The 115,343-nt window shown below is 37.5% G+C and carries 111 protein-coding genes, 1 tRNA gene, 15 pseudogenes and 1 riboswitch (2 of these 128 only partly in view); of the genes and pseudogenes, 73 read left to right on the forward strand and 54 right to left on the reverse strand.

Translation table 11 applies throughout. The annotated features are described in order from the left end of the window. The 6 genes from ACN19N_RS06865 to ACN19N_RS06890 all read left to right on the forward strand — a co-directional run. Nucleotides 1-3,605, forward strand: the 3' portion of a protein-coding gene (locus tag ACN19N_RS06865; RefSeq protein ID WP_420002267.1) for a translocation/assembly module TamB domain-containing protein. 901 nt of this gene lie to the left of the window's left edge; the window shows 3,605 of its 4,506 coding nt (coding positions 902-4,506); its start codon lies beyond the left edge, outside the window; its stop codon occupies nucleotides 3,603-3,605. Nucleotides 3,606-3,736: 131 nt separating this feature from the next. After that, on the forward strand, nucleotides 3,737-4,219 hold the full coding sequence (locus ACN19N_RS06870) for a DUF4124 domain-containing protein (protein WP_269230221.1): 483 nt from the start codon (nucleotides 3,737-3,739) through the stop codon (nucleotides 4,217-4,219). Between the two features lie 103 nt (nucleotides 4,220-4,322). After that, entirely contained in the window at nucleotides 4,323-4,682 is a 360-nt protein-coding gene (locus ACN19N_RS06875) for a hypothetical protein (protein WP_269230434.1), read from the forward strand. A gap of 259 nt (nucleotides 4,683-4,941) precedes the next feature. Next, nucleotides 4,942-7,581 carry a bifunctional aconitate hydratase 2/2-methylisocitrate dehydratase gene (locus tag ACN19N_RS06880; RefSeq protein ID WP_004661858.1) on the forward strand — a complete coding sequence of 880 codons (2,640 nt, stop codon included), beginning with the start codon at nucleotides 4,942-4,944 and terminating at the stop codon, nucleotides 7,579-7,581. A 116-nt stretch (nucleotides 7,582-7,697) separates the two neighbouring features. Further along, complete coding sequence (locus ACN19N_RS06885; protein WP_331276168.1) at nucleotides 7,698-8,279, forward strand: hypothetical protein; 582 nt, start codon at nucleotides 7,698-7,700, stop codon at nucleotides 8,277-8,279. Nucleotides 8,280-8,289: 10 nt separating this feature from the next. Then, entirely contained in the window at nucleotides 8,290-8,790 is a 501-nt protein-coding gene (locus ACN19N_RS06890; RefSeq protein ID WP_420002268.1) for a hypothetical protein, read from the forward strand. A gap of 47 nt (nucleotides 8,791-8,837) precedes the next feature. Here ACN19N_RS06890 and ACN19N_RS06895 read toward each other — a convergent pair. Further along, nucleotides 8,838-10,234: pseudogene (locus ACN19N_RS06895) on the reverse strand (DASS family sodium-coupled anion symporter). Nucleotides 10,235-10,359: 125 nt separating this feature from the next. On the opposite strand from ACN19N_RS06895, the gene ACN19N_RS06900 reads away from it, so the two are divergent. Next, nucleotides 10,360-10,974, forward strand: a complete 615-nt coding sequence (locus ACN19N_RS06900; protein WP_269230224.1) for a DUF2238 domain-containing protein — start codon at nucleotides 10,360-10,362, stop codon at nucleotides 10,972-10,974. A gap of 22 nt (nucleotides 10,975-10,996) precedes the next feature. On the opposite strand, the gene ACN19N_RS06905 is transcribed toward ACN19N_RS06900, so the two are convergent. Beyond that, a complete protein-coding gene (locus ACN19N_RS06905) occupies nucleotides 10,997-12,205 on the reverse strand; it encodes an MFS transporter (RefSeq protein ID WP_269230225.1) in 1,209 nt (402 codons plus the stop codon). Nucleotides 12,206-12,431: 226 nt separating this feature from the next. Between ACN19N_RS06905 and ACN19N_RS06910 the strand changes: the two genes are divergently transcribed. Next, nucleotides 12,432-13,223 carry a DUF4198 domain-containing protein gene (locus ACN19N_RS06910; protein ID WP_269230226.1) on the forward strand — a complete coding sequence of 264 codons (792 nt, stop codon included), beginning with the start codon at nucleotides 12,432-12,434 and terminating at the stop codon, nucleotides 13,221-13,223. On the opposite strand, the gene ACN19N_RS06915 is transcribed toward ACN19N_RS06910, so the two are convergent. Both ACN19N_RS06915 and ACN19N_RS06920 read right to left on the reverse strand, forming a co-directional pair. Further along, nucleotides 13,204-13,587, reverse strand: a complete 384-nt coding sequence (locus ACN19N_RS06915; RefSeq protein ID WP_269230227.1) for a demethoxyubiquinone hydroxylase family protein — start codon at nucleotides 13,585-13,587, stop codon at nucleotides 13,204-13,206. The genes ACN19N_RS06910 and ACN19N_RS06915 overlap by 20 nt on opposite strands. An 11-nt stretch (nucleotides 13,588-13,598) precedes the next feature. After that, nucleotides 13,599-13,838 carry a demethoxyubiquinone hydroxylase family protein gene (locus ACN19N_RS06920; RefSeq protein WP_420002269.1) on the reverse strand — a complete coding sequence of 80 codons (240 nt, stop codon included), beginning with the start codon at nucleotides 13,836-13,838 and terminating at the stop codon, nucleotides 13,599-13,601. Between the two features lie 291 nt (nucleotides 13,839-14,129). Here ACN19N_RS06920 and ACN19N_RS06925 point away from each other — a divergent pair, with 291 nt between their 5' ends. Continuing rightward, on the forward strand, nucleotides 14,130-15,050 hold the full coding sequence (locus ACN19N_RS06925) for a LysR family transcriptional regulator (RefSeq protein WP_269230229.1): 921 nt from the start codon (nucleotides 14,130-14,132) through the stop codon (nucleotides 15,048-15,050). Nucleotides 15,051-15,173: 123 nt separating this feature from the next. Here the strand turns inward: ACN19N_RS06925 and ACN19N_RS06930 are convergent, their stop codons facing one another. Next, nucleotides 15,174-15,572 carry a DUF441 domain-containing protein gene (locus ACN19N_RS06930; protein WP_420002363.1) on the reverse strand — a complete coding sequence of 133 codons (399 nt, stop codon included), beginning with the start codon at nucleotides 15,570-15,572 and terminating at the stop codon, nucleotides 15,174-15,176. 128 nt (nucleotides 15,573-15,700) lie between these two features. Next, entirely contained in the window at nucleotides 15,701-16,558 is an 858-nt protein-coding gene (locus ACN19N_RS06935) for a hypothetical protein (protein ID WP_420002270.1), read from the reverse strand. A gap of 442 nt (nucleotides 16,559-17,000) precedes the next feature. On the opposite strand from ACN19N_RS06935, the gene ACN19N_RS06940 reads away from it, so the two are divergent. Next, nucleotides 17,001-17,561, forward strand: a complete 561-nt coding sequence (locus ACN19N_RS06940; protein ID WP_269230232.1) for a TetR/AcrR family transcriptional regulator — start codon at nucleotides 17,001-17,003, stop codon at nucleotides 17,559-17,561. A 125-nt stretch (nucleotides 17,562-17,686) separates the two neighbouring features. On the opposite strand, the gene ACN19N_RS06945 is transcribed toward ACN19N_RS06940, so the two are convergent. Continuing rightward, on the reverse strand, nucleotides 17,687-18,466 hold the full coding sequence (locus ACN19N_RS06945) for a ferredoxin--NADP reductase (RefSeq protein ID WP_241336150.1): 780 nt from the start codon (nucleotides 18,464-18,466) through the stop codon (nucleotides 17,687-17,689). 100 nt (nucleotides 18,467-18,566) lie between these two features. Here ACN19N_RS06945 and tsaA point away from each other — a divergent pair, with 100 nt between their 5' ends. The 5 genes from tsaA to ACN19N_RS06970 all read left to right on the forward strand — a co-directional run bounded on the left by tsaA (nucleotide 18,567) and on the right by ACN19N_RS06970 (nucleotide 23,666). Further along, entirely contained in the window at nucleotides 18,567-19,301 is a 735-nt protein-coding gene (tsaA, locus tag ACN19N_RS06950; protein ID WP_420002271.1) for a tRNA (N6-threonylcarbamoyladenosine(37)-N6)-methyltransferase TrmO, read from the forward strand. 44 nt (nucleotides 19,302-19,345) lie between these two features. After that, nucleotides 19,346-21,124, forward strand: a complete 1,779-nt coding sequence (locus ACN19N_RS06955; protein WP_420002272.1) for a GspE/PulE family protein — start codon at nucleotides 19,346-19,348, stop codon at nucleotides 21,122-21,124. A gap of 83 nt (nucleotides 21,125-21,207) precedes the next feature. After that, complete coding sequence (locus ACN19N_RS06960; RefSeq protein WP_269239686.1) at nucleotides 21,208-21,570, forward strand: NirD/YgiW/YdeI family stress tolerance protein; 363 nt, start codon at nucleotides 21,208-21,210, stop codon at nucleotides 21,568-21,570. Between the two features lie 97 nt (nucleotides 21,571-21,667). Then, the gene (locus ACN19N_RS06965) at nucleotides 21,668-22,327 is read left to right on the forward strand and encodes a response regulator transcription factor (protein WP_420002273.1); all 660 of its coding nucleotides are present in this window, start codon (nucleotides 21,668-21,670) and stop codon (nucleotides 22,325-22,327) included. A gap of 4 nt (nucleotides 22,328-22,331) precedes the next feature. Continuing rightward, nucleotides 22,332-23,666, forward strand: a complete 1,335-nt coding sequence (locus ACN19N_RS06970; protein WP_420002274.1) for a sensor histidine kinase — start codon at nucleotides 22,332-22,334, stop codon at nucleotides 23,664-23,666. 76 nt (nucleotides 23,667-23,742) lie between these two features. Here ACN19N_RS06970 and hemP read toward each other — a convergent pair whose 3' ends face one another. Beyond that, nucleotides 23,743-23,913 carry a hemin uptake protein HemP gene (gene hemP, locus ACN19N_RS06975; protein WP_004661888.1) on the reverse strand — a complete coding sequence of 57 codons (171 nt, stop codon included), beginning with the start codon at nucleotides 23,911-23,913 and terminating at the stop codon, nucleotides 23,743-23,745. A 176-nt stretch (nucleotides 23,914-24,089) separates the two neighbouring features. Here hemP and ACN19N_RS06980 point away from each other — a divergent pair, with 176 nt between their 5' ends. After that, on the forward strand, nucleotides 24,090-25,001 hold the full coding sequence (locus ACN19N_RS06980; RefSeq protein ID WP_420002275.1) for a thiamine phosphate synthase: 912 nt from the start codon (nucleotides 24,090-24,092) through the stop codon (nucleotides 24,999-25,001). A gap of 7 nt (nucleotides 25,002-25,008) precedes the next feature. Here the strand turns inward: ACN19N_RS06980 and ACN19N_RS06985 are convergent, their stop codons facing one another. After that, nucleotides 25,009-25,581: a tetratricopeptide repeat protein gene (locus ACN19N_RS06985; RefSeq protein WP_269230238.1), complete on the reverse strand. Its 573-nt coding sequence runs from the start codon at nucleotides 25,579-25,581 to the stop codon at nucleotides 25,009-25,011. A gap of 19 nt (nucleotides 25,582-25,600) precedes the next feature. Then, nucleotides 25,601-28,009: a penicillin-binding protein 1B gene (gene mrcB, locus ACN19N_RS06990; protein WP_269238049.1), complete on the reverse strand. Its 2,409-nt coding sequence runs from the start codon at nucleotides 28,007-28,009 to the stop codon at nucleotides 25,601-25,603. A 234-nt stretch (nucleotides 28,010-28,243) separates the two neighbouring features. Here mrcB and ACN19N_RS06995 point away from each other — a divergent pair, with 234 nt between their 5' ends. The 7 genes and pseudogenes from ACN19N_RS06995 to ACN19N_RS07025 all read left to right on the forward strand — a co-directional run bounded on the left by ACN19N_RS06995 (nucleotide 28,244) and on the right by ACN19N_RS07025 (nucleotide 33,530). After that, a complete protein-coding gene (locus ACN19N_RS06995; protein ID WP_034601775.1) occupies nucleotides 28,244-29,152 on the forward strand; it encodes an NAD(+) kinase in 909 nt (302 codons plus the stop codon). Then, nucleotides 29,149-29,421, forward strand: a complete 273-nt coding sequence (locus ACN19N_RS07000; RefSeq protein ID WP_005159772.1) for a YeaC family protein — start codon at nucleotides 29,149-29,151, stop codon at nucleotides 29,419-29,421. The genes ACN19N_RS06995 and ACN19N_RS07000 overlap by 4 nt, the downstream gene beginning before the upstream one ends. Before the next feature lie 140 nt (nucleotides 29,422-29,561). Then, nucleotides 29,562-30,038 carry a helix-turn-helix domain-containing protein gene (locus tag ACN19N_RS07005; RefSeq protein WP_420002276.1) on the forward strand — a complete coding sequence of 159 codons (477 nt, stop codon included), beginning with the start codon at nucleotides 29,562-29,564 and terminating at the stop codon, nucleotides 30,036-30,038. After that, nucleotides 30,034-30,474 (forward strand): annotated as a pseudogene (locus tag ACN19N_RS07010) (IS630 family transposase); the annotation flags it as partial. The gene ACN19N_RS07005 and the pseudogene ACN19N_RS07010, both read left to right, overlap by 5 nt. Nucleotides 30,475-30,547: 73 nt before the next feature. Next, nucleotides 30,548-31,707, forward strand: a protein-coding gene (locus ACN19N_RS07015) for an IS3 family transposase (RefSeq protein ID WP_420001054.1) whose coding sequence is annotated in 2 segments (ribosomal slippage) — nucleotides 30,548-30,782 and nucleotides 30,782-31,707 — 1,161 coding nt in all. Because the reading frame shifts where the segments join, the coding sequence is not laid out codon by codon here. Nucleotides 31,708-31,910: 203 nt separating this feature from the next. Next, nucleotides 31,911-32,724 (forward strand): IS5 family transposase gene (locus tag ACN19N_RS07020; RefSeq protein ID WP_420002277.1). Its coding sequence is split into 2 segments (ribosomal slippage): nucleotides 31,911-32,297 and nucleotides 32,299-32,724, totalling 813 coding nucleotides; the frame shifts between segments, so codons are not numbered across the junction. A 110-nt stretch (nucleotides 32,725-32,834) separates the two neighbouring features. Then, on the forward strand, nucleotides 32,835-33,530 hold the full coding sequence (locus tag ACN19N_RS07025) for an IS1 family transposase (RefSeq protein WP_269228301.1): 696 nt from the start codon (nucleotides 32,835-32,837) through the stop codon (nucleotides 33,528-33,530). 71 nt (nucleotides 33,531-33,601) lie between these two features. Here the strand turns inward: ACN19N_RS07025 and ACN19N_RS07030 are convergent, their stop codons facing one another. The 5 genes and pseudogenes from ACN19N_RS07030 to ACN19N_RS07050 all read right to left on the reverse strand — a co-directional run bounded on the left by ACN19N_RS07030 (nucleotide 33,602) and on the right by ACN19N_RS07050 (nucleotide 35,817). After that, nucleotides 33,602-33,862 carry a hypothetical protein gene (locus tag ACN19N_RS07030; RefSeq protein ID WP_420002278.1) on the reverse strand — a complete coding sequence of 87 codons (261 nt, stop codon included), beginning with the start codon at nucleotides 33,860-33,862 and terminating at the stop codon, nucleotides 33,602-33,604. Between the two features lie 354 nt (nucleotides 33,863-34,216). Next, a tRNA-Arg gene (locus tag ACN19N_RS07035) sits at nucleotides 34,217-34,292 on the reverse strand. A gap of 119 nt (nucleotides 34,293-34,411) precedes the next feature. Beyond that, nucleotides 34,412-34,666 (reverse strand): annotated as a pseudogene (locus tag ACN19N_RS07040) (hypothetical protein); the annotation flags it as partial. Between the two features lie 120 nt (nucleotides 34,667-34,786). Then, a pseudogene (locus ACN19N_RS07045) lies at nucleotides 34,787-34,984 on the reverse strand (hypothetical protein); the annotation flags it as partial. Nucleotides 34,985-35,124: 140 nt separating this feature from the next. After that, nucleotides 35,125-35,817: a putative quorum-sensing-regulated virulence factor gene (locus ACN19N_RS07050; protein ID WP_269230201.1), complete on the reverse strand. Its 693-nt coding sequence runs from the start codon at nucleotides 35,815-35,817 to the stop codon at nucleotides 35,125-35,127. A gap of 266 nt (nucleotides 35,818-36,083) precedes the next feature. On the opposite strand from ACN19N_RS07050, the gene ACN19N_RS07055 reads away from it, so the two are divergent. The 5 genes and pseudogenes from ACN19N_RS07055 to uca all read left to right on the forward strand — a co-directional run. Next, on the forward strand, nucleotides 36,084-37,361 hold the full coding sequence (locus tag ACN19N_RS07055; protein WP_420002279.1) for an alpha/beta fold hydrolase: 1,278 nt from the start codon (nucleotides 36,084-36,086) through the stop codon (nucleotides 37,359-37,361). Nucleotides 37,362-37,601: 240 nt separating this feature from the next. Continuing rightward, nucleotides 37,602-38,858: a serine hydroxymethyltransferase gene (gene glyA / locus ACN19N_RS07060; RefSeq protein WP_420002280.1), complete on the forward strand. Its 1,257-nt coding sequence runs from the start codon at nucleotides 37,602-37,604 to the stop codon at nucleotides 38,856-38,858. Between the two features lie 206 nt (nucleotides 38,859-39,064). Next, a riboswitch (guanidine-I (ykkC/yxkD leader) is annotated at nucleotides 39,065-39,160 on the forward strand. A gap of 47 nt (nucleotides 39,161-39,207) precedes the next feature. Further along, complete coding sequence (locus tag ACN19N_RS07065) at nucleotides 39,208-39,945, forward strand: urea amidolyase associated protein UAAP1 (RefSeq protein ID WP_420002281.1); 738 nt, start codon at nucleotides 39,208-39,210, stop codon at nucleotides 39,943-39,945. Nucleotides 39,946-39,961: 16 nt separating this feature from the next. Then, nucleotides 39,962-40,606 (forward strand): urea amidolyase associated protein UAAP2, encoded by a 645-nt coding sequence (locus ACN19N_RS07070; RefSeq protein ID WP_420002282.1) that lies wholly within the window; start codon nucleotides 39,962-39,964, stop codon nucleotides 40,604-40,606. 10 nt (nucleotides 40,607-40,616) lie between these two features. Further along, nucleotides 40,617-43,169: pseudogene (gene uca / locus ACN19N_RS07075) on the forward strand (urea carboxylase); the annotation flags it as partial. Between the two features lie 41 nt (nucleotides 43,170-43,210). On the opposite strand, the gene ACN19N_RS07080 reads toward uca, so the two are convergent. After that, nucleotides 43,211-43,906 (reverse strand): IS1 family transposase, encoded by a 696-nt coding sequence (locus ACN19N_RS07080; protein ID WP_269228301.1) that lies wholly within the window; start codon nucleotides 43,904-43,906, stop codon nucleotides 43,211-43,213. Between the two features lie 70 nt (nucleotides 43,907-43,976). Between ACN19N_RS07080 and ACN19N_RS07085 the strand changes: the two are divergent. The 4 genes and pseudogenes from ACN19N_RS07085 to ACN19N_RS07100 form a co-directional block, all read left to right on the forward strand. Continuing rightward, nucleotides 43,977-45,032 (forward strand): annotated as a pseudogene (locus ACN19N_RS07085) (carboxyltransferase domain-containing protein); the annotation flags it as partial. Nucleotides 45,033-45,201: 169 nt separating this feature from the next. Next, entirely contained in the window at nucleotides 45,202-45,318 is a 117-nt protein-coding gene (locus ACN19N_RS07090) for a hypothetical protein (protein WP_420002283.1), read from the forward strand. A gap of 10 nt (nucleotides 45,319-45,328) precedes the next feature. Then, nucleotides 45,329-45,766 (forward strand): CopG family ribbon-helix-helix protein, encoded by a 438-nt coding sequence (locus ACN19N_RS07095; RefSeq protein ID WP_420002284.1) that lies wholly within the window; start codon nucleotides 45,329-45,331, stop codon nucleotides 45,764-45,766. Nucleotides 45,767-45,863: 97 nt separating this feature from the next. Further along, nucleotides 45,864-46,895 (forward strand): ABC transporter substrate-binding protein, encoded by a 1,032-nt coding sequence (locus ACN19N_RS07100; RefSeq protein ID WP_420002285.1) that lies wholly within the window; start codon nucleotides 45,864-45,866, stop codon nucleotides 46,893-46,895. Nucleotides 46,896-46,947: 52 nt separating this feature from the next. Here ACN19N_RS07100 and ACN19N_RS07105 read toward each other — a convergent pair whose 3' ends face one another. Together ACN19N_RS07105 and ACN19N_RS07110 are read right to left on the reverse strand one after the other, a co-directional pair. Then, the gene (locus ACN19N_RS07105; RefSeq protein WP_420002286.1) at nucleotides 46,948-47,277 is read right to left on the reverse strand and encodes an SMR family transporter; all 330 of its coding nucleotides are present in this window, start codon (nucleotides 47,275-47,277) and stop codon (nucleotides 46,948-46,950) included. Between the two features lie 17 nt (nucleotides 47,278-47,294). Further along, on the reverse strand, nucleotides 47,295-47,480 hold the full coding sequence (locus tag ACN19N_RS07110) for a hypothetical protein (protein ID WP_420002287.1): 186 nt from the start codon (nucleotides 47,478-47,480) through the stop codon (nucleotides 47,295-47,297). 123 nt (nucleotides 47,481-47,603) lie between these two features. Between ACN19N_RS07110 and ACN19N_RS07115 the strand changes: the two genes are divergently transcribed. After that, nucleotides 47,604-48,405 (forward strand): IS5 family transposase gene (locus tag ACN19N_RS07115; RefSeq protein ID WP_269228195.1). Its coding sequence is split into 2 segments (ribosomal slippage): nucleotides 47,604-47,867 and nucleotides 47,869-48,405, totalling 801 coding nucleotides; the frame shifts between segments, so codons are not numbered across the junction. On the opposite strand, the pseudogene ACN19N_RS07120 reads toward ACN19N_RS07115, so the two are convergent. The 6 genes and pseudogenes from ACN19N_RS07120 to yegQ all read right to left on the reverse strand — a co-directional run. Then, a pseudogene (locus ACN19N_RS07120) lies at nucleotides 48,405-49,046 on the reverse strand (hypothetical protein); the annotation flags it as partial. The gene ACN19N_RS07115 and the pseudogene ACN19N_RS07120 overlap by 1 nt on opposite strands. After that, entirely contained in the window at nucleotides 49,043-50,068 is a 1,026-nt protein-coding gene (locus tag ACN19N_RS07125; RefSeq protein ID WP_269239510.1) for an isopenicillin N synthase family dioxygenase, read from the reverse strand. The gene ACN19N_RS07125 and the pseudogene ACN19N_RS07120, both read right to left, overlap by 4 nt. Before the next feature lie 60 nt (nucleotides 50,069-50,128). After that, a complete protein-coding gene (locus ACN19N_RS07130; RefSeq protein WP_269239511.1) occupies nucleotides 50,129-51,007 on the reverse strand; it encodes an ABC transporter ATP-binding protein in 879 nt (292 codons plus the stop codon). Continuing rightward, the gene (locus tag ACN19N_RS07135) at nucleotides 51,004-51,939 is read right to left on the reverse strand and encodes an ABC transporter permease (RefSeq protein WP_269239512.1); all 936 of its coding nucleotides are present in this window, start codon (nucleotides 51,937-51,939) and stop codon (nucleotides 51,004-51,006) included. Before ACN19N_RS07135 ends, ACN19N_RS07130 begins: the two co-directional genes overlap by 4 nt. Before the next feature lie 160 nt (nucleotides 51,940-52,099). Beyond that, complete coding sequence (locus tag ACN19N_RS07140) at nucleotides 52,100-52,354, reverse strand: YfhL family 4Fe-4S dicluster ferredoxin (RefSeq protein WP_269239513.1); 255 nt, start codon at nucleotides 52,352-52,354, stop codon at nucleotides 52,100-52,102. A 2-nt stretch (nucleotides 52,355-52,356) separates the two neighbouring features. Further along, a complete protein-coding gene (gene yegQ / locus ACN19N_RS07145; protein ID WP_269239514.1) occupies nucleotides 52,357-53,721 on the reverse strand; it encodes a tRNA 5-hydroxyuridine modification protein YegQ in 1,365 nt (454 codons plus the stop codon). Between the two features lie 155 nt (nucleotides 53,722-53,876). On the opposite strand from yegQ, the pseudogene ACN19N_RS07150 reads away from it, so the two are divergent. After that, a pseudogene (locus ACN19N_RS07150) lies at nucleotides 53,877-54,793 on the forward strand (transposase). A 116-nt stretch (nucleotides 54,794-54,909) separates the two neighbouring features. Here ACN19N_RS07150 and ACN19N_RS07155 read toward each other — a convergent pair. Then, nucleotides 54,910-55,502: pseudogene (locus tag ACN19N_RS07155) on the reverse strand (transposase); the annotation flags it as partial. A gap of 188 nt (nucleotides 55,503-55,690) precedes the next feature. Between ACN19N_RS07155 and ACN19N_RS07160 the strand changes: the two are divergent. From ACN19N_RS07160 to ACN19N_RS07175, 4 genes are all read left to right on the forward strand, one after another. Beyond that, entirely contained in the window at nucleotides 55,691-55,852 is a 162-nt protein-coding gene (locus tag ACN19N_RS07160) for a hypothetical protein (protein WP_269239515.1), read from the forward strand. Between the two features lie 24 nt (nucleotides 55,853-55,876). After that, on the forward strand, nucleotides 55,877-56,152 hold the full coding sequence (locus ACN19N_RS07165) for a hypothetical protein (protein WP_269239516.1): 276 nt from the start codon (nucleotides 55,877-55,879) through the stop codon (nucleotides 56,150-56,152). A gap of 118 nt (nucleotides 56,153-56,270) precedes the next feature. Beyond that, nucleotides 56,271-56,705: a DUF333 domain-containing protein gene (locus ACN19N_RS07170; RefSeq protein ID WP_269239517.1), complete on the forward strand. Its 435-nt coding sequence runs from the start codon at nucleotides 56,271-56,273 to the stop codon at nucleotides 56,703-56,705. A gap of 200 nt (nucleotides 56,706-56,905) precedes the next feature. After that, on the forward strand, nucleotides 56,906-57,469 hold the full coding sequence (locus ACN19N_RS07175; protein ID WP_420002288.1) for an FxsA family protein: 564 nt from the start codon (nucleotides 56,906-56,908) through the stop codon (nucleotides 57,467-57,469). Between the two features lie 43 nt (nucleotides 57,470-57,512). Here the strand turns inward: ACN19N_RS07175 and ACN19N_RS07180 are convergent, their stop codons facing one another. Further along, on the reverse strand, nucleotides 57,513-57,695 hold the full coding sequence (locus tag ACN19N_RS07180) for a hypothetical protein (RefSeq protein ID WP_269230206.1): 183 nt from the start codon (nucleotides 57,693-57,695) through the stop codon (nucleotides 57,513-57,515). Nucleotides 57,696-57,938: 243 nt separating this feature from the next. On the opposite strand from ACN19N_RS07180, the gene ACN19N_RS07185 reads away from it, so the two are divergent. After that, nucleotides 57,939-58,196 (forward strand): hypothetical protein, encoded by a 258-nt coding sequence (locus ACN19N_RS07185; RefSeq protein WP_269230207.1) that lies wholly within the window; start codon nucleotides 57,939-57,941, stop codon nucleotides 58,194-58,196. Between the two features lie 50 nt (nucleotides 58,197-58,246). Here ACN19N_RS07185 and metK read toward each other — a convergent pair whose 3' ends face one another. Then, nucleotides 58,247-59,413, reverse strand: coding sequence for a methionine adenosyltransferase (gene metK / locus ACN19N_RS07190; protein WP_269239520.1), 1,167 nt, complete (start codon nucleotides 59,411-59,413; stop codon nucleotides 58,247-58,249). A 385-nt stretch (nucleotides 59,414-59,798) separates the two neighbouring features. On the opposite strand from metK, the gene tkt reads away from it, so the two are divergent. After that, entirely contained in the window at nucleotides 59,799-61,787 is a 1,989-nt protein-coding gene (tkt, locus tag ACN19N_RS07195; RefSeq protein ID WP_420002289.1) for a transketolase, read from the forward strand. Nucleotides 61,788-61,879: 92 nt separating this feature from the next. Continuing rightward, nucleotides 61,880-62,302 carry a hypothetical protein gene (locus ACN19N_RS07200; RefSeq protein WP_420002290.1) on the forward strand — a complete coding sequence of 141 codons (423 nt, stop codon included), beginning with the start codon at nucleotides 61,880-61,882 and terminating at the stop codon, nucleotides 62,300-62,302. A gap of 20 nt (nucleotides 62,303-62,322) precedes the next feature. Here ACN19N_RS07200 and ACN19N_RS07205 read toward each other — a convergent pair. Then, nucleotides 62,323-62,426 (reverse strand): annotated as a pseudogene (locus ACN19N_RS07205) (OsmC family peroxiredoxin); the annotation flags it as partial. A 40-nt stretch (nucleotides 62,427-62,466) separates the two neighbouring features. Here ACN19N_RS07205 and ACN19N_RS07210 point away from each other — a divergent pair. Next, nucleotides 62,467-62,964 carry a hypothetical protein gene (locus ACN19N_RS07210; protein WP_046738272.1) on the forward strand — a complete coding sequence of 166 codons (498 nt, stop codon included), beginning with the start codon at nucleotides 62,467-62,469 and terminating at the stop codon, nucleotides 62,962-62,964. 13 nt (nucleotides 62,965-62,977) lie between these two features. On the opposite strand, the gene ACN19N_RS07215 is transcribed toward ACN19N_RS07210, so the two are convergent. Beyond that, nucleotides 62,978-63,388, reverse strand: a complete 411-nt coding sequence (locus ACN19N_RS07215; protein WP_420002291.1) for an OsmC family protein — start codon at nucleotides 63,386-63,388, stop codon at nucleotides 62,978-62,980. Nucleotides 63,389-63,614: 226 nt separating this feature from the next. Between ACN19N_RS07215 and ACN19N_RS07220 the strand changes: the two genes are divergently transcribed. After that, complete coding sequence (locus ACN19N_RS07220) at nucleotides 63,615-64,193, forward strand: YceI family protein (RefSeq protein WP_420002292.1); 579 nt, start codon at nucleotides 63,615-63,617, stop codon at nucleotides 64,191-64,193. Nucleotides 64,194-64,293: 100 nt separating this feature from the next. Here the strand turns inward: ACN19N_RS07220 and ACN19N_RS07225 are convergent. The 3 genes and pseudogenes from ACN19N_RS07225 to ACN19N_RS07235 all read right to left on the reverse strand — a co-directional run bounded on the left by ACN19N_RS07225 (nucleotide 64,294) and on the right by ACN19N_RS07235 (nucleotide 65,802). Continuing rightward, nucleotides 64,294-64,800, reverse strand: a pseudogene (locus ACN19N_RS07225) (GNAT family N-acetyltransferase). Between the two features lie 78 nt (nucleotides 64,801-64,878). Further along, nucleotides 64,879-65,136: pseudogene (locus ACN19N_RS07230) on the reverse strand (YjhX family toxin). Nucleotides 65,137-65,259: 123 nt separating this feature from the next. Beyond that, nucleotides 65,260-65,802, reverse strand: coding sequence for a lecithin retinol acyltransferase family protein (locus ACN19N_RS07235; RefSeq protein ID WP_420002364.1), 543 nt, complete (start codon nucleotides 65,800-65,802; stop codon nucleotides 65,260-65,262). Between the two features lie 171 nt (nucleotides 65,803-65,973). Here ACN19N_RS07235 and ACN19N_RS07240 point away from each other — a divergent pair, with 171 nt between their 5' ends. Continuing rightward, a complete protein-coding gene (locus tag ACN19N_RS07240) occupies nucleotides 65,974-66,711 on the forward strand; it encodes a phosphodiester glycosidase family protein (protein WP_420002293.1) in 738 nt (245 codons plus the stop codon). Between the two features lie 46 nt (nucleotides 66,712-66,757). On the opposite strand, the gene ACN19N_RS07245 is transcribed toward ACN19N_RS07240, so the two are convergent. Together ACN19N_RS07245 and trmA are read right to left on the reverse strand one after the other, a co-directional pair. Continuing rightward, nucleotides 66,758-66,985, reverse strand: coding sequence for a hypothetical protein (locus tag ACN19N_RS07245; protein WP_004661846.1), 228 nt, complete (start codon nucleotides 66,983-66,985; stop codon nucleotides 66,758-66,760). Between the two features lie 249 nt (nucleotides 66,986-67,234). Beyond that, nucleotides 67,235-68,320, reverse strand: coding sequence for a tRNA (uridine(54)-C5)-methyltransferase TrmA (gene trmA, locus ACN19N_RS07250; RefSeq protein WP_420002294.1), 1,086 nt, complete (start codon nucleotides 68,318-68,320; stop codon nucleotides 67,235-67,237). A gap of 335 nt (nucleotides 68,321-68,655) precedes the next feature. On the opposite strand from trmA, the gene ACN19N_RS07255 reads away from it, so the two are divergent. Then, nucleotides 68,656-69,015 (forward strand): hypothetical protein, encoded by a 360-nt coding sequence (locus ACN19N_RS07255; protein ID WP_420002295.1) that lies wholly within the window; start codon nucleotides 68,656-68,658, stop codon nucleotides 69,013-69,015. A 55-nt stretch (nucleotides 69,016-69,070) separates the two neighbouring features. On the opposite strand, the gene putA is transcribed toward ACN19N_RS07255, so the two are convergent. After that, nucleotides 69,071-72,832 carry a trifunctional transcriptional regulator/proline dehydrogenase/L-glutamate gamma-semialdehyde dehydrogenase gene (gene putA / locus ACN19N_RS07260; protein ID WP_420002296.1) on the reverse strand — a complete coding sequence of 1,254 codons (3,762 nt, stop codon included), beginning with the start codon at nucleotides 72,830-72,832 and terminating at the stop codon, nucleotides 69,071-69,073. Between the two features lie 120 nt (nucleotides 72,833-72,952). Between putA and ACN19N_RS07265 the strand changes: the two genes are divergently transcribed. After that, complete coding sequence (locus tag ACN19N_RS07265; protein ID WP_004662457.1) at nucleotides 72,953-73,444, forward strand: Lrp/AsnC ligand binding domain-containing protein; 492 nt, start codon at nucleotides 72,953-72,955, stop codon at nucleotides 73,442-73,444. 58 nt (nucleotides 73,445-73,502) lie between these two features. Here ACN19N_RS07265 and putP read toward each other — a convergent pair whose 3' ends face one another. Then, nucleotides 73,503-75,008 carry a sodium/proline symporter PutP gene (gene putP / locus ACN19N_RS07270; protein WP_420002297.1) on the reverse strand — a complete coding sequence of 502 codons (1,506 nt, stop codon included), beginning with the start codon at nucleotides 75,006-75,008 and terminating at the stop codon, nucleotides 73,503-73,505. A 482-nt stretch (nucleotides 75,009-75,490) separates the two neighbouring features. Between putP and aspA the strand changes: the two genes are divergently transcribed. Continuing rightward, the gene (gene aspA, locus ACN19N_RS07275) at nucleotides 75,491-76,933 is read left to right on the forward strand and encodes an aspartate ammonia-lyase (RefSeq protein ID WP_420002298.1); all 1,443 of its coding nucleotides are present in this window, start codon (nucleotides 75,491-75,493) and stop codon (nucleotides 76,931-76,933) included. Between the two features lie 333 nt (nucleotides 76,934-77,266). On the opposite strand, the gene gcvH is transcribed toward aspA, so the two are convergent. The 6 genes from gcvH to ACN19N_RS07305 all read right to left on the reverse strand — a co-directional run bounded on the left by gcvH (nucleotide 77,267) and on the right by ACN19N_RS07305 (nucleotide 83,188). Further along, nucleotides 77,267-77,641: a glycine cleavage system protein GcvH gene (gene gcvH, locus ACN19N_RS07280; protein WP_420002299.1), complete on the reverse strand. Its 375-nt coding sequence runs from the start codon at nucleotides 77,639-77,641 to the stop codon at nucleotides 77,267-77,269. 97 nt (nucleotides 77,642-77,738) lie between these two features. Beyond that, on the reverse strand, nucleotides 77,739-78,764 hold the full coding sequence (locus ACN19N_RS07285; RefSeq protein WP_269228119.1) for an AraC family transcriptional regulator: 1,026 nt from the start codon (nucleotides 78,762-78,764) through the stop codon (nucleotides 77,739-77,741). Nucleotides 78,765-78,891: 127 nt separating this feature from the next. Next, nucleotides 78,892-79,332: a MaoC family dehydratase gene (locus tag ACN19N_RS07290; RefSeq protein WP_269228118.1), complete on the reverse strand. Its 441-nt coding sequence runs from the start codon at nucleotides 79,330-79,332 to the stop codon at nucleotides 78,892-78,894. Next, nucleotides 79,332-81,182 (reverse strand): ABC transporter ATP-binding protein, encoded by a 1,851-nt coding sequence (locus tag ACN19N_RS07295; protein ID WP_269228117.1) that lies wholly within the window; start codon nucleotides 81,180-81,182, stop codon nucleotides 79,332-79,334. The genes ACN19N_RS07290 and ACN19N_RS07295 overlap by 1 nt, the downstream gene beginning before the upstream one ends. A 243-nt stretch (nucleotides 81,183-81,425) precedes the next feature. Further along, entirely contained in the window at nucleotides 81,426-81,956 is a 531-nt protein-coding gene (locus ACN19N_RS07300) for a hypothetical protein (RefSeq protein ID WP_269228116.1), read from the reverse strand. A 536-nt stretch (nucleotides 81,957-82,492) separates the two neighbouring features. Then, nucleotides 82,493-83,188, reverse strand: a complete 696-nt coding sequence (locus ACN19N_RS07305) for an IS1 family transposase (protein ID WP_269228301.1) — start codon at nucleotides 83,186-83,188, stop codon at nucleotides 82,493-82,495. A 173-nt stretch (nucleotides 83,189-83,361) separates the two neighbouring features. Between ACN19N_RS07305 and ACN19N_RS07310 the strand changes: the two genes are divergently transcribed. Further along, a complete protein-coding gene (locus ACN19N_RS07310) occupies nucleotides 83,362-83,556 on the forward strand; it encodes a hypothetical protein (protein WP_269239533.1) in 195 nt (64 codons plus the stop codon). A 490-nt stretch (nucleotides 83,557-84,046) separates the two neighbouring features. Then, nucleotides 84,047-84,170: pseudogene (locus ACN19N_RS07315) on the forward strand (IS3 family transposase); the annotation flags it as partial. Nucleotides 84,171-84,370: 200 nt separating this feature from the next. Here ACN19N_RS07315 and ACN19N_RS07320 read toward each other — a convergent pair. Continuing rightward, nucleotides 84,371-85,162 (reverse strand): annotated as a pseudogene (locus tag ACN19N_RS07320) (mechanosensitive ion channel family protein); the annotation flags it as partial. A 66-nt stretch (nucleotides 85,163-85,228) separates the two neighbouring features. Here ACN19N_RS07320 and ACN19N_RS07325 point away from each other — a divergent pair. Continuing rightward, nucleotides 85,229-86,030 (forward strand): IS5 family transposase gene (locus ACN19N_RS07325; RefSeq protein WP_269228195.1). Its coding sequence is split into 2 segments (ribosomal slippage): nucleotides 85,229-85,492 and nucleotides 85,494-86,030, totalling 801 coding nucleotides; the frame shifts between segments, so codons are not numbered across the junction. Nucleotides 86,031-86,035: 5 nt separating this feature from the next. Here the strand turns inward: ACN19N_RS07325 and ACN19N_RS07330 are convergent. The 9 genes and pseudogenes from ACN19N_RS07330 to ACN19N_RS07370 all read right to left on the reverse strand — a co-directional run. Then, nucleotides 86,036-86,497: pseudogene (locus ACN19N_RS07330) on the reverse strand (mechanosensitive ion channel family protein); the annotation flags it as partial. A gap of 117 nt (nucleotides 86,498-86,614) precedes the next feature. Continuing rightward, complete coding sequence (locus ACN19N_RS07335; RefSeq protein WP_269228114.1) at nucleotides 86,615-87,154, reverse strand: DUF2058 domain-containing protein; 540 nt, start codon at nucleotides 87,152-87,154, stop codon at nucleotides 86,615-86,617. Between the two features lie 3 nt (nucleotides 87,155-87,157). Next, complete coding sequence (locus ACN19N_RS07340) at nucleotides 87,158-87,838, reverse strand: YoaK family protein (protein ID WP_004662424.1); 681 nt, start codon at nucleotides 87,836-87,838, stop codon at nucleotides 87,158-87,160. Nucleotides 87,839-87,847: 9 nt separating this feature from the next. Next, complete coding sequence (sstT, locus tag ACN19N_RS07345) at nucleotides 87,848-89,047, reverse strand: serine/threonine transporter SstT (RefSeq protein WP_269239535.1); 1,200 nt, start codon at nucleotides 89,045-89,047, stop codon at nucleotides 87,848-87,850. Nucleotides 89,048-89,471: 424 nt separating this feature from the next. Next, nucleotides 89,472-90,257: a thiazole synthase gene (locus tag ACN19N_RS07350; RefSeq protein WP_004639328.1), complete on the reverse strand. Its 786-nt coding sequence runs from the start codon at nucleotides 90,255-90,257 to the stop codon at nucleotides 89,472-89,474. A gap of 23 nt (nucleotides 90,258-90,280) precedes the next feature. Beyond that, entirely contained in the window at nucleotides 90,281-90,478 is a 198-nt protein-coding gene (thiS, locus tag ACN19N_RS07355; RefSeq protein WP_420002300.1) for a sulfur carrier protein ThiS, read from the reverse strand. Between the two features lie 9 nt (nucleotides 90,479-90,487). Continuing rightward, the gene (locus ACN19N_RS07360) at nucleotides 90,488-90,853 is read right to left on the reverse strand and encodes a DUF423 domain-containing protein (RefSeq protein ID WP_420002301.1); all 366 of its coding nucleotides are present in this window, start codon (nucleotides 90,851-90,853) and stop codon (nucleotides 90,488-90,490) included. A gap of 107 nt (nucleotides 90,854-90,960) precedes the next feature. Then, nucleotides 90,961-91,830 (reverse strand): RNA polymerase sigma factor RpoH, encoded by an 870-nt coding sequence (gene rpoH, locus ACN19N_RS07365; protein ID WP_004662417.1) that lies wholly within the window; start codon nucleotides 91,828-91,830, stop codon nucleotides 90,961-90,963. A gap of 131 nt (nucleotides 91,831-91,961) precedes the next feature. Continuing rightward, entirely contained in the window at nucleotides 91,962-92,201 is a 240-nt protein-coding gene (locus tag ACN19N_RS07370; RefSeq protein WP_269228110.1) for a sulfurtransferase TusA family protein, read from the reverse strand. Between the two features lie 647 nt (nucleotides 92,202-92,848). Between ACN19N_RS07370 and ACN19N_RS07375 the strand changes: the two genes are divergently transcribed. From ACN19N_RS07375 to fba, 3 genes are all read left to right on the forward strand, one after another. Next, nucleotides 92,849-93,061: a cold-shock protein gene (locus ACN19N_RS07375; protein ID WP_004653893.1), complete on the forward strand. Its 213-nt coding sequence runs from the start codon at nucleotides 92,849-92,851 to the stop codon at nucleotides 93,059-93,061. Between the two features lie 101 nt (nucleotides 93,062-93,162). Next, a complete protein-coding gene (gene rhlB, locus ACN19N_RS07380; RefSeq protein WP_004662412.1) occupies nucleotides 93,163-94,314 on the forward strand; it encodes an ATP-dependent RNA helicase RhlB in 1,152 nt (383 codons plus the stop codon). 199 nt (nucleotides 94,315-94,513) lie between these two features. Next, nucleotides 94,514-95,551: a class II fructose-bisphosphate aldolase gene (gene fba / locus ACN19N_RS07385; RefSeq protein ID WP_004662410.1), complete on the forward strand. Its 1,038-nt coding sequence runs from the start codon at nucleotides 94,514-94,516 to the stop codon at nucleotides 95,549-95,551. 99 nt (nucleotides 95,552-95,650) lie between these two features. On the opposite strand, the gene ACN19N_RS07390 is transcribed toward fba, so the two are convergent. Beyond that, the gene (locus ACN19N_RS07390) at nucleotides 95,651-96,961 is read right to left on the reverse strand and encodes a peptidylprolyl isomerase (RefSeq protein ID WP_420002302.1); all 1,311 of its coding nucleotides are present in this window, start codon (nucleotides 96,959-96,961) and stop codon (nucleotides 95,651-95,653) included. Then, nucleotides 96,961-99,426, reverse strand: coding sequence for an LPS-assembly protein LptD (locus ACN19N_RS07395; RefSeq protein WP_293735100.1), 2,466 nt, complete (start codon nucleotides 99,424-99,426; stop codon nucleotides 96,961-96,963). Before ACN19N_RS07395 ends, ACN19N_RS07390 begins: the two co-directional genes overlap by 1 nt. Nucleotides 99,427-99,544: 118 nt before the next feature. Here ACN19N_RS07395 and ACN19N_RS07400 point away from each other — a divergent pair, with 118 nt between their 5' ends. From ACN19N_RS07400 to ung, 20 genes are all read left to right on the forward strand, one after another. After that, nucleotides 99,545-100,558, forward strand: a complete 1,014-nt coding sequence (locus tag ACN19N_RS07400) for an aminoglycoside phosphotransferase family protein (RefSeq protein WP_420002303.1) — start codon at nucleotides 99,545-99,547, stop codon at nucleotides 100,556-100,558. Then, complete coding sequence (murU, locus tag ACN19N_RS07405) at nucleotides 100,558-101,247, forward strand: N-acetylmuramate alpha-1-phosphate uridylyltransferase MurU (protein WP_420002304.1); 690 nt, start codon at nucleotides 100,558-100,560, stop codon at nucleotides 101,245-101,247. Before ACN19N_RS07400 ends, murU begins: the two co-directional genes overlap by 1 nt. A 176-nt stretch (nucleotides 101,248-101,423) precedes the next feature. Continuing rightward, nucleotides 101,424-102,059, forward strand: a complete 636-nt coding sequence (gene rsmG, locus ACN19N_RS07410; RefSeq protein ID WP_269228105.1) for a 16S rRNA (guanine(527)-N(7))-methyltransferase RsmG — start codon at nucleotides 101,424-101,426, stop codon at nucleotides 102,057-102,059. A gap of 18 nt (nucleotides 102,060-102,077) precedes the next feature. Beyond that, a complete protein-coding gene (locus tag ACN19N_RS07415; protein WP_420002305.1) occupies nucleotides 102,078-102,860 on the forward strand; it encodes a ParA family protein in 783 nt (260 codons plus the stop codon). Then, nucleotides 102,857-103,744: a ParB/RepB/Spo0J family partition protein gene (locus tag ACN19N_RS07420; protein ID WP_050039991.1), complete on the forward strand. Its 888-nt coding sequence runs from the start codon at nucleotides 102,857-102,859 to the stop codon at nucleotides 103,742-103,744. The genes ACN19N_RS07415 and ACN19N_RS07420 overlap by 4 nt, the downstream gene beginning before the upstream one ends. Nucleotides 103,745-103,791: 47 nt before the next feature. Continuing rightward, nucleotides 103,792-104,421, forward strand: coding sequence for a MotA/TolQ/ExbB proton channel family protein (locus ACN19N_RS07425; RefSeq protein WP_420002306.1), 630 nt, complete (start codon nucleotides 103,792-103,794; stop codon nucleotides 104,419-104,421). A gap of 14 nt (nucleotides 104,422-104,435) precedes the next feature. Further along, nucleotides 104,436-104,864, forward strand: a complete 429-nt coding sequence (locus ACN19N_RS07430; protein WP_005159883.1) for an ExbD/TolR family protein — start codon at nucleotides 104,436-104,438, stop codon at nucleotides 104,862-104,864. Next, complete coding sequence (gene msbA, locus ACN19N_RS07435; protein ID WP_420002307.1) at nucleotides 104,861-106,588, forward strand: lipid A export permease/ATP-binding protein MsbA; 1,728 nt, start codon at nucleotides 104,861-104,863, stop codon at nucleotides 106,586-106,588. The genes ACN19N_RS07430 and msbA overlap by 4 nt, the downstream gene beginning before the upstream one ends. Nucleotides 106,589-106,590: 2 nt before the next feature. Further along, on the forward strand, nucleotides 106,591-107,598 hold the full coding sequence (gene lpxK, locus ACN19N_RS07440; RefSeq protein WP_293735096.1) for a tetraacyldisaccharide 4'-kinase: 1,008 nt from the start codon (nucleotides 106,591-106,593) through the stop codon (nucleotides 107,596-107,598). A gap of 9 nt (nucleotides 107,599-107,607) precedes the next feature. Further along, complete coding sequence (gene kdsB / locus ACN19N_RS07445) at nucleotides 107,608-108,369, forward strand: 3-deoxy-manno-octulosonate cytidylyltransferase (RefSeq protein WP_420002308.1); 762 nt, start codon at nucleotides 107,608-107,610, stop codon at nucleotides 108,367-108,369. A 2-nt stretch (nucleotides 108,370-108,371) separates the two neighbouring features. Then, a complete protein-coding gene (locus ACN19N_RS07450) occupies nucleotides 108,372-109,355 on the forward strand; it encodes a DNA polymerase III subunit delta' (RefSeq protein WP_420002309.1) in 984 nt (327 codons plus the stop codon). A gap of 339 nt (nucleotides 109,356-109,694) precedes the next feature. Further along, entirely contained in the window at nucleotides 109,695-110,039 is a 345-nt protein-coding gene (locus ACN19N_RS07455; RefSeq protein WP_004662384.1) for a PilZ domain-containing protein, read from the forward strand. A 16-nt stretch (nucleotides 110,040-110,055) separates the two neighbouring features. Further along, nucleotides 110,056-110,829, forward strand: a complete 774-nt coding sequence (locus ACN19N_RS07460) for a TatD family hydrolase (RefSeq protein ID WP_004662382.1) — start codon at nucleotides 110,056-110,058, stop codon at nucleotides 110,827-110,829. Nucleotides 110,830-110,869: 40 nt separating this feature from the next. Beyond that, nucleotides 110,870-111,481, forward strand: coding sequence for a TetR/AcrR family transcriptional regulator (locus tag ACN19N_RS07465; RefSeq protein ID WP_420002365.1), 612 nt, complete (start codon nucleotides 110,870-110,872; stop codon nucleotides 111,479-111,481). Between the two features lie 8 nt (nucleotides 111,482-111,489). Further along, nucleotides 111,490-112,041 (forward strand): prepilin-type N-terminal cleavage/methylation domain-containing protein, encoded by a 552-nt coding sequence (locus ACN19N_RS07470; RefSeq protein ID WP_005159908.1) that lies wholly within the window; start codon nucleotides 111,490-111,492, stop codon nucleotides 112,039-112,041. Continuing rightward, a complete protein-coding gene (gene gspI, locus ACN19N_RS07475; RefSeq protein ID WP_004662377.1) occupies nucleotides 112,028-112,414 on the forward strand; it encodes a type II secretion system minor pseudopilin GspI in 387 nt (128 codons plus the stop codon). The genes ACN19N_RS07470 and gspI overlap by 14 nt, the downstream gene beginning before the upstream one ends. Continuing rightward, nucleotides 112,414-113,043 (forward strand): type II secretion system minor pseudopilin GspJ, encoded by a 630-nt coding sequence (gene gspJ, locus ACN19N_RS07480; protein WP_420002310.1) that lies wholly within the window; start codon nucleotides 112,414-112,416, stop codon nucleotides 113,041-113,043. Before gspI ends, gspJ begins: the two co-directional genes overlap by 1 nt. After that, nucleotides 113,040-113,996, forward strand: a complete 957-nt coding sequence (gene gspK, locus ACN19N_RS07485) for a type II secretion system minor pseudopilin GspK (RefSeq protein WP_269228097.1) — start codon at nucleotides 113,040-113,042, stop codon at nucleotides 113,994-113,996. Before gspJ ends, gspK begins: the two co-directional genes overlap by 4 nt. A 110-nt stretch (nucleotides 113,997-114,106) precedes the next feature. Continuing rightward, nucleotides 114,107-114,703 carry a 6-pyruvoyl trahydropterin synthase family protein gene (locus ACN19N_RS07490; protein WP_004662372.1) on the forward strand — a complete coding sequence of 199 codons (597 nt, stop codon included), beginning with the start codon at nucleotides 114,107-114,109 and terminating at the stop codon, nucleotides 114,701-114,703. A 45-nt stretch (nucleotides 114,704-114,748) separates the two neighbouring features. Then, a protein-coding gene (gene ung / locus ACN19N_RS07495) for a uracil-DNA glycosylase (RefSeq protein WP_050040245.1) crosses the window boundary here: on the forward strand, nucleotides 114,749-115,343 show its 5' portion. 119 nt of this gene lie beyond the right edge of the window; only the first 595 of its 714 coding nucleotides appear in the window; the start codon lies at nucleotides 114,749-114,751; its stop codon lies off the right edge, out of view.

Raw genomic sequence — 115,343 nt, forward strand, 5'->3', positions numbered from 1 at the left:
TCCTAAATCTAGATACCGATTTGACAGGTGAGCAAATCCCCGAAGGTAAATACAATGCTTTAATGGAGACAGATCTAAAGAATCAATTGAATATTCAAGACTTTAATGGTCAATTAATGGGTGGATCTATTGCGCTCAAAGGTTTAGTCAATTGGCATGAACATGTTTCATGGGATATTAAAGGTCGTTTGGATCATTTAAACCCTAAAGATAAAACTGTTCCGCAAATCGCACAGGATTTTTTACCGCCTAATTTAGATGCTAATTTAAGTTCATCAGGGTCTATGGAAAAAGGTTTGGCTTTAAGTGCACAGCTTGCTTTTGATAAATATGAAACTTGGGCTGTTAAACTCAATCAAGCTGCATCGAAAGATCACAAACCGCAGCCGATGCTGCTAAATGTGGCATGGAAAAATATAGATCGGGCAGTCCCTTATATTGGTTGGTTGAGTAGCGAAGACGGTCATACCGACATCGCCTTAAAACAAGGTCAACAAGATATCTATGTTTCTACAACAGTGAAACCTCATGAGAAAGCATTATTACCAACAGGTAAATATGATGCCCGTCTTGATATAAAATCAAATCTGCTGAATGTTGAAAACTTTCGTTATCAGGCTGCGAAAGGGAGTTTGTCGGGGCAAGCAAAAGTTAAATTACCTACTGAAAAGCAACAGTTAGCGTGGCAGGCTCAGCTTAAAGCCGAGAATTTCAATCCACAAACAGTCGTTGCTACTGCACCTGTTAATCTATTAAATGGCGATATTAAAGCAACTGGTTTTGCAAAACCGAATCAACAAATCATTCAACTTGATCGTATTGATTTAAAAGGTCAAATTGTTCAGTCAGATCGTATAGAAACCGTTGCATTAAAAGGCAAAAGTACAGCCGCATTAATGTTTAATGATCAGAAGTCTGGTGGAGGTTTTAAAAGCTTTGCTGTTGGCTACAATGGTTCATTAAATGCATTAAATCAAGGCAATGGATTGTTGAAAATCAACGTGGCAGGAACACCAGAATATATAAAAATTAATGAGTTAAAACATGATGGTGTGGCAGGTAAGATTTTTGCTACAGGTGCTGTGAATCTAAAAGATAAACTTGGTTGGGATATCAATGCATCTTTAGTACGCTTCAAACCACAGTATTTTGTTTCAACTCTTAAAGGTGAACTCTCAGGGCATATTAAAACACAAGGTGTTTGGTCTGAAAAGCTTAAGCGCATTGATATTCGGGATTTAAACGCGGCAGGTTTTCTCAATAATAAACCTGTTCGTGGTCGTGGCAATCTTACTTTATTGTTAGACTCCAATCAGAAAGGTTTTTTACCGCAACAGTTTGAAGCCAATAACTTATTTTTTGCCTATGCTCAAAACCAGTTACAAGCCACAGGCAATGCACAAAGTTTAAGAGTGAAACTGAATGCTCCAGCCTTGTATGAACTTTATCCGGGTTTGCAAGGTCGTGCCTACGGCGTTTTAAACGTTCAATCACAACCACGTTTAAAAGCAACAGCCAATATTGCCGTGGATAATTTTGCATTTAATGAATTGGCGAGTATTCGATCTTTACGTATTCAAGGTGAATTGCCTACTTCTGAAGCAACACCTACATTATTAGTTGCCAAAGTTGATCATTTACGTAGTGGTAATCGTGAAATAGAAAATGCAATGATTAATTTGGGTGGTACGCGCAAAGCACATATATTAAAAGTTGAAAGTAATAATCGCCAATCTAATTTTTATGTGCAGCTTGCAGGTGGTTTCAATCAGAACAATGAATGGTTAGGACAATTACAAAAAGGTCACTTTAAATCACGCCGTATTGATTTAGTACAAAATCAAAGCGCAGCGATCATTTATTCTACAGCCCAATCTGAACTTTATATTGGACAGCATTGTTGGCAAAGTCTGCATAGTCAGGTTTGTTTAGATCAATCGGCACGTATTAGCCAAAATAAAGGTAATTTTTCAGTTGTTACCAAAGATCTAGATTTAAATGATTTTGCGGTATTTATGCCAGAAGGTTTAGCAGTTACTGGTCAACTCAATGGTTATGCTCGAGCTTCGTGGGCTAAAGGTAGTCGCCCAAAACTAGATGCAAGTTTAGTCACACGCAAAGGGGCATTGGGCCTTGCACCTGATGATCCTCAAGATATTGCGACCACAGTTACCTATGATGAATTGAGCTTAATCGCGAAAAGTGTCAATGATGGCTTGTTATTCCGTGTGGATATGAAAACACCAGACATTGGTACAGGTTACGCTAACGTGATCGTGAATCCATTTCAAAATGGAATGCCAATGCGTGGTGAAGTTGCTTTTGATGATGTACAACTCAAAGTATTCAAGCCATTTATTAAAGATGTACGTTCAATGGCGGGTACATTAGCACTGGCTGGAAAAATTAATGGCACACTGACTCAACCACAATTTACAGGTGAAATGCGCTTAAAAAATGGTGCAATTAGTATGATTTCACTGCCTGTAAATCTAAACAACATTCAGCTTTATTCGTCTATTCGACAAGATTCAGCAAGTATTGATGGTGCGTTCAACAGTGGACAAGGGGTTGGGCGATTAAAAGGTAGCTTTGATTGGAAAGAAGATCCTCATCTCGCGCTTAGCTTGAAAGGCGATAATCTTTTAATTCGACAAGCGCCGATGATTACCGCAATCGTGCAACCAGATTTAAATTTGGATGTTTACCCATTTAAACAACAATTGAGTTTAAGAGGAACGATTGATGTACCACGTGCTCGTATTTCAATGCCAGAGACTACTGCACCAGTTGTAAATATTTCACCAGATGTACGAGTCGTACAGCAAGGACAAGATTTGCTTGCGACATTGAAAGCAGCTAAACCGTGGGATATTCGTGCGGATATGACACTGACATTGGGTAATCAAGTGATCTTCCAAGGTTTTGAAAGTAATATTCCATTGGTTGGTCGCTTGCATTTATCACAACGTGGTTTAGAAACTGCAATGCGAGCAAATGGTGCAATTGGTGTAAGTCAGAAAGTGAAGATTGAAGCTTATGGTCAAAGCTTAGATTTGAACCGAGCAATCGCACGTTTTAATGGTCCACTTGCGAATCCAACACTTGATATTGATGCGAATAAATCAGTCCAAGGTAGTATGGTTGGTTTGCGTGTTACTGGGACAGCAACCGTTCCAAATGTTCAAATTTATAATGATGCAGGTTTATCTGAACAAGAAGCATTGAATGCGCTAGTTACAGGTCGTATCAATGAAGGAAGTAGCGGCCTAAGTAATACAGAAGGCTTTAAATCTGATGTAAATAATACCATTGCAGCCGCAGGCATCAGTATGGGCTTAGGAGGAACGCGCGCGTTAACGAATCAGATTGGTCGAACATTTGGTCTCAGTGGTTTAGCACTTGATGCACAGGGTACAGGTGATGACACCCAAGTGAGTTTAACGGGCTATATCACGCCAGACCTGTTTATTCGTTATGGTATAGGCGTGTTTACACCTGTAAATAAATTGACCTTGCGTTATCAAATGAATCGCCGTTTATACTTAGAAGCAAGTCAATCTTTAGAGCGAGCCATTGACGTATTCTATAACTGGCGCTTTTAAAGCTTTTTTAGAAAACCTGTTTTATGAAAATAAAGCAGGTTTTTTTATGCTAGATATTTTTAAAAATATGTTAAAATAAAAATAAGTTATTGAAAAATATATAGATTAATGACATTTTTTGGAGATAGTGAATGAAACCTGTCACTTTAAGTCAACTTTTGGCAACTATAGGCTTAATATTGCTCAGCTTTACATTCCAAGCACATGCAAAAGAGTATTATAAATGGGTCGATTCGAAAGGGGTAACGACTTATTCTGCAACACCACCGCCCACTCAGAAGCAAGATCCTCAACTTGATCCAACTAAAAAAAATATAAATACAACGGTGACAACTCCCAGTGCGATAAATGTTTCTGTGGCCAATAACAAAGAACAAAAAAATGTTCCAACGGTAACGACACAAACTGCGAAATCAACAGGTACAACTACTGCAACCTCAAATGTAACCATTACAGCCGCGAGTGAAGCACTGATCCCTGTGAAGAATTGCAATGGTGTAAGATGTTGGGATGCGAAAGGTAAACCTTATAATTTAGTTGCAGGCACAACGTATCTTTCTTCTATAGGCGGTAAATGTCAGAAAATGGGTAATAGCATGCGATGCAGTAAATGATTTGTATTATTTTATTGCAGCTCATACCGATTTAAACGCTTCTTTTTTGCAAAATGAACAACTTTCAGTATGATGTGTGCATCAAATTAGTCGCAGTATGATGATGAAGAAAGTTTTATTGATTGCAATAGGTTTGGTTCTCGTTGCTTGTGCAGATAAAAAACCATTAACTCCGGCAGAACAGTGGCATGGTTATTGTGTCAGTGTGGGGAATGCAGCACGTTCAATTACTTTAGATCGCCAAAATGGAATTGAACACAAGCAAGCAATAGAACATGCGACTAAAATTGAAGATGAAACAACACGTAAATTTATTTTTGAAATTATTGAGACGGTATATGCGTTACCTGTTGACCAGCTCAAGGCAAATCCTGATGCAGAACGTGAACAGTTGAAGCAAAAATTTACAGCGCAATGCTTAGCAACACCACATGATAAGCTACCAAAGTATAAATCATTTTAATAGGTTCATTTGAAAGACAACTTCAGTTGTCTTTTTTTCTGCATGTAATTTGTTGTTTTATTAAGCTTTGATCTAAGACCAAAGCGGTATTCAAAAGAGATGAACATTTCGCTATAAAATAATGGGCATCACGTAGAAATACGGTAGTTGCATTAACTTTTAACGCGAAGTCTAGTAAAATTTTGCTGTCCATATTACTTGTAAAGCTTGTAGCAAGCTGGAACTTACAAGTAATTTTTTAAAAAAGAGGAATAACACTGTGCTAGAAGCTTACCGCCAACACGTTGAAGAACGTGCCGCACTCGGAGTCCCACCGAAGCCGCTTGATGATGCTCAAACTGCTGAACTTGTAACTTTATTAAAAAATCCACCAGCAGGCGAAGAAGCATTTTTAGTAGATTTGCTTGAAAACCGTGTTCCAGCAGGTGTTGACCAAGCTGCGTATGTTAAAGCTGCTTTCTTGGCTGCTCTAGCAAAAGGCGAAGCAACTTCTCCACTTGTAACTAAAGAGCGTGCAGTTTACTTACTAGGTACGATGCTTGGTGGTTATAACGTTGCTCCTTTAGTTGAACTTCTTGACAATGCTGAACTTGCTGAATTAGCAGCAGAAGCATTAAAGAAAACTCTTCTTGTATTTGATGCATTCCATGACGTAGCAGACAAAGCAAAAGCAGGCAATGCTGCGGCTAAAGCTGTTTTACAATCTTGGGCTGAAGCAGAATGGTTCACAAGCCGTGCTGACGTTCCAGAAGAAATCAAAATCACTGTGTTCAAAGTAACAGGTGAGACCAATACTGATGACTTGTCTCCAGCTCAAGACGCTTGGAGCCGTCCAGATATCCCATTACACGCAAATGCAATGTTGAAAAACGAGCGTGACGGTATCAATCCTGAAAAACCAGGTGAAGTTGGTCCATTAAACCAAATCAAAGAATTGATCGCGAAAGGCAACCAAGTTGCTTACGTGGGTGACGTTGTTGGTACGGGTTCAAGCCGTAAATCTGCAACTAACTCTGTACTTTGGTTCTTCGGTGACGAACTTCCACACATTCCAAACAAAAAAGATGGTGGTGTGTGCTTAGGTTCTAAGATCGCTCCAATTTTCTTCAATACAATGGAAGATGCAGGTGCATTACCTGTAGAAATCGACGTTGCTAACATGAACATGGGCGACGAAGTTGTATTGAAAATTGATCATACTGCTGCAAAAGTTACTGCATTCAAAGACGGTGCACAAATTGCAGAAGCTGAGCTTAAAACGCCTGTACTTTTAGATGAAGTACGTGCGGGTGGTCGTATTAACTTGATCATTGGTCGTGGTTTAACTGCGAAAGCACGTGAAGAATTAGGTCTTGCACCTTCTACTTTATTCCGTACGCCAGTACAACCTGCTGACACTGGTAAAGGCTTTACACAAGCTCAGAAGATGGTTGGTCGTGCATGTGGTTTAGCTGAAGGTCAAGGTATCCGTCCGGGTACTTACTGTGAACCTAAGATGACAACTGTTGGTTCTCAAGATACAACTGGTCCTATGACTCGTGACGAGTTAAAAGACTTAGCGTGCTTGGGCTTCTCAGCTGACTTGGTGATGCAGTCTTTCTGTCACACTGCTGCGTATCCAAAACCAGTTGACGTAACAACTCACCATACATTACCTGACTTCATCATGAACCGTGGTGGTGTATCTTTACGTCCGGGTGACGGTATTATCCACTCTTGGTTAAACCGTATGTTACTTCCAGATACTGTTGGTACTGGTGGTGACTCACATACTCGTTTCCCAATCGGTATTTCATTCCCAGCGGGTTCAGGTCTTGTTGCGTTCGCAGCTGCAACTGGCGTTATGCCACTGGATATGCCTGAATCTGTACTTGTTAAGTTCAAAGGTAAAATGCAGCCTGGTATCACCTTACGTGACCTTGTACATGCAATTCCTTACTACGCGATCAAAGCTGGTGACTTAACTGTAGAGAAGAAAGGTAAGAAAAACATCTTCTCTGGTAACATCCTTGAGATCGATTTATCAGAAATGGAAAATGACTTGACTGTTGAGCAAGCATTTGAACTTTCTGACGCATCTGCTGAGCGTTCTGCTGCTGGCTGTTCAATCACACTTTCTGAAGAGAAAGTTGCTGAATACCTACGTTCTAACATCACCATGTTAAAGTGGATGATCGCAGAAGGTTATGGCGATGCTCGTACTATGGCGCGCCGTGCTGAAAACATGCAGAAGTGGTTAGACAACCCAAGCTTGTTAAAAGCGGATGCTGATGCAGAATACTTAAAAGTTTACGAAATCGATCTTGCTGACATCAAAGAACCAATTCTTTGCTGCCCGAACGATCCAGATGACGCGAAACTTCTTTCTGACGTTCAAGGCGACAAAATTGATGAAGTATTCATCGGTTCTTGTATGACCAACATTGGTCACTTCCGTGCTGCGGGTCAGTTACTTGACAAAGTACCAAGCGGTTCATTGTCTACTCGTTTATGGTTGGCTCCACCAACGCGTATGGACGAGCACCAATTGATGGAAGAAGGTTTATATAACATCTATGGTCGTGCTGGTGCGCGTACAGAGATGCCGGGCTGTTCATTGTGTATGGGTAACCAAGCACGTGTAGCACCGAACACTACATGTGTATCGACTTCTACTCGTAACTTCCCGAACCGTTTAGGTCAAGGTGCAAACGTTTACTTGGCTTCTGCTGAGCTTGCATCTGTAGCTGCTGTTCTTGGTAAATTACCAAGCCCAGAAGAATATCAACAGTACGCGTCGCAAATCGACAGTGCTGCTGCTGACATCTACAAATACTTAAACTTCGACAAGATGGGCGAATATACTAAAGAAGCTGATCAAGTTGATACTAAGAAAATCCAAGCTGCTCAATTGACTTAATGAGCTAGGATCAAGAAAAGCCGAAAGGCTTTTCCCTAGCGCAAGAACAAAGCTATGCTTTGTTTGAGCAAAAAGCTAAAATAAGGGCTGAGTAATCAGCCCTTATTTTTTATAAAATGAAAAGTATTTTGACGATAAAAGATAATATTTCTGAACTAGTTAATATTATCCATAAAAAGCAGAAGGTTGAGGATCTAGAAATAGCAATTAAAGATTTAGTTTCTTTAATGTTAAAGGATTATCCTTATTTAAAACCGCCAAAATTTTCAATTATTCCGACAAAAACTTTAGCATTTTCTGTTTGGTATGAGGAACCAAATGCAATTACAGAGACATTACTGATTGAGCAAAATGGTTTTACTGCTTATTTATGGAGGTGTGATGACCAAAAATGGTATTTGGATGATTTAGATTCTGAACCTCATGAAATTGCTTGCAAATTAATAAAAAATATACCCGTACTTCACTCTATTCCTGAGAACCCGAAAGAGATTAAGCATTTACTTGAAATTGGATTAATATATTTTAATCCAATTTTATTTCCTTGTTTTTCAAATAAAAAATTAGACGACAGTAGAGAAGTATTAACATGGGACGATCGCTTTTTATTAGTAGGTACTCAACTGAAGAATCTTAAACTTTATAGCCATGAAGAGTGGAAAGCTTTGATAGATAGAGAAAACTACCATTTAAACTGAGGTTCTATTTATGGCATTACTACATGATTTTGTTTTATTGAATGAAAATGAATTCTCTTATGATGATTGCTGCGAGCTAGTCGGTAAGGTTTCTTATGATGTTTCAATCCATGATGATCTTATTATTTATTTTAATGATTTTTTAAAATGGATACCTACCTATAATCCAAGTTTAAAAGTTAGGCATACTGGTTTAAATTATTATGGTGTAACAGTGATTGATGGAGATGGAGCTAAAGAAGCATTTCAATTGTTTTCTAGTCTAGTTAATATTCTAAAGTTATCGCCAAATGTTTTAAAGTTAACAGGCGCATATACTTTTGTTCACGCATATGATGATGTGGCTGACCCAAATGAAAATGTTGATCGTATTTTACGAGAAACAGCAGGCTATGAAAAAATTATTATGCAAAAGAGTGAAGTGATAGGACAATTTGAAACATTGGCAGGGCTTATGCAAAAGATCATTGATTCAGATGGTCATTTGTATGTTTTACATTTTGGTATTTAAATTTAGAGGAACATTTCTATTCGTACAGTATGTTCCTCATATTCAAATCACCAATAACCCAACACTTTCCACCAAAGTCCGCCAATCACCACAAAGATAACGATATTAACCACGCTCATGACAAAGCCAGCTTTCCACCATTCACCCAGTGTGGTGTAACCCGAACCGAACACCACAGGCGATGTACCCGTTGCATAATGGGTTAAGGTCATCATGATGCTAGAAGCCGCTGCCATAATTAAAGCAAATAACATCGGTGGTGCGCCTAGTGCTAGTCCCGCCGTATAGAAGGCGGCAAACATGGCGGTGATATGTGCTGTTGTACTTGCAAACATATAATGTGCATATAGATAGGCGAGCATCAGTAATAAACAGGCAGGCATCCAACTTAGCCCTAAATGACCAATCCCTGTTTCTAGCACACCTGAGAACCAAGTGATTAAACCGAGCTTATTTAAATAAGTCGCCATCATCACCAAGGCTGCAAACCAAGTGATGGTATCCCATGCACTTTTTTGCGTCAGGATATCGTCCCAAGTCAGTACACCCGTGAGCAACAGCAAAGCCAAACCTATAAAGGCTGTTGTGGTTGGATCAACCGCCCAAGCTGAGCTAAAAATCATGGCAGGAATACCTGCTCACAAGAGTAATAGGATTCCGAAAAAACCAAGCATAATGATTTCATTTTTACTCACTGCACCCATTTCTTTGAGTTTTATTTTTGCAAATTGAGCTGCATTTAGTGTTTCTTTGAATTCAGGTGGATACATCCAGTATATGATCAATGGCATGATGATTAAGGCAATTAAACCAGGCGCTAACATTGCGATTGCCCATATACTCTAACTTAATGAAATTTCACTATGGGTTGCTTTTGCCACAGATCGACCACCAACGGGTTAGGGGCGGTTGCGGTAATAAACATGGCAGAAGTAATTGGATTGGCTTGGTAGTTGATCAAAGCTAAATATTTCCCCATACGACCTTCGGTGCCTTTGGCTGGGTCAGAGTCATCACTGGTGGAAATTGCACGTACAATCGGATGAATAATCCCACCGCCACGTGCGGTATTACTCGGGGTAACAGGTGCGAGAATTAGTTCAGACAGCACTATGCTATAACCGATACCAATGGTTTTCTTGCCCCAAACCGCGATAAACAAATAGCCTAAGCGTGCACCCAATCCCGTTTTTTGCAAACCTTTGGAGATCATGATCGAAATACCAATCAACCAAATTAGCGGGTTAGCAAAACTACTCAGTGCATCTTGGATAGCTCCGCTGGGATTATCATTGGTGACACCCGTCACGGCAACTAAGGTAATCGCAATAATGGCAATTGCACCAATCGGCATGGCTTTACCAATAGTCGCGGCAATGACAGCGACAAACATGGCCAACAAATGCCATGCATTCGGATCGACACCAGAAGGAACTGGAATAATGAACCATCGTCCAAGAAAAAAATTCGGTTTTAGAGGTCCGAGTCAGGTATTATTTCAAGAGCATGGTGTTGCACTTCAAATGCTAATCTAAGTAATTAAAAATCAAATTAATTTGAGAGTTTGATATGAATCAACCGAAGATTCTATTTTTAGCAGCTATTATTTTAATTTTGTTGCTACTTTTATCTGGCTTACAACCGTATGATAGAGCGACATGGTTAATGGAAGTTGTTCCTGTCCTCGTTGTTTTACCTATCTTATTTGCAACTTATTCCAGATTTTCACTAACTAATCTCTTGTATAGCCTAATTTTTTTGCATGCAATTGTATTAATCGTCGGTGGGGCATATACCTATGCACGTGTACCTTTAGGTTTTGAGATCGCTCAATGGTTCAGTTTAGATCGAAATCCTTATGACAAGATTGGACATTTTATGCAGGGTTTTGTGCCTGCCATCGCTGCACGGGAAGTTTTGATTAGACATCAGATTTTAGCCAAGGGGAAAATGCTTAGTTTTATTGTGATCTGTATTGTACTAGCCATTAGTGCGACTTATGAATTGATTGAATGGGCAGCTGCATTAGCACTTGGACAAGGTGCGCAAGAGTTTCTTGGTACACAAGGATATGAGTGGGATACTCAATCTGATATGTTCTTTGCTTTAATTGGAGCAATCGCAGCCTTGCTATTCTTATCTAAATGGCATAACCAACAACTCAATAAATTGATCAGTTCATAGCGATAAATTGATTAATCTGCCGTTAAATTACGGCAGATTGATTTTTGTGAGTGTATTTAGCATAAGCCAGAGCAATTAATAAGATTGCCAATCCCCCTAAACTCAGCACAAACCCAACCCATATCGGTGCTAACCAGCCCATATTATGGCTAAGTACCCATCCTCCAAGAAATGCGCCTAAGGCATTCGCTAAATTAAATGCAGAATGATTTAAGGATGCTGCTAATGTTTGTGCATCGCCTGCGATGTCCATTAAATGTGTTTGTAATGCGCCACCTAATCCTATCACAGTGAAACCAATCAGAAATAAGGCTGTAATCGCAGTATAAAGATTAGACATCATAAAACTTGCAAGTACAAAGGCGAGTGCAGAACTCACCAAAATTCCAATCATCGTTTTAAATAGGCTCTTATCAGCTAACCAGCCTGTTACTAATCCACCGATCACCATGCCAATGCCCCAAATGGCTAGAGCAATCGGAACAATTTCAATATTGGCATGTGTATATTCGGTCAAGATGGGTGAAACATAGCTATAGACAGAGAACATGCCACCAAAGCCAATCGCACCGACAGCAAGTGTAAGCCACATATTGATATTTTTTAAACCTTCCAATTCAGCTTTGATACTGGCTGTTTTTTGCAGTGGAATATTGGGAACAAATAAGCCAACGCCAATTAGGGTAATGAATGCGATGACTGCAGAAAACTCAAAACCTGCTTTCCAACCGAATTTTTGACCTAGCCATGTAGCAATAGGCACACCAATCACATTGGCAATGGTTAAGCCCATCATGACTTGTGCAATCGCAGTTGCTCTACGTTGTTTTCCTGCCAATTCGGCTGCAACTAATGCTGCTACACCAAAATAAGCACCATGAGGAAAGCCTGCAATAAAACGGGATATCAGCATAGCTTCAGATGATGTTGCGAAAGCGGTTGCGGCATTGGCTAAACCATAAAATAACATCAAGCTGAGTAATAGCGTTTTACGCGGTACTTTAGCTCCTAAAATTGCAATAATTGGTGCGCCAACCATAACACCAAGCGCATAGGCGCTAATGAAATAGCCTGCATGTGGAACACTGACATTTAAATCAGTGGCAATTTCTTGGATCAGACCCATTGCCACAAATTCGGTTGTACCAATGCAAAAACTTCCTATGGCAAGAGAGAAAATAACTAAGAATAAGGAGTAATTTTTGGCAGTAGGAGAACTGAGAACAGGCATAATATTTCAAAAATAATAACACCCAAGCATTATATTCAAGTGAATTTGAGAAAGGTGAAAGAGAACGTAATTTTTATGTTGATTTGCTGAATTACTTCAATTGATAGATATAAAGTTAAAATTAATGATAATTATTTGCATTTATGTATAATGCTCAACATAGAATTTTATTAAACAATTTAATGTGATGAGAGTCATGTTGGATTATTAAAGGTGGGAAGAACGAGTGAACAAATTATTAATTGCATCATTTCTTTTAGTTTCAGGTTATAGCTTTGCGCATGAACCCTATGTTGCTCCGATTGCCTATACAACGGAACAAACACAAGTAACAATCATTTCTGGTTATGCTGAAGAAGCTTTACAAAGTGAATATGCATTAAAAAATGCAAAATTTGAAATCACGAGTCCAAATAATACCAAGACCACAATTGAAGCAGATTCTAAATTAGGTTCGGCTACAGTTTTTGATTTGAAGTTACCAGAAGTTGGTACTTATAGTGTTCAAACCAGCGCGAGTTACCCTTTGAAATATGTACAAGATCAAAAAGAATGGAAAATGTTCTTTGATATGCCAGCAGACAAAGCACCTGCCAAATCTGAACGTGATTTTGTGATTCCTGCGGATTTAAAAGCTAAAAAAATTACGCCTGTTGAAATTACTCGTGAATGGACATTATTGACTTATGTATCTAAAGACAAGAACACACCTGTTCAGGTAAGTACAGCACCAATTCAAGTTGGTTTTTTAACACATCCAAGTGAACTAAAAGCGAATCAAGCCGTAAAAATTAAAGTATCTAAGGCCAATAAAGCATTAGCAAATGCCGATGTCGTGATTCGCGCGAAAGGAGCGACTGATAAGCAAGGCATCAGCTTAAAAACGACAATTGATGGCAGTGCTGATTTACTATTTGCCAAAGCAGGTGAGTATCTGATTGAAGTGAGCGAAACAGGGGATATGAAGCAGAAGCCAAGTAATCAGTTTTATAGCATTATTAGTGTCTCTGTAAATTAAGCAATACGAAGGCTGATCGAGATAAGATTAGCCTTCTAGATTTTGAGGGTTTTAATCTGTAAGAGGCGAATTCTTTTTTTGATGGCAAAGATATTTTAAGGTGTATGGCGAGAAATTTTGCAAGATAGGCACATTGTTGGGCAAATTTAGCAATCATTTTTGCTATGGGATAGTTAAAGTCTGCATGTTCAGAAGCAATCTTCTGATGATGAATTTCATCTTTTTGAATATCTAATACTGCATGATGAATCTCCATATCTTTTTCTTTGAAGAAAATTGCAGCTTCATCAAGTTCTTTGTTTACAATATTTTCAATGCTTGCAGTACTGATCCAAATTGCATTTCTACCTAGTAATCCAATCAATAATCCATAAATTATTCCGCCTGCGCACCAAAGTATAGAGGGTAAGACAACAGTATTTTTATATTGAGCAAAAAATATCCAAAAAAGTTGAAATGTTCAGTTTCATGTTGATGCATTTCATCTAGCGTTTTAACCATGTCTTTAAAAAATAGTTTTGCAATCAGCCTATGGGCGTAGTAAACCCCAGTTGCTCCTTTTTCACACGCATGAATGATTCTTAGTTGGGTTTCAATTTCTTTGTACATGCTCATGGTTTATCTTCATCATTATTATTGTTTGGAAAATATACAGTTCTTGGGTGAGTATGGGTAATTAAATAATTGAATTATCTTATAAAAAGCTTTTAAGATTAGATGATATTTGTATTACGTAATTCGCTTTCCTTATTTTTATAAATAAGAACATAAGCTTAAATCAATATAGTCATGATTCTAATTGTGAGTACATTTCATCTTGTTAAAAAAAAATAAAATAAAATTCATAGTGAGACACACTCATGAATAACATGATAGGATGAATTAAATTCAATTGTGGTGATCGTTGTGTTAGAACTGCGTCATTTAAAAACTTTAATTGCCTTAAGAGAGCATGGTTCATTGGTTGCGGCTGCGACAGATTTATGCCTAACTCCTTCAGCAATTTCTCATCAATTAAAAGAACTTGATCATTGGTATGGCGTAGAGGTTGTTAATCGCCGTAGTCGTCCAGTAAGTTTTTCTAATGTCGGCGAGCGTTTGCTTCGACTAGCAGATGATGTGTTGCCTCAGGTTCAGATAGCACAAACAGATATTACTCGTATCGTGCATGGACAAACGGGGAGAATTATTTTTTCATCCGAATGTCATAGTTGCTTTGATTGGCTCATGCCGTTATTAAATCAATATCGCCAGCAATATCCAGATGTAGATTTGGACTTTGCAGCAGGTTTTGAGGCAAATCCACATGATCTATTGCAGAATGCTGAATTTGATTTATTGATCACGGCTGACCCAATTGCTTTAAAAGGAATTGAATATTTCCCAATCTTTGAATATGAATCACGTTTGGTTTTGTCCAATACACATCCTTTGGCTCGTGCTGAACAAATTTCAATACAAGATTTAGCTGAACAAACGTTGATTACTTATCCTGTCGATAAGCACCGTTTAGACATTATGGCGCATTTGTTTATTCCCGCGAATATTCATCCTAAGCACATTCGGACAACTGATTTAACGCAGATGTTAATTCAGTTGGTTGCAAGTGGGCGTGGTATTGCGGCTTTACCTGACTGGGTCGTTAATGAATATGAACAAAAGGGATGGGTTGTCAGTCGTCGTTTAGACTGCGTGTCGCCGCAAGGATTGAGACGAACATTATATGCAGGTTATAGAGTTGAAGATAAAGACAAAAATTATTTTGAAGGTTTTCTGAAGCAACTTGAGAAATTTTCAAAGAAGCGTGCGATGTATTATGAAGATTGATTAACTTTATTATCTAGGTCGTAAAGGGAGATACACATTCTGCTTGAACGGCTTATATACTCTTATTTGCATATATAGAATGATTAACCAAGATGCCAATCCATAAGCATTGGCTTCAACCTATTAAGATTTTCCAATCAAAAGCGATAAAATACCAGCAGCAATCAGTGGGCCAACAGGAACACCACGTAAGAGTGCAACACCAGCGACCGTCCCAATTAATAATCCTGCCACAATATCAGGTTGATTACTCATTAGTTTTACACCGCGACCACCTAACCATGCCACGGCTAAGCCAACGGCAATCGCAAGCAATGATTTAATACTGATAAAAGACTTGAGAATACTGTGACCGCTAATTTTACCGCTTGCAATCGGTGCCAATACGCCAATGGTTAAAATAATAATACCAATATTTAGTCCATAGTCCTGAATATAAGGGAAAAACTGATTTAATGGTGTGAGTTTTACCAGTATCAAACTTGCAGCCGCAATTGTGATAGCTGTGTTTTGACTAAAAATACCACAGCTTTGGGCAAGAGATTCTTTAGTTTAGAGCATTAGGGAAATTAAAAATATAAGCAACCTTTTAATCTGTAAATAAAAAAGCCATCTCCAGTTGAAACTTCGAGATGGCTTTTTTGGAGAAATTAAGCTCGTTTTTTATATGTTTCATATTGGTAAGCAATTTGTTCATCCCAAAATTGCCGCCATAGATCACAGTATTCTAAGCAGGTTTTGCGAATTGCACTGTAATCTGATTCAACGCAAGCTTGAGCAAGCACGAACCATAAATCATCTTCATGATCATCATCAGCAGCTTCGGCTGTTTCATCATGCGATACACCGTGAACATAGTAATAGCCACTATCAACATCAAAACCGACCGCATTGGTTGCTTGACGAAGTGCTGGGCTAAATAAAATCACTTCTTCTTCCGCAACCGCAAGTAAAGCAGAAACGACTTGATAACGATCGAAAGATTCTTCTAAATAATTGCGTACTTGTTGAGCAATAAGGGACGGTTGGTAATCATTACGCTCAGATTGAGTCAACTCAAAGTCATCCAGCACATCTTCAAAGAGAGGATAATGTGCATACTCTGGATTTCCAGAATAATAGCCGTCTTGATCAAGTCCTGGACGGAAACCAAACTCATCTAATATATTGAGATTAAGTAAAAAGCGAGGATACATTTTAGAACCTGATAGTAGGCGAGGTTCTAGTTGTTTGGTCTGAAACTGTGCCATGAGCAATGCATCCGTAAATACCTGAACAATTGCATGGCGGTATTCTAGATGAATATGCTTCAAGGTTTCTTTATCAATTACACCATCATTTAGCATCTGAATTGCTGGATGAGTTGAAACAGGATGATTTGAAATTTCTGCTCGCAACTCTTTCAGAAAATTCAGGTTCTTGTTCCATAATTCTTCAGAAATACTATTCTTCATTCCATCTATAGCTTTCTGTCTAGGGCTGTTAAAACATTCGAATTTTTTTGGCATAGTCTTCTACTCAATGAATTAATATTATAGCTTTTCCAATTATATAATTTCGAGTTTCTTTGGCTGCTTTTGAATAACTATTAGTTCAACCAAATATCTTTTTATTGGATTGCATAAATATAAAATGAATTTTTTGTGAAATCAATTTATTAAACAAGCTAAAAAATCATGATAGAGATTATTAATTAACTTAACGTTAGTAAAAAAGTGATATACTTCACGGTATATTCTGATTTTTTTAAAATAGAAATTTTTTTTTACAAATAAACTTGTTTCTGAAATGGTTTTTGCTTAATTTATAATGGAGGGCATATAACAAAAGATTTTAATTTTTTATAATACGCTTTATATAAATAAGTATGGGTGCCAGAAATTATCCAGCATTTAACTATGTCTAAATAATTAATTAAATTCTTTGATAAAATTCTAAAAGGATAATAAAATGTCAAAAAAAGAAGATATTATTATAACGGCTCTAAATCTCTTTAACCGCTATAACTATAGTTCAGTCGGAGTGGATCGAATCATTAGCGAGTCTGGTGTTGCCAAGATGACCTTTTATAAGTACTTTCCTTCAAAAGAGAACCTGATAGAGGAGTGTTTGTCTCGTCGTAATCAAAGTATTCAAGCTGCAATTCAACAAGAAATTAGTCTACAGAAAGATGATGATTATCTAGGAAAAATTAAAGCAGTATATTTTTGGCACTTAGCTTGGTTTAACTCTGATGATTTTCATGGCTGTATGTTTCAGAAAGCATCACTTGAAGTATTACAGCAATATCCGTCCATTATTCGACCAATCATGGGATATAGAGAATGGTTGATGCAATTACTTGAAGGGTTGTTTGAGAAAGCAAAAGTATTTCAACCACATGTGCTGACAGCAATGTATATTAATATTTTAGATGGTATGACTGCTTATGCAAAAGTAAACAAAGATCATACACAAATAGAAGAGTGTTGGTATTATATTGAGAGGTTAATCAATTTAGATGCTGCATAATTATTATTTTTAGGTTTTCTAAATGATTTATTTAAAATAAATTATTTAGAAATTAAATAACGATTTTAAATAGATAAAAAGAAACCGAGGGATTACCTCGGTTTCTTTTATATCGTTATTGACGTTTATTTTTCAACAAATGCACGTTCAATAACATAATCACCCATTACGCCCATACGAGGAGATTCAACTAAACCATGTTGGTCAAGTAAAGCAGCCACGTCTTTTAGGAAAGCAGGACTACCACAAAGCATTGCACGGTCAGTTTCACGATTGAAACGAGGTAAACCTATTTTTTCAAATAGTTCACCTGATTCGATTGCCGTTGTTACACGACCTTGAGTGTGGAAAGGCTCACGTGTTACGGTTGGGTAATAAACAAGCTTATCTTTAATTCCTAATTCTTCGAAAAATTCATTGCTTGGAAGTTCATTCAGAATCAAGTCTTGATAAGCAAGTTCAGATACATAACGTGTACCGTGAACCATAATGACCTTTTCAAACTTTTCGTAAGTTTCTGGGTCACGAAGTAAAGAAAGGAATGGTGCTAATCCTGTACCAGAAGATAAAAGATATAAGTTTTTACCTGGTAATAAATCATCGTGTACAAGAGTACCTGTAGGTTTTTTAGAAATAAGGATTTCGTCGCCCACTTGTACTTTTTGTAAGATAGAAGTGAGTGGACCATCTTGTACTTTAATCGAGAAGAATTCGAGTTCTTCTTCATAATTCGCACTCGCAATCGAATAAGCACGCATTAAAGGCTTACCATTCACTTCAAGCCCGATCATCACAAACTGACCATTTTTAAAACGTAAGCTCGTATCGCGTGTCGTTTTAAAACTGAAAAGCGTGTCATTCCAGTGGTGAACATGAGTAATGCGTTCAACGTTAAAAGCAGCCATTAAAGGTCTCGATCACAGTTAAAAGAAACAGGTTGCTATTCTAATCTAAAATCATTCCCTATAAACTGAATATATTTAATTGTGTTTATAAGAAAAAGTGATGAATAGCTCTGTCGTCATGCCGATCATCGGTTATATGTCTTCTCCTTATCGTGAAAAATTTGGTATTCCAAGGCAGCCAAATTTGGTGCAAGTCGAGTCTTATATAGAGATGGTCGAACCTTATAACGATGTTTTGGCATTTGAGGGAATTGAAGATTTTAGTCATTTATGGTTGTTGTGGCAGTTTCATGATAATAAAAATAATACCAACACATTGAATCAAGAGCCTAAATTTCGTTCACAGGTGCGTCCACCACGCTTGGGCGGAAACCAAAAAGTTGGTGTTTTTGCAACAAGAAGCATGTATCGCCCATCTCCAATCGGTTTATCCGTGGTTCGTTTTATTCGGGTTGAGAAGCATGGGAAATCGGTTCGTTTATATGTCACAGGCAGTGACTTATTAAATGGGACACCAATTTTAGATATTAAACCCTACATCCAATATTCAGATGCAATTGCGGATTCTGTGAGTGGCTATGCTCAAGATGAACCCATACGCAAAATGGTGATCTGGATGGAAACTGCACAATTACAGCAACAGTATCTTCTAAAGCTTGGAATTTTGAATAAAAAGATATTAGATGAACTTGAACAAGTGTTATCTTTAGACCCTCGACCTGCCTATCAAAATGATATTGAGCGAGTCTATGGTATGTGTTTTGCGGAATTAAATATTCGTTTTACAGTGGATGAAAACAACATCACGGTTATTGCTGTAGAGTCGAATCAATAATCTAAGAAATATAAATTCGCAATGAATTGGGGGAACTGACGGTTATGCAAGCTCAGACAAAATTTGCAAACTTTTCTTTTACGGTTGATGTGACTTGGTGTTTAGAACAATTATTAAAAGATGGTCGTATTACAGAACGAGATAAGTTGTTAATTCAAACAACACATCGTCAAAAAGATCAGTTGAAATGGCATCCGTTGCAGTGGGTTGGTCATTTCAATTTAAAAGATCAATTGAATCTTACGTCGACCTTAACTGTAAATCGTTTATGCCAATGGTTGGCTGAGAAAGCTGAAGTCCCATTATTTGTCATCGACCCTTTAAAAGCAGATGTGACGGCATTGACCAGTGTGATGTCGCAGGAATTTGCGGTCAGAAACCGTATATTGGCTGTTGAAGTTAGTGTTGACCGTATTTTGATTGGTACGGATCAGCCATTTATCACAGAGTGGCAAAATAACTTAGAACGTAGCCTAGCACCTAAAAAGATTGAAAGAGTTTTATTAAATCCTGAGCAATTACAACGCTATTTAGCCGAATATTATCAAGTCAGCCGTGCAGTAAGCTCATCGCAAAATGCGAGTGTATATGATCGTGAAAATAAGGGCGTTGAAGCCTTATTACAATTAGGTGATACACAAAATCCTGATGCGAATGATCAGCATATTGTAAAACTGGTGGATTGGGTGTTGCAATTTGCCTTTGAACAAGGCGCGAGTGATATTCATTTAGAGCCTCGTAAAGACAAGGGTAAGGTGCGTTTCCGTATTGATGGTGTGTTACATACTATTTATAACATGCCAGCCAATACTCTTACGGCGGTGATTTCCCGTATTAAAATCTTAGGCCGTATGAATGTTGCGGAAAAGCGTAAGCCTCAAGATGGACGTTTAAAAACACGTACACCTAAAGGTCAAGAAACGGAATTACGTCTTTCTACGCTGCCAACTGCCTTTGGCGAAAAGTTGGTCATGCGTATTTTTGATCCTGAAGTATTAGTGCGTAGTTTTCAGCAATTAGGATTTGAAGGGCATTTATTACAAAGTTGGCAGCAACTGACGCAGCATAGCCACGGTATTATCTTGGTGACGGGGCCAACAGGTTCAGGTAAAACCACAACGCTATATTCGTCTTTAAAGCAATTAGCAACAGAGCAAGTCAATGTCTGTACCATTGAGGATCCGATTGAAATGTTGGAGCCGAGCTTTAACCAGATGCAGGTCAACCCAAATATTGAACTTGGTTTTGCTGATGGTGTACGCGCGCTGATGCGTCAAGACCCTGACATTATTATGGTGGGTGAGATTCGTGATCACGACACCGCAAATATGGCAATTCAGGCTGCTTTAACGGGGCATTTGGTTCTCTCGACTTTACATACCAATGATGCACCTTCGAGTCTTACTCGATTACATGATTTGGGGGTACAGCCCTTTTTGACAGCAGCGACGATTTTAGGTGTTTTAGCGCAACGGTTGGTGCGTCGACTTTGTCCACTTTGTAAGCAAGAAACAGCAATTAACGAACAAGAATGGGGACATCTTACTTTTGATTATATGATGGATATGCCAACCACGATGTATAAGGCTGTAGGATGCGAAGCATGCCGTCATACGGGCTATAAAGGTCGTGTGGGTATCTATGAATTTATGCCTGTCAGCCTAGAGTTAAAATCGATTATTAGTGCGCATGGCACGTTAAATGATTTAAAGGCTCAAGCAAAGAAAGAAGGTGTTGAGCCATTGCGTATTGCGGGTGCGCGTAAAGTCATTGAAGGTGCGACGACGTTAGAAGAGGTACTCCGTGTAGTGCCGTTAAGTTAAAATGATAGATCTTCAGATTCACCTCATCTTCATTTGTTTTAATGACTATATTGAAATAGTGAATTGATGATGAGGGCATGAATATGAATACTTTTTCTAAAGTTGCAGTAATTGCGAGTTTGATTAGTGCAACCACTTTTGCTGTGGCTAATACTGGTGCAGTAAATCAACAAGCCTTAGCACCGTCCATGACGACAGTAAAACAAGCTTTGACTTTAAGAGATGATACGCCCGTTAAACTTAAAGGCTATGTCGTAAAAGCAGTTGGTGATGAAAAATATCAGTTTAGTGATCAAACAGGCATGATCACGGTCGATATTGATGATGATTTATGGCAAGGTAAACCTGTATCAGCGAAAACACCCGTGACGATTATCGGTGAAATTGATATTGACTATAAACCAACCAAACGTGTCGAAGTTGATGTAGATCAAGTACAGTTCTAAGTCGTAATTTTTTACAAAACCACATGAACAACATGTGGTTTTTTACGTGTAGGGTATTTAAAGGTAAATTTGAGTGCTCAAATGAGAGGATTATTTTATGCGGATTTTATTGGCGGAAGATGATGTTTCTCAGGCAGAAAGTCTTAAAGACTGGCTAGAAATGGATGGTTATAGTGTTGATTGGGTTGAGCGTGGCGATCATGCGATTTTAGCAGTAGAACAGCACCAGTATGATTGTATCTTGTTAGATCGTGGTTTACCCCATACCTCTGGTGATGAAATCCTTAAAATAGTTCGTCATCAGAATACCCAAACTCCTGTCATTTTTATTACGGCTAAAGATCATATCCATGACCGAGTTGAAGGTTTGGACTTAGGTGCAAATGATTATTTGGTGAAGCCATTTAACTTAGAAGAATTATCGGCACGAGTTCGTTCACAGTTACGTCAGCATCAAGCACAAGCTGGGCAGTATTTGAGTTTTTCAGATTTACAACTCGATCCACAAGCGAAAACCCTGACCAAAGCAGGGCAGTTGATCAACCTCACTGCCAAAGAGTTTCAGATTTTACATAAACTGATGCAAAAGCCCGATCATATTTTGACAAGAGAGCAACTTGAAGAGTCGCTGTATGCGTGGGGCGATGAAATTGAAAGCAATGCGATTGAAGTTTTTATCTATCAAATTCGCAAAAAAATTGGTGGACAATACATCAAAACGATTCGTGGTTTAGGTTATCGAATGCATCAGGAATAACAGCATGAAAGTCGTGTCATTACAGAGCAAATTGGTAAAGACTTCGTTGCTGAGTTCAATCGTTGCAGGTTGTATTGCATTACTTTTATTCGTGCTGATTTCAATATATCAAACCATGCAAGTACAAGATGAAATCATGGATGAGATTTCTGATATGTTGCTGATCGCCGACTTAACCAAAACATCTGGGCACCAAATAGATGAATTAAGTGATCAATTTGATATTCGATACCGTTTAAGTAACCAACAACAGATATTAACGCAGTCAGAAAATTTTCAGCTTGATCAATCGTATTACCAGCTCATCTTTAAAACTACTGATCATTATGGCTTGATTTGGCAGGATCATAAATTATGGCGAAGTTATACAACCGATGAGGCAGATTCACAATTGCAAGTCATGCTATTGCAACCATTGGATGAGCGATTTGATGAGTTAATGCATAGTTTTCTGAGCTATTTATTTATCCTATTGATGGTCTGGCTATTACAGTGGATCATTGTACATTTCTTGATTAAGCGTCAATTTAAAGTAATTCATCAACTAGCAGCAAAAATATCAGCAAAAAGTGCAGATGATCTGAGCCCCATTCAATCGAGTGAGGTTGAGCTGAAAGAGTTACAACCGATGCTAGGGCAGCTCAATCATTTATTGCATCGTTTAGATCAATCTTTACAAGCGGAGCAACGCTTTACGGCTGATGCTTCACATGAGCTACGTTCTCCTTTGTCTGCGATTCAAATGCGCTTACAGCTTATACAGCGTAAATACCCTGAGCATGCAGCAGATTTTACGCAAATGCAGCAAGATGTGAGTCGAGGGATTCAGATACTAGAAAACCTACTTTTATTGGCACGTTTAGACCCAGAGCATGCTGAAAATTTACCCAAAACACAGGTTAATTTGTATGTTGTGCTTGATGAAGCTGTACAGGCTTTGCATTTATTTGCAAATCAAAAGTCGATTCAATTCCATCTACAGTCTATGACAGATGAAAATCACACGATTATTGCCAATCAACAGTTACTCTTTACCTGTATCCGCAATATTATGGACAATGCGATTCGATATACGCCAGAACATGGACATGTCTATATCATCTTAAAGCAGCAACAGGACTTGGAGCTTATCATTGAAAATGAAGGGCATGGGTTAAATGAAGCAGTGTTTGAGCGGCTGGGTGAACGTTTTTATCGTGCTTTAGGTACAAAGACACAAGGTTCAGGTTTAGGGCTGTCGATTTGTACAAAAATCATCGAATTGCATCATGGGGAAATCAAGTTTGCACAATCTCAGTACGGTGGTTTAAGTGTGAGGATTCGACTGGCATTGACTTAATTTGAGAAAATAAAAAAAGCAGTATGCGCTGACATACTGCTATTCCCACGTTTATTATTATGCGGTTGTTATTATATTACTTCGTTAAAATCAGGCGATTATTACGAGTTAGGCGTAGGCGATATTCTTCGCCAGCATGCATAATGCGGATTTCACGACCTAAAGCAAAAAGGTTGTTGGAATGCAGCATTGGTAACGATTGAGCTGCGTCTGTACTACGAGTAAATAAGTTAAATGGTGCGTTCATTTGTTATGCTCCGTGGTGTGTTTTTTAATGTTTTAAATGATAATCATTATCGAATAGGCCTGTCAACGTAAATTTTAAGAATTTACAAAATCATTTATTAATTTTGTTTTTGTCATGTGAATTAGTTTGCAAATTACTTAGAATTGTTATGAAAAGATGTGGGATTTTAGACTGTTATGGCAAAAGCTATAGTTGATGTTGCAATCGCAATTTTATTACACAAGTCCAAAGTATTGGTGGGTTGGCGACAAGCAAATCAACATCAAGGCAATAAACATGAATTTCCAGGGGGGAAAGTTGAGCAGGGTGAAACACCTGAACAAGCCTGCCGTAGAGAAATTTATGAAGAAGTTGGTATTGGTCTAAAAGATTGGCACATGTTTGACATGATTCAGCATGAATATGATGACATCATTGTCAATTTACATTTATTTCATGCCTATGTGCCTGATGAATTGCTTAATCAAATTCATCAACCTTGGGCTTGGTATCATCGTGATCAACTCGCTAGCTTAAATTTTCCTAAGGCGAATGCTGTGATTTTGCAACGTTTAATCTGGTCTCATTTAATCAAGATTAATGATCAAATTGATGCTTTACCTCAAAGTAATGCCCAATTGTATTGGCGTATGCAAACAGGTGAAATCGAGAAAATTGAACAGCAGTTGAGGACTTTAAATGATGCTCAGCGACAAAAATTGATACTCAATATTGATCTTTGGCGAGAGCTGAATACAGTATTACAAGCCAAAATTGATACGATTCATCTTAAACAGTCCCAATTGATGGGGTTGAACAAAGGTGAGTTAGTCATCGGGAAACGTTTTATTGCAGCATGCCATGATGCGGTTTCACTACAATATGCACATCATATTGGCTGTGATGCGGTATTTTTAAGCCCTGTCAATGCGACTGAAACGCATCCGAATGCAAAAGTTTTAGGATGGGATGATTTTGCTGAGTTAGCAAAGCATAGTGATATTCCAGTCTTTGCTTTAGGTGGTGTTGCACCTGAAAATTTAGAACAAGCCCAAAAACATCATGCTTATGGGCTTGCAGGAATCCGTCAATTTAGTTCAATTGATTAATTCAGTTTTACAGTGCCTGAATGGCTTTTTTAGCTTCTTGGGCTTTTACTGGATGATTACGAGCTTCGCTTGCACGCATTACAATTAACCAAAGCTGTTTTTTCATCGAGTTACTTTGTGCATAGCTTAAACCACGGCGTGCTAACGCTTCCGCATTTGCATATTGTTTGCGTTGGTCTGCAATCAATGCTAAATACAAGTAAGTTTCTGTGGCTTGTGGAGCAATACGTTGAGCTTGAAGCGCATAACGTTCTGCTTCCGCAAGCTGTTGTTGCTTATAAGCAACTTGGGTTTTTTGCATCAACGTTCGAAAAGCAGGAAGTTGGCTGCCATCATTGAACTTTTGCTGAACTTTTTGTTCAGGCACAACCACTTGTACGTTTTGACGCTTTATTTCTTTCTGCTCATACGGCGTAATTTTTACATTCGACGCTGGTGGTGCAGTTTTCTTTTTCTGCGTGTTCGTCGTAGTTGGTGGCTCACCTAATTTGATGACCACTTTTTTATTTTTTGGCGGAGGAGCAGAAGTACAACCTACGAGCAGCAATACCCCAACTACCATCGTTACTTTCTTAATCATGTCCAATCATCCTTGTAACTTAATTTTCACCGCTATAACTACCGCTGGAAATTACGCGTGTTGGGTTATGATTAGATAAATCTGCATCCATTTGGTTTTCACTTTCTCTAATATAATTGGTGTTACCATCATTGTTGCTGTCGTTTGGCATATCTTCCGCTGATGGGATATTGGTAGGCTCAACCCCATAATGTGATTGACCACATGTTGTCACACGACGAGGTACAGTTTGTCGAAGTAGAGGGATGTACATCGCGCCATCACAACCTTGAGCAGATAGATCACCAGTTGCACTGTCAATCCATTGCCATTCCACATTGTCTGTTTGACGCAGATTAACAGGTTGTTGGCGTAGTTGTTTCATCACATTGGTCCATACAGGTAATGCACCCGAAGAACCTGTTAGCCCAGTCACTTTGTTGTCATCGAGACCTAACCACACAACGGCGACATGATTACCTGAGTAACCAGCAAACCATGAGTCACGTGTATCGTTAGTTGTGCCTGATTTACCTGCCAAATTCAAATTTTCAGGTAAGCTGTCATAAGCTGATCGTCCAGTACCTGAACGCATAACTTGTTGCAAACCATAATTTAAAATATAGGCAGCAGCAGGATCAATCGTTTGTTGAACATTTAAGCTATAACGTTCAAGCAAATGTCCTTTTGCATCAACAACAGTACGAATAGAACGAGGAGGATACTTGAAACCACCTGTTGCAAAGTTGCCATATATACCAAGCACTTCCATTGGGGACATATTCACTGCACCCAAATAGATAGATGGATAAGCAGGAATATTTGAACTGACACCAAATTGTTTTAATTTATTGGAAAATGCAGATAAACCAAACTCATTGCCTAGGCGAACAGCAGAAAGGTTGTATGAGTTTGCCAAGGCTTGTTGCATAGGAACAACACCGTGTTCGCCACCACTATAATTTTTTGGTGTCCAGCTCTTATCACCCTCAACAGGAATATTTACCGCACTATCTTCAATCGGGCTTGCCCAAGTATAACGCCCAGACTCAATTGCATTTAAATAAATGATAGGTTTCAATAATGAACCCACTTGGCGTTTAGCATCCAAAGCACGGTTGAAACCTGTAAAATCCTGAGTTGAACCCACAGCAGCAACAAGCTCGCCATTTTCAGGGTGGGCTACAAGCACAGCGCCTTGTAAGTTTTTCAAACGTGCTGGATTTGCTTTTGCCAAACGTTCAACAGAATCTTTAAAAGCATTTTGAACTTGAGTTTGTGCAATCGGGTCAAGTGTCGTAAAGATTTTTAAACCTTGATTGGTAATATCACTTTCTTGATATTCTGTGCGTAATTGACGGCGTACGACATCAAGGAAATCAGGGAACTTCGCAGGCCCTAAAGTTGGTTTGCTCACAATATTTAAAGGACGTGCGATTTCATCCTGATATTCCGCTTCACTTAAATAGCCCATCACCATCATATTGTTCAGTACAATATCACGGCGTTTTTTTGCAGCTTCAGGATTACGCCAAGGGTTATATAAAGTTGGACCCTGTACTAAACCAACCAAAAAGGCTTGTTGGGAAATATTTAATTCACTCAGAGGTAAACCAAAATAGAATTGTGAAGCTAAGCCATAACCGTTAATTGAGTAATTGCCATTTTGACCTAAATTTACTTCATTTAAATAGGCTTCTAGAATTTCATCTTTACTGTAATGCAGCTCAATCAACAACGCCATAAGAGCTTCATTGACTTTACGTTTGAGCGTTTTTTCTGGTGAAAGATAGAAATTTTTAACTAACTGTTGGGTTAATGTCGAACCGCCTTGACGTCTACCGCCTGTTGCATTACTGACTAAGGCACGTGCTGTACCTCGAATAGAAATACCATGATGGTGATAAAAATTTCGGTCTTCTGTTGAAATTAAGGCTTCAATTAGTGTTTTTGGTACTTTATTTAGCTTAATGAGGACACGGTCTTCATTATGTTGTGGATAGATACCACCAATTAATAGGGGTTCTAAACGAGCAATGCCTGTACTAGAGGGTTTAGTGGAACGAATTTCACCGACTTGACCTTGATTGAAAGCAATCTCAAGCACCTGTTCAGGTTCATTACTATCACCATAGTCAAAACCACGTGTATGAACATACATTTGGTTACCTTGAATGATGTAACTTCCTGATTTTTCATAGTTCGCGGTATTTTTATAGCCCAATAATTTTAATTCTTGGACAAAATTTTCTTGAGTAATCGGTGCATTCGCATAGATTTCTAATGGACGAGCAAATACCTTGGCAGGAATATCCCAACGCTGACCTTCAAATTTATTGCGAATAATATTATCCAAACGGATCAGATAGATACTAAAGGCAATAAACACACCAATCACTAAAATTGAAAAAATTAGTGCTAGAAAACCAATACCACGTTCACACTTCATAGACTTGCGTTAAAACCGAAACAATGTGAGTAATGATGCGATAGCTTATTGTCATTTTGCAATCATAAAACTGTGAATAAATAGCAACATGCAATAAAAACTTTCAGAAGGTGTTGATATTAATCGTATAAAAAAACAACGAATAGACATTTTTATACTTTTTAATCAATCATCAACGAAAATTTGATTGTTAATGATATGATAGTCAATAGTCGCGGTGGAGCTGAGTTATTCGTGCAAATTTCACATAAATCCTTTCGAAATATTGGTCTAATTGGGCGACCAGATAAGAATTCTGTAGTAGAAACGTTATGTTTAATTCATGATCATTTGATCACTTTAGGCTTAAATCCCGTTTTTGATCAGGAAACAGCCAAACTTGTACCTTATAGTTATGGTCAGACCGTGAGCCGTAATTTATTAGGTGAAGTAGTCGATTTGGTGATCGTTGTGGGTGGAGACGGTTCTTTACTTCATGCGGCACGTGCTTTAGTCAGATACAATACACCTGTTATTGGGATTAACCGTGGTCGACTCGGATTCTTAACTGATATTAAGCCGGCAGAAGCAATTTTTAAACTGGATCAGGTACTACAAGGTCAATTTCAACTAGATCGACGTTTCTTGCTCGAAATGGAAGTTCGTACCAATAACGAAACCATTTATGATGCAATTGCCCTAAATGATGTGGTGTTACACTCAGGTAAATCGGTTCATATGATCGATTTCGAACTGAGTATTGATGGGCAATATGTCTATCGTCAGCACAGTGATGGTTTAATTGTGTCAACACCAACAGGCTCGACCGCTTATTCGCTTTCGGGTGGTGGACCAATCCTACACCCAAGTATGGATGCGATTGCACTTGTACCAATGCACCCACATACTTTGTCATCTCGTCCAATCGTAGTTGGTGGACAGAGTGAGATTAAGATTACAATTCGTGAAAATCGTGTCTTGCCGATGGTGAGTGCGGATGGACAACATAGTGTTGCATTAAATGTAGGTGATACGGTGCATATTCGTAAACATCCGTTTAAACTAAGCCTACTACATCCACCTGGTTATGATTTTTATATGGCATGTCGTACCAAATTGGGGTGGAATCAAGATTTTGAATCTTTTCAACAGGATGACTCATGAATATTGAACAAATGCTCGCTATTTTAAATCCTGAAATTGTTGAGCGTCTGAAAACTGCTGTTGAAATTGGTAAATGGCCAAACGGTATTGCATTGACTAAAGAACAGCGCGAGATTTGTATGCAAGCCGTGTATGCGTGGGAAATGGAAAATTTACCAAAAGAACAGCGCAGTGGTTATATCGACCGTGGTACGAAAGAAGAAGGTGAAGAGTGTGATGATGATCATCACAAAAATGAGCCTGAGTTTAAGCCGATTCGGTTTGTTTAATTAATTTCTACAAGTAGTATTTAAAGCGATGATTTTAATAAAATCATCGCTTTTTGCTTTCAGAGTTATATCTAATTCAATAAGTTGACAGTTTAAACTAAACATGCAAAAACTAAGATTTGATCATTGGTGATTTAAATATGCCACGCATAGTTACCGTGCCTCTCAGCCCAGAAGAACAAGAACAACTTATTCACCTGACTAAGCATGCAGCACATTGGAGAGAAAGGCAACGCGCACAAACCATATTATGGTTATCCGAAGGTAAAACCGTCGCACAAGTCGATAAATTTCAAAATCGAATACCAGAAACCATCCGTTTACAACGTCGCAAGTGGGAACTCTATCAGTTTGATTCTATTCACGAAGGCTATCGTTCAGTGCGCCCCAATCTACTTACAGATGAATATCAACAACACATTATAGAGTGGGTCAATAGCAGTCCTTTGAATGCAGAACAAATCCGTGTACGGTTATATGAAGAGTTTGGACTATCTGCAAATATCGTGAGTATTCGTAAATTTCTAAGACAGTCAGGTATGGTCTATAAACGTACTCGACATAGCTTGAAAAAAAAGGGATCAGATCGCATTTGGGCAATCTCAGCTAGAGATTGAATCATTACGCGAACAAGCATCACGAGGTGAAATTGTACTGGGTTATGTTGATGAAACTGGCTTTTCGGCTAGTGCAGACAATCGATATGCTTGGGTAAGGCAAGGAGAGGTTCATCAGGTTGAGGCTGTAAGATCAAAACGTGTAAATGTCATGGGATGCGTGCTGTCTACGGGTCAATTGATCACGAGTTGCTTGCAAGAATCTGTGACTAGTGAATGGTTTTATGCATATTTAACAGGCGTTGCGGAACGAATCAAGCACACTTATGGTATACCGTTAGTATTGATTGTTGATAATGCATCTATTCATCGAAGCAAAAAAATGTCGGCTTGGCGTGAGTTGCTTAAAGATGAATATTCAGCCAGCCTGTATTTTATTCCTGCATACAGCCCTGAGTTAAATCGAATTGAAATGGTATGGCGGCAGATGAAGTATTGATCCTAGCCAAAATAATGGACAGCATGTCCCTCTAAAGATAACGTAACTTCAATCTTTGGAGATCCAAGAAATGGCTAAACGTTTTAGTCCGGAATTTAAACAGCAAGCAATTGATCATGCACTTTCAAACTCCCACGAGCCTATAGCTGCAATCGCCCATAAATTAGGTGTGGGTTATTCAACCTTAGATAAATGGATTCGTGAAGCCAATCCAGTAGGTTCAAGCAAACGTCAACTTTCTCCTGAACAACAGCGGATATTGGAATTAGAAAAAGAAGTCAAACAGCTCAAGGAAGCCAATGACATCTTAAAAAAAGCGCATGTGTACTTTCTGACAGATCATGCCAAGAAAAGTACACGGTAATTCAAGATATGGATGTGAATGAAGTCACTGTGTCTTCTGTCTGTAAATGCCTAGATGTCAGCACTTCAGGCTATTATGCCTGGCGAAAACGCCAGACCAATACAGCGCAGAAATACAATGATTTAAAAGTTGTATATTGGCAGCATCATGCGCGCTTGGGTGCACCGTCATTGGTACATGACATGCGTGATTTAGGTTATCGCATGAGCGAACGTACCGTTGGAAGGATGCTAAAAAAGCTTGGTTTACGTAGTAGGATTGCACGTAAATACAAGCATACGACTGATTCAAACCATCGTTTGTCTACAGCATCAAATTTGTTGGATCGCCAATTTACAGTTACTCAGCCTAATAAAGTTTGGACAACGGATATTACCTATATCCGAACTAAAGAAGGCTGGCTGTATTTATGTGTGATGCTAGATCTATTCAGCCGTCGTATTGTGGGTTGGCAAACCAGCCATCGAATAGACCGCCAATTGGTGTGTGATGCGTTTAATTATGCAATGGCTCGTCAGGGTTATCCAACGGGTGTCATGGTGCATTCGGATCAAGGTAGTCAGTACTGTAGTCGTGATTTTAGGGCGCTATTATTGACGAATAACTGTATTCAAAGCATGTCTAGACGAGGAAACTGTTGGGACAATGCAGTGACCGAAAGCTTCTTCCATACCCTGAAGGGGCATGTAGTACATGGCAGTGTATTTTCTACGAGAAAAGAGGCAAATGCTATCTTGTTTGAGTATATTGAAGTTTACTACAATCGAATCAGAAGGCATTCTGCAAATGGCTGGTTAAGTCCAGAAGCCTTTGAACAGAAATATTTCAAGAATTTAGAGGGATCGGTTGTCCACGATACTGTCTAGGATCATATCATTGGCGTGATTTTCAAGTGATGACCACCGATCAAATACAGAATTGGGTTTATCAAATCTCAAGAGAGTTTGGGGGTAAATACATGTTTACTTTCTAATGGAAACTTATCTATTAAAAGAATATTAATAGAGGTTTATATTTGTATTCACAATAGACCTCTTGCGAAAGTATAAAATCGTTTATACTATTTTCTATGAGATATGAAAATTTAACACGATTTAATGATGAAGAATTTAAACGTTTAGTTGGGGTTCCTCGTCCTTTATTTTCTAAAATGATGACGATTTTAGAAAATTCTGAGCGCGCCAAGAAAAAATCTGGGCGTCCGCATTCTTTAACTTTAGAAGATCAATTATTATTATCTTTGAATTACTTACGATCATATAGAACACACCTAGAATTATCAGTTGATTATGGTATAGCTGAAAGTAATGTTAATCGCACGATTCAAAAAGTTGAAAATGCCCTGATTCAATCTCGATATTTTGCTTTACCTAAACGAAATCAACATGTGGCAAATGATGATTTTGTAATCATAGATTTTACAGAATCACAAATTGAACGTCCCAAAAAAACAAAGAAAATTCTATAGTGGGAAAAAGAAGAAGCATACATTAAAAACACAGGTTATTTTTAGTCCAAAATTAAATCAAATTGTGAGTATTCAAGTTGAAATAGGGACAATGCATGATCTTAAAATAGCTCGAAAATATGCTAAAGAATTTGCCAATTTTACATGTGTTTTGGGGGATTTGGCCTATAAAGGGTTCAAAGAAATAAAGAGTAAGTTATTAATTCCAATTAAAAAACCAAGGAAAATGAGCTTACCGAAAGAAGCTAAGCAAATCAACAAGGAAATAAGTCGTCGTCGAATTCCGATTGAACATATCAATTCAAGACTTAAAGTCTTTCGTATTCTGAGTGAACGATATAGAAATAGACGAAAAAGATTCGGATTAAGAGTAAATTTAATTTCTGGGCTTATCAATTGGATGATCAAAAAATAACTTTCGCAAGAGGTCTAATGTTTAATAAAAATAAAAGATGGGTGGTGTTCTAAAAAGTATGCTCATAAGAAAAGGAGGCAAGGAGGAACAATTCAGCTATATTTAAATGTGTGAAAATCGAAATAGAACTTCATTGTCCTCGATGCCAGAGTACAAGTATAAAGAAGAATGGCATTAAATACGATGGTAAGCAAAACTATCGTTGTAAAGAATGTAATAGGCAGTTTGTGGGTGACCATAATTTGACGTATTTAGGCTGTCATTCAAAAGCGGTCAAATTGATTTTGCTTATGCTTGTGCGATGTTGTGGCATTCGGGATATTGCAAAGATTACGAGGTTTAGTATTGGCAAGATACTTAAAACGCTTACACAATCAAATCATGAAATAATTCCTCAAAGAACTCATTATAAATGCTTGGAAGTTGATGAATTTTGGACATTTGTAGGCAACAAGAAAGATAAGCATTGGCTACAGTACGTCTATGATAGAAGTAGCGGAGAAATAGTGGCTTTTGTATGGGGAGGAAGAGATGCTCATACAGCACAAAGGCTAAAAAACCGTTTAGAAGAACTGGGCATTACTTATGATTGTATATCGAGTGATCATTGGGAAAGTTTCATCAAAATTTTTAAGCCGGACCAAGAAGGGAAATATTATACAGTCGGGATAGAAGGAAACAACTGCCGATTAAGACACCGCATAAGGCGAGCAGTAAGAAGAACATGCTGTTTTTCGAAGAAGGTATTGAATCATGTAAAAGCTTTTAATCTTGGATTCTTTTACATTAACCACAGTTTTGTATAGTGATGTTAAAATGATCAGCATACATTTTGAAACACCACCAAAAGATGAACGTTAGTGTAATTTTATGGTATTCAAGAGTGTCTAACCTGACTATTTTCATTAATTTGTATGACTTTAAAGTAAGTATTTTTATAATGTATTACTTTATTTAAATAAGCATTATCTAACTCCTCCCATATCTCAAAATTAAAGAACATAGATGATTCGTCATAAATCCACAACCAATTTGAAACATGCATTTTTTTAGCTGAGTCAAAGATTGTATCTTTAACTTTGATAAGCTTATGTAAATTCAATTTTTCGTCCTGAAGGACAATTTCATCAATTTTCAAAAAAACACCATTAAGAAATTGAGTAGGTAAATCTACGCCTATTTTATTAGATTAGATACGGTTTAAAATTAAAAAAATGTAAAGCTATAAAATTTTTAATTTTTATCAATTGGTTAGACTTTTTATACATATTGAGTAACATTTCAATTACCTTAAATTTTTTATACTCATTTCATTTTGTTTTTTAAAAGAGATCTTACGCTTGATTTAGGAGTGTATACAATAATTTATATTTGGATTGCAATTACCATTTTGGTTTTTCAACCTTCCAAGTATTTTTTACTAATTCCGTCAAATTCCTGTCAGATAGACAAGCTTATTAAAATTATTTTAAATTTAACAATATATTATAAGTGGTGCGCTCAGCGGGACTCGAACCCACGCCACAGGCTTCGGAGACCTGTACTCTATCCAGTTGAGCTATGAGCGCATACATGTGTGGCACATCATAGGCAAAAAATAGATATAGGTAAATATAAAGACGCAATCAATATGATCTATTGTTTATTAAAACAACGATTTTGAACTTTAATTGCAAAAATATTTCAATCATGTTTGCAAATGCTGTACTGCATAATTAATCAACTTCAATGTTTGATTCAATTGTGCTGGCGGAATTCTTGATTCTTGTAGAAAAGTAATCCATTGCATTTGGCACGCTTTTAATTGCTGTAGGTTTTTGATCATCTGTATTTTTTGTATCAATGGTCGCGCCATCAAACCACAGTAAGTTGTTAAGGTTTGAATCATGACTTGTTGAATTTCAACAAAAGGAAGTTTTTCTAACGTGATAATTTCTGCTTCAAGATTTTCTGTTGGATTAGGTATGTTTTTATTTTGATCTGGTTGAATATGTGGGATTGCTGTAGAAGTATCATTGTCTGTTGCTGTGACTTCTTCTTCAATATGTATGGATTCGGGTTGTTGATGTGCTAATAAGCCCATATCAATCAGTTGTTGAACTAATTCCGTAGGTGCTATTCTTTCTTTATATCCATGATCAAGTTCTTGAAAATCTTCATGATCAATCAAAAGCAATAAACGACGCTGCCGTGCAGTTAAAGCACTATCACGTTGTTGCAGGGCATTTTGCCCGAGTTCCGTTTTAAAAAAATTAGACATTTCTTAATCCCCACAAACACAAGATCTAGCATGAGGATTAAGATAAGGTTAAAAAATGACAATAATGTTAACAATTTATTAAATATCATTGTCTTGATTGGAATGACTGGAAAATAATTTAAAAGTTTTTCTAAGAGGGCTTATCTAACTAATTTTGTTTCCAATGCCTTACGTAAATAGAGATCAAGATCGTCTTGGCGTAAAAGCCATTGAATATAATCTGCTGGAAGATCTCGAATCGCAGTACCTTTGTGTTTACCAAAAGTAATACTCTTCGGAATACGAGCTTCTTCTGAAGCTATATAAAGCTCTTCAATATTTTCAATGTTTAATTGATGAATGATATGCATCAAAATATTAGCCGTTAAAATAATGTCAGCATCAGCTCTATGAGCACCTTTGAGCATTTCTCTGGCTTTATCACTCCCTTTGGAGATGAGATAAATTAAGGCTGAAATATTATGTGCTTCCGCATTTTCCCAAACACGACGCGCAAGTGCTAAGGTGCAAATTGGTTTAATTTTTGATGTATCTACGCCGCACTTTGCAATAGCTGTAATATCGTAATCAACGTTATGACCGATAATATATTGGGTTTGTTCAGGCAGTTGAAACTCACTGTAAAAAGGTTGATCGGCTAGATCTGATTCTAATATGTGATGCACCGCCATCGCTGCATAAGAGATAGGTTGACCAACTTGATACAGCTGATCAAAAATCTTTTTCTTATCTAAGCTTAGCTTTCCATGCTCAATTTCAATTGGCGCGTAAGCAATTTCAATAGGCAAACCATTTAATGTATGTGTTTCCGTATCTAAAATAATGGCTTGCATAAAGTTGAACCTAATTGGGTAGGATAGTCTCTCAGACTTTTTATCTTACAAGAAATTTAGGATGAGCTGTGCTTAATCATGCTTAGATTGATTGGATTTTAAATAAATTAGTAGTGTATTGCGCAAATAAAAAGCAAATATAAAAGGATATAAAAAAAATACTTGAAACAATTTTGTAATAGGCGTAATTCTTATAGGTGTAGTTGCCTTAGAAAAATAACATCTAAGGATAAAACCAAAAAAGAAGATAGTTAAGGAAAAACTAAATGAAAATTAAACTATTAACGGTTGCAATGCTGAGCACGACTTTGTTTTTGACAGCTTGTGGTGGTGGTGATAATGGATCGACAGTATTTGTACCTAAACCTGAGATTCCTGAAAATAATATCAAAGACCCTGTTGTTGGAATTCCTAAAAACTTTGAACTGAATGGTATGGCTGCAGCGTCATCTGATAGCGTGATAATGACCTATAAAATGTTGGGAGTTAATGATAAAGAAGTATTGGCAACAGCGCTTGTCTTCACACCGCCGGCTTCAATTTTACCACCAGCAAATGGTTGGCCGATAGTCGTTTGGGCACATGGTACAACCGGGGTTGCGGATAAATGCGCGCCAAGTCGACAAGGTTTAGGAGGAAATGAATTTTTATTAAAAGCTTTGTTAGCATCTGGATATGTCGTTGTTGCTCCTGATTATGAAGGATTAGGTGAGCCAAGTGAAAAAGATGCTCATCCATTCTTAAATGTTAAAAGTGAAGCTTATTCAATTACTGATGCTGTGGTTGCTGCACGTGCTTATTTAACTAGTTTAAATAAGAAAACAAATGGTCAGTGGATGACAGTAGGGCATTCCCAAGGTGGTCAAGCGGCATTAGGTGCAGCTCAATATGCGAGTCGTGCAAAATTAGATTATAAAGGAACGGTTGCAGTTGCGCCGGCATCTAATCTAGCTTTAATTTTAGCTGGTGGAGAAAGTGAGGCAAATAAAGAACCAAATCCAATTAAGAAAATAAACATATTAGCTCCTTTAGATACATTCACTGCCTTAATTACTGCTGGTTTAAGAAATCAGTATCCAAGCTTAAAATTTAGTGATGTCTTTAATTCTCCAACAGATGAAATAGCAGCAACAGCTGAGACCTCTTCTGATAATTCAGTTTGTTATCAGGCATTAGGTCAGAATTTAGGTAATGCAATGGGGATTTATTTAGACAAAAATAAAACTCTTGAGGGTTACCCACGTACAAAAACTAACTTTATGTCAATTCCAAGTGTTACAAGTTTTTTAGCCACAGATTCTCAACCTTTGCAGAAGAAAGTGTCGACTCCAATTATTATTTATCAAGGGACATTAGACAAAACAGTACCTAAACCAGTGACTGATTTTTTGGTTAACTCAGCTAAATCTGTAGGAACTGCAATTCCTAGTTCTAATTACAGAGTCGGAGAATGGGATCATACAACAGCATATTCCACAAATATTGGAAAAATTGTCCAAGACGTTAATATCCTTTTACCATCTAACCAAATCGTCAAACAATAAGTAATAACATACAGCTCAACCCTATTTTTCAGGGTTTGAGCTGTGCGATTCTCAATAGAAATATTAAAATTAGATAAAAGGAATTAATTAACTCTAGGAGAATAAAATTATTAGTGGAATGTGAGTAAAATTCACGAATAATTAAATAAATATCAAGCTCTGTAACAGCAAACTTCATGCTATAATTCGCACCAATCTTTAGCACGGCTTAAAAGCCCTAATTTATAGGACCCTCCGCTAATGTTTGCCAATATCTCTATTGCTGAATTTGATCCAGAATTAGCTCAAGCGATCGCTTCTGAAGGCGACCGCCAAGAAGCTCACATCGAGTTAATTGCTTCTGAAAACTATTGCTCACCAGCTGTAATGGAAGCTCAAGGCTCAAAACTTACTAACAAATATGCAGAAGGCTATCCGGGCAAACGCTATTATGGCGGTTGTGAATATGTTGACGTTATCGAGCAACTTGCAATTGACCGTGCAAAAGAGTTGTTTGGTGCAGATTATGCAAACGTACAACCACACGCAGGCTCACAAGCAAACTCAGCAGTTTACTTAGCGCTTCTTAATCCTGGTGATACAGTATTAGGCATGAGCTTGGCTCACGGTGGTCACTTGACTCACGGTGCTAAAGTTAGCTTCTCTGGTAAAACTTATAATGCAATCCAGTACGGTTTAAACCCTGAAACAGGTGAAATCGATTATGAAGAAGTTGAGCGTTTAGCTTTAGAACATAAGCCACGTATGATCGTAGCTGGTTTCTCTGCTTATAGCCGTGTTGTAGATTGGCAACGTTTCCGTGATATCGCGGATAAAGTTGGTGCTTACCTTTTTGTTGATATGGCGCATGTTGCTGGTTTAGTTGCTGCTGGTGTGTATCCAAACCCAGTTCAAATTGCTGATGTAACGACAACGACTACACATAAAACACTTCGTGGTCCACGTTCTGGATTAATTCTTGCAAAAGCAAACGAAGAAATCGAGAAGAAACTTCAATCGGCTGTATTCCCGGGCAATCAAGGTGGTCCTTTAATGCACGCAATTGCTGCTAAAGCAATCTGTTTTAAAGAAGCTATGGCACCTGAATATAAAACTTACCAACAGCAAGTTGTTAAGAATGCTCAAGCAATGGCTGACGTATTCATTGCTCGTGGTTATGATGTTGTATCTGGTGGTACTGATAACCATTTATTCTTATTATCTTTAATTAAACAAGAAGATGTAACGGGTAAAGATGCTGATGCATGGTTAGGCGCTGCTCATATCACAGTAAATAAAAACGCTGTTCCAAATGACCCACGTTCTCCGTTCGTGACTTCTGGTATTCGTATTGGTACGCCAGCTGTAACAACTCGTGGTTTTGGTGAAGCTGAAGTTCGCGACCTTGCAGGTTGGATCGCTGACATTATCGATAGCAAAGGTGATGAAAAAGTTATCGCTGATGTTAAAGCTAAAGTTGAAACGGTTTGTGCTAAATTCCCTGTATATGCAAACTAATTTGTATATCTAAAAAAGCGCCGTCAGGCGCTTTTTTTTATTCAAATTTTCTAAAATTCCGAACAACGGGCTTTTTGCAAAGCATCATATTGGTGCTAATTCTTATCTATTGTCCTAAATCATCCCTAAAAATGATCAAATAAGTATTACGAGTACTAAAAATCGTAATACTTATTTGGCATGTCTTTTGCTTCATCTAAATATAGTTAAAAGTTGTCTAGGGTTCCGATGTTGATCAACATGACTGGTCCGAGAGATAACGGTTCGACAGAACTACACGGAGGGATAAAAGCCCGGGAGATCAGGCATTTTGCCATTACGAGGTTAAATTATCCGCAAGAGGTGTGTTATGAATCAATCGTCTTATCACGACAATAAAATACTTTGGGATGAAAAATTACCGGGCGGACATCATTGGTCTGGTCGCATTCAAAGAGGGACTGTTTTACAAGTTGAAGCACTCAATGAAAATGCCAATCTTGCTTTGTTTTGCGTAAATGCAGCAGAAAAACTAGAACGTTTTAATATGCCAGACAGCTTAAAGGCACAGCACACCGCATTTTTGTCAACGGGACATGTTTTATATTCAGATTTAGGTCGGGTAATGGCATCTATTGTGAAAGATGATCACGGTTGGAATGATGTATTTTGTGGCCCAAGTACAGCAGCACAGATTGAAAAAAAATATGGAAAGCAAAATTTCCAACAAGCACGTAATGACATGTTTCAAAATGGATTAGACAGTTTATTGGTTGAGCTGAGCAAATTTGGTTTAAGACAAGCTGATTTGACTGCCACAGTTAATCTATTTTCTAAGGTTCAACCTGATGATAATGGAAAATTAACTTATCTTAAAAATGATAATCGTCATCAAATAATAGAGTTGCGCTTTGAGATGGATTGTTTGGTCTTTCTTTCTGCGACACCTCATCCTTTAGATCAAACAGAAACTTATCAACCTTCTGATATTCAGCTTCGATTATTTAAAGCCAATCCTCTAACCGAAATTGATATTTGCAAAGACTCATGTCCGCAAAATCAACGTGGTTTTGCCAACAATAAACGCTATTACGCATTATCAAATTAAGGATTGGAGAACTAAGATGTCAGCATTACAAAAACTCGAGAAAGCAGTCCTTGATGAAGTATGCCCAGCAGGTGAAGCGTGGATGTGCGAGGTCAAAAAAGGACAGTATTTTAGAATTGTAGATTTAGAGGGTAATCAAGCTGTTGATACTTTATTTATCAGCACAGAAAATCCAGATGAACGATACAGTGCCACAGATACACTCGCGCAAAATCAACAAATTTATCTCGAAAAAGGCACCGTGCTATTTAGTAATTATGCTCGTCCTATTGCGGTTATTGTGGATGATAACTGTGGTAGACACGATACATTGGGTGGTGCGTGTTCATGTGAAAGTAATACGGTGCGATATGCACATGATAAGTATCCAATGCATAGTTGCCGTAATAATTTTATGTATGCCTTAGCTCAGAATCCAATTGCAAAAAAACATCAACTGAACGTCAGTCATATTGGCCCAAACATTAACTTCTTTATGAATGTTCCTGTAACCACTGAAGGACATTTAAAGTTTGAAGACGGCGTATCAGCAGCAGGTAAATATGTAGAGCTTCAAGCAGAGATGGATTTGATTGTTTTAATTTCGAATTGCCCACAATTGAATAATCCATGTAACGCCTACAACCCGACAAAAATTCAATTAATTGTACGTGAAGCTTGAGGGGCGAATTATGTTTAATAAAGTATTAATTGCCAATCGTGGTGCGATTGCGTGTCGAGTTATCCGTACATTAAAAAAATTAGGTATTCAATCTGTTGCTGTTTATTCGGAAGCGGATAGAGATTCTTTACATGTCACATTAGCAGATGAAGCGATTTTTATTGGTCCTTCACCTGCGCAAGAAAGCTATTTAAATATTGATAAGATTCTGGCTGCTGCAAAGGCATCAGGTGCCCAAGCCATTCATCCGGGTTATGGTTTTTTATCAGAAAATGCGGCTTTTAGTGAGTTATGTGAGAAAAATGGAATTGCTTTTATTGGGCCGACTGCTCAGCAAATGCTTGATTTTGGTCTTAAACATACCGCTCGTGAATTAGCAATTCAAAACAATGTGCCTTTATTACCCGGTAGTCAATTATTGCTTGATCAAGCGGATGCCATTAAGCAAGCAAATTTGATTGGTTATCCTGTTATGCTCAAGAGTACTGCTGGTGGTGGCGGTATTGGGATGCGTTTGGTCTGGAATGAAACCGAATTAAAAGATACTTATCAAACAGTCTCATATCTTGCACAAGCCAATTTCAAAGATGCAGGATTGTATTTAGAAAAATTTGTTCAAAATGCACGTCATATCGAAGTTCAAATTTTTGGTGATGGCAAAGGAAATATCATTGCCTTAGGCGAGCGTGATTGTTCGGTTCAACGTCGTAATCAAAAGGTGATCGAAGAAACGCCAGCACCTCATTTAGATGATCAGCAACGTCAATATATTCAAAATGTTGCCATTCAACTGATGCAATCCGTGCAATATCGTTCAGCGGGTACAGTTGAATTTGTCATGGATACTGATAATCAAGCGTTTTATTTCTTGGAGGTTAATACACGCTTACAAGTTGAGCATGGTGTAACTGAACAAGTCTATGGCGTTGATTTAGTAGAATGGATGGTGACCTTAGCAAGTGGCGATTGGGAAGCACCCAAGCAAAAATTGCAATCTTCAGGGCATTCTATTCAGGTCAGATTATATGCTGAAGATCCAATTAAAAATTTCCAACCGAGTGCAGGCTTATTGACGAATGTTGCATTTGATCCAGCCGCTCGTGTAGAAACTTGGGTTGAAACGGGATCAAACGTTTCCTCTTTTTATGACCCAATGATCGCTAAAATTATTGTGACAGCTACAGACCGTGATCACGCAATATTGTCAATGCAAAATAGCCTAAGTATCACTGAGATTGCAGGGATTGAAACAAACCTAGAATACTTACAGGAAATTATTGATTCTGAAATCTTTAAGCAAGGCACGCAAACAACACGTTTTTTAAATACTTTTGAGTGGAAAGCGCAAAAAATAGAAGTGTTACAGGCAGGTATTCAAACAGCCATCCAAGATGTGACGGGACGATTAGGGTATTGGGATGTGGGTGTTCCACCTTCAGGAGCTATGGATGCATTAAGTTTGAATGTAGCCAATCAACTGCTTGGTAATGCATTTAACACGGCTGGTTTAGAGTGCACATTGCAAGGGCCGACGCTGAAATTTCATTGTAATAGCCAGATTGTATTGACAGGTGGCGACATGGAAGCCAGCTTAGATGGTCAAGCTATTCCAATGTGGTCAACGATTCATGTTTCAAAAGGACAAGTTTTAAAATGTGGTCGTGTCGTTACGGGCTGCCGAAGCTATATCGGAATAAAAGGGGGCTTTAATGTTCCTGAATATTTAGGCAGTTTAGCGACATTTACTTTAGGGCAATTTGGTGGTCATGCTGGTAGAAATCTACTTATTGGAGATATGTTGCCAATATTTGCATCGCACCAGACCGAATCAATCTTCTTAAACCCAGAACAAATACCAACATTTCAAACAAACTGGGAAATTGCGGTGATGTATGGCCCACATGGGGCACCTGACTTTTTCACCAAAAATGATATTTCTATGTTTTTTGAGCAGGAATGGGAAATCCATTTCAACTCAAGTCGTACAGGCGTTCGCTTAATTGGACCTAAACCTGAATGGGCTCGAATTGATGGTGGAGAGGCAGGATTACATCCTTCAAATATTCATGATAATGCCTATGCAATCGGTGCAATTGATTTTACAGGGGATATGCCGATTATTTTAGGGCCTGATGGCCCAAGTTTAGGTGGTTTTGTTTGTCCTGCTGTGGTTATAAATTCGGAATTATGGAAGCTTGGACAGTTAAAAGCAGGAGATAAAGTAAAGTTTGTCCCTGTGAGTTACGCGCAAGCACAACGTTTAGAACAGCGTTATCAAGCTTCAATGGTTGATGAAACTACAGCAAAATTAAATTATCAACCACAAATTGAAGCAGAAGAAATTACATTAGCCAATGCAGTCTTGGCGACCTTAGAGCAAGCTGATGATAAACCAAATGTAACGTATCGACCTGCTGGGAATCATTATTTATTAGTTGAATACGGAGAACTGGTTTTAGACTTAAATCTGAGATTCCGTATTCATGCTTTGATGCAGTGGGTTCAACAACAAAATATAAAAGGTATTATTGATCTAACACCGGGCATTCGATCTTTACAAATTCAGGTGGTGTTTCAAAATGTATGCTGATCATTTTAACATCACTATACAAAACTGTGGTTAATGTAAAAGAATCCAAGATTAAAAGCTTTTACATGATTCAATACCTTCTTCGAAAAACAGCATGTTCTTCTTACTGCTCGCCTTATGCGGTGTCTTAATCGGCAGTTGTTTCCTTCTATCCCGACTGTATAATATTTCCCTTCTTGGTCCGGCTTAAAAATTTTGATGAAACTTTCCCAATGATCACTCGATATACAATCATAAGTAATGCCCAGTTCTTCTAAACGGTTTTTTAGCCTTTGTGCTGTATGAGCATCTCTTCCTCCCCATACAAAAGCCACTATTTCTCCGCTACTTCTATCATAGACGTACTGTAGCCAATGCTTATCTTTCTTGTTGCCTACAAATGTCCAAAATTCATCAACTTCCAAGCATTTATAATGAGTTCTTTGAGGAATTATTTCATGATTTGATTGTGTAAGCGTTTTAAGTATCTTGCCAATACTAAACCTCGTAATCTTTGCAATATCCCGAATGCCACAACATCGCACAAGCATAAGCAAAATCAATTTGACCGCTTTTGAATGACAGCCTAAATACGTCAAATTATGGTCACCCACAAACTGCCTATTACATTCTTTACAACGATAGTTTTGCTTACCATCGTATTTAATGCCATTCTTCTTTATACTTGTACTCTGGCATCGAGGACAATGAAGTTCTATTTCGATTTTCACACATTTAAATATAGCTGAATTGTTCCTCCTTGCCTCCTTTTCTTATGAGCATACTTTTTAGAACACCACCCAAATTCATTTTGATTCAACAATTTTAGATCAGCTTGAATTGTTGAAATTATTACAAGTTGCTGAAAGTGAGTTACCTGACATAGAAAACATGCAAGTTGCATCGAGAACAGTATATTTGCCGCTCGCTTGGGAAGATTCGCAAACTCAACTTGCTACTGAAAAATATACGCAATTGGTAAGACCAGATGCACCGTGGTGTCCTGATAATATTGAGTTTATTCGCCGTATTAATGGTCTGGAGTCGAAGCAAGCAGTTAAAGATGTGGTGTATAACACTTCATATCTCGTGATGGGGCTAGGTGATGTTTACCTTGGTGCACCTGTAGCAACACCACTAGATCCTAGACATCGTTTGGTCACGACCAAATATAATCCAGCACGTACATGGACACCTGAAAATGCAGTCGGCATCGGCGGTGCATATATGTGTGTGTACGGCATGGAAGGACCAGGTGGCTATCAGTTTGTTGGACGAACGACACAAGTGTGGAGTCGTTATCGCCAAAATCCTAATTTTGAACAAAACAAACCGTGGCTATTGCGATTCTTTGATCAAATTCGATTCTATGAAGTATCAGAACAAGAACTGTTAGAAATGCGTGAATCATTCAAAGCGGGTCGTTTACAGTTACGCATTGAAGAAGGTGTTTTGAACCTTAAAGAATACAATGCATTTCTAAAAGAGAATGAACAAAGTATTGGAGCGTTCAAACAAGTTCAGCAATCTAATTTTGAAGCCGAAAGACAAAGATGGCATGAAGCGGGTCTAGCTGAATATGTCTCGGATCAGGTCGATGTTTTGATTGATGATACTGAAATTAGTATCCCAGATGGTGGGATGCTCGTGGAATCACACATGCCGGGATCAGTTTGGAAAATTAAGTGTTCAGTGGGTGATATTATTGAGGAAGGTGAAACCCTTGCTGTGATTGAAGCTATGAAAATTGAAATTCCAATCATCGCACCTGCAAAAATGAAAGTAGATACCATTCTAATTGATAAAGCACAAACGGTAAAAACAGGGCAAGCCTTGTTTACTCTTGCGCCAGCATAAAATTAAAAAAAGTATGATGCATAAAAAGCCCTATGATGAAACTTAGGGCTTTTTTTATGTGCATTTTTTCATCTTTTTTAAATGATTTACCCAGCAAAACAGCATAAAAACTGGCATAGATACTGCATTTAATATTACGAATCTTTAATTTCGTATTACTGGAGCAGTCATGAAAATCAAAAAATATCTAGTTCAGTATTTTCACATTGCGACAAAAGTGTTGATTGAGTTGCTTTCTGTGAGAGCAGGTTTTTATGTAAAGCAAAATCAAATTCCTAAAAAATAGCAGAATGAGTATGAATCCAAAACCTAAACTAACTCGTATTAGCATTACAGTCCCTGAAAAAACGGTTGAAGCTTTAGATCAAAAAATTGTTGAAGAACATTATGAAAGTCGTTCTCAAGCGATTGTTGACATGATCAATAAGCACCTCATTCATCAATACACCACCGAAAATTCAGTGATGGTGGGCACATTGACGCTGCTCTATCAACGCAACTCAAGCAACATTCGTGTTCAGTTAAGTGATTTGCAACATCAGTTTTTAGAACAAGTGATCAGCTCTTTAAGTATTCAACTCGATCAGCAAAAGATTCTTGAAGTCATGCTTTTACAAGGGAGAAGTAATGATCTCAAACAAATAAGCCAGCAGTTCATTGCACTCAAAGGTGTGATCAAAGGACATTTAGAACTCATGGATGCTGTCATGCCACCTTTACAGCAAAATGAGTAGAAAACTCAATTGGCTACAAGCCAGATGAGTTGATTTGTACACAGATTTATCAATGGAAATTTAAAACTTTTCTGAACGTCAAATAGGGGGTTATACAATGAAGCGTACAATATCTTCTTTATCAGTTTCAATTCTTTTAGCAATGTCTGTGGTGGGATGTGACAATTCTGCCAAGGTACCAACGACAGATAAATCAACTGAAACAAAAAGTTCAAATACAGCCACACCGATTACGATTGGGTATAGTGATTGGCCGGGTTTTGTGGCATGGCAAGTCGCGATTGAAAAAGGTTGGTTAAAAGATGCAGGCTTAAATGTAGAGTTTAAATGGTTTGATTATTCGGCTTCGCTTTCCGCTTTTGCTGCAAATCAACTCGATGCCGTGTTAGTCACCAATGGTGATAATCTTGTCAATGCATCAGGTGGTACCAAAGGCATGATCATTATGGTGACGGATTATTCTGCGGGTAATGATGTGATTATTGCTAAAGAGGGCATTAATAGCATCAATGATTTAAAAGGAAAATCGGTTGCTACTGAAAAGGGTTTGGTTGATCATTTATTATTGGCAACAGCTTTAAATGATGCAAAAATTCCATCAACTGATGTGAAATTAGTAAATTCAGTGACCAATGAGTTACCTCAAGTTTTTGCGAGTAAAGATATAGCAGCAATTGCAGTTTGGCAGCCAGTGGCCAATCAAGCACTTAAAGCTGTCGCAGGTTCAAAAATTATTTATACCTCAAAAGATAAACCTGGTTTGATTTATGACACTTTAGCGGTCAATACCAGTCACTTGTCTATGCATAAAGATGAATGGAAGAAACTCATCCAAGTTTGGGATAAAACCGTAAAATATATTCAAGACCCTGCTACACATGATGCTGCTGTAAAAATCATGGCAAATCGCGTTGGTGTTGATCCAAAACAATATGAGCAATTTATTGATGGTACTCATTTATTAGATGTTGCTGCCAATAAAAAGGTGTTTGTAAAAGGTGATGGTTTTGATTCAATTTATGGATCAACTTATCATGTCAATAAATTTAACGTCAGTAATGGTATTTATAAAAGCGAAGTGGATGTTGATGGTTTGATCTATCCTGCGCTGCTCAATGAACTGAAATAATAGATTTCGAAAATGCAAAAACCGTTCAAAAATGAACGGTTTTTTTAAGGTGTTAAATATGGGTGCTGTTGGAGAAAACGTTGATTACAATAATTCCAGCCAGCATCAGCCCAAGCCTAATGATTGCGGCTAAATCCAAATGTTGTTTAAAGAAAATCCAACCAATCGTTGAAATTAGCACAATACCTGCACCAGACCAAATCGCATAAGCGATACCAAAAGGTATAGTTTTAAGTGTAAGTGATAAGAAAAATAAGGCGACTGCATAACCTAATATCGTAATTATAGAAGGCATCAACACGCTAAAACCTTGTGAAGCTTTCAAAGCTGAAGTCGCAATTACTTCAGCAATAATTGCAATGGCCAAAAAGAGATAGGACATAGATCGCCTATTTAAAGTTAGAGAACATGAATTGAATTTTTCAACAAATGATCCTTCTCCTGATCGAACCATTGTTTTGACTCAGAAGTAGTTGAACTTGAGTGACTAAATTCAAAATGTGGTTGATAGACATCAATAGTGAAATAAAGTTGATATTCCTCACCATCAATCACTTTGAGCTGTGAAATGGTATTGCTATCCATTATTTCAAAATGATCCAATGCAATGAGCTGATCAATTTTGTCTGTCTGAGTACTAAGAACCTATCCAATATTAATTTCATTCTTTTTTGGCAATTGGAAAAATAATTTGTTAAATTCTCCCCCATGAGAAAACCATATCCCAGCGACATTAGTCGAGAAGCCTTTAAAGAAATTGAACCGTTACTATTGAGCGGAAGAAAACAAACACGTCCAAGAGTCGTTGATGTCTATGAAGTGTTTTGCGCCTTGCTCTATATTCTAAAAAGTGGATGTCAATGGAGTATGCTTCCTCGAGACTTTCCACCTAAAAGCACTGTGCATTATTACTTCTCGATTTGGAATAGAAAACCATCAGAAACTGAACCTAGCATACTTGAGCAGGCTTTAAAAAAATGTGGTTGGCGAGGCCCGTATCAACAATGGACGGAAAGAACAAACGAGCTTTATCATCATTGATTCACAAAGTGTAAAAAACACAGATACCGCACGTAATAAAGGCTATGACGCTGGTAAAAGAGTTTCAGGGATTAAAAGACATATCATTGTTGATACTCAAGGTCTGCCTCATGGAATATTTATTACGACAGCAGATAAAACAGATCGTCAAGGTGCATTAGATGCCATAACTTTACATAGAGACACCTTACAAAATGTAGAGGTTGTACTTGTTGATGGTGGTTATACAGGCGAACCCTTTTCTTTGGCTGTTAATGATTTAATCAGAGCGCGAGTTGAAGTTGCTAAACGAAGTGAATTACATAAATTTGCAGTCATACCACAACGCTGGGTTGTGGAAAGATCATTTGCTTGGTTAGAAAAATGTAGAAGGCTTTGGAAAAACTGTGAAAAGCACCTAAATACGAGCCTGCAGTTCATTAATTTAGCCTTTTTAAGGCTACTTTTGCATAGAAAATATTCTGGATAGGTTCTAAAATGAATAGTTGCATTAGTTAAGGCAATTGAGACTTCATAGTTTTCAATGGAGCTGTTTGTACCCTGCAAATCATAGAGCGAAGCTACATTTCCAATCTGCTGCTGATGGTGTGGCAGACGAGATTGCGCATAGGCAATATGTTGATCTGTAATAATTAAACCACCATCCATCGTGATTATTTCTTGGCTTGCTAAATGTTTCATTTGAAATAATCTGAGTCCGAGAAACAAACCTTTTTTAGCTTGTTGACGCCAATCTTCGACATAAGCATTCGAGGGCGAAAATTCTAAAATGCTATTTCCAATCTGATAAAGTTTTGCGGGCTCTGGCCACTGCACATGATTTTGATAATTGTGTTTGATATGCCATGACAAAAGTTCAGTTTTCGCATCCCATATGGTGTCGCCAATCCATCCTTGACGTTGATATATAGAAGTATTGTTGCCATCAACCAGCCTTGAATCGATGCTAAAAGACTTGGACTGAAACCAATAAACAATGGTCTTTTCATCCGTCATCCCATTGAAAAAAGTAATACTTTTTCGTCTAAAACTTCCCATTAAGTATTGAGGTAATTCTATATCGCTTAAAGTAGTGGTTTGTAATTGTTCTAAAAGTTGCTCTAGATTCATTGTGTTTCTCCTTTTTCTTGCATACCGAAGGAGTAGAGTGGACGAGCATTTTCTAAAACAAGTTCACCTGTTTCGATTCTTTTTTTCAGATACATGAATGTTTGAGCAGTTTGATTAAACAAATGTTCACCACCTTTCATGGCGGAGTACTGAGGTGCTTCATTCTCTATGACTGGTTGAATGATGTAGTCGTAATCACATGAGAAGAATAAAGGAAAAGAATAACGTTCTTGTTGAACTCGTTTAACCCGATGTTTTGTTGCTAAATAACGGCCATTCGACAAAATTTCCATCATGTCACCGATATTCATCACCATGGTATTTTCTATCAGTGGAATATCAATCCATTTTCCTTGTTTATTGAGGACTTGCAGTCCTTCAGTAGTCGGAAAGAGCAGGGTGAAGCATTCATAATCTGTGTGTGCACCTATTCCAAATTGATCTTCTGCTGCTGGATTGTAGGGATAATGAATCAGTCTTAATTGGCTTGGCGCATGTTGTGTATGTTGTTCAAAAAAGTCTTCATCTCGCTCTAAGGCTAAAGCGAAAGCCTTAAATAACTGCTGACCTATTGTTCGAATATGCTGATAATAATTTAAAACTATAGCTTTAAACTGAGGGTGGTCAGGCCATAAAGTAGGACCTAATAATGGTCTTCTATCTGATGGATCTGAATAATCATAATTCACATCATAGGATTCTTTTAAATCGTAAACATTTGCCTTGAATTGTTCTTCACCGATAGGAACATAGCCACTATGATTCTTAGAAAGACCAATATAATGGCGCATTTTGGTTTCTTCATCTTGAGCAAAATAACTTTGTGCGATCTGTTTCAATTGATGGAATAATTCAGGTTGAAATTGATCTCCTCGAATATATAAGAAACCAATATCTTTACAGGCTTGATCAAGTGCTGTGACAACTTTGATTCGATCTTGTAAGCGATCACTTGCAAGCAGTGAAATATCAATCAGTGGCAGCGCATAAGCATCATGAGATTGACTCATAAGGTTCACCATAGGCTGGTCGTCCAACAATAAATGAAGCAAGTTGGGTCGTCCCAATTGCTATTTTTATTTCTATGTACTGATTTTGGTCATACGAGGAATTTTTGGCAGATCCTCTAAAGCAGGATCAATGTCTTCTTCTTGCGCATGGACGAGTTGATCTACTTGCTGACGTAATTGTTTAAATTCAGGGGAGTGAATTAAATCTAATGATCGTGGGCGTGGTAAATTCACTTCAATAATTTCTTTGATTTCACCTGGATTTGCTTTTAAAGCCACAATACGATCTGCCAATAAAATAGCTTCATCCATATCGTGTGTGACAAACATAATCGTGATGTCGATGTTTTGCCATAAATCCATCAGATGTGTTTGCATTTTTTGTCTGGTATAAGGGTCTAAAGCACCGAAGGGCTCATCCATTAATAAAATTTTCGGTTCATTGACCAAAGCTCTGGCAATTGCCACACGTTGCTTCATACCCCCAGATAGCTCATGCGGAAACTGATTTTCGTATTTTTCTAAACCAATAATATTGATCCATTCACGCGCCATTTCCTCAGAACGAGTCGGACTCACGCCTTTCATTAAAGGACCAAACATCACATTTTCTTTGACGGTTTTCCATGGGAAAAGGGTATAACCTTGGAACACCATGCCGCGTTCTGAACTCGGTCCTTGAATTTTTTGACCTTCAACCAGTACTTCACCACTGTGAAAATCATCCAAACCCGCTACGACACGACTTAAAGTTGATTTACCGCAACCTGACGGCCCGATGACACAAATAAATTCACGTTTGTGAATGCTTAAATTAATGTTATTTAAAACTACACGTTCAGTTTTTCCATGCTTAAAAATTTGGCTTAAATTTCTGGTTTCAAGCATGACAGGTCGAGCATATATAGTGTCGAAGTAGCTTTTTGAATCAAAAATTTCATCCATATTCATACTCCTTTTTTCCACTTAAATAGACGTGTGCCGAGTTTCATTAAAATCAAATCACAAATGATGCCAATCACCCCAATGATGAGAATTGCTGCATAGACGTTATCAAAGTTTTGATAGCGAGCTTGTTGAGTGATAAACCATGTGATTCCTGAAGTTGCACCAATTAATTCCGATACAATTAAATAAGTCCAAGCCCACCCAAGTAGAACACGCTGATCTCGATATATATCAGGAAGTGCTGCGGGGATAACCACATGGAATAAGCTTTTAACCTTATTGGTACCCAATGTATAACCGGCTTCTATGAGACCTCGATCCACCATTCGCGTTGTATTTGCGATAATTAAGATTTGTTGGAACAACGTACCAATTACGATAATGGCAATTTTAGGTGCATCATTGATACCTAATATAGCAACGGCCAATGCACCAAAGGCAGGTGCGGGTAAATAACGGAAGAACTCGACAAAAGGCTCTGTTAACCTTGAGATAGTCTTTGAAAAACCACATAAAATTCCAAGCGGTACACCCAGCAAAGACGATATAAAGAAAGCCGTAAATACAATTTTAATACTATGCCACAGGCTTTGATGTAACCACGGAGAGTCGGCCTGCTGTGGTGGTGTCGTGAATGAAGTAAACAGTGCTTTTGCGACTTCATGTGGTGCAGGTAAATAGATCGGATTGACTAAGATGCCTGTAGGAGGACTTTTCCCTTGATCAACGATATTTTGCGCTTCAGCATAATAAGCATCTTTTGCTAAGCGAGTTCCCACTTGTAAATAGGACACATCACCTGAATTTGTAATTTGTACTTGAGGATGCCAAATAAAAGGTAAATAACTGACACAGCTCCAAATCAGTAAAGGAATTAAAAAAGATCCTAAACTTAAGAAAAGCGTGTTCTTACTTGAAGCGGATGAATGGTGCATAGGCAAACACCTGTAGTAATACTATTTGTTAAAAACGTAATACTAATTAGCAATTTTAATGCCAGTGTTTTGCCTATGTCCGTAAATATTGCTTTCTTTTTAGAGATGATAATCGATGATTGATATGCGATTGAGTGATTCACTTATATTGTGTAAGCCTCTAATGACCTAATAAATTTAAGCTATTAAATTTAATTTGCAGTTGATCCTTGCTCTCTATATGTAAAGGATCAGGTTTAATACAATCAATAGGGCAAACTGCAATACATGTGGGTGCTTCGTAGAAACCGACACATTCAGTGCAACGTTGTGGGTCAATTTCGTAGATTTTTGCACCTTCATAAATCGCTTGATTAGGACATTCTGGCAAGCACATATCACAGTTGATACATGCTGTGGTAATGAATAGCGCCATATTTAATCTGCCGAATATGCAAGTGCATCAGTTTTTAACTGCGTTTTGGCGTGTGGAAGATTACGGATTAATAAGGCATAATCAATATCGATATCTGCTGAAAGTGGGATTTCCACAATATGTCCAGAACCTTTGGCATTTTCGATCGGATGACCTTTTAAATCACGCATTTCAGTCAGTGTGAAGACAAGATTACCTTTGGGAGTCATGAGCTCAAGTGTATCGCCAACTAAAAACCGATTTTTAACTTCGACTTGAACATAGTCTCCATTGCGCTCAATTATCTCACCACAAAACTGTTGATAGTCGAAATGTGATGAACCATCCTCATAATTTTGATAATCGCTATGCACATGGCGACGTAAAAATCCTTCTGTGTAACCGCGATTTGCCAGACCTTCAAGTTGATCCATTAGACTTGAGTCAAAAGGTTGACCTGAGAGCGCATCATCAATTGCTTTACGATAAATTTGAGCTGTTCGAGCACAGTAAAAATAGGATTTTGTTCGTCCTTCAATTTTAAGTGAGGCAATTCCCATATGAGTCAAACGATCAACATGTTGAATGGCACGTAAGTCCTTAGAGTTCATGAAATAAGTACCATGTTCATCTTCTTCAGCCGCAAACATTTCTTCATCATTACGTTGTACTAAAACACTTTGAACTAGGTCATCTTGAACTTTATTGGAACAGCATTGTTTGGATGATTCTATCTGCTGAACAGGAATCACGTCACCATTGGCATCTTCTTGTGCTTCATGAATTTTATATTCCCAACGACAAGCATTGGTACATGCACCTTGATTAGCATCACGTTTATTCATATATCCAGAAAGTAGGCATCGACCTGAATATGCCATGCATAATGCGCCGTGTACAAAAACTTCGAGTTCAATTTCTGGTACATTTTTCTGTATTTCTTCAATTTCTTCTAATGCGAGTTCACGAGAAAGAATGACTCTGCTTAAACCATAGTCTTTCCAGAATTTTACAGTTGCCCAATTAATCGCATTGGCTTGTACCGAAAGGTGGATAGGCATGTCAGGAAAATGTTCGCGAACCATCATAATTAAGCCTGGATCCGACATAATTAATGCATCAGGTTGCATCGCAATAATTGGCTCAATGTCACGAATAAAATTTTTAAGTTTGCTGTTATGTGGCTGAATATTTGCAACAATATAGAATTTTTTGCCTAATGCATGTGCTTCATCAATTCCAATTTTTAAATTTTCAAGATCAAATTCATTATTACGAACACGGAGACTGTAACGTGGTTGTCCTGCATAAACGGCATCTGAACCATAAGCAAAAGCATAACGCATATTTTTAAGTGAACCAGCAGGAGAGAGTAATTCAGTAATCATGATGCAAAAGGCATATAAAAAATAGGGAATTATTTTAAAAATATAATGACTCAGATTCAACCTAGTATTTTGCTCGGAATTATAGCTGTTTTTCTCTAATAGGACTTACGCATTGACAGTATAAAAAAATGATAAATAAGCTGTATAACATCAAAGTGATCAGACAAACTAAACATGCTTCAACAGCTGAATGTAATTTACCCATCTATATGGGATTTCTTATGATAGAACCACATTCTATAAGTTGTACGCAACTTGCAGATACCTATCAAATCTCTCACGACAGTGTAAATCGTTTCTTGGAGCGTGAAAATTACTGCCCACAAGATTTATATCACGAGGCTATGCAATACATTGATAATAATAAACTTATTGTCAGTGTAGATGATACCGTATTAGATAAACCTTATAGTCAACATATGGATTTAGTTGGTTTTTTCTGGTTAAGACTAAAAATGACTACTTTCTCGACATGTTGAATGATGTTCTTCAATGGGGCGCAGACATTTCTTATGTCACAGGCGATAGTTGGTATGCTTCAACTTCAAATCTAAAAACCATAAGAAATCATGGTATTCGATTTATGTTTGGTATCGACAGTAATCGAAAGGTATCCCTTGAAAAAGGGAATTGGCATCAGATTATGCAACTACCTGCATTTGAAAATGGTCAAACAGTGTGGCTCAAAGACTTTGGATTTGTACAATTATTTAAGACTCAGCTCAAAGAACAGCAGAGGTTTTATATTGTTTATGATCCTAATGAGTATTTAACATTAGATCGGTTTCAAGATTTACATGCAAGTCATTGGAAGATTGAGCAATATCACCGAGTCATTAAACAGGTATTTCATATTGAAAAATTTCAGGTTAGGCGAGTGAAGCTCATTCACAATCATATTTTTGCATCATTAATGGCTTATGTGCAGGTACAACAAATACAATGGAATGATATTTTTATGAATATTTATCAGTGGCAGAAGAGTTTATTTAGACCAATCATCAAGAGCTTCATTGATGGTTTTATTTTAGACAAGAATTATCTGCTGCCACAAAAGTTGGAAAATTTATAGTGCGTAAGTCCTATCTAATATAAAAAAATAACTCTAGAATTACTGCAACTTTATAATTTATATTGGCTTTGTTGCACAAAGGTTTGAAAGACAATGCTACCGTAATTGAGCTAAATTCAAGTGACAACTTGGGTATGAGGTCGACCAAATACTGTGAATTTATTCAAAACTGCTACACGTGCATGAATCTCATTCACCTAACTAGGAAAACTCCTTGCTGTTAATTTATCACCTAATAATTTGATGCAATGCATTTTGGTTTCCACTAAACTTCGACGATGATAACCAGACCATTTTTTTCCAAAGAGACCTACCTAGCTGTTTGACTGTTGTTAATAATTCATTCCTGTCTAAAGATCTCAATTTCTTATCTTTCCAAGGCTTTACATTCTTCCTAGGTTGAATGACTGCATGTGCATCTCGATCTAAAATGACTTGTCGGCAGTGCTTTGTGTCATAAGCACCTGTCGCTGGGATATGGTTTTCTCATGGGGGAGAATTTAACAAATTATTTTTCCAATTGCCAAAAAAGAATGAAATTAATATTGGATAGGTTCTTACGCTTACGTTCGCCTTCACCTAAAAATTTTAACCCTGTAGAGTCGACGAGTAGGTGTAACCCATCACGACTTTTCTGATAGCTTATCGCAATATCAATATGCTTTTGTCGTCTACAGAGGGTGAAGTAATCTGGTGCTGTCCAATTTAAACATTAGTTGTACGGTAGGTTTTAGTCACAGGCTTCTTCATCTAGAAATTATATTGCTGAAGAAGCCTTCAAGAATAGCTTTGTGCAACAAAGCCTTCTGACAGCAATAAAAATGACTATTAAGATTGAGTTTTAAACTATATCTAAATATTCACTCTATGCTAGGCTTAAGAAAAAAGAGTAAGCCTATGGATGCCATTGAAATAAAAGATTTCTCAGCTCTGACTGGGTATACAAATGCCATTTTAGAAATCGATGAGTGGCTTGAACACAAACCTTATTTCTATGTGATTAAGGATCAGTATTTGATTGATGAGGCTATTCGTGTTGAATATATCATTATTCAATAATTTTGAATTTAGGGGAGCTTATAAGTGAAAAAAAATTTAGTTTTAATATTTTTAATGGTGGTTTGTAATACGGTTTTTGCTGGGGAAATTTACAAATGTACGATAAAAGGTGCTGTCACTTATCAAGCAAAACCTTGCAGTGGAACAGGAAGTAAGCTAAATATTCCGCAAGCCTATCGTTCAAATACATCTAAGGAAAGTATACAAGAGAAAACGAGTGATGCGAAAGAATCTGATGCTGCTAAAAAAGCTGGATTGGCGATTGCTCAGGAAGCCTATCAAATGACAAAAAACCGATAGTTTCTTATAGGCTCATCTATTATTTATTGTTGATCTGAGATTGGGGTTTGTGTTTCAAATAATAGACATAATATTTTGATTTATTTGTTATCTTTAAATTTTTGCAAGATTTCAAATTATGAAAAAAATTCTATTTTTAGCTTTAGCAATTACTTCATTAACAGCCTGTTCTTCAACACCCAGCAAAGATGTTACTCCACCTAAAATTGGTATGGCAAATCCTGCAAGCCAATACTGCGTTGAACAAGGAGGCCAGCTTGAGATTCGTAATGAGGCAAATGGTCAGGCTGGATATTGTAAATTACCTAATGGGCAAGTGATTGAGGAATGGGTATTTTTCCATGCAAATCAAAGTAAATGTGTTGCTGATGAAGCACAAAAACTTGTAGGGCAGACTGGTTTAACCGAACAGCAAATTAAGCAAAAAACCAAGTCCGAAATTGTGCGTAGTGTAGGACCAAATCAGCCAGTAACGATGGATTACCGTGAAAATCGAGTGACGGTAACGATTGATCCGCAATCTAAAAAAATTCTTAGCGCAAATTGTGGTTAATTGATGAAATAAGTTCTTGCTTTCAAGTTGGTATCTACCAATTTGAAAGCTTTTCTCATCTAAATGCAAGATAGGCCTTGATAAATCTACTTTTGTACCCATCAATTATAGTATTGCAGTAATATTCTTCGTTTTGGCTTTGACCAAAAGTATAATCACTGTATTTATTTTCTAATTTTTGAGATAGACGAAACTTTGACATGAATCTACTTCTTATCGTAGTGTTTGGCGCAATTGCTGAGATATTAGTATGGATCGGCGTGGGCGACCTTGTTGGGAGTATGTGGTACGTATTCTTTTGGTTTATTATAACTTTTTTCGTGGGTTTGAATCTCGTTCGTTCTAGTACATCTAATATCATGCCGCAATTGCAACAAATGCAGATGACAGGTCAACTTGGAGCTGATCCTGCAGTTACTAAGAAATTAGCAATTGCAATGTCGGGTTTCTTGTTAATGATTCCTGGTTTGATTTCTGATGTATTGGCTGTATTGGTTTTAATTCCTGCTGTTCAAACAGCGTTTAGAAATATGTTGATGAAATCAATGGCAAAGCGTCAACAGGCGATGATGGATCAAATGATGGGTGGAATGGGTGGTAATGCTGCTGGGCAGAATCCATTTGCTGATCTCATGCGTCAAATGCAGGACATGCAGAATCAACAACAACGTGGTGGTCAATATCGTGACTCAACTATTATTGATGGCGAAGCGAGAGAAGTTCAACCTGATCAAAAGAAAATTGAATTCAAAGATGTTAATTAGTTGTTGATACGCTTAAAAAGCACATCCTAGTTGATGTACTTTTTTATGTTTCATTTTTAGCACTTTGCTCTTGTTTGGATTCTATTTTGTCTAGTGTTTGTTGTTCTTTGCTCTGAGGTTGATAGTGGGTAGGAGGAAGATTTGTTATTTCATTTTCAGATTGTCTATATGAACGACTTCGATTAGCTCGTTCACGGAATCCACCTTTATTGATCAATTGAGCCATAGTAATGTCATCTATGATTTGAAAGATATATTTTAACAAATTATGTGAAAGATCAAAATAATACTGAGCGTTAGTTGAATCTAGCTTTGTATATCCCCTTTACAATGTATCTAAGAGAATTGTTAATTTGAATGAATTGTTTTTAAAACTAGATTGAATTCTCATTTTTTTTCTCATAGGATAAAAGTGCAACGAAAGAAATTGTTGTAAAAAGAAAATAAAAAATAGTAAGTGGAAGGAGGAATGATGTTATATCAATATCATTGCGCATGTTGTGACAAGGTAGTCGCTTCAACAGATAAGGAATGCCCTTATTGTGGTTCTCAGCATATTAGAAGTCCTTATGGTTTATGGATGTTCTGTGTGGCTGCGTGTTTTGTAGTTGTACTTGTAATTAAGATGGTACATGTATATTCATTAAATCATGAGGAAGATCAACCAACTCAGACAAGTTCTTTATTTGAAATTTTTAAACAAGACAGTGCTGAATTTAATAAATAATAACAAATAAAAAAGTTCGCAATGTGCGAACTTTTTTATGAGCGATAAACTTATAGTCCCGCAGCATCTTTTAGGATTTCAACTTTATCGGTTTTTTCCCATGTAAATGCAGAATCAGAACCTTCACGACCAAAGTGACCATAAGCAGCAGTCTGCTTATACATCGGTTGAATCAGATTCAACATACGGGTAATGCCGTATGGGCGTAAATCGAAGTGTTCACGAACAAGTTGAATAATCAACTCATCAGATACTTTGCCTGTGTTGAATGTATTAATCGAAATCGAAGTTGGCTCAGCAACACCAATTGCATAACTGACTTGGATTTCACATTTGTCTGCTAAGCCAGCTGCAACAATATTTTTTGCCACATAACGACCAGCGTACGCTGCTGAACGGTCAACTTTCGATGGATCTTTACCAGAGAAAGCACCACCACCGTGACGTGCCATACCACCATATGTATCTACGATGATTTTACGACCAGTTAAACCACAATCACCCACAGGTCCACCAATTACAAACATACCTGTTGGGTTGATGTGGAATTTAGTGCCCGCATGGAACATTTCGGCAGGAATAATCGGTTTTACGATTTCTTCAATGATTGCTTCTTTTAGCTGAGATTGAGAAATTTCAGGATCATGCTGAGTTGATAAAACAACTGCATCTAGACGAACTGGCATACCATTTTCATAAGCAAATGTTACTTGGCTTTTTGCATCAGGGCGCAACCAAGGTAAAGCACCTGAACGGCGTAATTCTGCTTGACGTTCCATTAAGCGATGCGCATAAGAAATAGGAGCAGGCATAAGAACATCGGTTTCACGGCTTGCATAACCGAACATTAAGCCTTGGTCGCCAGCACCTTGATCTTCAGGCTTTTGGCGATCAACACCTTGAGCAATCTCTGGAGATTGTTTACCGATCATATTGATGACGGCACAAGTTGATCCGTCGAAACCTAAATCAGAGTGATGGTAGCCAATACCATTTACGGTTTGACGCACAATTGCTTCAAAGTCGACATTTGCTGTCGTTGTAATTTCACCAGCAAGAACAACCGCACCTGTTTTTACTAATGTTTCACAAGCGACTCGCGCATACGGGTCTTCTTTTAGGATTGCATCTAAAATAGCATCACTAATTTGGTCAGCCATTTTGTCTGGATGACCTTCGCTTACAGATTCTGAAGTAAAAACAGCATACTCGCGCATGAACGTCCTATCATGGTTATTTTCAAAAAGACAGAGTATGTTACATCGACTTGGCGGATAGGACTAGCATAAGCTGACTAAAATGCATGAATTTATTTCATTTTCATTATGTTTTTATTGATATGTGTATCAGTAAAACTAATATTAATGCTTTAATTAATAAAGTTTTTCTGAATTGTAAATTTTCATATTGGAGTGAATGCATTTTAGTGGTTGTTTAGATGGTGAGCATTTATATAAAGAATTGTATTTGAATGATCAAAATATAAGAAATATCGTGTATTGCACTTTACCCCATCTTGTTTTTTTAAGACAATAGTCGCAGTTTTTGAAAGATGATTTCTCATCTTCTCTCATCTTATTTGATTTAATCGGATTCTGACTTATGACAACCCCTTTAAATGAACGTCGTATTGCAAATGCAATTCGTGTCTTGGCTATGGATGCTGTGCAACAAGCAAACTCAGGGCATCCTGGTGCTCCAATGGGGATGGCAGATATCGCTGATGTAGTTTGGCGCGAATTTTTAAATCATAACCCAAGTAATCCTCAATGGGCGAACCGTGATCGTTTCGTATTATCGAATGGTCATGGCTCAATGTTGCAATATGCGTTATTGCATTTGACGGGTTATGAATTATCTATTGAAGATTTAAAACAGTTCCGTCAATTACACTCTAAAACTCCAGGTCATCCAGAATTGGGTTATGCACCTGGTATCGAAACCACAACAGGTCCATTGGGTCAAGGTATTGCCAATGCTGTTGGTTTTGCTTTAGCTGAAAGAACTTTAGCTGCACAATTTAACAAAGATGGTTTAAACGTTGTTGATCACTTCACTTACTGTTTCTTAGGTGATGGCTGCCTGATGGAAGGTATTTCTCACGAAGTATGTTCACTTGCAGGTACTTTAGGTCTTGGTAAGCTGATTGCCTACTACGATGACAATGGCATTTCGATCGACGGTGAAGTAGAAGGTTGGTTCAGTGATGATACTGAACAACGTTTCAAAGCCTATGGTTGGCAAGTACTTCGCGTAGATGGTCATGATGCTGCTGCAATTCGCCAAGCAACTGTTGAAGCGAAAGCAGAAAGCAATAAACCAACAATCATTATCTGTAAAACGATTATTGGTTTAGGTTCACCAAACAAACAAGGTAAAGAAGATTGCCACGGTGCGCCGTTGGGTAAAGACGAAATCGCTCTAACACGTGAAGCATTAGGCTGGAAAGAAGACGCATTTGTTATTCCTGAAGATGTTTATGCAGCTTGGGATGCAAAAGCAAAAGGTCAAACATCTGAAACAGCTTGGAATGAATTATTTGCTCAATACCAAGCAAAATATCCAACTGAAGCGGCTGAATTGTTACGTCGTATCAACGGTGATTTACCTGCTGAATTTGCAGCACAAGCCGATGCATTTATTGCTGAAACAAATGCAAAAGCTGAAACCATTGCAACTCGTAAAGCCAGCCAAAATACTTTACAGGCATTCGGTCCATTACTTCCTGAATTATTAGGTGGTTCTGCTGACTTGGCTGGCTCTAACTTAACACTTTGGAAAGGTTGCCAAGGCGTACAAGAAAACCCAGCGGGTAACTACGTGTATTACGGCGTTCGTGAATTCGGTATGACCGCAATCGCAAATGGTGTAGCTTTACACGGTGGTTTTGTTCCTTACGTTGCAACATTCTTAATGTTTATGGAATATGCACGTAATGCTGTACGTATGTCAGCATTGATGAAGCAACGTGTGATTCATGTTTATACACATGATTCGATCGGTTTAGGTGAAGATGGTCCTACGCATCAACCAATCGAACAAATTGCATCGTTACGCGGTACGCCAAACTTAAATACTTGGCGTCCATGCGATACAGTTGAAGCTGCAATTTCTTGGAAATCTGCGCTACAACGTAAAGATGGTCCAACCGCATTAATTTTCTCTCGTCAAAACTTGCCATTCCAAGCACGTAATGAAGCTCAAATTCAAAACGTTGCAAAAGGTGGTTATGTACTTGCTGAAGAAAAAGGTGAATTGAAGGCAATCATCATCGCAACAGGTTCAGAAGTTTCATTGGCAATGGAAGCATATGCGCAGCTTGAAGGTGTGCGTGTTGTGTCTATGCCATGTGCTGAAGAGTTTATGAAGCAAGATGCTGCATATCGTGAAGCTGTATTACCTGCACATATCCGTGCGCGTGTAGCGGTTGAAGCTGCTCATGTGGATTATTGGTGGAAGTTTGTTGGTTTAGACGGCAAAGTGATCGGTATGACTACTTATGGTGAATCTGCTCCAGCAAAAGATTTGTTCCAATTCTTCGGTATCACTACTGAAGCAGTTGTAACTGCGGTTAAAGAATTGACTGCTTAATCAAATTAAGTGGTATAAAAAAGCGTCCTGAGTAGGGCGCTTTTTTTATGATGATTAAATGGAATCAATAAGGGCTTAATATGCAAATATGGATGAGTAGTGAATCAAGTAAAGAGGTATTAAATGAAGAGCAACTTACTCGATTACAATTAGCTCGAAATTATGTGGAAGAAATACTTAAGAAAGAGTTAAAAAATAAGTCATATGATTTCCCTTTAGATAGTTGGGATTGTATTACGGTAATGATGGGACCAAATGATTTTGGTGAGCGAGTCAAATATTCTGTAAAAAAAAGAAGTATGGATTTTCGTTTAAAGATAGATCCTAGAGTATTTAATACAATAGATGATTTAGGTCGTCAAAAACTAATTTTTGTAATGCTGATGAGAAGTTTGAATTTACTTAAAGAAAAGTTTGAAAAAGTAAAACCAAAATTGGATGATCGTAATTATGAGGAATTAGAGCGACTTCGATCTGATGCTTTAGATGTTGCACGAAATGAGGGTTGGCTATAAAGTTCTTACAAATATTCAGCTTAGATTAAACCTATACTCAACTTACTCTGAATCGAAATATTCGACGTTAACAACTTATGAATCGGGCAATTCCCGCTACTTTTAATAAACATTTATGCTGATCAGTGCTTCTTTATTGAAATTTAATAGATTGGGATATCGTGATGGAAAAAGAATTCGAACTTAATTCTTTTGTTGACATATTAAATAATGTCAAATCTTTATACTTTTTTAATTTGAACGTAGATAAAAGATTTTGGCAACATGCTGAATATGGTTTTTTGATTCGTTTTCTCCACGAAAGTTCAAAGATAAAGGAGCATAAAAAGAGAGTTGATAACTATTCATCTCGATTACGTTCCTATTTTGATAAAGTAATTCAAAATAGACTTAAACTAGATATAAATAAATCATTATTAAAATTAGAAGGGAAAATTTTAGCTTTCCATGTTCATTTAACCATGTTTGATAGTTTGGGTGAAGGTGAAACAAGTGGTTTTATCGATGGATGCGATACTCCACCACCAGAATTATGGATTTATTTTGATGGGGAAATCTTGTATTCATACATTCCTGCCGAATTCATCGAAATGGTGAATTCGGCGATAATGGTTTCTATGAGTGGCTCATTGGAATGGTATACGGATGTAATTGAAATTTAGTGTAATAGGTCTCTCATCCGATATTTAATTCACTCTGAATTGAAATATTCGACGTTAATAATTTATGTACAGGACAGCTTTCAGCTACTTTGAGTAATCGTTTGTGCTGATCTTCGGTAAATTCACCTTTTAAGATAATTTTACGTTCAATATTGTTTTGACCTGCTTCAGGTTCAGCATTGCGATTTAAAGCTAAATCGACCTGCACATGCTCAAGTTTAATCCCTTTATGATTGGCATACATTTCTAGAGTAATGGTCGTACATGCACCTAAAGCCGACAGTAAAAGCTGAACTGGGTTAGGTGCTGTATCTTGACCGCCTTTATCTGCAGGTTCATCTGCATACCAAGTATGACCCGAAGAATCCGTCAACGAAACGCGATAAGGTGTAGATGTACTGAGTGCTTGTGCTGTATGTGTCATGTTTTACCTTGTTATTTATCTTTAAAAACTAGATGAAAATATACCCATTGATCATGTTACCTATAAAATCAATTGTCCACTACTTAATGGTCTTATGATAATTGTGTTTGATATGTGCTGTAACGCTTTTATTGTTGCACGGATGAAACATATCGTTTTATAAAGAATAATGAATAAAAATACTTGATCTATAAACTATTGCATATATCAAACAAGGATACGAAAAATGTCATTTAAAACATTAAGCCTCGGATTAGCTGCTGCTATCGCAAGTTCTGTAACATTAGCTGCGCCAGTAGACTATAAAATCGATCCAACACATACAGCAACAGTATTTAGCTGGAATCACTTTGGTTTCTCTACACCGAGTGCAAACTTCACTGATATTCAAGGTACAATTAAAGTTGATAATGCAAAACCTGCAAATTCATCTGTAGAAGTGACGATTCCTTTAAGCAGCGTAAATACCAATGTTGTTGCTTTGGACAAAGAATTTCAAGAAGAAGCTTGGTTTAATGCTGCAAAATATCCAAACATTACTTTTAAAAGTACTAAAGTAGAAACTAAAGACAAGAAACACTTCAAAATTACAGGTAATTTAACCGTTAAAGGTGTGACTAAGCCTGTGGTATTGGATGCTATTCTGAATAAACAAGGCGAGCATCCAATGGCGAAAGTACCTGCGATTGGTTTTAATGCAACAACAAGCTTTAACCGCTCAGCATTTGGTATCGGTAATTACGTACCAAACGTAGGGGATAAGATCACTGTGAATATTACAACTGAAGCAACTGCTGTGAAGTAATATTTAATAAATCAATTGTTTATTAAAAAAATCTCACGCTATCTACGGCGTGAGATTTTAAATTTTTTAGGCGTAAATTAAATACGATTTTCTACAACTATTATGTTGTTGCATTAAATGCATCTGAATAGATGGCATAGCCACTTGGTACGTAGTCGGTAAAAGCAAGAATTTGAAAATACTCTGCAGGAACACCTTCTAAGATCAATCTAACATCAGCCTTAAACCCAAATTTTCCATAATAATTAGGATCACCGAGTAATACGCATCCTTTTGCATTCAGTGCCTTGATCCTATTCAAACCTTCTTTCATAAGTTTACAGCCTATACCTTTTCCTTGATATTCAGGAAGAACGGAAATAGGACCTAAGCCATACCAGTTTGTCGTACCATCGGAAATAGAAACAGGTGAAAATGCAATATGACCAATGATTTTCCCTTGAGTTTCAGCAACTAAAGAGACAGTAAGTTGTTTGGATTCACGAAGCGCATTGACGATAAATTACTCTGTGTGGCTAGAATGTTCTACATCATTAAAAGCTTTTTGTGTTAAATCAAAAATTGCTTGGATGTCAGTGTTTTGTTCATCACGGATTTGAATATTCATTTTAATTGCCTATATGTTTTTAAATAACTGACGAAGCAAAATTATGTTGTTGCTTCATCAGATGACTGTTAAGGATGTTTATTGATTGTCGAGTTGAGGTCGTACGTTTCTAAGCCCATTCAAGTTGATTTGATAGGGTTGTCCTTCCTGTTATTTGATCAATCTTTTCTTTTTAAGTTTTCGAAAAACATCGAGTGTGCAATCAGATAACACAAAACCTTCACGGCCATAACATTCTACAGCGATGAGTTGTCCTGATTCATTTTTGAGTTTTACGATTTTTCCGCCTTTTGCTAAGACGTGTAAAGTCCTTTGTTCAGACTTCGATAAGTTCATATTGGAATCCCAGATATAAGTAATCAAAAGCAAAGCTAGGCTTTTAGCCCGAAAATTCGCGTTGATAAATATGAACTATGGACAAAACAACAGATTGATTAAATCTATGAGCAAATTAGGAAACTAAATACGCTTATTTTTATTATATTTATCCTTTAATGATAAATATGCAGGAACTGATCTTTTTGCCTGCCGACGTAGCATCATTTTGATATATAACACGAGGGCAAAACAAGCCGTCGCAATGGTTAACATGATGCTATTCATATAACTCATGATCGAACTAATATAACCAATCGTTGCTAAACGCCGTTGCATACGCTCAACCTGAATACTCGATTCAATTCCAGTGATTGCCCATGTACATAAATGTTCGCAATTATTGATAATCAAATGGTAATGATTTTCATGCATACGCGAGCGCATACGACGAACGATCGCTTTCGCCTTGTAACGAGGGGAATGATAATTTTTCGTATAAATCGGTTTTCCCCGAGCGAAGCGCTGAATTGAGGTCGTCTCAATTGGATGTTTTTTAAAAATATGTGCAAAACCTGAATAATGGATAACTCGTCCACGACCTGCATAAATACCATGATGACTATAACCAAAGTGTTTAACAATTAGGTGTGCACCGAGAGGGAAATGTCGCTGTGTTTGCTGCATACTCATACAAGACTATTGTATTTACAGATGTATTTTAATCAAAAAATATGAATCTATCGAGTGCATTTAAAGACTCATTTATACGATTATGTGTGGAGATTGTATCTATTCTTTTTATGTTGAAATACATTGTGGGACAATGAGGTTAGTCGATTTGAACAATATTAAATTATGCTAAAAAAATGGTTTATAGCCTCATTGGTCAGTATTTGTATGTCTCATGTTTATGCGATGCAGCATCAAATAATTAAAGTAGACAATATTTCATATGATGTAATTAAAGTAGACCATTTACAGCAACTCAGACTTTTCCTAAAAGATCCAAAGAATGCTCGTTATTATCAAAAAATTGCTCATATCCAAAAAGTGCTTCCAACATGTGAATATCTAAGTTTTGCTATGAATGCAGGTATGTATCACCCGGATTTTCAACCTGTCGGTTTATATGTTGAAGAAGGTAAAGAAATTATTGAACTCAATGAAGCGCAAGGATTTGGTAATTTTTTTATGCAACCAAATGGCGTGCTTGCATGGAATGATAAATATGCTGTAATTAAAACAACGACAGATTATAAATCCATGAGATTTAAGCCACGGTTTGCTACGCAGTCTGGACCAATGTTGGTTTATAAAGGCCAAGTAAATAGCCAATTTGTAGCAGATTCAAATTCTCTAAAAATAAGAAATGGAGTCGGTGTTAGAAATAATCAGTTGTACTTTGTAATTTCACAACAACGAGTCAATTTTTATCAGTTTGCGCAATTCTTTAAGCAAAATTTAAAAATTGATAATGCGTTATATCTGGATGGTTCAATTTCAAGTTTATATTCCTCCCAAACTAAACGTCATGACAAGACTTTTAATTTAGGTCCAATCGTTGGTGAAATTGGTCAAGAGAATTTTAATTAATCAAGTTCTCATCTTCTAAGCATTAGAAGATGAGAAGCACTTATTTTTATTGAATTGGCGTCTTGATAAGTGCAAGAAGCTCTTTGCGGCTATAACCTCGGGAAATGAGGACTTTCTTTATACCTTTAATCACATCTTCATCTGTCGCTTTGACTAAAGCATCTAGTAGTTGTTCATTTGATTTGCAAGAACAATCGTTTTCAACGCAAGAGGTTTGGTTCTTGTGTTCATTATATTGCTGATCTGCATTAAACAATTTTTGCCAAAAACTCATAGAGCCTTCATATACAACCTAACATAGATCGAAATATAGTCACTTTAAAATAAAATACAAGTCATCTTAAGTGATAAAAGCAGCAGTTGAACTTCAGTTTTTTCGATGATTCTTTTTGTTTCTAACGAAATTATGACAGTTGAATGACTTGATCTTTGAAAAACATCATTTTTTTTAGTAAAAACTTTAAATAAAAATAGAGAGTTATGAAAACTCTCTATTTTTAATGGTTACTTTGCAATAATTTGTTTAAATCTTTTCGAGCAATACACCAGATTCCACATGATGAGTAAAAGGGAATTGATCGAACATAGCAAATTTTATAATGCGATGTGTTTGACTGAGTGTTTTTAAATTATCATGTAAGGTATCTGGATTGCATGAAATATAAAGAATACGCTCAAAACCTTGTAATAATTTAAGTGTTTCGTCATCAATTCCTGCACGTGGCGGATCTACAAAAACCGTGTCAAAGTCGTAGCTTTGAATATCAATTTCTGCTTCTTGGAGTCGTCTAAACGCTCTTTCACCTTGATACGCCTGAGTAAACTCTTCGGCAGATAAACGCGCCACCTGAATGTTCTCAATCTGGTTTTGCTCAATGTTCCATTGCGCTGCGTAGACTGAAGATTTAGCAAGTTCAGTTGCAAGGACACGTTTAAATTTCAAAGAAAGTGGTAGAGTAAAGTTACCATTACCACAGTACAATTCTAATAGGTCTTTCTCAGAGCTTTCAGTAGCATCACAAGCCCACTCCAACATATGTTGGCACACTTGTGCATTGGGTTGTGTAAAGCTACTTTCAATTTGTTTGTATTTAAAAGTACGACCATGAACATTGAGTTGTTCAACCACGTAGTCGTCACCAATAATTACTTTTTGGCCACGGCTACGCCCCATAATTTTAATCTTCAGCTTTTCTGCTAAAGCTTTCGCAGCGATTTCCCAATCTGCATCTAAACGGCGATGATAAATTAAAGTCACCAACATTTCTCCGCTCAATGTGGCGAGGAAATCAGCTTCAAAAATACGTTGCGATAAAATAGGAGTTGCTTTTAATTCTTCTAATAAACGTGGCATCAAATCATTGATGCTGCGATCTGCAATTGGAAACTCATCAACTCGTATAACTTCTTTTTGTTTACCATCTTCAGCGCGTTCAAACATGGCATAGAACAAATCATCTTCTGTATGCCAGATACGAAACTCTGCGCGCATACGGAAATGTTGGTCAGGTGATTGAAACACTTCTAAAGTTGGGGGATTGAACGGAGCGAATTGTGTGGTAATGCGTTCAACTTTCTCTTGAAGTTGCTGTTGATAAGATACGGTCATAAAAAGAAAGCTACAGCTGAAATCTAAACGGGAATGGTATCAAAAAATAAGATGAGTGTGTGGTTAAAGTCATTATTTAGTGATGTTCAAATTGTGCCGGTAGTAATTATTCTATGCCTCATATAAAAATATGAGTAAATTGAGTTGTTGGATTTAAAAAATCGCTATTCTTTTTGCTAAATAGATGAGTTTTTATAATCTTAAGCAAGTTTTCAACAATATTCGGACAATGTAATAATGTGCCAAAACTATAGCATTTGAATTAATAATTAGATTGAGCTTATCTATTTTTATACTTTAGATGGGTTTCGAACTTTAAAATGGTAAAGAAGAGTATGTTAATACGAGGTCAATCAACTCTAATAGATGTCGTGGATGATTTTGTAGCATCATTAGATGGTCAAAAAATGGATTTATTTATGAGATATATTCCTAATAGAATGTGGATTCAGGTCCTAGATTTTTATGATTATTTAATTTCTCGATATGATTTTTATAACTCTGGTGCATGGATTGCAGAATTAAACTCGGAGAATGATCCAGTAGGAGCAACACTTTGCCAAAAATTCTCATCTAATGGGCAAAATACATTTGAGTGGGAAGCAGGAGTTATTATTAGTCTTGCGAGAGAAAAGCTTGGTATAACTTATGAATGGCAAAAGGAAAAATATGGGAATCCGAGTGATTCTTTTTAAATAAAAACCCGAACCATGTAAACATGATTCGGGCTGGGAGATTAGAAGACCTAAATTAGTCTTCAGATAAAGTCATTAAACTCGCATTACCACCGGCAGCAGCAGTATTTACGCTAATAGCGCGTTCAATGACTAGACGTTCTAAAGGAACCTGCTCATCTTTCTTGAGATGAGTAATGCCCACGATTGCTCCAGAACGGTTCGCAATTTTAGTTTGTAGTTCAGTCAATTGGTCAACTGAACCATGATGTAAAACAGCATCAAAAGCATCTTTTTCAATGCTAGAAATGACTGTGATTGCAGATAACACATCTTTTGGTAAAGATTTCTGATGTTTGGCGAAGAAAGCATTATCTGTAGTTACAGCAGCCGTACTACTTACTGCGAAAATCGCTAGTAACTGTTGTAATTGGCTCACTTCGTTATCTGCGATAGAAAGCACACGATGACGAGGCAAGATAATATATTGATTGCTTTCACCTGTTGGACCTTGCAACTCGTAGAACTTACCAACACCAAATGCTGGAATTGTCGGAACTGCGTGAGGCATATTTTGTTTAGCCCAAGTCAACAAGTTCTGGTAAGCAACATTTGATACAGCATCAAACTGAGAGATTTCAGCTTTAACCGCAAAAGGTGTTGCTAAAACTTTCTCTGAACAATGTTCCATTAAGCGGTACATATACAGTGGACCACCAGCTTTAGGACCAGTACCAGATAGGCCTTCGCCACCAAATGGTTGTACGCCTACAACAGCACCGACGATGTTGCGGTTGATATATAAGTTACCCACCTCAGCACGTTGGATCACTGTATTAATGGTTTCATCGATACGGGTGTGTAAACCCATTGTTAAGCCATAGCCTTTAGCATTGATACGGTCGATCAACTGCTCAAGCTCACCATACTTATAAGTGATGATGTGCAAGACAGGACCAAATACTTCACGCTCTAAATCATCAAGATTTGGTAATTCAATTGCTGTAGGCGGAACAAATGTACCTTGTGCAAGTGCTTGTTGACTTACAGCATCGTTAAACATCAACTGATGAACAGGGTAGCCCTTAGATTTCATCTTTTGTATGTGCGTATCAATGGTTTGTTTGGCTTCAGTATCGATGACAGGACCAATGTCAGTTTTTAAGATTGCAGGGTTGCCTACGATCAACTGTTGCATTGCACCTTTTAACATTTTGATGACTGTTGCAGCGCTATCTTCTTGCACACATAAGATACGAAGAGCAGAACAACGTTGACCCGCACTGTCAAATGCAGAACTGACGACATCGAGAACAACTTGTTCAGTAAGTGCAGAAGAATCGACGATCATCGCATTTTGACCACCCGTTTCCGCGATGAGCGGAATTGGTTGACCATTTGGAGATAAACGTTTTGCCACTGTTTTTTGCAAGATTTTTGCAACTTCAGTTGAACCCGTAAACATAATGCCTTGAATGCGATCATCTTGGCTAAGTTGAGCACCAACAGTTTCACCACGACCCGGAAGAAGTTGAACAACGCCGTGTGGCACACCAGCTTCCCAAAGCATTTGAACGGCTTGCGCTGCAATGAGTGGTGTTTGTTCTGCTGGTTTGGCAATTACACAGTTACCACTGACCAATGCAGCAGCAATTTGACCAGAGAAAATCGCAAGAGGAAAGTTCCATGGGCTAATACATAAGACTGTACCCAATGGTTTTACTTGCGCATTTGCAGGCAAGTTTTCGATTTGTGTCGCGTAGTAACGCAAGAAATCAACGGCTTCACGAACTTCTGCAATGGCATTAGCATAAGTTTTACCACTTTCACGGCAAAGTAATACCATTAATTCTTGGATGCGAGCTTCCATCAAATCTGCAGCACGTTTTAAGCAAGCTGCACGTTCAACTTTATCTGTTGCAGCCCAGCTTTGTTCAGCTTGTACAGCTGCTTCTAATGCCAGTTGTACATCCGCGCTAGTCGCTTCATTCACATGACCGACAATTTCACTATTTTGTGCAGGGTTTGTAATTGCAATCGCATTACTTTGATCGTGAACTGTTGATTCAAAACCAAGTAAAGGTGCACTTTTCCAAATATGGCTACGGAGTTTTTGTGCTGTTGTATCTAATGCAGCTAAAGGCTGATCGTTATTTAAATCAAAACCATTTGAGTTCGGACGTAATGGGTAAAGATCATGCGGAAGTGGAATCGCAGGATGCTTTAAGCCAATCTGACCTTCATCTTTCGCAGCAGTTTGAATATCTTTGATTGGAGATTGAATCAAGTCTTCAACTTTCAACGTCTTATCAGCAATACGGTTTACGAATGAGGTATTTGCACCATTTTCAAGTAAACGACGAACTAAGTAAGCCAATAAAGTTTCATGGTTACCCACAGGCGCATATACGCGACACGGTACACCAAGTTTATTGTCTGCTTTTGAACCTACAACTTGCTCATACAAAGGTTCGCCCATACCGTGTAAGCATTGGAACTCGTATTGACCTGGATAATATTTGCTTGGGTCTGCAAGTGTATAAATCGTTGCAAGTGATTGTGCATTGTGCGTTGCAAATTGCGGGTACACTTGATCTGGTGCAGCAAGGAGCTTCTTTGCACAAGCAATGTATGACAAATCCGTGTGTACTTTACGGGTAAACACAGGGTAGTCAGTCATGCCGTCAATTTGTGCTTTCTTGATTTCGCTATCCCAATATGCACCTTTCACCAAACGGATCATGAGGCGTTTGTTACTGCGTTTTGCAAGATCAACGATATAATCAACCACGTAGAAGCAACGTTTTTGATAAGCCTGAATAACGAAACCAATGCCTTTCCAATTCGCAAGTTTTGGTTCGAAACATAAACGCTCAAGTAGTTCGAGTGAAATTTCTAAACGTTCAGATTCTTCAGCATCGATGTTTAAGCCGATGTCATATTGTTTTGCTAAGCATGCAAGTTCGAAAACTTTGTTGTAAAGCTCATGATGTACACGATCAATTTGCGCACGTTGGTAACGTGGGTGCAAAGCAGAGAGCTTAATCGAGATACCAGGACCTTCATAAACACCACGCCCGTTTGATGCTTTACCAATGGCATGAATCGCTTGTGTGTAATCGTTATAATAACGCTCAGCATCATGGTCAGTTAGTGCAGCTTCACCCAACATATCGTATGAATAGCGGAAACCTTTGTGTTCAAATGGTTTTGCATGCTCAAGTGCTTCTTCGATAGTTTCACCCGTAACGAATTGCTCACCCATCATACGCATCGCGACATCAACCGCTTTACGAATGATGCCACGTCCACTGCGAGCGAGAAGACCTGTTAAAATACTTGATAAACTGGTTTGTTTAGGTGTTTCCATTAACTTGCCAGTAAGCATTAAACCCCAAGCAGCTGCATTTACGAACATTAGGTTACTTTGACCTAAATGCTCTTTCCAGTTGCCTTGGTTGATCTTGTCACGAATTAATAAATCACGTGTTGCTGTATCTGGAATACGAAGTAATGCTTCTGCCAAACACATCAATGCCACACCTTCTTGTGAAGAAAGTGAGAACTCTTGAAGTAAACCTTGAACAATACCTGCTTTTCCAGCCGAGCTTTTACGTTCACGTAAATTATGTGCAAGACTGAATGCTAATTCATAAATTTTTTGATCAAGATCAGGGGAAATATCTGCTGCTTCTGCAAGTTGTTTAACCGCTTCAGGCTCAGCACGTCGCCAAGCTGTATTAATGCGTTGCTCAAACTCACTTTTTTCTTTAAATTCGGTGATATAACCGTCTGTGTGAGCTGTGTCCATTTGTGCGGGAGTATCCAATGTATTCATACTAAATTCCAATAACAATCTCTAGAACATATTGAGTAGAGAGGTTTAGATAATTTATGATTACAGAATAAAACCCGAGTAACTCACTATAATTTACCTATTTTTTAGAGGAAAATTCAGTTGAATGGCCCTATTTATACATTAGATCGTACCGATCTAAAAATTCTTGATATTCTTCAAACAGATGGAAGAATTTCCAATAGTAAATTGGCAGAATTAGTGAACCTTTCACCGACTGCTGTCATGGCCCGTGTTCAAAAGTTGACGAAGGATGAATTTATCTTGGGATATGAGGCAAAACTCAATCCGAATAAGTTAAATGCCAGTTTTCTTGTGTTTGTTGAGGTGCTTTTAGATAAAACCACCCCAAATGTGCTCGAGGATTTTATTGATGCAGTGACACAATATCCAGAGATTGTTGAGTGCCATATGGTGAGTGGTGGCTTTGACTTTTTGATCAAATTGCGTAGCGCAGGGATGGAGGAGTTTCGTCGTATTGCGGGGCAAATTTTATGGCAACTTCCTGGAGTGAAAGAAACGCGTAGTTATCCTGTGATGCAGGTTGTGAAAGACAGCTCTAAAATAAAAATCAAATCAAGAACTAAATTTTAATAAAAGATCAAATAAAACAAAGGGGCTCGAAAGCCCCCTTAAATTTTACTCAGAAATCTTATTTCATTTCTCTCGTGTAGATTTCATCTGCTTGTTCAAAACGACCAGTCACAGTTGCGTTAGGTGCTTTACCAAGTAAGCTCACCACAACAATACTGATCAAGGCAAAAATGAAACCAGGAATAATTTCATAAATACCAGTACTAGCAAATACATTTTTCCAAACAATCACTGTAACTGCACCGATCACCATACCCGCTAAAGCGCCGTTTAGCGTCATACGTTTCCAGAACAATGACATGATAATCAATGGACCGAAAGCAGCACCGAAGCCAGCCCAAGCATAAGAAACTAAGCCAAGTACTTTACTATCAGGGTTTTGAGCTAAAGCAAGAGCCAACATTGCAACAGCGAGTACCATTCCTCGACCAATCCAAACTAACTCTTTTTGAGTTGCATTTTTACGGATCAAGCCTTTGTATAAATCTTCAGTTAATGCGCTTGAACATACCAATAACTGACAACTTAAGGTACTCATGACTGCTGATAAAATTGCAGCAAGGATCACACCAACAACCCAAGGGTTGAATAAAATTTTAGTGAGTTCCATAAACACTGTTTCAGGGTTTGCCGTCACAACCGCTGCAAATTCAGGGTGTTGATGGAAATACGCAATCCCGATAAAACCAGAACCAACTGCACCTGCCAAGCATAAAATCATCCATGTCATACCGATACGACGAGCAGCAGGGATTGATTTAACAGAATCGGCAGCCATAAAACGAACTAGAATGTGAGGTTGACCAAAATAACCCAAGCCCCAAGCCGCTGCTGAAAGAATACCAATAATACTTTCAATACTTAAATTTGAAACAAAATCATAAGCATGTGGGCGCGCACTCTCAACAATTGCTGTAAATTCTTCGACACCTACACCTAAAGACATGTATGTGACGATAGGTAGAAGCAATAACGCAAAAATCATCAAACCAGCTTGGAATGTATCTGTCCAACTGATTGCCAAGAAGCCACCGATACAAACATATCCGATTGTTGCAAACGCACCAAGCCATAAAGCGGTTTGGTAAGGTAAGTGGAACAATGTTTCAAATAGACGTGCACCAGCTACCATGCCAGAAGCACAATAAATCGCGAAAAAGATGAGAATAATCAGTGCGGAAGTTACACGTAAGATCTTTTTCTGGTCATCAAAACGACCAGTGAAATAATCTGGTAACGTAAGCGCATTATTCTGAACCTCAGTATGAACGCGTAAACGCCCAGCCACGAGATACCAGTTGAGCCATGCACCAATGATTAAGCCAATTGCAATCCATGCTTCAGATAAGCCTGTCAAATAGATTGCCCCAGGTAAACCCATGAGTAGCCAGCCACTCATATCGGATGCACCCGCAGATAAAGCGGTAACGAAACTACCTAGGCTTCGTCCTCCAAGGATATAATCATCAAGGTTTTTGGTAGAAAAATAGGCGTATAAACCGATACCAAGCATGGCGATAATATACACCACGAACACAACAACAGTGGGATTCGAAAAATTCATAATGGATGCCTGTCCTTACTTATCCATAACTGTGCAATCCCATCTGAATAGACAAAAATGATTCACTATTCTAACAAGACTGATAAGGCCACAGATTCAAGCACGAATGATTTTTAAAATACTGTTTTGTTTTTGTATTTTGTTTGTATATTTTGTGTAATTTAAATTAAGTGTATGAATCTTAATTTTTAAATCTAAAAAAGCTCACTTTTTTTTAAATGAAATATAGATTTTTGCGGCTTAAAAATAGGCTATATGTTTCAAATTATTGCAGCGGTAAAAAATTGATAGTAATAACAGGCATTTTTGAACATAAAAATAGAGTGAAATGACAACACATGTTGTTACAAAAGCAACAATGCAGAGAAATTACATTATAAAAAGCTCGTAATGTTAAGCAATTCTGCTAATGAAAATTTATTTGAAATCTTCCATATTATTTCTTTGCACCATTAGGGTGCATTGTCTGAGAGAAATGGAAAGTGAACACGGTTCAAGCAGCAACCATAAGAATAGAGCATGATTTACTTGGCGCAAAAGAAGTGCCAATGGATTGTTATTACGGAATTCATACTTTACGCGCTATTGAAAATTTCAAAATTTCTTCGCAAAAAGTTGGACAAAATAGTCACTTCATTCGTGCGTTAGCACAAGTGAAGAAAGCATCTGCTCAAGCGAATCTAAGTTTTAATAAATTAACAGAAACTCAAAGCTTGGCGATTCAGCGAGCTTGTGATGACTTAATTAATGAAACACAGAAATGGCAAGACTCATTTCCAATTGATATTTATCAAGGTGGAGCAGGCACGTCGATTAATATGAATACGAATGAAGTCATTGCCAATATCGCACTTGAATCATTAGGTCATCAAAAAGGTCAATATGACATCATTCACCCGAATGATCATATCAACAAATCACAATCAACGAATGATGTGTATCCTACCGCGATTCGTTTATCGACTTATTGTTCTCTAGATGCATTATTCACACAAATGGATAAATTGATTACTTCATTTGAGAATAAAGCAATCGAGTTTCGCTATATTTTAAAAATGGGGCGTACCCAACTTCAAGATGCAGTGCCGATGACACTTGGGCAAGAATTTCATGCATTTGCAACTTTATTAAAAGAAGATGTCCGTTTGATTAAACGTACACGCGAGTTGTTGCTTGAAGTAAATTTAGGTGCAACTGCAATTGGTACTGGTGTAAACACACCTAAAGGCTATGCTGTAAAAGTAGTTTCGTGTTTGAAACAAATTACAGGTTTAAATTTAGTTGGCGCTGAAGACTATGTTGAAGCAACCAGTGATTGTGGCGTCTTTATTATTTTATCGAGTGCTTTAAAACGTCTTGCATGTAAACTTTCAAAAATTAGCAATGATTTACGTTTGCTAAGTTCAGGCCCTCGTACTGGTTTTGGTGAAATTCAATTACCTGAATTACAAGCTGGCTCATCCATCATGCCTGCAAAAGTAAATCCAGTTATTCCCGAAGTTGTGAATCAGATTGCATTCAAAGTGATTGGTAATGATTTAACGATTACCTTTGCAGCAGAAGCAGGACAGTTACAGTTAAATGTCATGGAGCCTGTGATTGCAATTTCACTCAATGAATCAATTGAGCTATTAACCCATGCGATTCAAAGCTTAGATGAAAAATGTGTGCGTGGTATTAAAGCACATGAGCAAGCATGTCATGATGCGGTGATGCGTAGTGTCGGAATTATTACTTTGCTTGATCCATTATTGGGTCATGCTTTGTGTGATGAAATTGGTAAGCAATGTATTGCTGAAAATAAAACTATTCAAGAAGTGGTTTTAGAGCGTGGTTTACTGACCCAAGCACAACTTGATGAGATTTTCTCTTTTGAAAACTTGGTTTCGGAAGTAGATGGCATTCCTATAGATTACGTTGCTTAACGTATCAACCTCAAAAAAGCCCAGTAAATGTACTGGGCTTTTTAGCCAAATCTCTTGAAGTTTTTGATATTAATAACCAACCCATACAGTGCAATTAGGATAGTGCTCTTTAATAGAATAAATAGCTTGTTCTACTCTAATATTATTTGTATGTTCCAAAGAATGAGTAAAAATTGTGATATCGAACCCTGAGCGACGTAAAGTAGTTATTTCATTACTCGATATAACTTCAGCTGATACCCATAGCGGAATGCTATAGGTATTTAGTTTTATAAAACTCTCATACCCTTGACGGTTTGTTGCTAGAAAAACCGAAGAAGAAATTTCCAAGAATTATAAACCTGATTCGTATTCGCTATTTGAAAGCAGTTTTTCAACATCAGCCATATTGTCAGGTTTGATTTTATAGATCCAACCTTTGCCATACGGTTCTTCATTGACAAAATCAGGATCATCTTCAAGTTCTGCATTCACTTCAACGACAGTACCTGAAACAGGTGCATGGATGTCAGATGCAGTTTTAACAGATTCAACAACACCCGCTTGTTCTGTTGCAGTCACATGACTACCGACTTCTGGTGTTTCAACGTAAACTAAATCACCTAACTCCAACTGAGCATGGTCACTGATTCCAGTAACAACTAAATCACCTTCGATTCTTACCCATTCGTGTGTTCGTGCATATTTTAAATCTGCTGGATGATTCATGACAACTCCTTAAACAATCTGTCGTATCATTTTATTTGGCTTTATACAGGTTTTTTAGTTAAAACAAAAGTGTTTATAAATGAAGCACTTTGCAATATTACAAATAAGGGTCTTTGCGCCAATTACTTGGACTGCGTCCACTCCAGCGCTTAAATGCACGGCTAAAATTCGCTACATCAGAATAACCCAGTTCATCAGCAATTTGTTCCAAACTATAATCGGTTCGTGACAGTAAGGAAGTTGCATGACGATAGCGTACTTCGTCAACTAGGGTGGAGAAGGAAGTTCCTTCGGCGGCTAATTGACGTTTTAAAGTGCGGTCAGACATATGCAAACGATCAGCAACACTTTCAATGCTTAAATAATGTTGTTCCGAATTGGTCAAAATATCACGAACACGCATTGCGAGACGACGACGTTCGCCCAAAGCTGATAATTCAGTTTCACATTGATTAATCGCAATTTGGCTCGCAATCGGATCTGCATTAACCATTTTCAAACCGAGGTATTTTTTATCAAAGCTTGAAATTAAATGTGGCTGATTAAAGCGCACCGTACTGGTTAGTTTGTCGCGGTATTTATCAAATCCAGCGGGCTCAGGAAAATCTAAATCAACTTCACCATTTAAATCTTCAATTCCTGTTAAGGCTTTTGCCATGGTCATAATACCAATCGTTAAACCTAAGATAATTTCAGTACGTAATGGTTCAACTTCAATATCACATTGCAGTTGTAAGGTGGCTTTAGGGCCAAAGGTAGAGAAATAGAGCTGTAGAAAAGGCAAGCGTAATTGAATAAAACGACTTGCAAGTGCAATTGCATCGGTAATGTCATGCGCAGTCATAATGGCATAACCAATAAAACCATGAATAGAAATACGCATTTGCGTACCTAGGTGAAATCCTAATGTACTTTCACCTGTTAAACGCAAAGAATGTTTAACTAATTCATTCGCAATAGGTGTAGGAATTCGATAATTTGGGTCAGCTAATTGCTCACTGGTTAAATGAAAAGGAGCAAATAAGGTTTCATCGCTATATCCCCAGCGAGAAACAACGTCTAATAGCAGTAAGCCATAGACGCCTGGTATACCTTGATCTTGACGAGTTGAAGTTGTTTTCATGTGCTTTCCGTGGCGCTCATCAATTTTGCCAATATCTTTTAAACATTTAAGTCTGAAACATCTTTACACGAAATAAAATAATCAATCATAAAAATTGTTGGACAAAAGAGTCACCCAATCTCCAAAATTAAGCTGCTTTTCTAAAGACCATTATTTTGGTTGTTGATATTAATAGCACATCGCCATGTTGGTTCAAAGCTTGAGTAACGTAACTGACAATACCACGATCAGTTTTGGTTTTAGATGGCACAATCGCAGTAATCTCAATTTCGACATGAATTTTATCGCCAACACGAGTAGGGCGAGGCCAACGAAGGCTAGATTCAGAACCCAGTAATCCGCCTGCGATTGGAAAGCACTCTGTCCATAAACGCATGGTTACTGCTGAAGTATGCCAGCCACTTGCTGCTAAACCTTGAAAAATAGGATGTTGTTCAGCTGCGTGTTCATCTAAATGAAAGGGCTGAGGGTCGTATAGGCTCGCAAATTGTTTAACTTCTTCAAGTGTCATTTCATAGTCACGGCTGATGAAACGATCTCCAATATTTAAGTCTTCTAAATACAACATTATTCTGTATCCTGAGCCACTACTCGCTGCTCAACTAAAAAACCACCTGTTTGGCGTTTCCATAATTGTGCATACAAGCCATCATTTGCAATAAGTTCCTCATGCGTACCTTGTTCTGCAATTTTGCCTTGATCAAGTACAATGAGACGATCCATTTGAGCAATAGTAGATAAACGGTGTGCAATTGCAATGACCGTTTTGCCAACCATTAAGTCATTTAAACTGCTTTGAATCGCGGCTTCAACTTCTGAGTCAAGAGCACTTGTTGCTTCGTCTAAAATAAGAATAGGTGCATCTTTCAAAAAAACTCTAGAAATCGCAATACGTTGACGTTGACCCCCAGAAAGTTTTACGCCACGTTCACCGACATAGGCATCAAATCCAATACGTCCTTTCTGATCAGTCAATTGAGGAATAAATTCTTCTGCTTTGGCTTTTTTGACAGCAAGTTGAATCTCTGCTTCAGTCGCATTAGGGCGACCATATTTGATATTTTCAGCTACCGTACGATGTAATAGAGAGGTATCTTGTGTGACTAGTGCAATATTGGCACGTAAGCTATCTTGTGTGACATCATGGATACTTTGACCATCAATCAAAATGCGACCCTGATTAATATCATAAAAATGTAAAAGTAACTGAATGAGAGTAGATTTACCTGCACCAGAACGACCAACGATACCTATTTTCTCGCCAGGTTTAATCGTAAGATTGAAATGATCAATTACATTTTTTTGATTATAAGCAAAACTAACATCTTCAAAACGAATTTCGCCCTGTTGAACTTTTAGTTCAGTTGCATCTTTTTTGTCTTGAATTTGAATTGGTTTACCTAGGGTTTTCATCCCATCCTGAATCGTACCAACATTTTCGAAAAGCATCGTAATGTGCCACATGATGAATTCGGCTAGGCTATCGAGCTTTAAAACCATCGCCGTGGTTGCTGCGATTACACCAATAGCAGCTTGCCCTTGTGTCCATAACCAAACAGAACTACCAATCACGCCTATAAAGAGAAAAGCACTGAGTAAACGAATGCTGATTTGGTATTTCACACCTAAGCGCATCTGTTTATAAACAGTGACCATAAATTCTTGCATGGACTCTTTTGCATACTGACTTTCACGACCAGCATGTGCAAACAATTTCACGGTTTGAATATTGGTATAAGCATCGGTAACACGTCCAGTCATAACAGCGCGTGCATCTGCCTGTTGTTGTGAAACTTTACCAAGACGAGGAATGAAATAACTGGCAATCGCGATAAATAAGATCAGCCATAAAAGTAGTGGGACGATCAAAACAGGCGAAATAGAACCTAATACAAAGCTAATCGTAATAAAGTAAATCAGTACATAAACCAACATGTCACCAAGGATCATCCAAAATTCACGAACTGCTAATGCAGTTTGCATAACTTTGGCAGACAAGCGACCAGCGAAGTCGGTATGGAAAAAATCTAATGATTGTTGCAATAATAAATTATGGAATAACCAGCGCATACGCATTGGAAAATTACTAAATAACACTTGGTGTTTGACAATAGATTGCAAACTTACGAAGAAAATATTTGCGAATAAAATACTTATGAGAATAGTTAAATTTTGATGATTCGTTTCTAAAAAGGTATTAGGCTGACTTTTAGTGAGCCAATCAACTAGTTTACCAATATAAGAAAAAAATAATGCCTCAAAGCACGCAGCAGCAGCTGTACAAGCAATAAGTAAAAAGAGGAATGGTCTGACTCCTTTCGTTGATTGCCAAACAAAAGCAAAAAAAGTAGTCGGTAATGGTTTGTTTAAATCTTTCGTTGGGTAAGGATCAACTAATTTTTCAAACCAACTCAGCATTACACTTATCCTCTGATGAAATTCTAATTCAGCTAGTTCAGTAGCATATCAGAAAATTAGCTTTATAGATGAAAAGAGCGAATGTGGCTTGGTTCGCAAAAGGATAATTAAATTTCCAATTTAATTTCGAAAATAGTTTATCTCAAATAATATTTGTTATTAATTTTTCTTAAAAAATAATACGGTAAATGAAATTGCTAACGAATTATTTCAATAGATCATTAGCAATCCAAGTGATTGATATTAACGAATGGTATAAATGGTATCGAAGTTAACATCCACTGAACAAATAAGTAAATTACAAATTAAATTATTGTTTAGTAGATTTGAAATTTGATTACTTAGATTCATTTCAAATGCTGTTAATTCTCTCATGATTATTTGGCATGCACTATTAAATTCATGAATATTCCAGTCTTTATTAAATAAAAATTTTATAGCGTTTAAATTGTTTAACTCATACATCAAGGTGTGATGAAGTGAGAATCCTTTATCATCAATTATTTTTGAACTTTGGAAGAGAATTGGTTCCACTTGATTCGCTTTGATGAGCATTAATGAATCAATTATTTTATTTTTAAGCTCATTATTTAAGCTGTTAAAGAAACCAAAAGAAAATGTTGTAATGACCGCAGCATCCATCCAAAGTGTAGATTTATGGCTCATTTTTCCTAAATGAAGTTCTATAAATTCATATTGATTTCCGATATTCTCAGTTTGGGAGAAAAATGAGTAATCTTTTTCATTTTTGAATTTTATTGCTGAATGAGGCATCTTTTAACTCATTATTACATTACTTAACAATCTTGATACATAATGGTTTTTTTTAAATTAAAATTCAACAGATTTTATTAATATTTATTTCCTTTGATTGGTGATTGATCCCAATATGTTTATTTTATCAATCTTTCTATTTAAAAAGTTATAATAAGTTAACTATATTAAATTAATGTGAAAGGTGTTTAATAATATTTAAAACTTAGGGATATTATCTAATTTTTTATAGAAACTGAGAATGATATCTAATTTTTATATTAAAATAACAATCAGTAGGATAGAAAATTTCTGTTTTTTCGCTACAAATATTTAGGATATAAAACTGATAGACATCTTAGATGTATGTTGGATGAGCTGGTTTTGATACAAAAGATGGGAAATCGAATCGATCAGTGAGCAGGCTACGGGTTGGTAATGGAGAGGAGTGTACTCACTTAAAGTTCTATTTGTCTCATAGGCGAAGAGTAAGACGCTAGACAATTATTTAAAAATTCGGTGGTGTTTCAAAATGTATGCTGATCATTTTAACATCACTATACAAAACTGTGGTTAATGTAAAAGAATCCAAGATTAAAAGCTTTTACATGATTCAATACCTTCTTCGAAAAACAGCATGTTCTTCTTACTGCTCGCCTTATGCGGTGTCTTAATCGGCAGTTGTTTCCTTCTATCCCGACTGTATAATATTTCCCTTCTTGGTCCGGCTTAAAAATTTTGATGAAACTTTCCCAATGATCACTCGATATACAATCATAAGTAATGCCCAGTTCTTCTAAACGGTTTTTTAGCCTTTGTGCTGTATGAGCATCTCTTCCTCCCCATACAAAAGCCACTATTTCTCCGCTACTTCTATCATAGACGTACTGTAGCCAATGCTTATCTTTCTTGTTGCCTACAAATGTCCAAAATTCATCAACTTCCAAGCATTTATAATGAGTTCTTTGAGGAATTATTTCATGATTTGATTGTGTAAGCGTTTTAAGTATCTTGCCAATACTAAACCTCGTAATCTTTGCAATATCCCGAATGCCACAACATCGCACAAGCATAAGCAAAATCAATTTGACCGCTTTTGAATGACAGCCTAAATACGTCAAATTATGGTCACCCACAAACTGCCTATTACATTCTTTACAACGATAGTTTTGCTTACCATCGTATTTAATGCCATTCTTCTTTATACTTGTACTCTGGCATCGAGGACAATGAAGTTCTATTTCGATTTTCACACATTTAAATATAGCTGAATTGTTCCTCCTTGCCTCCTTTTCTTATGAGCATACTTTTTAGAACACCACCAAAAATTCATTTGAAATACAGCTTTTATAGTGAAAATTCAATGCATGCAACGTGATACAAGGCGTATACTCAAATTAACCATTACAATCACATAGGATTAGAAATGCTTCTTAAATTTGCGATTCGCTTTATGGCTGTCCTCCTTTCAGTACTTATCTTGGTTGCTGTCGTTATTCAGTTCTTCTTCTCAAGCAAATTAACCACAGATTTGTGGATTATTGTGGTTCCTGTGATTTTAGGTATTCCAATTCTTACCTCAGTCGTAATTGCTAAAGACGATGAGTTAAGCATTCATTGATACATACATGAATAATTAAAGTCACTATTTAAAAAGCCCATGCCAATGGGCTTTTTTACTATTTTAAACAATCTAAGTCCTATTTGAGAATTTACATTGTTTGATGAACGGTCATAATCAAGCGATGGTTGGTGTTGGTAATAGTTATTAAAAAAATAGATAATTGTGATGAAATTCACAATTTGGATAAGAAATGTTTAAGATCATAGGGAATTTAATAGTTTGTATGCTGTTTATTACTGGTTTGGTATTTTTATTGATTGGAACTTCGTCAACGGATGCGCTTCTGATTGCTGTTTCATTCGCTTTGATGACGGCATCTTATCTACTTGCATCAGAATTCAATATAAATCTGTTGAATTGGAATAGATAAAAAAAATTTAGCTGAAGAATTTTTGTGGAAATTCTTCAGCAATTTGATCCTAGCCAAAATAATGGACAGCATGTCCCTCTAAAGATAATGTTACTCCAATCTTTGGGGATCAAAGAAATGGCTAAACGTTTTAGTCCTGAATTTAAACAGCAAGCAATTGATTATCTACTTTTCAAACTTCCACGAGCCTATAGCTGCAATCGCTCATAAATTAGGTGTGGCTTATTCAACCATAGATAAAGCGCATGTGTACTTTCTGATTCCTTATCTTAGTTTATTGCAAAAATTTTTTAGACACTCAACTGATAAGAATAAAACTGTATTATCTACACATTTTAGGATTTCATAGAAAATTTTGGGAATTAGGTTTAAAGGTTTTTCTATTTAAATACTTTAAGGCTTTAGTATTAAAAAATGTAAAGCCTTAAAGCTTAGTTCGCATTAGATTTGAAAATCTTTAACAGACAAATAGGTTTTAAAATCATATCCTGATGGTGCTTGATAAATTCTCAAACCAAATTCAGGGATAATTGCAATAAAATGATCGAAGATATCAGATTGAATCGCTTCGTAAGATGCCCATGCTGTCGTATTTGTAAATGCATAAATTTCTAAAGGTAGACCTTCACTAGTGGGTTGTAGTTGACGAACTAAAATAGTTTGATTTTGTGCAATACCTTGATGCTGGCGTAAATAAAACTCTACATAAGCACGGAATGTTCCTACATTGGTTAAACGTCGTTGGTTGTATTCTGACTGATTACTTAGATGATCATTAAACTTATTAATTTCATCTTGCTTTGCATCAAGATAATGGTCTAAAAGTAAAAAATCTTTTAATTTTCGCTGTTCACTATCAGTCATAAAGTGAACACTACTTTGATCAAGAAATATCGAACGTTTAATACGACGGCAGCCAGAATTACTCATACCACGCCAATTTCTAAATGTATCGGTGACAAGTTTGTTGGTCGGGATGGTGGTCAGTGTTTTATCGAAATTTTGTACAGTCACTGTATGCAGAGACATATCAATCACGTCGCCATCCGCATTTAAAGAGGGCATCTCAATCCAGTCTCCTATACGAACCATATCATAAGAGGCAATTTGTACACTTGCGACTAAAGACAAGATCGTATTTTGGAAGACTAGCATGAGAACTGCTGCCATTGCACCGAAGCCTGCGAGTAAAGTAAAAACATCTTTTTTAAGAAAAGTACCTAAAATCATAAGAACCTATCCAATATTAATTTCATTCTTTTTTGGCAATTGGAAAAATAATTTGTTAAATTCTCCCCCATGAGAAAACCATATCCCAGCGACATTAGTCGAGAAGCCTTTAAAGAAATTGAACCGTTACTATTGAGCGGAAGAAAACAAACACGTCCAAGAGTCGTTGATGTCTATGAAGTGTTTTGCGCCTTGCTCTATATTCTAAAAAGTGGATGTCAATGGAGTATGCTTCCTCGAGACTTTCCACCTAAAAGCACTGTGCATTATTACTTCTCGATTTGGAATAGAAAACCATCAGAAACTGAACCTAGCATACTTGAGCAGGCTTTAAAAAAATGTGGTTGGCGAGGCCCGTATCAACAATGGACGGAAAGAACAAACGAGCTTTATCATCATTGATTCACAAAGTGTAAAAAACACAGATACCGCACGTAATAAAGGCTATGACGCTGGTAAAAGAGTTTCAGGGATTAAAAGACATATCATTGTTGATACTCAAGGTCTGCCTCATGGAATATTTATTACGACAGCAGATAAAACAGATCGTCAAGGTGCATTAGATGCCATAACTTTACATAGAGACACCTTACAAAATGTAGAGGTTGTACTTGTTGATGGTGGTTATACAGGCGAACCCTTTTCTTTGGCTGTTAATGATTTAATCAGAGCGCGAGTTGAAGTTGCTAAACGAAGTGAATTACATAAATTTGCAGTCATACCACAACGCTGGGTTGTGGAAAGATCATTTGCTTGGTTAGAAAAATGTAGAAGGCTTTGGAAAAACTGTGAAAAGCACCTAAATACGAGCCTGCAGTTCATTAATTTAGCCTTTTTAAGGCTACTTTTGCATAGAAAATATTCTGGATAGGTTCTAAGACCACAGACAACGAATAAAATCAGTTTGATCAGCTGTAAATAACCTTTGATTGGTTTATTTCTCGATTTTGGATTGCGTTGATAAACTAAGTTAAAAATATTCAGTGCTTCACTAATTGATAAAGCGAGCGTGAGAAAAATAAATGCCTGTGTTCCCATTTGTATTAATGTAATTACTTTTAATGGAAGATGGGGAACTGCACTGATTCCATTCATGATGACTATCGCAGGAACGATATTTGCAAATCGACGTGTAACGCTGTGTTGGGCAAAAATTGATTGGTGGGGTGACTTAAGCTTAGTAATGATATGGCGGATACCACGGACAATAATTCTTTTGGCAACAAAATTTGCTAAAACCGCTAGAAAAATCAAAATTGCGAATGAAATGAGCATTTCTAACCAAGGGTATTGGCTTAATTCACTTCTAATTTCGCTAATAAAACTTAAATAATTCAAATCAAAACACCTTACAATTTTCACTTTATTAATTGTAAGGCGTTAAAAGTACTTATGATAAGTTGATCACATTTTGAATACGATCTGTAAGGTTGTATTACATTAATGAGGTGTGATTTACCACATTAAATCATCTGGAATGACATAAGCTGCGTATGGATCTTCTTCATCAGTTGCTTGATCATTTTTCTCAGTATTATTGTTAACCAGAATAAATCCTTGCATTTTTTGATCAATTTTTTCTGCAAGAGCTTTGGGGAGATAAGCATATTTATCTTGATCTTTAGCAATAACTAAAGAACCCGTCACTAACGCATTATAAACTTGTTGTGAAAGATAAACCTTTTTAATTTTCCCCTCATCAATGAATTGATAGGTAACATCGCCCTCTGTTTGCAAAATTTTATGTTGCTTGATCATTTGAATAATTGAAGCTTTAAGCGCCTTTTCTTCTAAAACCTTTTGTTTTTCTAAATTCAGTGCTTGGTCTTTGGCTAATTTCTCTTGATTCACTCGATCGATTTCAGCTTTTAATGAGGTATCATCATGTTGTCCAGTGCGTTGTTCATGTTGCACCTGTTTGGTTAATTTTTTGGCTTTTTTATTGTCGACCAAACCCGCTTTGAGTAACTGAGCTTGTAATGCATTTTTAACCATAATTCAATCCGAATTCGAGTTTGATGAAGAGCGAAAGTAAATTACCCAGTAAGCTATACTCATAGTCAGACTTAAACTTGCTGGTATTAGGAAAGTTTGTAATTTTAAATAAGGATAAAGCAAACTCGCAATAAGCCCACCTATAAAAAATCCTAGAAAGATGAGCAAGTGTAAAAAAATACGCCTATTTTCAATTTTTAGACCACGAACTTTATAACCTAAGGTTAAACCAATATCCGTTAAAACACCTGATAAATGTGTTGTACGGATAATTGCACCTTTATAGTGACTGACCATCGCATTTTGTACGCCCATGGCGACACATGCCCACAACAAACCATAGCGCGGGAAGTAAGGTAACAAAAGCCAAGTTAAAAATAGAAATGCAGCAACTAAACTAAGTGGGAAACCGTAATGATGGCCAAAAGAGACATTGCTATCTCCAAGAATGAGACCGCTGTAAAACGATCCAATCACGAAGCATAAAACTACTAAACTGAGATAAATAAAATGCTCTGGTTGCCATTCTAGCAAACTCATTGCCAGCATGCTGACGTTGCCGGTCATGTGTGAAACTGATTGATGTAGAACAGTAAATAGCCCTAATACGTTAACCATACCAGCATTTAGTGCGAGTAAAAAAGCACCAAGTTGAATCCAGTTTGGTAAACGCTGTAAGGGCATAACAATCTACTAGTTTTTTCGGTTTCGGAAATCTACAGCAGCAGTAAATAAAACGTCAGTTGACGAGTTCAGCGCAGTTTCAGTCGAATCCTGTAATACACTGATAATCATACCAATCGCAACTACTTGCATCGCAATTTCAGATGATATACCAAATAAACTACAAGCAACAGGGATGAGCAGTAATGAACCACCTGCAACACCTGATGCACCGCATGCTGAAACGGTTGCAACGACTGAAAGAATAATCATTGTGCTTAGATCAACATGAATACCTAATGTATGAACAGTAGCAAGCGTTAATACGGTAATTGTAACCGCTGCACCCGCCATGTTGACTGTTGCTCCAAGCGGAATAGATACACTTGCAGTTGCTTCATTTACACCTAAGCGTTGTGCTAAATCCAGATTCACAGGAATATTGGCAGCAGAACTACGTGTGAAAAATGCCGTAATTCCACTTTCTTTTAAACATTTAAACACTAATGGGTAAGGGTTTGCTCGCATCGTTAATGCGACTAAGATTGGATTAATCACTAATGCAACAAAAAGCATTGTTCCTATCAGTACAATTAACAAATGTGCATAGCTAGATAAAGTTGCTAAACCTGCATCTGCAAATGTGACTGCGACTAAGCCAAAAATTCCCACAGGGGCAAAACCAATCACGGTGTGAATAATTTGATTTACAGCATCAGCCACATCAGTAAGCACTTGTTTGGTAGTCTCAGAACTATGACGTAATGCTAAACCTAAGCCGATTGCCCAAGCCAAAATACCAATAAAGTTGGCTTCACTAATCGCTTGTACAGGATTGGCAATAAAGCTTAATAATAAGTTCTTTAAAATTTCTGCCAAACTACCAGGCGCTTGAAGAGCTGGTTGAGTTGATAAATTAAGAAATAGCTGACTTGGAAAAGCAATACTTGCTACAACAGCACTAAATGCTGCGAGTAGCATTCCAACCACATACAAAATCATAACAGGTTTTAAGTTTGAGTTTTGCCCAACTTTGAAATTTGCAATCGAAGCAAGCACTAAAACAAAAACAAGAATCGGGGCAACCGACTTTAATGCTTTAATAAACAATTCACCTAATAAACTCAAATAAGGTGTAAAGTTAGGAAAAAGCAAAGCTACGCCAATCCCTAAAAAAATAGCAATAATAATTTTGCTGACTAAGCTCAAGCGAGACAATACATTAAACATATAAAAGCCTTATAAACCTATATGTGGTTTAAGGTTAAACAAGCGCCGTATTCTATACCTAAGCACTGTATTTTTTTAAATTTTTTTGATGAACGAATTACTTTAAAAATACCATAAAAATTAAAATAATGTTTTTAAAAGTATTTTATTCAAATATACAGAATCTTTTTGTGTAAAAAAAGATCTTATCTTTATGGTTTTACTAAAAACTATAAGTGAAAAGGCAGTATTCTTCTAGCTGCTGTTTAAAATTTAGATTGTTAACTTATTGATAATTCAAGGAACAATAAATCATTTTATCTCAAAAATTATTGTACAAATGAGTAGTTTTTAAAGAATTTGGTCTTATCCATATCATTATTGCATTAAGCAAATAGTGATTAATACAAATATAGAGTAGGGACTTATTAGTCCCTTCTTTCTCTTACTTAAAGAAATATCCAGTTTCTGGTGAACTTGCATTCGCCATACGTTTACGAGGCATACGACCTGCTAAGAATGCTTCACGACCTGCTTCAACCGCTTTTTTCATGGCAGAAGCCATCAAAATTGGATTTTGAGCAGCAGCAATTGCTGTATTCATTAATACGCCGTCACAACCGAGTTCCATTGCAATTGCCGCATCACTGGCAGTACCAACACCTGCATCCACTAACACAGGAACTTTGGCATTTTCTTTGATGATTGAAATGGTATGTGGATTCAAAATGCCAAGGCCAGAACCAATCAAACTACCCAAAGGCATGATTGCTACACAACCCATGCTTTCAAGTTCTTGAGCGACAATCGGATCATCCGAGGTATAGACCATGATCTCAAAACCATCATCAATCAAGGTTTGAGCTGCTTTAAGCGTTGCGGTCACATTTGGATATAATGTTTTTTCATCACCGAGCACTTCTAATTTTACCAGATTGTGACCATCAAGCAGTTCACGTGCCAGCATACAGGTGCGAATCGCGCTATCGGCATCAAAACAACCTGCGGTATTTGGCAGAATCGTGTATTTCTCAGGTGGAATCACTGAAAGCAAATTCGGTTGATCAGCATGTTGGCCGATGTTTACTCGACGAATTGCAACGGTCACAATTTCAGCACCACTGGCTTGAATAGCTAAATCAGTTTCATTGAGATCTTTATATTTACCAGTTCCGACCAATAAACGAGATTGGAAAGTACGTGAACCAATAATTAAAGGGGAATCTTGCATGGGCTTACTCCATTTTTAGCCGATTAGCCGCCACCAACAGCTTGAATGATTTCAATACGATCTTCAGGAGCAATTGTCGTTTGCTCAAGTCTACTTTTCGGAATAATCTGTTGGTTCTTTTCTACAGCGAAGCGTTTGCCTTCAAGCGCCAAGCTTTGAATCAATTGCTGTAGGTTTTCACAAGGCGTGTCGAGTGACTCGCCATTTAAATAGATGTGCATGATCAATCCTTATTTCGCATGCTTGATTGCTTGCCATGCGAGTAACAGCCAGCCCGCTATCATAAACGCACCGCCAATCGGTGTAATCGCACCTAAAATGCGCGGTAGGCCGAGCGCCATAATGTATAACGAACCGCAGAAAAATATGATACCAATTTGCATCAAAATAAAAGGAATTTTTATTGGGAAAGTAGGTGTGGTTTTATGCAGAACACCTAAAATTAGTAAGCCAAGCGCATGATAGAAAAAGTATTGGGTGGCTGTACCCCACCAAGCGAGTTGTTCTAGGGTTGCAAAAGATTTGAGTCCATGAGCACCGAAAGCACCCAACATAACTGCAAGCGCAAGGTTAAGCGCCGAGATAGCTATCCACATAATGATAATGGAACTGGAAATTTGATGAACAAAGTTAACATATTCGGGTGCTTAAACAAAGCCAGATAAAACAAAAGGGCATTAAAGCCCTTGTGTTTGATTCGATTTTAGCTTGCAGACATGGCTGTTTTGATTTTTTCCATTGCATTTTTTTCAAGCTGTCGAATACGTTCTGCTGAAACGTTATATTCTGCGGCCAATTCATGCAAAGTCGATTTATCATCATCTAACCAGCGGCGTTGCAAGATATTACGAGATCGATCATCAAGCTGTTCCATTGCCTCGTGTAAGGCAGAACTACTTTGTTCTTCATAATCTTCTTCTTCAATCAACCGAGCTGGGTCATAGCGATTATCTTCAAGATAAAGTGCAGGAGCTGTATGTGGAGTATCGTCATCATCATCACCTTGAGCTTCAAAAGCAGCATCATAAGCGGTTAGGCGACCTTCCATTTCGAGCACTTGCTCTGGTGTGACATTCAAATCATTGGCAATTGATTTCGCTTCTTCCAACGTGAGTCGTTTGCTTGATTTTTTAAGACTACGTAAGTTAAAGAATAATTTACGTTGTGCTTTGGTCGTTGCGATTTTGACAATACGCCAGTTACGAATCACATATTCATGTATTTCGGCTTTAATCCAGTGCACTGCAAAAGAAACTAAGCGAACACCCATATTTGGATCGAAGCGTTTGACCGCTTTCATTAATCCAAGGTTACCTTCTTGAATAAGATCGCCTTGTGGCAATCCGTAACCTGCATAGCTACGTGCAATATGTACGACAAAACGTAGGTGTGACATTACCAATAGTTTGGCAGCATCAAGATCTTGGTCATAATAATAACGCTCAGCAAGTTCTTTTTCTTGCTCGGCCGTTAGAATTGGAATTTGATTGACAGTACTGATATATGCACCAAGATTTACACCTGGCGCAGACAATGACAGGGGCATCAATTGATTGCTGCTGTCAGTAGTCATGGAGTCTCCTTATAGGATGGTATTTAAGTCAACAATTTCATCTTAATGCGAATGTTCTTCATCACTAAGGAAATTTGAGTATAAAAATGTAAAGTTATCTAGTTTATCTTTAGCTAGAGTTTATCAAAGAATTACATAGATTCAATTAAATAGTGAAACTCATTCTCTGAAATTTTTTGTGTCTGGCATTGAAGTTGCTGAATTTGGCAATATCGTGTTACATCAATTTCACTATGAGGATCTGAGGATTTTAATAAATATTGTTTCGAACCTTCAGCTTTCTTTAAAGCACGCTTTAGCATGAGCAGTGGCATAGGACAAGGTTGTCCTAACGCATTAATAATTTCAGGAGAATTCGGTATCTGAGTCATAGTGATTTAAGCAGCTAAATTCAGAATTATTTTAACAAATTCTGTAGAAGGAAGGCTGACTATTATGAATTATTTTAGCTTGAGTGTTCTTAGAGGTGGTTTACTTTAGGGGATTGGTGAGTTAAATGCGAGTAATCTAAGTGTTTGTTAATTCTGGTTGTTCAAGAGTATTTTGGGTAGAGCGTTATAACCGATAATCATTATTATTCAGCTTGTTGTTGAAATGGTTTTAGATGGTATTCTTGGGAAAGGTCATTGCTAACATTGTTTGTTTTTTTTGTGCATATTTTGGCTGGTTTTTATTAAAATTTCTGCTCAATTTTTAGATGTAGATTCTCTTATTTTTATAGTAAAAAAAATCATTAAAAAACCGCTAAATTATTGAAAAAAACGGATGAAGTTATTTGAAATAACTGAAAATAAACCTATTAATTATCATAAACCCATGTTAAGCTCGATGCGTTTTAGGATGTATGCTATACGATAAAATCGTTAAAAAACCTATAACAAATGGATGTAACCGGAAATTGTTGATAGTTTTACAGAATGATTACAAGCTTTGAAATTATAAATATTTTAAAACCTTGTTGGCTCTGCTGTTTGCAACACCGGAAGGTCCTTATCTTTCAATATCTGAGGATTGACTTATGACAGCTCGTGAACAAGGCGTAGTAAAGTGGTTTAATGACACTAAAGGCTTTGGTTTTATTCAACGTAATGGCGGTGATGACGTATTCGTTCATTTCCGCGCAATTATGGGTGACGGTCACCGTTCTTTACGTGACGGCCAACGCGTTGAATTCAGCGTAGTTCAAGGACAAAAAGGTTTCCAAGCTGAAAACGTTCAGCCTTTAGACTAATTTGTTGCTTTAACGCAATATAAAAACGCCCCAATGTTATTTGGGGCGTTTTTGTTTATAATGGCCACTTTCTTTTGATCATTGATGGTTCGAGAGCATATATGACATCTGGTTTTGAAACCTTAAATTTACATCCGCAGTTGAAGAAAGCAATTGATGCTTTGGGTTTTACACAAATGACCCCAATTCAACAAAAGGTTTTGAAATATACATTAGCAGGGCATGATGCCATTGGTCGAGCGCAAACTGGTACAGGTAAAACAGCAGCCTTTTTGATTAGTGTGATCAATGATCTATTAAATAATCCGCTACAAGAACAACGTTTTCGTGGCGAACCACGTGCGCTGATTCTGGCTCCTACACGTGAGTTAGCACTACAGATAGAGAGTGACGCTCAAGCTTTAACAAAATTTTCAAACTTACATCTTGTCACTCTACTTGGTGGTGTGGATTTTGATAAGCAAAAGAAAATGTTGGATAGTAATTTTGTTGATATTATCGTTGCAACGCCTGGTCGTTTAATTGATTTTGTCGAGCAAAAAGAAGTTTGGTTGGATAAGATTGAATTCCTTGTGATTGATGAAGCCGATCGTTTATTAGATATGGGTTTTATTCCATCGGTAAAACGGATTGTGCGTTACTCACCCTTCAAAGAACAACGTCAAACTTTAATGTTTTCTGCAACTTTTAGCTATGATGTACTTAATCTTGCTCGTCAGTGGCTATTTGAACCTGTAACGGTTGAGATTGAGCCTGAGCAAAAAACCAATAATGATGTGGAGCAGCGTGTTTATGTGGTTGCGAAACAAGATAAGTACAAATTATTGCAAGAAATTTTGCGTGATGAACCAATTGATAAAGTTATGATTTTCGCAAATCGTCGAGATCAGGTGCGTCGTTTATATGATCATTTAAAGCGTGATGGTTATAAAGTTGGTATGTTATCTGGTGAAATCGCTCAAGATAAACGATTGAAGATGCTCGACCAGTTCAAACAAGGTAAGCATAATATTATGATCGCAACAGACGTTGCTGGTCGTGGTATTCACGTTGACGGCGTGTCACATGTGGTGAATTTTACTTTGCCAGAGCAGTCTGATGATTATGTACATCGAATTGGTCGTACAGGTCGTGCTGGTGCTCAAGGTGTTAGTATTAGTTTCTTATCTGAAGATGATGCTTTCTATTTGCCAGAAATTGAAAAAGCGATTGGTAAAAAGTTACCTTTAACGCGTTTAGATGGATATTGTTAAGACTAAACAAGATTTTCTGATATTTAGATAACATTTAAAAAAGACTAAATTTTTCTTAATTTAGTCTTTTTTTATTTTTAAAGGCTTTCATTTGCTAAATTACACAAAAGATTCATGATTTTTGCGGAAATCCAGTGATTAGTTGCTGAATTGAAGTAAATCAACATGTAGAATATGGCGCATTACCTGGGAGGATATTATGGCACTCATCTCAATGCGCCAGCTCTTGGATCACGCTGCAGAACATAACTACGGCGTACCAGCGTTTAACGTAAACAATTTAGAACAAATGCGTGCAATTATGCTCGCTGCTGATGCAACGAATTCACCTGTTATTGTGCAAGCTTCGGCAGGTGCACGTAAATACGCAGGTGCACCTTTCTTACGTCATCTGATTTTGGCAGCTATTGAAGAATGGCCACATATTCCTGTGGTAATGCACCAAGATCACGGGACGAGTCCTGATGTTTGTCAACGTTCTATTCAATTGGGCTTTAGCTCAGTGATGATGGATGGTTCATTGGGTGCTGATGGTAAGACTCCAACATCATATGACTATAATGTTGATGTTACTCGTCGTGTTGTCGCAATGGCGCATGCGTGTGGTGTTTCAGTTGAAGGTGAGATTGGTTGCTTAGGTAGCCTTGAAACTGGTATGGCTGGTGAAGAAGATGGTGTCGGTGCAGAAGGCGTACTCGATCATTCTCAACTGCTTACTTCCGTTGAAGAAGCGACTCAATTCGTTGCTGATACGAATGTAGATGCTTTGGCGATTGCTGTAGGTACTTCACATGGTGCGTACAAGTTTACTCGTCCACCTACAGGCGATATCTTGGCAATTGACCGTATTAAAGAAATTCATGCTGCGTTACCAAATACGCATCTAGTAATGCATGGTTCAAGCTCTGTACCACAAGAATGGTTGGCAGTGATTAACCAATATGGTGGTGATATTAAAGAAACTTATGGTGTGCCTGTTGAGCAGCTTGTAGAAGCAATCAAACATGGTGTGCGTAAGATTAATATTGATACCGATTTGCGTTTGGCATCTACTGGTGCGATGCGTCGTATGATGGCTGAAAAACCAAGTGAATTTGATCCACGTAAATTCTTTGGTGAAACAGTTGAAGCAATGAAGCAAATCTGTGTAGATCGTTATAATTCATTTGGTACATCAGGTAATGCAGATAAGATCCGCCCAATTTCTTTAGAGAAAATGGTTGATCGTTACAAATAATTAATTTGTAATCTAAAAAATAGCGGCAATTGTCGCTATTTTTATTTTGAATATATTTAAAGTAAAACTGCTTACGATAGCGGGCAGTTTTAACTTGGATTATTTCGGTGCTTTCGTGTCTAGATTTGCATCTTTAATTTCAACATAAGCATTAGCCCGAAGTTCACGCATCCAACTGTCTACTTCAGTATCAAACAAACGCTCACCTAAAATTTGACGAGCCATGCGCTCTTGAACTTCTTTGGTCATATCTTGTTGGCGAGTATCAGTCACTTGTAAAATGTGCCAACCAAACTGACTTTGGAAAGGCTTACTGATTTGCCCAACTGGTGTTTCTTTCATGACTTGTTCAAACTCAGGCACCATAACACCTGGACTTACCCATCCTAGACTGCCACCATCGCGTGCAGAACCAGTATCATTTGAATAGGTTGCAGCGAGGGTTGCAAAATCTTCGCCTGCCTTCGCACGATTATAAAGACTATCAATCATTTGTTTTGCACGATCTAAGCTGACAACTTCAGATGGTTGAATCAAAATATGTCGAGTTTTATATTGTGATACAAGTGCTTTTTGATCATTTTGTTTGCGTTCTAAAAGTTTTAAAACATGAACCCCATCGCGGACATTGATCAGTTCTGTGGTCTGACCAGTTTGTAATGGTGTTATGCGTGCTGCAAGTTCAGTAGGAATGTCTGATAGTGCTCTGAATCCCATATCAGCACCATCAACCTTGATTGCACTGGTTGCAAGCTTGGCGCTAATCGCTTTAGGATCATCACTAGTTGCAAGTGCTTGTTTGACTTCTTGTGCAACTTTTTTAACTTCTTCGCTATTCTCACCAGAAATACGCATGTGAATCACATGAACTTGTGTGCCAAGTGCAGCTTGGCCTTCTGGTGAATTTAAAAAGTTTTCAACATCATGATCACTGATTTTAATACGAGACATGACTTGTTGTTGGCGTAAACGACCAATTGCTAAATCTTCAGCAATCCTATTTCGTAAATTTTCATAAGTATCTGGTGCAATGGCATCCAATTTTTGTTGGAATGCTTCTAGTGTATTAGCACCTGATTGATTTGCAATTTTTAAGACCGCAGCATTTAAACTTTTTTCATCAGCTTTGATACCAAAACGTTTAACCTGTTCTAATTGGGCCTGACGGATAATAAGCTGATCAAGCACTTGCACTTGTAAATACTGTTGGGGTGGCACAGTTTTATTTTGTGCTTTTAACTGATGTTCTGTTTCTGCAATCCCTTGTTCTAAATCACTTTTAAGGATAACACTACTATCAACTATTGCAACAACCTCATCCGTAGGTTGCGCAAAGCTTTGCATTGATGAAGAAATAAGTGTAGCGAGAACAGTCGCTTTAAAGATATGTTGGAAAGATTTTATCTTCATTAACGTTGTGTCCAAGATTGATTAATTTTGTTGAAACCTAAAACTCTATTTTCAAGAAGAGAGGCAAGCTTATTGTTGAGTGCACCTAAACCTTTAAGTGTTACCTCAGCCATAACAGCACGTTTTCTATGAACATCTGGTGAGTTTGGATCATCTAAATCATTGTAGTAAGATCTGCCATAAACTGAAATTGCCCAACAGCAGGATTCATAATTCACACCAAGTAAGTATTCTCGCATTAAACTATTATCTAAGTCATATTGAGCGTGACCCATAATACGCCAATTATCTTTTATTGGTTGTATAAACGATGCAACAGCTTGGTCGTATGAACTTTGACGATCTGGAATATTGCTACGATAGAAATAACCTATATTATATAAGTTGCCTTTTTCTCCAGCATAGTAGGCTTGGAAGTCACGTTGAGCATTGTCGCCATTTGACATCCATGCAGAATTTGCAGCGATGGTAAAGTTTTGATTGAGTTGACTTGAAACACTTACAATTGGACCCGTACGGCGCTGTGTATCGAACTCATCTGGTTGTTGATTTAATGTTACACGTCGGTCACTAAAATAATAGCTTTGCCCAATACTTGCTTTAATACGTTCTAAACCCTCTGTATCTAATAGGCTATAAGTTACACCCAGTGATAAGAAGTTATTGTCATCTAAGCGGTCGTGTCCATAGAATCGATAAGGGTTGAAAAGTTGATCGTAATTAATTGATGCAGTGGTGGAATCAAAGTTAGGATGATCATCTTGTTTTTTATAAGGAGAATAGGCATAAAACGCACGAGGGGAAATACTCTGCAAATATTTACCTTCTTTTTCGAAAGTAATGCCTGTTGCAAAACTAAATTGAGGTACGGTAACAGATTTTTCTAAATCATCCGATATAGAAAGACCGCGACCTTCTTTAGAGTCTTGATCATAAAAAGTATTAATGCTTCTAACAGATATTTCTGGAATAGCATAAAACCAAGATGGGGTCAGATAGTTATAGCGAACGGCAAATTGGTTATAAATACGTGTACCACTTGACTCTAAGGCAGAGCCATCAGTGATTGATTTCTTAAAATAAGCAGTGTCATTATTAAACTCATATTGAAAGCCTTGAGGATTCCCGCCTACATAATTTAATAAAAACTGTGGAAGTCGTGCATAAGGCTTATCTGCATCTTTGATACTTTGATCTAGCGTTTGAAAGTCTTCAACCTTTAATTGAGCTTTAAGTCCAGGAATACCATTGCGATAATTAAGTTCCCATGCGCGACGTAAGTTAAGATCTGTTCGCGTGTTTGGGTTGTTGTTGAAGTCTGCGAAGTAATCTTTATCAGAGGCGTAGTTGTACTCTAAGTTGGTTGACCATTGGTTATTGATTTTCCAATCATGAAGAAAATGCAAATCACTTCGATCTTTATCTTCGTAATGGTTGTCGTTTGGTAAATATCCACCCCAAATACGTCCAGAACCAAAATTTTCAGTCATATAACGGAATTCGGCATCTAATTTTGCGCCGCGTTTGCTCATATAACTTGGTGTGAGTGTAAGATCATAATTTGGTGCAAGGTTAAGGTATACGGGTGCCGTCAGTTGGACGCCACCTTCGTTACTATAACCAAAATTTGGACTTAATAAACCAGTGGTACGACGGTCATCAATTGGAAAATTGAAATATGGCACAGCTAAAACAGGCACGTCTTTTACATACAGTTTTGTTCCGCGAGTCACGCCGCGACCAGTTGCTTGGTCAAGTTCAATTTGTTTAGCTTGGATTTTCCAAGCTGGTTTTTGTTCAGGAGGGCAAGCGGTATAACTTGCATCTTTTAAAACAACTAGATTTTCATTCTGTCGTTTAATCTGGCTTGCATGTCCGTGGGCATGTTGCTGTTCAGAAATATAAAAACTATTGTTCAAATCACCTGTTTGAGTTTTTAAATTATAATTTATTGCGTCACTTTGAGTGAGTAGACCTGATTGAGCAAGCTGTACTCGACCTTGAGCAGAGGCGTGCGTCTGGGTTGAATCAATCGTAACTTGATCTGCACGAATTGTGCGACCTTCTTGATCAATCACGACATTGCCTTGTAAAACAGAATCGCCAGTTGGGTTGTAATGCCCATAATCAGCTGTAATCACAGAAGTCGCTGTATTGGAATTGCTTGCCTTTGTTTCGGGATTAATTGGTGTGACCCATGTTCCCTGACAAAAAGAAGAGCTTAAATAACGATTGTCTCGTAATTGTGCTTCTGGTGCAGATTTGTCGACATAATATTGCTGAAAAAATTTTTCACCAGGATAACTGTCTTGATCTTGGTTTTTTTGGATAGTGGCTTTCAGCTGTTTATTGTCAAGCGTAGAGACAGCATCAGCTGGAGCTGCGAAACCTGATTGGATCGAGCCGCCACACAAGAGTGTCAAAATAGCTGTTGCTAAAGGATTAAATTTAAACTGATGTTTCATTGTCTCATTAACCAGTACGCTAATTCACAATTAATTATTGTCGCATCATAGAGAAAAAGTTGATAAGTGGCTACACTTATGCTTTCAAAATCTCAGCTAGTTTTAGATTTTATTGCAAATGAATACACAACGCGAACAATTGATACAAACTTGGCTTCAAGCTACTCTCCAAACCGATCAATTTGAGATCAATTTTTTGGCTGGAGATGCGAGCTTTCGTCGCTATGCTCGAATTAAGTTACAAAACAAAACATATATGCTCATGGATGCGCCACCTGAAAAAGAAGATTGCGTCCCATTTGTAGAGATTGATGAGTTCTTTGATCAAAATGGTGTGCGTGTACCGCATATTGTTGCCAAAGATTTATCACTCGGTTTGTTGTTGTTGGAAGACTTTGGTGATGTCGTACTTTCAACGTTACTAACAGATGAAACTGTTGACCAATACTATGCACAAAGCTTTGAGCAGTTGATTGAATTACAACAAATCGACGGTTTTGAACAACTGCCTGCATATTCTTATGAAAAATTAATGACAGAGATGCGTTTGCTAACCGAATGGATGTTGCCTTCATTAGATATTCATCTTACAGAGCAACAGTTAGAAACGATTGAACAAGCTTTTGACTTTTTAGCTGTTGAGGCGACACATCAGCCGCAAGTCATTGTGCATCGTGATTTTCATAGTCGTAACTTGATGAAAATAGAAAACGAGCAAGCATTAGGAGTGATCGACTTCCAAGATGCCGTCATTGGTGCAGATACCTATGATCTGATCTCAATTACACGTGATGCTTATGTACAGTGGAATGCTGAGCGTGTCTACGAATGGTTTGAGGTGTTCTATAACTTATTACCAGCTGTAGCGAAAGAAAACCGTAGTTTCGAGCAATTCAAGCGAGATGCAGATTTGATGGCAATTCAACGCCATCTCAAAATTCTAGGTATCTTTGTTCGTCTGTTTGAGCGTGATGGCAAATCGGGCTATTTAAAAGATTTACCACGTGTGATGTGGTACTTACTTGAAGAAAGTCAAGCTTGCGATGAATTGAATGACTTTATGCAGTTTATTCGTGAAGTGGTCATGCCTAAATTTACTGCAAAATATGGCGATTATGAGGTTGCAGCATAATGAAAGCGATGATTCTTGCTGCAGGGCTAGGGAATCGCATGCGTCCTCTAACCTTACATACACCAAAACCTTTGCTTGAAGTGGGGGGGAAGCCACTAATTGTTTGGCATATTGAAAAATTGCAAAAGATTGGTGTTACAGAGATTGTCATTAATACCGCTTGGTTGGGTGAGAAACTGGCAACTGCTTTGGGTGATGGTTCTCAATTTGGTGTGACGATTTTATGGTCGCATGAAGGTGAAGGACTTGAAACCGCAGGTGGTATTATCAATGCACTACCACTATTGGGTGATGAACCTTTTATTTTGGTGAATGGTGATGTTTGGACCACGATGGATTTTTCGTCATTGTTAAATGTCCATTTGGGAGATAAGCAAGCACACTTAGTGTTGGTTGAAAATCCACCTCAGCACCAGAAAGGTGATTTTATCTTGTCTAATAATTTGGCCCATACTTTTGAGCAAGAACAAATAGGTGAAGCCTTAACTTATAGTGGTGTTGCAGTATTATCCCCGCAAATGTTTAATGGTTTGGAAAATGGTAAAAGACCTCTAGCGCCATTGTTAAAGCAAGCGATGCAACAACAACAAGTGTCAGCTGAAAAATTACAAGGGATGTGGGTGGATGTTGGTACACCTGAACGTTTGGAGCAGCTAGATCAACAAATTAAGCAAAATAAGTTTTCGTAATAGGTTGTTGTCTTATTTATCTTAAATTTGTCTAAGGAAAGACAAAAAACTGAATAGATTGTGCAGTTTATCATGTTTGAAAATGTTTAACTGCATAATCGTTCAACAAGTCCTACTGTGCCTTGCATCAGAAATCGGTATACTGCACGGCAAGTTTATCGAGATGTCGCACTGTTATGCATCCTTTTTTTCAAGAATTAAAGCAAGGTAGTCAGGCTTTAGGTTTAAACCTAAGTGAGGAAGCGCTAACACTCTTATTGAAATATCAAGATGCTCTCGTGCTATGGAATAAAGCATATAACCTGACAGCGATTCGTGACCCGAAAGAAATGCTGGTTAAACATTTATTAGATAGCTTAAGTATTTTAAATGATTTGCCACAAGGACGTTTATTAGATGTTGGTACGGGTGGTGGAATGCCCGGTATGATCATTGCATTATGCCAACCAGAACGTTCGTGTGTATTGTTAGATTCAAATGGAAAAAAAATTCGTTTTCTTAAGCAATTTATTGCCGATTTAAAATTGAATAATGTTGTTGCAGTTCAAACACGTGTAGAAAATGAAGACACGATTGGTGAACTTGGTCAGTTTGATGTCATTACAAGTCGAGCATTTGCTTCATTAACTGATTTTGTAGATGCGGCGCAACCTTATATGCATGAGCAGAGTATTATTGCGGCAATGAAGGGCTTGATTCCAGTTGATGAAATGGAACAGATGAAAGACCAGTATTCATGCAAAGTAATAGAGCTGCGTGTACCACGATTAGATGAACAACGTCATTTACTTTTACTTCAACGAATTCAATAAAAAATATTAAGGGTAATCATGGCTCAAATTATTGCGATTGCAAACCAAAAAGGTGGCGTGGGAAAAACCACAACAGCCGTTAATCTTGCTGCTTCTTTGGCGATTTTGAAGAAACGCGTATTGTTGGTTGATATGGATTCTCAGGGTAATGCCACTATGGGGTCTGGTGTTCAGAAGAATGATCTTCTGTATTCAATTACGGATGTTTTACTTGGAGAGGTGCCAATTGAAACAGCAATTCAGAAAGCTGAGGTTGGTTATAAAGTTTTAGGTGCAAATCGTGAACTTGCTGGCGTTGAGCTAGCAATTGCCGAGCAAGAAGGGCGAGAGTTTATTCTCAAACATGCGTTACAAGAAGTAGATTCAGCATTTGATTATATTATTGTAGATTGTGCACCAAGCCTAAGTTTGATTACTGTGAATGCTTTGGCTGCGGTCAATGGTGTAATTATTCCGATGCAGTGTGAATATTATGCTTTGGAAGGTTTGGCAGATTTGACACAAACAATTGATCGTATACAAAAAGCCCTGAATCCAAACTTGGAAATTGTAGGGGTGTTACGTACGATGTATGATGCTCGTAATGCTTTAACCCGTGATGTGTCTGCTGAGTTAGAGCAATATTTTGGTAAAAAGTTATACGAAACGGTGATCCCTCGGAATATTCGTTTGGCTGAAGCGCCAGCACATGGCTTACCAGTGATTTATTTTGAAAAAAGCTCAAAAGGTGCAGTTGCGTATTTGAATTTAGCTGCAGAAATGTTGAAGAAAAGTAAAGTGAAAAAAGGAAGTGCTGTATGAGCATCAAAAAACGCGGATTGGCTAAAGGTCGTGGTTTAGATGCACTATTGGGTTCAATTCAAAAAGAAAAATTGCAACTTGAAGCACAGGCTTTGGATCATGGTCAACTCAAGCAAATTGATGTCAATTTACTGAAACGTGGTGAATATCAGCCACGCCGTTTTATTCAGGAACAAGATTTACAAGAACTTGCTTCATCAATTGAGAAGCATGGCGTAATGCAACCGATTGTGATTCGTCCAGTGGACGATGAACAACACCCTTATGAAATTATTGCGGGTGAGCGTCGCTGGCGTGCTGCCCAATTAGCAGGTTTGGCTGAAATTCCGGCAATTGTACGTGACTTAAATGACCAAGTCGCAATCGCATTGGCGTTAATTGAAAACATTCAGCGACAAGATCTCAATCCAATTGATCAGGCCGTGGCTTTACAGCGTTTCCATGACGAATTCGGTTTAAGTCATCAAGAAATCGCGGATACAGTAGGTAAGGCTCGTACTACGGTGAGTAACTTATTGCGGTTATTAAGTTTGGCTGATCCAATTAAAGACTTAATGCAACAAGGTCAATTGGATATGGGGCATGCTCGCGCCATTCTGACCTTAAAAGCAAAAGAGCAAATGGATGTTGCTAAAATCGTAATTGAAAAAGCATTGTCAGTGCGTCAGACTGAACAGTTAGTACGTGAGTGGAGTGAACCAAAGCCTGAAAAGGAAAAGGTGCAGGTTTCTCCTGATATTGAACAATTGACTCAGAAACTATCGGAACGTTTTGGAGCAAATGTGAAAATTGACCATAATCAAAAAGGTAAAGGAAAAATGGTCATTCATTATCACTCATTGGATGAGTTGGATGGAATTTTAAATATTTGTTTACCTAACTAATATTTAAGGTGCGTCCTTTTATATTTTAAATATTATTGGGGAATAATATGTGGGAACTTGTGAAAGCGGGTGGTTGGTTAATGCTACCGCTTATTCTCTCATCAATTTTTACGTTTGCTATTACAATTGAGCGATATATTCGCTTAAGACGGTCACAAGTTTTACCTCAAGCATTACTGGTTCAAGGCTCAAATGTGGACAATGTTATTTCACATTTAGAGCAAGATGACGTTGTAAAAAGTCCGTTAGGTCGTATTTTAAAAGCTGGTTATGATCATCAAGATCAAGGTGAGCAGTTTGCGCGCGCACAAATGGAAGCAACAGCTTCCCAAGAAATTAGCTATCTAGAAAAAAATATTAACTTTTTAGGTACATTGAGCGCGATTGCACCCTTGCTTGGTTTGTTAGGAACGGTATTGGGTATTATTGAATCGTTTTTAGTGATTGATATCGGTTCTGCTGGAAATGCAAGTATGATGATGCCTGGTATCTCTAAAGCATTAATTACCACGGCTGTAGGTATGCTGATAGCGATTCCAGCAATGATTGCTTATCGTTATTTTCAACGTGTAGTACATGAGTATATTGCTGAGTTAGAACAACAATCAACATTATTCCATGCTGCACTTTTCTACAAAAAAGCACCTCATGTGCAAGAACATCGCCGTGCAAGCTGAGCATAGGTGACATTATGAAATTTAAACGCTCTCAAGTTGAAGATATTCATATTAATTTGACACCAATGATTGACTGTATGTTATTTATTTTGGTGTTTTTATTACTTTCTACGACTTTTAGTCAGCAAAGCCGTATAAATCTAACTTTACCTGATGCCCAAGGTGTTCCGCCTAAACAATTCGATCATAAAATTGAAATCATGGTAGACTCCACGGGACATTATTCTGTGAATGGTCAAGCATTATCAACCAAAGATAGTGCCGATCTCAGTACTGCGATTAAACAGGCTGCACAGGATCGTCGTGATTTTATGTTTATTATTGCAGCTGATGCAAAAGCAAAACATGAAGATGTGATTCGTGTAATGGATGTGGCGGGTCAACTCGGCTTTGTTAACGTGAATATTAGCACCAAAGTTCCAACTAGAGGTTTTACTGAGTGAATCAAGATTTTAAGGTTTATGTACGCCTATTAGGTTATTTAAAATCTTATTGGGGTGTTGCCTTATTTATATTACTTGGTTTTGGAATCAACGCAGCGACAGAGGTCTCCGTTGCTAAGTTGCTCAAATATATTATTGATGCAATCCAAAATGGTAGTCGCGCAAATTTAGATTGGTTCCCTGCCTTAATTGTCTTACTTATGTTTTTCCGTGGTCTTGGCTTGTTCTTAGGTGGATACTTTTCTGCGGTTATTTCACGCAGTTTAGTCTTTAGCATCCGTCAGGAAGTTTATGCAAAACTATTAAGATTGCCAGCGCAATATTATCTTGATAACAGTGCAGGTCATATCAGCGCAAAGTTGATGTATAACGTCGAGCAGTTAACTGCGGCTTCATCTGAATCTTTACAGACCTTGGTTAAAGATGGTTTGATTGTTGTCGGTTTATTGAGTTATTTACTCTATACCAACTGGCGATTAACTCTATGTATCGTTGTTTTTATGCCATTTATTGGGATATTGGTCAGAATCGCATCTAAGAAAATGCGCAAATTATCGATTCAAGTGCAAAACACGATGGGCGATGTTAACCATGTGGTACAAGAAACGATTAATGGAAACTCGGTGGTTAAGAGTTTTACGGGTGAGGTTTTTGAGCAGCAACGTTTTTACAAATCTTCCGAGGAAAATCTTCGTCGTGGCCTAAAAATGGTTGTGGTGCAGAATATTAACAGTCCGATTATACAATTACTATTGTCTATGGCAATGGCAATTATTTTATGGTTAGCGCTTCGCCCAGAGGTTTTAGGTGACACCTCAGCAGGAGAGTTTGTTTCCTACATTACTGCGGCAGGTCTGATCTCTAAACCAGTGAAGAATTTAACGGATATTAATGAAAAACTTCAGCGTGGTTTGGCTGCAGCACATTCGGTATTTGAACTACTAGATATGCCAGAAGAAGAAAATAATGGTCAGCTTAAGCCGGTTTTGAAAGGCAATATTAAATTTGATCATGCTAATCTGCGTTATACCGATGGTACGCATGCAATTAAGGACTTTTGTCTAGATATTAAAGCAGGTCAGACCATTGCTTTGGTTGGTCGATCTGGTGCAGGGAAAACCTCATTAGTAAATATGCTGCCGCGTTTTCAAGAATTAAGTGAAGGGCAAATTTATTTTGATGATATTCCTGTACAAGAGATAGAACTTTCTTATCTCCGCTCACAAATTGCGACAGTCAATCAACAGGTTGTGCTATTCAATCGTTCAGTGCGTGACAATATTGCTTATGGTCAGCTTCAAGATTCAAGTGATGAACAGGTAGTTGCAGCTGCCAAAGCTGCTTTTGCGCATGACTTTATTATGAATTTGCCACAGGGTTACGACACAATACTTGGTGCGCAAGGTTTAAATCTTTCAGGCGGTCAGCGTCAACGTATTGCGATTGCCAGAGCGATCTTGAAAGATTCTCCGATCTTAATTTTAGATGAAGCAACCAGTGCACTTGATAATGAGTCTGAATACTTCATCCAACAAGCTTTTGAAGAAGCGATGCAAGGTCGTACGACGATTGTGATTGCACACCGTTTATCTACGGTTGAAAATGCAGATCTTATTGTGGTAATGGACAAAGGACAAATTATCGAGCAGGGTACACATACTGAGTTGCTAGATAAACATGGTGTGTATTATCAATTGCATCAACGTAATTTTGAGGACAATTAATAATGTCTCTTGCGCAACACGTACAAGATGCTTGGAATAAGAAAGCGTCGTGGTTGATCGTGTTGCGTCCTTTATCATTATTGTATCGTTTAATTTTTTCGTTAAATAAGACCTTGTATGCTGTTGGTTTTAAGAAAAGCTATACAGCACCTATTCCAGTCATGATCATTGGGAATATTACAGTGGGTGGTAGTGGAAAGACACCTCTGTTAATTGAACTGGTCAAGTATTTACAGCAACAAGGTGTTCGTGTTGGTGTAATTAGTCGTGGCTATGGTGGCAAAGGACCTTTTCCAGTTTTGGTGAATGCTTTGTCTGAACCAAATCTTGCTGGGGATGAGCCGTGCCTAATCGTTCAATCTACTCATGTACCCATGGCGGTTGGGCCGAACCGTCAAGCATCAATTGAATTATTATTAAAATCTGAAAAACTCGATTTAATTATTAGCGATGATGGTTTGCAGCACTGGGCGTTAGCACGTCAAATTGAATGGATTGTTCTAGATCAAAATCGTGGTTTAGGGAATGAAAAGTTGCTGCCTGAAGGGTATCTACGTGAGCCTAAATCACGCTTGAATAGAAGTACGGTTATTGAACATACTAAAATTGCCCAATCACAAAGGAATATGCATTTAGCGATTGGTCAGCCATATCTGTTAAATTTAAATACTGATCTAAATGTATTTGATCCAAATCAGTATTTTAATGTGGTTGTTGGTATTGGCTTTCCACAGCGGTTTTATCAAACGTTGAATCAGTTAAAAGTGAATCAGTATCAGGCACATGAGTTCCCCGATCATCATGATTATCAAATCAGTGATCTTACTTTTAATAATCAAAATGCGATTATTACCACTGAAAAAGATGCTGTAAAGTTTAAGGTTCTATTGAAACAATACCCAGAATTTAATATTCCGATTTGGGTTGTGCCTGTTGAGGCGGTTTTATCTGCAGACTGTTATGATTTATTGAAACAACAGTTGCAACAAGTCGGTATTCAATTTTCTTAGAGTTCTAACATGAAACATATTGTCATTCCTGCTCGTTTTGCGAGCTCGCGTTTACCTGCAAAACCACTTTTGCTTATTCATGGTCGTCCAATGATTTTACGTGTCGTAGATCAAGCCAAGAAAGTTGCAGGTTTTGATGATTTATGTGTTGCAACAGATGATCAGCGTATTGCTGAGGTTTGTCGTGCTGAAGGGATTGATGTGGTTTTAACCAGTGCTGATCATCCGTCAGGCACAGATCGTTTAAGTGAAGTCGCTCGTCTCAAAGGTTGGGCGCAAGATGATATTATTGTCAATGTACAGGGTGATGAACCCTTACTTCCTGCTCAATTGGTTCAACAAGTTACTCAGCTTTTAGTTGATCAACCGCATTGTTCAATGTCTACTTTATGCGAGCCTATTCACGCATTAGATGAATTCCAGCGCGATAGTATCGTCAAAGTCGTGATCAGTAATCGTAAAGAAGCACTGTATTTCAGTCGAGCAACCATTCCTTATGATCGTGATGGGACGAAATTACTAGAGCCAAAGCTGCATGATCGCGCTTTTCGTCATCTGGGTTTATATGCATATCGTGTGAAATTGTTGCAAGAATATGTAACATGGGAACAAGGTAATCTTGAAAAATTAGAAAGTCTTGAACAACTACGCGTATTAGAAAATGGTCATCGTATTGCGATCGATATTGCTGAAGCCAATCTGCCTCCGGGTGTAGATACACAAGCTGATCTAGAGCGTTTAAATGCGCTACCAGTAAGTTTATTTGAATAATTATGATGAGTATGCAGTCAACAACCGTTTATCCTTGGCACAAGCAGACATGGGCGTTGTTGACAACGCGTTTTCCCGATATAGGTCATGGTTTACTTTTTTATGGTAAACATGGCTGTGCGAAACATCAATTTACTGAGCGTTTTGTGGCATGGGTCTTATGTCTAAACAAACAAGCCGAACAAGCTTGTGGTGAATGTACAAGTTGTCTCTGGTTGAAGTCTAATACACACCCTCGTTATGTCCATATCACCACAGATGAAGAAAATAAAAAGCAAAATGCTAAGATAAAAATCGAAAAGATTCGTGATTTATTGCCATTTGTTCAGCAGACTGGTGATGGATGGCGAGTCGTTGTGATTGAGCCAGCGGAGGCTTTGAATATAGCATCCGCAAATGCATTGCTAAAGACTTTAGAGGAACCTGGAGAAAGGGTTATTCTGATTCTATTGGCTGATCATTATTTGAAATTACCAGCAACGATTCGAAGCCGTTTGCAGCATTTCGCTTTAGACCGTCTAGATACCCAAGATGCGCAAAACTTTATTCAGCAGCAAATACCGAATATTTCAGCTGAACACATTGATTTGTTGCTTAATCTCGCAAATGGCATGCCATTGACTGCCGTTGAAATTAATCAGAGTGACTGGTTGCATAAAAGAGATTTATTCTTGAAAGATTGGTTTAAGTTGGTCACAGAAAAGAATATGCCTTTAAGTTATTCAAGCAAGTGGTCGAAAGAGTTGAATTTCTCTGAATTTATGACAATGTTTGAATATTTATTAGCTGATTTAGTCGCTATAAAATTAAATCAATCTTTGAGAAATAAAGACTTAGATTTAACACAGCTTGCACAACTTTATGATTTGGAAAGCCTATTTCAAATTTATTCTGACCTGCAACAGAAAAAATTGATGGTTGAGCAAAATGTACAAACACAATTGGTACTAGATCAGTTGTTTATTCAATTGATGCATGTGGTTTAGATAGGGTATTTAAGTCTTTTATGTTGATTGAATGCTTGATTTTTGTAATATCCAAAAAGCATTTGCTTTCGTTATGGTGATCACTTCTGAAATCGTGATTCATCGAATGCTATATTTGTTTAAATAAAAACCATTTTTGTTTGTTTTCGAACAGTTTTCCTCAAACATTATTTGTTGTTTGTCGGATTGTTTCCTATAATCAAAATAGCAGTAATTATAGTTTTTTAAATTGACGGTAGAAAATATTGAATTTGAGAGGCATGTAAATATGCTTAAAAATTTACTAATGCTATGAAAATATAGATATTTAAAGTTATTTGTATTTGACAGGGGAATGTTATGCAACCACAAATGATGGGCGGAATTATACAGGTCAATATTCCTGATAAAGCAACTTTGCAATCGAGTTATATGCCTTTTGTGCAAGGTGGCGGTTTATTTGTTTCCACAAAGCAAGCCGTAAAAATGGGACAGGAAGTTTTTGTTTTAGCGACTTTACCAGAGCAGTCACAAAAAATTCCACTAACGGGTAAGGTGATTTGGATTTCGCATAAACAAACACATTTTAAACCACAAGGTTTTGCAATTCAGCTTGCCGGTGAAAAAGGTGTGTATTACAAAAATGAAGCTGAGAAATTATTGGCTGGTTCAAAAGCGATGGATCGCCCAAGTTTTACAATGTAAGTGATAGGAAATAAGCGTGTTTGTTGATACCCATTGTCATTTAACGATGTTAGATCTGAGTCCCTATAATGGTGATCTAGATCAGGCGCTTGAGCAAGCTCGTCTTGCAGGTGTTTCAAAATTTATGGGGATTTCAGTTGATCTTGACGATCATATTAAATTAGCTGAAATAGCTTCTCGCCATAATGATGTGGGTTATTCTGTAGGTGTTCATCCATGCGAGGATGATCATATTATGGCGCGGGCAACAACAGACTACCTTGTAGAGTTAGCACAGTCTGATAAGGTATGGGCATTAGGGGAAACAGGTTTAGATTATTATCACAGTACAGATTTTATTGCAGAACAGAAACGATGTTTTGCCCGTCATATTCATGCATCAAAAATTGTAAAAAAACCTGTGGTTGTGCATACACGGTCGGCTAAACACGATACCGTCGATATTATAAAAGCAGAGCAGTCCACACATGGTATTTTGCATTGTTTCACCGAAGATTGGGAAACAGCTAAGGCTGTTTTAGATTGTGGTTACTATATTTCTTTTTCTGGTATTGTTTCATTCAAAAATGCACAAGAATTACGTGATGTTGCGAAGCAAGTGCCGCTTGATCGGTTATTAATTGAAACGGATAGCCCATATTTAGCACCTATGCCTTATCGGGGTAAAACCAATGAGCCCAAATATGTGCCTTATGTTGCAAAGGCGTTAGCGGATGTATATCAAAAATCAGTTGAAGAAATAGGTATGATTACCACCCAGAATTTTGAGAATCTTCTTCATTTGAAGTAAACGGTTTAGTTGTATTAGGAAAGAGAGTTATCACGTGAAAATGGATCGCCAAGCTCAGTTTAGAGCACGAGAAGCCTTAATTTTTCAGATCGCTGAACAACTCCTATTAGAAAATGGTGAAGCAGGCATGACTTTGGACGCTTTAGCGGCGGAATTAGATCTTGCTAAAGGCACATTGTATAAGCACTTTCAGAGCAAAGATGAATTGTATATGTTGCTGATTATTCGTAATGAACGAATGCTACTTGAAATGATTCAGGATACAGAGAAAGCTTTCCCTGAGCATTTAGCTTTTTTCATGCTACATCATTTACATCATCCAGAACGTACTGCTTTATTTCATCAAATTGAAGAACGCCTCTCTACGACGGGTCAAGGTATTCAGTTATTATTTAGTGAGTTGTATAAAGTTCGTCGTCAACGTTTACGTATTATCATTCGTATGACAGAAAGTTATTTATTAGATATAAATAGCACGATGACAACGCGTGATTATTTGGCTTCGATTTGGTCTCTGACTTATGGTGCAGCAGTTATTCTAAATTCGAGCTTTTATCAGCGTTATTTAGGTTCACGTGATAGCTTACGTGTGGCTTATATTGATCAAGCTTTAGGTTTGCCAAAACAAATTGAATATTTAGTGAATGGCTGATAAATAAAATGAAATCACCACATAGATTGCAACAAGGTTTTACCCTCATTGAGATCATGGTGGTGATTGTAATCATGACCATTATGACATCTTTGGTTGTTCTGAATATTGGTGGTGTAGATCAACGTCGAGCGATGCAAGCCAGAGAAATGTTTATACTTGATTTAAAAAAGATTAATAAAGAATCAACGGATCAAGCTAAAGTTTTTGCCTTAAATACTCAAAATGCGACTGACGTTGCACCATTTCGCTATAATTTGTTTGAATATCATGATCAGAGCCATGAGCAAATTCAGCAAGCTGATCGGACTTGGCAGCCATACAAAGAGTTTAAACTTCGAGAGCTACCGACTAGCGTGTCCTTTAGTATTCAAACTTTAAATGCTGAAGAATATCGAAAAGCGAGAAATGAGGATTTATTAGGTGGTAAAGCACCGCAACTCATATGGTTTGGCAATGGTGAAGTTAAGCCTGTCCGTATTCAATTTTATTATGAACAGCAGCCAATTGGACATGAGTTTGAAATAGATCATTTGGGTAAAATAAATGAAGAAGATTAAAGCATTTACCCTATTGGAAGTGATGGTTGCATTAGCAATATTTGCTGTTGCTGCAATTGCATTAACAAAAATTGCCATGCAATATACACAATCTACATCGAGTGCGATTTTACGAACAAAAGCACAGTTCGTTGCAATGAATGAGGTTGCAATGATGGAAATGAATCAAGAATGGTTAGATGGAACGCAATCGAAACAGGTGACTTCTCAAGGTGAGACTTGGCAGATTGATAAAAAAGCACAGGCTACAATTAGTCCCAAAATACAACGTATCGAATTACAAGTAAGTTTATTTAATACTGAGCAAGGTAAAGTTGAAGCGGGCATCACCAATATGGTGTTTTTTAATTATCCAGCAAAAGCTAAAACATGATGAAAATTAAAAAGGGTTTTACCCTTGTTGAATTGCTGGTTGCAATTGCTATTTTTGCCGTACTTTCAATGCTTGGTTGGAAAGTTTTTGATTATTTATTAAAAGTCAAAGATCGTAATGCAGAACATGAAACACATTTATTTGCGCTACAAGATGCCTATCAGCAGATTCTAAGGGATAGTCTCCAAATTATTCCATTAACGGCAAATGATGGTCGACAATTACAGGCCGCTTTGGTGCTAAATGATCGTGGTTTTATGTTTAGCAAAGCAGGAGTATCCGATCCGTTGAAACAAGGTTTGTCACCTTATGAGCGCATTGAATATCGCTACGATTCAACGCAGAAAAAAGTTTATCGACTCAAATATTCAAATCTAAATATTCCAAATCGGGTACAACCCATCTCAAGTACCTTATTAGAAAACGTAGATCAATTTAAAGTAATCGTCATGAATCCACAGGAACTGACACAATGGCCTGAAAATATTGGTGATCCTAATAATATTAATGAGTTAAAAAAATTACCATTGGGCTTAAAAATACAGCTTAGTGTTGCAGGTACGGATTACGAGTGGATTTATAGTCTACTGAATGCAAATCAATTGTTGGGAAATAACTCACCACCATGAAAAACTATTCATCTCAGCGTGGCGTAGCTTTATTAACGATTTTAGTCATGGTTGCTTTAGCAACAATTTTGGCTGCAACAATTGCAAAACGACAAACCAATACTGCTGAAAATACGGGCTATTTGATGCGTCAGGATCAATCGTTATTGTATGCAAAAAGTGCAGAAGCTTTTTTTTCAGAGTTACTTATTCAAGATAGCGATAACGGTAGTAGCATTGACCATTTACAGGAAAACTGGGCAAAACCGATGCCACCATTTCCTGTTGAAGATGGTTCTGTCTCAGGAAAACTACTAGATGAGTCAGGAAAGTTTAATCTAAATAATTTGGTTAAGGCTGATGGCAATCAAGTTGATGATTCTGCACGACGTTGGTTTGAAAAGTTATTGCAACGCGTAGGTCTACCTGCTGAACTCAGTCAAGCTGTGATCGATTGGCAAGACACAAATGATGAAGTAACTGGCGCAATGGGTGCGGAGAGTAGCTATTACCAAGGACTAGATCCTGCATATTTAACGCCGAATACCAAGTTTCATAGTATAGACGAATTAAAACTTGTACGAGGTTTTGAAGGCAAAAACTACGATTTGATCAAACCTTATGTTACGGCATTACCTGAGCAGACTAAGGTGAATATGAATACAGCACCTGCATTACTATTAGCCAGTATTGATCCTAAAGTAGATGTCAAAGCTCTCGAACAACAATTGAAAGTCAAGGAAACTGAGTTAACACATTTTAATAATGTAAATGATTTATGGAAATTAAGTGCTTTTTCTGGGATAGATGAACAGAGTAAAACGGATGCTGCGTCTTTATTAGATAGTAAATCAAATTATTTTACGGCTCAAATTGAAGTGCTCCTAAGTGAGCGTAAGCGCCAATTTACGAGCTTAATGATGAGAAAAGATAAACAAGTGATTGTGTATTCAAGAAGTCTTGCACCATTCTAGTCTTTGTATAGATTGGATTATTGAATAGTCACAAGGCTTAAAATCAATCCCACCGATGATTTTTTTGCTTTATAATAAAATCTGTTTGCAGATATAGATCAGCTTGGTGCATGTTAATTCGTAAATTATTTAAGTTTGAAAATGCTCATATTGTACGTAATTGTACATCAGATCGCTGTAAGCGTTCGATTCACGGGCATAGTTATAAAGTTGAATTACTGCTAAAAGCCTCAAGATTAGATCATGGGCAAATGGTCTATGATTTTGGTTTATTAAAAGGTGTGATTAAAGAGCTTTTTGACAGTTTTGATCACGCAATTTGTTATTGGCAAAAAGATGATCCTGAATATATTCAAGCGTGTAAAACTTTTAGTGCACGTTGGGTTGCCTTGCCAGTTTCACCATCAGCTGAACAGTTTTCAAGGATTTTCTTTTATCTAGCGCAACAGGTGCTCGCTTCAACCACAACACAGAATGGTGAAGGTGATGTCGAGGTCTATTCAGTGATCGTGCATGAAACTGATACAGGTTATGCTCAAAGTTTCTTAGAAGATATTGAAAATGAGCAAATGGGTTTACTTAGCCTAGACCAAATTATTTTTTCAGAGCAAGTACAAGTCGAGTGGAGTGATCCTCAAATGTATGAAAATCTGAAAAATGGAATTAAATTCCAAAATCCAAATGTAGAGTTACAAGTTAACATTTAAGTCAGCAAGATTTAAATGTTGGAATCGTTATTTCAAGGAATGTTGATGCAATTTACTGAACAACAGCAGGAAAAACTTAATAAAGTTCAGTTGGATGAGTCATGGAAAATCTCTTTGTCAGAATTTCTACTCAGTCAGAAAATGGATCATTTAAGAGAGTTTCTACAGCAACAGATCCTTGCTCAGAAAACAATTTATCCACCTAGCAAGCAAATTTTCAATGCATTGAATACAACCCCGTTACAGGATGTAAAAGTCGTGATATTGGGTCAAGATCCATATCATGGCCCTAATCAAGCCAATGGTCTAAGTTTTTCCGTACAAAGAGGGGTTGCATTACCACCATCTTTGCGTAATATTTTTCATGAATTACATACTGATCTCACAGTGCCGATTTCACGTCATGGGGATTTAAGTAAATGGGCTGCTCAAGGGGTATTGCTGTTGAACAGTGTACTCACTGTTGAAGCAGGACAGCCAACTTCTCATCAAAAACAAGGCTGGGAAGAATTTACTGATGCTGTAATTGATGTGTTAAATGAACAGCGTGAGCATGTTGTGTTTATCTTATGGGGTGCTTATGCACAACGTAAAGGACAGCGCATTGATCGAAATAAACATCTAGTGTTAACAGCAGCTC

This window comes from Acinetobacter sp. LF10 (assembly GCF_048585715.1).
In the GTDB taxonomy this organism is placed as follows: Bacteria; Pseudomonadota; Gammaproteobacteria; order Pseudomonadales; family Moraxellaceae; genus Acinetobacter.

Bases quoted from the DNA above. Each gene is read 5' to 3' on its own strand.
- ACN19N_RS07215 (WP_420002291.1), bottom strand. From the start codon at position 63,388: ATGACACATACAGCACAAGCACTCAGTACATCTACACCTTATCGCGTT.
- ACN19N_RS07425 (WP_420002306.1), top strand. From the start codon at position 103,792: ATGTGGGAACTTGTGAAAGCGGGTGGTTGGTTAATGCTACCGCTTATT.
- ACN19N_RS07310 (WP_269239533.1), top strand. From the start codon at position 83,362: ATGCTTCTTAAATTTGCGATTCGCTTTATGGCTGTCCTCCTTTCAGTA.
- tsaA (WP_420002271.1), top strand. From the start codon at position 18,567: ATGAATAGCTCTGTCGTCATGCCGATCATCGGTTATATGTCTTCTCCT.
- gspI (WP_004662377.1), top strand. From the start codon at position 112,028: ATGAAGAAGATTAAAGCATTTACCCTATTGGAAGTGATGGTTGCATTA.
- ACN19N_RS07070 (WP_420002282.1), top strand. From the start codon at position 39,962: ATGTCAGCATTACAAAAACTCGAGAAAGCAGTCCTTGATGAAGTATGC.
- ACN19N_RS07465 (WP_420002365.1), top strand. From the start codon at position 110,870: ATGGATCGCCAAGCTCAGTTTAGAGCACGAGAAGCCTTAATTTTTCAG.
- sstT (WP_269239535.1), bottom strand. From the start codon at position 89,047: ATGTTTAATGTATTGTCTCGCTTGAGCTTAGTCAGCAAAATTATTATT.
- yegQ (WP_269239514.1), bottom strand. From the start codon at position 53,721: ATGATTACTGAATTACTCTCTCCTGCTGGTTCACTTAAAAATATGCGT.
- ACN19N_RS07470 (WP_005159908.1), top strand. From the start codon at position 111,490: ATGAAATCACCACATAGATTGCAACAAGGTTTTACCCTCATTGAGATC.
- ACN19N_RS07450 (WP_420002309.1), top strand. From the start codon at position 108,372: ATGATGAGTATGCAGTCAACAACCGTTTATCCTTGGCACAAGCAGACA.
- ACN19N_RS07255 (WP_420002295.1), top strand. From the start codon at position 68,656: ATGTTAATACGAGGTCAATCAACTCTAATAGATGTCGTGGATGATTTT.
- ACN19N_RS07170 (WP_269239517.1), top strand. From the start codon at position 56,271: ATGAAAAAAATTCTATTTTTAGCTTTAGCAATTACTTCATTAACAGCC.
- gspJ (WP_420002310.1), top strand. From the start codon at position 112,414: ATGAAAATTAAAAAGGGTTTTACCCTTGTTGAATTGCTGGTTGCAATT.
- ACN19N_RS07065 (WP_420002281.1), top strand. From the start codon at position 39,208: ATGAATCAATCGTCTTATCACGACAATAAAATACTTTGGGATGAAAAA.
- lpxK (WP_293735096.1), top strand. From the start codon at position 106,591: ATGTCTCTTGCGCAACACGTACAAGATGCTTGGAATAAGAAAGCGTCG.
- mrcB (WP_269238049.1), bottom strand. From the start codon at position 28,009: ATGAAGTGTGAACGTGGTATTGGTTTTCTAGCACTAATTTTTTCAATT.
- murU (WP_420002304.1), top strand. From the start codon at position 100,558: ATGAAAGCGATGATTCTTGCTGCAGGGCTAGGGAATCGCATGCGTCCT.
- ACN19N_RS06890 (WP_420002268.1), top strand. From the start codon at position 8,290: ATGGCATTACTACATGATTTTGTTTTATTGAATGAAAATGAATTCTCT.
- ACN19N_RS06945 (WP_241336150.1), bottom strand. From the start codon at position 18,466: ATGGCTGCTTTTAACGTTGAACGCATTACTCATGTTCACCACTGGAAT.
- fba (WP_004662410.1), top strand. From the start codon at position 94,514: ATGGCACTCATCTCAATGCGCCAGCTCTTGGATCACGCTGCAGAACAT.
- ACN19N_RS06935 (WP_420002270.1), bottom strand. From the start codon at position 16,558: ATGCCAAAAAAATTCGAATGTTTTAACAGCCCTAGACAGAAAGCTATA.
- ACN19N_RS07400 (WP_420002303.1), top strand. From the start codon at position 99,545: ATGAATACACAACGCGAACAATTGATACAAACTTGGCTTCAAGCTACT.
- ACN19N_RS06985 (WP_269230238.1), bottom strand. From the start codon at position 25,581: ATGATTAAGAAAGTAACGATGGTAGTTGGGGTATTGCTGCTCGTAGGT.
- ACN19N_RS06875 (WP_269230434.1), top strand. From the start codon at position 4,323: ATGAAGAAAGTTTTATTGATTGCAATAGGTTTGGTTCTCGTTGCTTGT.
- ACN19N_RS07175 (WP_420002288.1), top strand. From the start codon at position 56,906: ATGAATCTACTTCTTATCGTAGTGTTTGGCGCAATTGCTGAGATATTA.
- thiS (WP_420002300.1), bottom strand. From the start codon at position 90,478: ATGCACATCTATTTAAATGGCGAGTCACTCGACACGCCTTGTGAAAAC.
- hemP (WP_004661888.1), bottom strand. From the start codon at position 23,913: ATGAACGCACCATTTAACTTATTTACTCGTAGTACAGACGCAGCTCAA.
- gcvH (WP_420002299.1), bottom strand. From the start codon at position 77,641: ATGAATCATCCAGCAGATTTAAAATATGCACGAACACACGAATGGGTA.
- ACN19N_RS07050 (WP_269230201.1), bottom strand. From the start codon at position 35,817: ATGCAAGCCATTATTTTAGATACGGAAACACATACATTAAATGGTTTG.
- ACN19N_RS07125 (WP_269239510.1), bottom strand. From the start codon at position 50,068: ATGGTGAACCTTATGAGTCAATCTCATGATGCTTATGCGCTGCCACTG.
- ACN19N_RS07340 (WP_004662424.1), bottom strand. From the start codon at position 87,838: ATGCCCTTACAGCGTTTACCAAACTGGATTCAACTTGGTGCTTTTTTA.
- ACN19N_RS07105 (WP_420002286.1), bottom strand. From the start codon at position 47,277: ATGTCCTATCTCTTTTTGGCCATTGCAATTATTGCTGAAGTAATTGCG.
- ACN19N_RS07285 (WP_269228119.1), bottom strand. From the start codon at position 78,764: ATGAAAACAACTTCAACTCGTCAAGATCAAGGTATACCAGGCGTCTAT.
- ACN19N_RS06900 (WP_269230224.1), top strand. From the start codon at position 10,360: ATGAATCAACCGAAGATTCTATTTTTAGCAGCTATTATTTTAATTTTG.
- ACN19N_RS07110 (WP_420002287.1), bottom strand. From the start codon at position 47,480: ATGGATAGCAATACCATTTCACAGCTCAAAGTGATTGATGGTGAGGAA.
- ACN19N_RS07295 (WP_269228117.1), bottom strand. From the start codon at position 81,182: ATGCTGAGTTGGTTTGAAAAATTAGTTGATCCTTACCCAACGAAAGAT.
- ACN19N_RS07420 (WP_050039991.1), top strand. From the start codon at position 102,857: ATGAGCATCAAAAAACGCGGATTGGCTAAAGGTCGTGGTTTAGATGCA.
- ACN19N_RS06960 (WP_269239686.1), top strand. From the start codon at position 21,208: ATGAATACTTTTTCTAAAGTTGCAGTAATTGCGAGTTTGATTAGTGCA.
- ACN19N_RS07235 (WP_420002364.1), bottom strand. From the start codon at position 65,802: ATGCAGCAAACACAGCGACATTTCCCTCTCGGTGCACACCTAATTGTT.
- ACN19N_RS06920 (WP_420002269.1), bottom strand. From the start codon at position 13,838: ATGAGCATGTACAAAGAAATTGAAACCCAACTAAGAATCATTCATGCG.
- ACN19N_RS07220 (WP_420002292.1), top strand. From the start codon at position 63,615: ATGTCATTTAAAACATTAAGCCTCGGATTAGCTGCTGCTATCGCAAGT.
- ACN19N_RS07055 (WP_420002279.1), top strand. From the start codon at position 36,084: ATGAAAATTAAACTATTAACGGTTGCAATGCTGAGCACGACTTTGTTT.
- ACN19N_RS07415 (WP_420002305.1), top strand. From the start codon at position 102,078: ATGGCTCAAATTATTGCGATTGCAAACCAAAAAGGTGGCGTGGGAAAA.
- ACN19N_RS07200 (WP_420002290.1), top strand. From the start codon at position 61,880: ATGAGTAGTGAATCAAGTAAAGAGGTATTAAATGAAGAGCAACTTACT.
- ACN19N_RS07395 (WP_293735100.1), bottom strand. From the start codon at position 99,426: ATGAAACATCAGTTTAAATTTAATCCTTTAGCAACAGCTATTTTGACA.
- ACN19N_RS07360 (WP_420002301.1), bottom strand. From the start codon at position 90,853: ATGTGGATAGCTATCTCGGCGCTTAACCTTGCGCTTGCAGTTATGTTG.
- ACN19N_RS07240 (WP_420002293.1), top strand. From the start codon at position 65,974: ATGCTAAAAAAATGGTTTATAGCCTCATTGGTCAGTATTTGTATGTCT.
- tkt (WP_420002289.1), top strand. From the start codon at position 59,799: ATGACAACCCCTTTAAATGAACGTCGTATTGCAAATGCAATTCGTGTC.
- ACN19N_RS07290 (WP_269228118.1), bottom strand. From the start codon at position 79,332: ATGTTGTATTTAGAAGACTTAAATATTGGAGATCGTTTCATCAGCCGT.
- ACN19N_RS07160 (WP_269239515.1), top strand. From the start codon at position 55,691: ATGGATGCCATTGAAATAAAAGATTTCTCAGCTCTGACTGGGTATACA.
- kdsB (WP_420002308.1), top strand. From the start codon at position 107,608: ATGAAACATATTGTCATTCCTGCTCGTTTTGCGAGCTCGCGTTTACCT.
- rsmG (WP_269228105.1), top strand. From the start codon at position 101,424: ATGCATCCTTTTTTTCAAGAATTAAAGCAAGGTAGTCAGGCTTTAGGT.
- ACN19N_RS06940 (WP_269230232.1), top strand. From the start codon at position 17,001: ATGTCAAAAAAAGAAGATATTATTATAACGGCTCTAAATCTCTTTAAC.
- ACN19N_RS07180 (WP_269230206.1), bottom strand. From the start codon at position 57,695: ATGGCTCAATTGATCAATAAAGGTGGATTCCGTGAACGAGCTAATCGA.
- ACN19N_RS07130 (WP_269239511.1), bottom strand. From the start codon at position 51,007: ATGAATATGGATGAAATTTTTGATTCAAAAAGCTACTTCGACACTATA.
- ACN19N_RS06965 (WP_420002273.1), top strand. From the start codon at position 21,668: ATGCGGATTTTATTGGCGGAAGATGATGTTTCTCAGGCAGAAAGTCTT.
- ACN19N_RS06870 (WP_269230221.1), top strand. From the start codon at position 3,737: ATGAAACCTGTCACTTTAAGTCAACTTTTGGCAACTATAGGCTTAATA.
- ACN19N_RS06970 (WP_420002274.1), top strand. From the start codon at position 22,332: ATGAAAGTCGTGTCATTACAGAGCAAATTGGTAAAGACTTCGTTGCTG.
- ACN19N_RS07455 (WP_004662384.1), top strand. From the start codon at position 109,695: ATGCAACCACAAATGATGGGCGGAATTATACAGGTCAATATTCCTGAT.
- metK (WP_269239520.1), bottom strand. From the start codon at position 59,413: ATGCGCGAGTATGCTGTTTTTACTTCAGAATCTGTAAGCGAAGGTCAT.
- ACN19N_RS07300 (WP_269228116.1), bottom strand. From the start codon at position 81,956: ATGCCTCATTCAGCAATAAAATTCAAAAATGAAAAAGATTACTCATTT.
- ACN19N_RS07335 (WP_269228114.1), bottom strand. From the start codon at position 87,154: ATGGTTAAAAATGCATTACAAGCTCAGTTACTCAAAGCGGGTTTGGTC.
- glyA (WP_420002280.1), top strand. From the start codon at position 37,602: ATGTTTGCCAATATCTCTATTGCTGAATTTGATCCAGAATTAGCTCAA.
- ACN19N_RS06980 (WP_420002275.1), top strand. From the start codon at position 24,090: ATGGCAAAAGCTATAGTTGATGTTGCAATCGCAATTTTATTACACAAG.
- ACN19N_RS07370 (WP_269228110.1), bottom strand. From the start codon at position 92,201: ATGACTCAGATACCGAATTCTCCTGAAATTATTAATGCGTTAGGACAA.
- ACN19N_RS07140 (WP_269239513.1), bottom strand. From the start codon at position 52,354: ATGGCGCTATTCATTACCACAGCATGTATCAACTGTGATATGTGCTTG.
- ACN19N_RS06885 (WP_331276168.1), top strand. From the start codon at position 7,698: ATGAAAAGTATTTTGACGATAAAAGATAATATTTCTGAACTAGTTAAT.
- ACN19N_RS06905 (WP_269230225.1), bottom strand. From the start codon at position 12,205: ATGCCTGTTCTCAGTTCTCCTACTGCCAAAAATTACTCCTTATTCTTA.
- ACN19N_RS07005 (WP_420002276.1), top strand. From the start codon at position 29,562: ATGCCACGCATAGTTACCGTGCCTCTCAGCCCAGAAGAACAAGAACAA.
- ACN19N_RS07350 (WP_004639328.1), bottom strand. From the start codon at position 90,257: ATGCAAGATTCCCCTTTAATTATTGGTTCACGTACTTTCCAATCTCGT.
- ACN19N_RS06955 (WP_420002272.1), top strand. From the start codon at position 19,346: ATGCAAGCTCAGACAAAATTTGCAAACTTTTCTTTTACGGTTGATGTG.
- ACN19N_RS07185 (WP_269230207.1), top strand. From the start codon at position 57,939: ATGATGTTATATCAATATCATTGCGCATGTTGTGACAAGGTAGTCGCT.
- ACN19N_RS07490 (WP_004662372.1), top strand. From the start codon at position 114,107: ATGTTAATTCGTAAATTATTTAAGTTTGAAAATGCTCATATTGTACGT.
- ACN19N_RS07390 (WP_420002302.1), bottom strand. From the start codon at position 96,961: ATGAAGATAAAATCTTTCCAACATATCTTTAAAGCGACTGTTCTCGCT.
- ACN19N_RS07245 (WP_004661846.1), bottom strand. From the start codon at position 66,985: ATGAGTTTTTGGCAAAAATTGTTTAATGCAGATCAGCAATATAATGAA.
- ACN19N_RS07375 (WP_004653893.1), top strand. From the start codon at position 92,849: ATGACAGCTCGTGAACAAGGCGTAGTAAAGTGGTTTAATGACACTAAA.
- gspK (WP_269228097.1), top strand. From the start codon at position 113,040: ATGAAAAACTATTCATCTCAGCGTGGCGTAGCTTTATTAACGATTTTA.
- ACN19N_RS07000 (WP_005159772.1), top strand. From the start codon at position 29,149: ATGAATATTGAACAAATGCTCGCTATTTTAAATCCTGAAATTGTTGAG.
- rpoH (WP_004662417.1), bottom strand. From the start codon at position 91,830: ATGACTACTGACAGCAGCAATCAATTGATGCCCCTGTCATTGTCTGCG.
- trmA (WP_420002294.1), bottom strand. From the start codon at position 68,320: ATGACCGTATCTTATCAACAGCAACTTCAAGAGAAAGTTGAACGCATT.
- ACN19N_RS07095 (WP_420002284.1), top strand. From the start codon at position 45,329: ATGAATCCAAAACCTAAACTAACTCGTATTAGCATTACAGTCCCTGAA.
- rhlB (WP_004662412.1), top strand. From the start codon at position 93,163: ATGACATCTGGTTTTGAAACCTTAAATTTACATCCGCAGTTGAAGAAA.
- putA (WP_420002296.1), bottom strand. From the start codon at position 72,832: ATGAATACATTGGATACTCCCGCACAAATGGACACAGCTCACACAGAC.
- ACN19N_RS07100 (WP_420002285.1), top strand. From the start codon at position 45,864: ATGAAGCGTACAATATCTTCTTTATCAGTTTCAATTCTTTTAGCAATG.
- ACN19N_RS07210 (WP_046738272.1), top strand. From the start codon at position 62,467: ATGGAAAAAGAATTCGAACTTAATTCTTTTGTTGACATATTAAATAAT.
- ACN19N_RS07430 (WP_005159883.1), top strand. From the start codon at position 104,436: ATGAAATTTAAACGCTCTCAAGTTGAAGATATTCATATTAATTTGACA.
- ACN19N_RS07090 (WP_420002283.1), top strand. From the start codon at position 45,202: ATGAAAATCAAAAAATATCTAGTTCAGTATTTTCACATTGCGACAAAA.
- ACN19N_RS07135 (WP_269239512.1), bottom strand. From the start codon at position 51,939: ATGCACCATTCATCCGCTTCAAGTAAGAACACGCTTTTCTTAAGTTTA.
- putP (WP_420002297.1), bottom strand. From the start codon at position 75,008: ATGAATTTTTCGAATCCCACTGTTGTTGTGTTCGTGGTGTATATTATC.